This window comes from Mycobacterium sp. AZCC_0083 (assembly GCF_014202335.1).
Taxonomy (GTDB): Bacteria; Actinomycetota; Actinomycetes; order Mycobacteriales; family Mycobacteriaceae; genus Mycobacterium.
This window is the reverse complement of sequence record NZ_JACHGP010000010.1, coordinates 53,016-166,927: the sequence shown is the minus strand read 5'-3', so window position 1 is coordinate 166,927 and position 113,912 is coordinate 53,016. Positions and strand designations below refer to the sequence as shown.

General features: G+C 66.9%; 112 protein-coding genes, 2 tRNA genes, 1 other RNA gene and 2 pseudogenes (2 of these 117 cut by a window edge). 63 read left to right on the top strand and 54 right to left on the bottom strand.

The features are described from left to right. Positions 1–531, bottom strand: the 5' portion of a protein-coding gene (gene nth, locus HNP02_RS24990; protein ID WP_184443487.1) for an endonuclease III. It extends 150 nt beyond the left edge of the window; only the first 531 of its 681 coding nucleotides appear in the window; its start codon is at positions 529–531; the stop codon falls past the left edge of the window. A 179-nt stretch (positions 532–710) separates the two neighbouring features. On the opposite strand from nth, the gene HNP02_RS24985 reads away from it, so the two are divergent. Further along, positions 711–1,031: a hypothetical protein gene (locus HNP02_RS24985; protein WP_184443173.1), complete on the top strand. Its 321-nt coding sequence runs from the start codon at positions 711–713 to the stop codon at positions 1,029–1,031. 101 nt (positions 1,032–1,132) lie between these two features. Then, positions 1,133–1,807 carry a cAMP-activated global transcriptional regulator CRP gene (crp, locus tag HNP02_RS24980; protein WP_029116887.1) on the top strand — a complete coding sequence of 225 codons (675 nt, stop codon included), beginning with the start codon at positions 1,133–1,135 and terminating at the stop codon, positions 1,805–1,807. Positions 1,808–1,880: 73 nt separating this feature from the next. Here crp and HNP02_RS24975 read toward each other — a convergent pair whose 3' ends face one another. The 3 genes from HNP02_RS24975 to HNP02_RS24965 all read right to left on the bottom strand — a co-directional run bounded on the left by HNP02_RS24975 (position 1,881) and on the right by HNP02_RS24965 (position 3,332). Further along, complete coding sequence (locus HNP02_RS24975; protein ID WP_184443486.1) at positions 1,881–2,657, bottom strand: MBL fold metallo-hydrolase; 777 nt, start codon at positions 2,655–2,657, stop codon at positions 1,881–1,883. A gap of 61 nt (positions 2,658–2,718) precedes the next feature. Further along, positions 2,719–3,174, bottom strand: a complete 456-nt coding sequence (locus HNP02_RS24970; RefSeq protein WP_184443172.1) for a RidA family protein — start codon at positions 3,172–3,174, stop codon at positions 2,719–2,721. Beyond that, positions 3,171–3,332: a DUF4177 domain-containing protein gene (locus tag HNP02_RS24965; RefSeq protein ID WP_109860180.1), complete on the bottom strand. Its 162-nt coding sequence runs from the start codon at positions 3,330–3,332 to the stop codon at positions 3,171–3,173. Before HNP02_RS24965 ends, HNP02_RS24970 begins: the two co-directional genes overlap by 4 nt. A gap of 48 nt (positions 3,333–3,380) precedes the next feature. Between HNP02_RS24965 and HNP02_RS24960 the strand changes: the two genes are divergently transcribed. Both HNP02_RS24960 and HNP02_RS24955 read left to right on the top strand, forming a co-directional pair. Further along, positions 3,381–4,409, top strand: a complete 1,029-nt coding sequence (locus tag HNP02_RS24960) for an ArsA family ATPase (RefSeq protein ID WP_184443171.1) — start codon at positions 3,381–3,383, stop codon at positions 4,407–4,409. Beyond that, on the top strand, positions 4,410–5,552 hold the full coding sequence (locus tag HNP02_RS24955; protein WP_184443170.1) for an ArsA family ATPase: 1,143 nt from the start codon (positions 4,410–4,412) through the stop codon (positions 5,550–5,552). A 20-nt stretch (positions 5,553–5,572) separates the two neighbouring features. On the opposite strand, the gene HNP02_RS24950 is transcribed toward HNP02_RS24955, so the two are convergent. Continuing rightward, positions 5,573–5,929 carry a WhiB family transcriptional regulator gene (locus HNP02_RS24950; protein WP_184443169.1) on the bottom strand — a complete coding sequence of 119 codons (357 nt, stop codon included), beginning with the start codon at positions 5,927–5,929 and terminating at the stop codon, positions 5,573–5,575. Positions 5,930–6,215: 286 nt separating this feature from the next. Here HNP02_RS24950 and ponA2 point away from each other — a divergent pair, with 286 nt between their 5' ends. The 5 genes from ponA2 to HNP02_RS24925 all read left to right on the top strand — a co-directional run bounded on the left by ponA2 (position 6,216) and on the right by HNP02_RS24925 (position 12,173). Further along, positions 6,216–8,660, top strand: coding sequence for a transglycosylase/D,D-transpeptidase PonA2 (ponA2, locus tag HNP02_RS24945; RefSeq protein ID WP_184443168.1), 2,445 nt, complete (start codon positions 6,216–6,218; stop codon positions 8,658–8,660). An 84-nt stretch (positions 8,661–8,744) separates the two neighbouring features. Continuing rightward, positions 8,745–9,716, top strand: a complete 972-nt coding sequence (locus HNP02_RS24940; RefSeq protein WP_184443167.1) for a metallophosphoesterase — start codon at positions 8,745–8,747, stop codon at positions 9,714–9,716. Beyond that, entirely contained in the window at positions 9,713–10,819 is a 1,107-nt protein-coding gene (locus HNP02_RS24935; protein WP_184443166.1) for a PLP-dependent cysteine synthase family protein, read from the top strand. Before HNP02_RS24940 ends, HNP02_RS24935 begins: the two co-directional genes overlap by 4 nt. Before the next feature lie 331 nt (positions 10,820–11,150). Then, positions 11,151–11,224, top strand: a tRNA-Pro gene (locus HNP02_RS24930). A gap of 187 nt (positions 11,225–11,411) precedes the next feature. Continuing rightward, a complete protein-coding gene (locus tag HNP02_RS24925) occupies positions 11,412–12,173 on the top strand; it encodes a bifunctional 2-polyprenyl-6-hydroxyphenol methylase/3-demethylubiquinol 3-O-methyltransferase UbiG (RefSeq protein WP_184443165.1) in 762 nt (253 codons plus the stop codon). A 107-nt stretch (positions 12,174–12,280) separates the two neighbouring features. Here HNP02_RS24925 and HNP02_RS24920 read toward each other — a convergent pair whose 3' ends face one another. Continuing rightward, the gene (locus HNP02_RS24920; RefSeq protein ID WP_184443164.1) at positions 12,281–13,522 is read right to left on the bottom strand and encodes an enhanced intracellular survival protein Eis; all 1,242 of its coding nucleotides are present in this window, start codon (positions 13,520–13,522) and stop codon (positions 12,281–12,283) included. A 46-nt stretch (positions 13,523–13,568) separates the two neighbouring features. Further along, a complete protein-coding gene (locus HNP02_RS24915) occupies positions 13,569–14,033 on the bottom strand; it encodes a GatB/YqeY domain-containing protein (protein ID WP_184443163.1) in 465 nt (154 codons plus the stop codon). 74 nt (positions 14,034–14,107) lie between these two features. Between HNP02_RS24915 and HNP02_RS24910 the strand changes: the two genes are divergently transcribed. The 5 genes from HNP02_RS24910 to HNP02_RS24890 are packed head-to-tail and all read left to right on the top strand — an operon-like array spanning position 14,108 to position 19,397. Next, positions 14,108–15,310 (top strand): hypothetical protein, encoded by a 1,203-nt coding sequence (locus HNP02_RS24910; RefSeq protein WP_184443485.1) that lies wholly within the window; start codon positions 14,108–14,110, stop codon positions 15,308–15,310. Position 15,311: 1 nt separating this feature from the next. Further along, on the top strand, positions 15,312–15,962 hold the full coding sequence (locus tag HNP02_RS24905; RefSeq protein WP_184443162.1) for a DUF4129 domain-containing protein: 651 nt from the start codon (positions 15,312–15,314) through the stop codon (positions 15,960–15,962). Then, a complete protein-coding gene (locus tag HNP02_RS24900) occupies positions 15,959–17,098 on the top strand; it encodes a DUF4350 domain-containing protein (RefSeq protein WP_184443161.1) in 1,140 nt (379 codons plus the stop codon). Before HNP02_RS24905 ends, HNP02_RS24900 begins: the two co-directional genes overlap by 4 nt. Beyond that, the gene (locus tag HNP02_RS24895; RefSeq protein WP_184443160.1) at positions 17,095–18,075 is read left to right on the top strand and encodes a MoxR family ATPase; all 981 of its coding nucleotides are present in this window, start codon (positions 17,095–17,097) and stop codon (positions 18,073–18,075) included. Before HNP02_RS24900 ends, HNP02_RS24895 begins: the two co-directional genes overlap by 4 nt. Next, positions 18,075–19,397, top strand: a complete 1,323-nt coding sequence (locus HNP02_RS24890; protein ID WP_184443159.1) for a DUF58 domain-containing protein — start codon at positions 18,075–18,077, stop codon at positions 19,395–19,397. The genes HNP02_RS24895 and HNP02_RS24890 overlap by 1 nt, the downstream gene beginning before the upstream one ends. A gap of 4 nt (positions 19,398–19,401) precedes the next feature. On the opposite strand, the gene HNP02_RS24885 is transcribed toward HNP02_RS24890, so the two are convergent. Further along, the gene (locus HNP02_RS24885) at positions 19,402–20,394 is read right to left on the bottom strand and encodes a stage II sporulation protein M (RefSeq protein WP_184443158.1); all 993 of its coding nucleotides are present in this window, start codon (positions 20,392–20,394) and stop codon (positions 19,402–19,404) included. A gap of 27 nt (positions 20,395–20,421) precedes the next feature. Here HNP02_RS24885 and HNP02_RS24880 point away from each other — a divergent pair, with 27 nt between their 5' ends. From HNP02_RS24880 to lfrA, 3 genes are read left to right on the top strand one after another with little or no spacing between them, the layout of a single operon-like run. After that, positions 20,422–21,330 (top strand): RDD family protein, encoded by a 909-nt coding sequence (locus HNP02_RS24880; RefSeq protein ID WP_184443157.1) that lies wholly within the window; start codon positions 20,422–20,424, stop codon positions 21,328–21,330. Positions 21,331–21,384: 54 nt separating this feature from the next. Beyond that, positions 21,385–21,954 (top strand): TetR/AcrR family transcriptional regulator, encoded by a 570-nt coding sequence (locus HNP02_RS24875; protein WP_184443156.1) that lies wholly within the window; start codon positions 21,385–21,387, stop codon positions 21,952–21,954. Between the two features lie 42 nt (positions 21,955–21,996). Further along, on the top strand, positions 21,997–23,685 hold the full coding sequence (gene lfrA / locus HNP02_RS24870) for an efflux MFS transporter LfrA (protein WP_255506892.1): 1,689 nt from the start codon (positions 21,997–21,999) through the stop codon (positions 23,683–23,685). Here the strand turns inward: lfrA and HNP02_RS24865 are convergent. Continuing rightward, positions 23,597–23,866 (bottom strand): annotated as a pseudogene (locus HNP02_RS24865) (anthrone oxygenase family protein); the annotation flags it as partial. The gene lfrA and the pseudogene HNP02_RS24865 sit on opposite strands and share 89 nt — an antisense overlap. A gap of 220 nt (positions 23,867–24,086) precedes the next feature. Here HNP02_RS24865 and HNP02_RS24860 point away from each other — a divergent pair. Beyond that, on the top strand, positions 24,087–25,037 hold the full coding sequence (locus HNP02_RS24860; protein ID WP_184443154.1) for an AraC family transcriptional regulator: 951 nt from the start codon (positions 24,087–24,089) through the stop codon (positions 25,035–25,037). Positions 25,038–25,091: 54 nt separating this feature from the next. Next, positions 25,092–25,910, top strand: a complete 819-nt coding sequence (locus HNP02_RS24855; RefSeq protein WP_184443153.1) for a mycofactocin-coupled SDR family oxidoreductase — start codon at positions 25,092–25,094, stop codon at positions 25,908–25,910. A gap of 9 nt (positions 25,911–25,919) precedes the next feature. On the opposite strand, the gene HNP02_RS24850 is transcribed toward HNP02_RS24855, so the two are convergent. After that, on the bottom strand, positions 25,920–27,416 hold the full coding sequence (locus HNP02_RS24850) for a potassium/proton antiporter (RefSeq protein ID WP_184443152.1): 1,497 nt from the start codon (positions 27,414–27,416) through the stop codon (positions 25,920–25,922). A gap of 110 nt (positions 27,417–27,526) precedes the next feature. On the opposite strand from HNP02_RS24850, the gene HNP02_RS24845 reads away from it, so the two are divergent. Then, on the top strand, positions 27,527–28,207 hold the full coding sequence (locus HNP02_RS24845; protein WP_184443484.1) for a TrkA family potassium uptake protein: 681 nt from the start codon (positions 27,527–27,529) through the stop codon (positions 28,205–28,207). Position 28,208: 1 nt separating this feature from the next. Here HNP02_RS24845 and HNP02_RS24840 read toward each other — a convergent pair whose 3' ends face one another. The 3 genes from HNP02_RS24840 to HNP02_RS24830 are packed head-to-tail and all read right to left on the bottom strand — an operon-like array spanning position 28,209 to position 31,124. Next, the gene (locus HNP02_RS24840; protein ID WP_184443151.1) at positions 28,209–29,348 is read right to left on the bottom strand and encodes a cation:proton antiporter; all 1,140 of its coding nucleotides are present in this window, start codon (positions 29,346–29,348) and stop codon (positions 28,209–28,211) included. 9 nt (positions 29,349–29,357) lie between these two features. Further along, on the bottom strand, positions 29,358–29,738 hold the full coding sequence (locus HNP02_RS24835; RefSeq protein ID WP_184443150.1) for a hypothetical protein: 381 nt from the start codon (positions 29,736–29,738) through the stop codon (positions 29,358–29,360). Between the two features lie 39 nt (positions 29,739–29,777). Next, a complete protein-coding gene (locus tag HNP02_RS24830) occupies positions 29,778–31,124 on the bottom strand; it encodes a carotenoid oxygenase family protein (protein WP_184443149.1) in 1,347 nt (448 codons plus the stop codon). 141 nt (positions 31,125–31,265) lie between these two features. On the opposite strand from HNP02_RS24830, the gene HNP02_RS24825 reads away from it, so the two are divergent. The 6 genes from HNP02_RS24825 (at position 31,266) to HNP02_RS24800 (ending at position 36,253) form a co-directional block, all read left to right on the top strand. Further along, positions 31,266–31,976 (top strand): GntR family transcriptional regulator, encoded by a 711-nt coding sequence (locus HNP02_RS24825; RefSeq protein WP_184443148.1) that lies wholly within the window; start codon positions 31,266–31,268, stop codon positions 31,974–31,976. Positions 31,977–32,070: 94 nt separating this feature from the next. Beyond that, positions 32,071–33,624, top strand: a complete 1,554-nt coding sequence (locus tag HNP02_RS24820; RefSeq protein ID WP_184443147.1) for an NCS1 family nucleobase:cation symporter-1 — start codon at positions 32,071–32,073, stop codon at positions 33,622–33,624. Between the two features lie 60 nt (positions 33,625–33,684). Further along, positions 33,685–34,212, top strand: a complete 528-nt coding sequence (locus tag HNP02_RS24815; protein WP_184443146.1) for a PadR family transcriptional regulator — start codon at positions 33,685–33,687, stop codon at positions 34,210–34,212. Positions 34,213–34,307: 95 nt separating this feature from the next. Continuing rightward, positions 34,308–35,057: a PadR family transcriptional regulator gene (locus tag HNP02_RS24810; protein ID WP_184443145.1), complete on the top strand. Its 750-nt coding sequence runs from the start codon at positions 34,308–34,310 to the stop codon at positions 35,055–35,057. A 92-nt stretch (positions 35,058–35,149) separates the two neighbouring features. Continuing rightward, positions 35,150–35,299 carry a hypothetical protein gene (locus HNP02_RS24805; RefSeq protein ID WP_184443508.1) on the top strand — a complete coding sequence of 50 codons (150 nt, stop codon included), beginning with the start codon at positions 35,150–35,152 and terminating at the stop codon, positions 35,297–35,299. Positions 35,300–35,380: 81 nt separating this feature from the next. Continuing rightward, the gene (locus tag HNP02_RS24800) at positions 35,381–36,253 is read left to right on the top strand and encodes an oxidoreductase (protein ID WP_184443144.1); all 873 of its coding nucleotides are present in this window, start codon (positions 35,381–35,383) and stop codon (positions 36,251–36,253) included. A 51-nt stretch (positions 36,254–36,304) separates the two neighbouring features. Here the strand turns inward: HNP02_RS24800 and glpK are convergent, their stop codons facing one another. Beyond that, on the bottom strand, positions 36,305–37,822 hold the full coding sequence (glpK, locus tag HNP02_RS24795) for a glycerol kinase GlpK (RefSeq protein ID WP_184443143.1): 1,518 nt from the start codon (positions 37,820–37,822) through the stop codon (positions 36,305–36,307). A 9-nt stretch (positions 37,823–37,831) separates the two neighbouring features. Between glpK and HNP02_RS24790 the strand changes: the two genes are divergently transcribed. Genes HNP02_RS24790 through HNP02_RS24780 form a run of 3 tightly spaced genes read left to right on the top strand, consistent with a single transcriptional unit; the run spans position 37,832 to position 40,801 of the window. After that, positions 37,832–38,605: a class I SAM-dependent methyltransferase gene (locus HNP02_RS24790; RefSeq protein ID WP_184443483.1), complete on the top strand. Its 774-nt coding sequence runs from the start codon at positions 37,832–37,834 to the stop codon at positions 38,603–38,605. Between the two features lie 9 nt (positions 38,606–38,614). Beyond that, positions 38,615–40,105 (top strand): glutamate--cysteine ligase, encoded by a 1,491-nt coding sequence (locus HNP02_RS24785; protein WP_184443142.1) that lies wholly within the window; start codon positions 38,615–38,617, stop codon positions 40,103–40,105. Positions 40,106–40,114: 9 nt separating this feature from the next. Continuing rightward, positions 40,115–40,801, top strand: a complete 687-nt coding sequence (locus HNP02_RS24780; protein WP_304611012.1) for a class I SAM-dependent methyltransferase — start codon at positions 40,115–40,117, stop codon at positions 40,799–40,801. Here the strand turns inward: HNP02_RS24780 and egtE are convergent. From egtE to HNP02_RS24715, 13 genes are all read right to left on the bottom strand, one after another. After that, positions 40,798–41,877 (bottom strand): ergothioneine biosynthesis PLP-dependent enzyme EgtE, encoded by a 1,080-nt coding sequence (gene egtE, locus HNP02_RS24775; RefSeq protein WP_184443141.1) that lies wholly within the window; start codon positions 41,875–41,877, stop codon positions 40,798–40,800. The genes HNP02_RS24780 and egtE overlap by 4 nt on opposite strands. Beyond that, entirely contained in the window at positions 41,874–42,839 is a 966-nt protein-coding gene (egtD, locus tag HNP02_RS24770) for an L-histidine N(alpha)-methyltransferase (RefSeq protein ID WP_184443140.1), read from the bottom strand. Before egtD ends, egtE begins: the two co-directional genes overlap by 4 nt. Next, positions 42,836–43,528 carry an ergothioneine biosynthesis protein EgtC gene (egtC, locus tag HNP02_RS24765; RefSeq protein ID WP_184443139.1) on the bottom strand — a complete coding sequence of 231 codons (693 nt, stop codon included), beginning with the start codon at positions 43,526–43,528 and terminating at the stop codon, positions 42,836–42,838. The genes egtD and egtC overlap by 4 nt, the downstream gene beginning before the upstream one ends. After that, entirely contained in the window at positions 43,528–44,817 is a 1,290-nt protein-coding gene (egtB, locus tag HNP02_RS24760) for an ergothioneine biosynthesis protein EgtB (RefSeq protein WP_184443138.1), read from the bottom strand. Before egtB ends, egtC begins: the two co-directional genes overlap by 1 nt. Further along, a complete protein-coding gene (gene egtA, locus HNP02_RS24755; RefSeq protein WP_375373709.1) occupies positions 44,814–46,088 on the bottom strand; it encodes an ergothioneine biosynthesis glutamate--cysteine ligase EgtA in 1,275 nt (424 codons plus the stop codon). The genes egtB and egtA overlap by 4 nt, the downstream gene beginning before the upstream one ends. 124 nt (positions 46,089–46,212) lie before the next feature. Beyond that, positions 46,213–46,851, bottom strand: coding sequence for a sensor domain-containing protein (locus HNP02_RS24750; protein ID WP_184443136.1), 639 nt, complete (start codon positions 46,849–46,851; stop codon positions 46,213–46,215). Positions 46,852–46,855: 4 nt separating this feature from the next. Then, positions 46,856–47,284, bottom strand: coding sequence for an organic hydroperoxide resistance protein (locus tag HNP02_RS24745; protein ID WP_184443135.1), 429 nt, complete (start codon positions 47,282–47,284; stop codon positions 46,856–46,858). Between the two features lie 40 nt (positions 47,285–47,324). After that, the gene (locus HNP02_RS24740) at positions 47,325–47,855 is read right to left on the bottom strand and encodes a hypothetical protein (protein WP_184443134.1); all 531 of its coding nucleotides are present in this window, start codon (positions 47,853–47,855) and stop codon (positions 47,325–47,327) included. A 233-nt stretch (positions 47,856–48,088) separates the two neighbouring features. Further along, positions 48,089–49,540: a catalase gene (locus HNP02_RS24735; protein ID WP_184443133.1), complete on the bottom strand. Its 1,452-nt coding sequence runs from the start codon at positions 49,538–49,540 to the stop codon at positions 48,089–48,091. Between the two features lie 280 nt (positions 49,541–49,820). Beyond that, complete coding sequence (locus tag HNP02_RS24730; protein WP_184443132.1) at positions 49,821–50,273, bottom strand: hypothetical protein; 453 nt, start codon at positions 50,271–50,273, stop codon at positions 49,821–49,823. A 180-nt stretch (positions 50,274–50,453) separates the two neighbouring features. Continuing rightward, on the bottom strand, positions 50,454–51,572 hold the full coding sequence (locus HNP02_RS24725) for a DUF4185 domain-containing protein (protein ID WP_375373705.1): 1,119 nt from the start codon (positions 51,570–51,572) through the stop codon (positions 50,454–50,456). Then, positions 51,569–52,615 (bottom strand): aspartate-semialdehyde dehydrogenase, encoded by a 1,047-nt coding sequence (locus tag HNP02_RS24720; RefSeq protein ID WP_184443131.1) that lies wholly within the window; start codon positions 52,613–52,615, stop codon positions 51,569–51,571. Before HNP02_RS24720 ends, HNP02_RS24725 begins: the two co-directional genes overlap by 4 nt. Beyond that, positions 52,616–53,881: an aspartate kinase gene (locus HNP02_RS24715; RefSeq protein WP_184443130.1), complete on the bottom strand. Its 1,266-nt coding sequence runs from the start codon at positions 53,879–53,881 to the stop codon at positions 52,616–52,618. It lies immediately after the preceding gene. Between the two features lie 177 nt (positions 53,882–54,058). Between HNP02_RS24715 and HNP02_RS24710 the strand changes: the two genes are divergently transcribed. Continuing rightward, on the top strand, positions 54,059–54,643 hold the full coding sequence (locus tag HNP02_RS24710; RefSeq protein ID WP_309241678.1) for a nitroreductase family protein: 585 nt from the start codon (positions 54,059–54,061) through the stop codon (positions 54,641–54,643). On the opposite strand, the gene HNP02_RS24705 is transcribed toward HNP02_RS24710, so the two are convergent. Then, positions 54,612–55,079 carry a hypothetical protein gene (locus tag HNP02_RS24705; protein WP_184443128.1) on the bottom strand — a complete coding sequence of 156 codons (468 nt, stop codon included), beginning with the start codon at positions 55,077–55,079 and terminating at the stop codon, positions 54,612–54,614. The two genes, HNP02_RS24710 and HNP02_RS24705, sit on opposite strands and share 32 nt — an antisense overlap. Positions 55,080–55,222: 143 nt before the next feature. On the opposite strand from HNP02_RS24705, the gene HNP02_RS24700 reads away from it, so the two are divergent. From HNP02_RS24700 to HNP02_RS24670, 7 genes are all read left to right on the top strand, one after another. Next, complete coding sequence (locus HNP02_RS24700; protein ID WP_184443127.1) at positions 55,223–56,476, top strand: ammonium transporter; 1,254 nt, start codon at positions 55,223–55,225, stop codon at positions 56,474–56,476. A gap of 110 nt (positions 56,477–56,586) precedes the next feature. Then, complete coding sequence (gene glnT, locus HNP02_RS24695) at positions 56,587–57,939, top strand: type III glutamate--ammonia ligase (protein WP_184443126.1); 1,353 nt, start codon at positions 56,587–56,589, stop codon at positions 57,937–57,939. 28 nt (positions 57,940–57,967) lie between these two features. Further along, positions 57,968–58,864 (top strand): glutamine amidotransferase, encoded by an 897-nt coding sequence (locus HNP02_RS24690; RefSeq protein WP_184443125.1) that lies wholly within the window; start codon positions 57,968–57,970, stop codon positions 58,862–58,864. Beyond that, positions 58,852–59,538, top strand: a complete 687-nt coding sequence (locus HNP02_RS24685; protein ID WP_184443124.1) for a protein glxC — start codon at positions 58,852–58,854, stop codon at positions 59,536–59,538. Before HNP02_RS24690 ends, HNP02_RS24685 begins: the two co-directional genes overlap by 13 nt. After that, a complete protein-coding gene (locus HNP02_RS24680; RefSeq protein WP_184443123.1) occupies positions 59,538–60,896 on the top strand; it encodes an FMN-binding glutamate synthase family protein in 1,359 nt (452 codons plus the stop codon). Before HNP02_RS24685 ends, HNP02_RS24680 begins: the two co-directional genes overlap by 1 nt. Continuing rightward, complete coding sequence (locus tag HNP02_RS24675; protein WP_184443122.1) at positions 60,893–62,080, top strand: FAD-binding oxidoreductase; 1,188 nt, start codon at positions 60,893–60,895, stop codon at positions 62,078–62,080. The genes HNP02_RS24680 and HNP02_RS24675 overlap by 4 nt, the downstream gene beginning before the upstream one ends. A gap of 11 nt (positions 62,081–62,091) precedes the next feature. Beyond that, complete coding sequence (locus HNP02_RS24670) at positions 62,092–62,739, top strand: XRE family transcriptional regulator (RefSeq protein WP_184443121.1); 648 nt, start codon at positions 62,092–62,094, stop codon at positions 62,737–62,739. Between the two features lie 9 nt (positions 62,740–62,748). Here HNP02_RS24670 and HNP02_RS24665 read toward each other — a convergent pair whose 3' ends face one another. Continuing rightward, positions 62,749–63,711 (bottom strand): hypothetical protein, encoded by a 963-nt coding sequence (locus tag HNP02_RS24665; RefSeq protein WP_184443120.1) that lies wholly within the window; start codon positions 63,709–63,711, stop codon positions 62,749–62,751. 183 nt (positions 63,712–63,894) lie between these two features. Between HNP02_RS24665 and leuA the strand changes: the two genes are divergently transcribed. Then, positions 63,895–65,718, top strand: a complete 1,824-nt coding sequence (gene leuA / locus HNP02_RS24660) for a 2-isopropylmalate synthase (protein WP_184443119.1) — start codon at positions 63,895–63,897, stop codon at positions 65,716–65,718. Here the strand turns inward: leuA and HNP02_RS24655 are convergent. From HNP02_RS24655 to HNP02_RS24645, 3 genes are read right to left on the bottom strand one after another with little or no spacing between them, the layout of a single operon-like run. Beyond that, positions 65,715–66,281 (bottom strand): TetR/AcrR family transcriptional regulator, encoded by a 567-nt coding sequence (locus tag HNP02_RS24655; protein WP_184443118.1) that lies wholly within the window; start codon positions 66,279–66,281, stop codon positions 65,715–65,717. The genes leuA and HNP02_RS24655 overlap by 4 nt on opposite strands. After that, entirely contained in the window at positions 66,281–66,733 is a 453-nt protein-coding gene (locus tag HNP02_RS24650) for a hypothetical protein (protein WP_184443117.1), read from the bottom strand. The genes HNP02_RS24655 and HNP02_RS24650 overlap by 1 nt, the downstream gene beginning before the upstream one ends. A gap of 30 nt (positions 66,734–66,763) precedes the next feature. Beyond that, positions 66,764–67,399: a class I SAM-dependent methyltransferase gene (locus HNP02_RS24645; RefSeq protein ID WP_184443116.1), complete on the bottom strand. Its 636-nt coding sequence runs from the start codon at positions 67,397–67,399 to the stop codon at positions 66,764–66,766. A gap of 72 nt (positions 67,400–67,471) precedes the next feature. Between HNP02_RS24645 and HNP02_RS24640 the strand changes: the two genes are divergently transcribed. Then, the gene (locus HNP02_RS24640; RefSeq protein WP_184443115.1) at positions 67,472–68,317 is read left to right on the top strand and encodes a helix-turn-helix transcriptional regulator; all 846 of its coding nucleotides are present in this window, start codon (positions 67,472–67,474) and stop codon (positions 68,315–68,317) included. On the opposite strand, the gene HNP02_RS24635 is transcribed toward HNP02_RS24640, so the two are convergent. Then, positions 68,314–69,303: a DEDDh family exonuclease gene (locus HNP02_RS24635; RefSeq protein WP_184443114.1), complete on the bottom strand. Its 990-nt coding sequence runs from the start codon at positions 69,301–69,303 to the stop codon at positions 68,314–68,316. The two genes, HNP02_RS24640 and HNP02_RS24635, sit on opposite strands and share 4 nt — an antisense overlap. 87 nt (positions 69,304–69,390) lie before the next feature. On the opposite strand from HNP02_RS24635, the gene HNP02_RS24630 reads away from it, so the two are divergent. Both HNP02_RS24630 and HNP02_RS24625 read left to right on the top strand, forming a co-directional pair. Continuing rightward, entirely contained in the window at positions 69,391–70,611 is a 1,221-nt protein-coding gene (locus HNP02_RS24630; RefSeq protein ID WP_184443113.1) for a Mur ligase family protein, read from the top strand. Then, on the top strand, positions 70,608–71,324 hold the full coding sequence (locus HNP02_RS24625; protein ID WP_184443112.1) for a type 1 glutamine amidotransferase: 717 nt from the start codon (positions 70,608–70,610) through the stop codon (positions 71,322–71,324). The genes HNP02_RS24630 and HNP02_RS24625 overlap by 4 nt, the downstream gene beginning before the upstream one ends. 28 nt (positions 71,325–71,352) lie before the next feature. Here the strand turns inward: HNP02_RS24625 and HNP02_RS24620 are convergent, their stop codons facing one another. The 4 genes from HNP02_RS24620 to HNP02_RS24605 all read right to left on the bottom strand — a co-directional run bounded on the left by HNP02_RS24620 (position 71,353) and on the right by HNP02_RS24605 (position 73,713). Continuing rightward, positions 71,353–72,240 (bottom strand): hypothetical protein, encoded by an 888-nt coding sequence (locus HNP02_RS24620; RefSeq protein ID WP_184443111.1) that lies wholly within the window; start codon positions 72,238–72,240, stop codon positions 71,353–71,355. A 118-nt stretch (positions 72,241–72,358) separates the two neighbouring features. Beyond that, complete coding sequence (locus HNP02_RS24615; protein WP_184443110.1) at positions 72,359–72,757, bottom strand: hypothetical protein; 399 nt, start codon at positions 72,755–72,757, stop codon at positions 72,359–72,361. 10 nt (positions 72,758–72,767) lie between these two features. Further along, positions 72,768–73,379 carry a recombination mediator RecR gene (gene recR, locus HNP02_RS24610; RefSeq protein WP_184443109.1) on the bottom strand — a complete coding sequence of 204 codons (612 nt, stop codon included), beginning with the start codon at positions 73,377–73,379 and terminating at the stop codon, positions 72,768–72,770. Position 73,380: 1 nt separating this feature from the next. Beyond that, the gene (locus HNP02_RS24605) at positions 73,381–73,713 is read right to left on the bottom strand and encodes a YbaB/EbfC family nucleoid-associated protein (RefSeq protein ID WP_184443108.1); all 333 of its coding nucleotides are present in this window, start codon (positions 73,711–73,713) and stop codon (positions 73,381–73,383) included. 140 nt (positions 73,714–73,853) lie between these two features. Here HNP02_RS24605 and HNP02_RS24600 point away from each other — a divergent pair, with 140 nt between their 5' ends. After that, positions 73,854–74,603 (top strand): Rv3717 family N-acetylmuramoyl-L-alanine amidase, encoded by a 750-nt coding sequence (locus HNP02_RS24600; protein WP_184443480.1) that lies wholly within the window; start codon positions 73,854–73,856, stop codon positions 74,601–74,603. 27 nt (positions 74,604–74,630) lie between these two features. Here HNP02_RS24600 and HNP02_RS24595 read toward each other — a convergent pair whose 3' ends face one another. Then, on the bottom strand, positions 74,631–75,071 hold the full coding sequence (locus tag HNP02_RS24595) for an SRPBCC family protein (RefSeq protein ID WP_184443107.1): 441 nt from the start codon (positions 75,069–75,071) through the stop codon (positions 74,631–74,633). Between the two features lie 91 nt (positions 75,072–75,162). Between HNP02_RS24595 and HNP02_RS24590 the strand changes: the two genes are divergently transcribed. Together HNP02_RS24590 and HNP02_RS24585 are read left to right on the top strand one after the other, a co-directional pair. After that, a complete protein-coding gene (locus tag HNP02_RS24590; protein WP_184443106.1) occupies positions 75,163–76,542 on the top strand; it encodes an FAD-binding oxidoreductase in 1,380 nt (459 codons plus the stop codon). After that, positions 76,539–77,864: a class I SAM-dependent methyltransferase gene (locus HNP02_RS24585; protein WP_184443105.1), complete on the top strand. Its 1,326-nt coding sequence runs from the start codon at positions 76,539–76,541 to the stop codon at positions 77,862–77,864. The genes HNP02_RS24590 and HNP02_RS24585 overlap by 4 nt, the downstream gene beginning before the upstream one ends. Positions 77,865–77,920: 56 nt before the next feature. Here HNP02_RS24585 and HNP02_RS24580 read toward each other — a convergent pair whose 3' ends face one another. Continuing rightward, a complete protein-coding gene (locus HNP02_RS24580) occupies positions 77,921–78,826 on the bottom strand; it encodes a hypothetical protein (RefSeq protein WP_184443104.1) in 906 nt (301 codons plus the stop codon). Positions 78,827–78,883: 57 nt separating this feature from the next. On the opposite strand from HNP02_RS24580, the pseudogene HNP02_RS24575 reads away from it, so the two are divergent. Further along, positions 78,884–79,018, top strand: a pseudogene (locus HNP02_RS24575) (SAM-dependent methyltransferase); the annotation flags it as partial. 103 nt (positions 79,019–79,121) lie between these two features. On the opposite strand, the gene HNP02_RS24570 reads toward HNP02_RS24575, so the two are convergent. The 4 genes from HNP02_RS24570 to ffs form a co-directional block, all read right to left on the bottom strand. Next, positions 79,122–79,619: an HAD domain-containing protein gene (locus HNP02_RS24570; RefSeq protein WP_184443103.1), complete on the bottom strand. Its 498-nt coding sequence runs from the start codon at positions 79,617–79,619 to the stop codon at positions 79,122–79,124. A gap of 67 nt (positions 79,620–79,686) precedes the next feature. Then, complete coding sequence (locus HNP02_RS24565) at positions 79,687–81,621, bottom strand: DNA polymerase III subunits gamma/tau (RefSeq protein ID WP_184443102.1); 1,935 nt, start codon at positions 81,619–81,621, stop codon at positions 79,687–79,689. A gap of 26 nt (positions 81,622–81,647) precedes the next feature. Next, the gene (locus HNP02_RS24560) at positions 81,648–82,934 is read right to left on the bottom strand and encodes an aminotransferase class I/II-fold pyridoxal phosphate-dependent enzyme (protein WP_184443101.1); all 1,287 of its coding nucleotides are present in this window, start codon (positions 82,932–82,934) and stop codon (positions 81,648–81,650) included. A gap of 37 nt (positions 82,935–82,971) precedes the next feature. After that, positions 82,972–83,066: signal recognition particle sRNA small type (gene ffs, locus HNP02_RS24555), an RNA gene on the bottom strand. A gap of 69 nt (positions 83,067–83,135) precedes the next feature. Here ffs and HNP02_RS24550 point away from each other — a divergent pair. The 4 genes from HNP02_RS24550 to HNP02_RS24535 all read left to right on the top strand — a co-directional run bounded on the left by HNP02_RS24550 (position 83,136) and on the right by HNP02_RS24535 (position 85,667). Beyond that, a tRNA-Ser gene (locus HNP02_RS24550) sits at positions 83,136–83,220 on the top strand. A gap of 77 nt (positions 83,221–83,297) precedes the next feature. Continuing rightward, positions 83,298–84,119 carry a hypothetical protein gene (locus tag HNP02_RS24545; protein ID WP_184443100.1) on the top strand — a complete coding sequence of 274 codons (822 nt, stop codon included), beginning with the start codon at positions 83,298–83,300 and terminating at the stop codon, positions 84,117–84,119. 87 nt (positions 84,120–84,206) lie between these two features. Beyond that, on the top strand, positions 84,207–85,232 hold the full coding sequence (locus HNP02_RS24540) for a S1C family serine protease (protein ID WP_184443099.1): 1,026 nt from the start codon (positions 84,207–84,209) through the stop codon (positions 85,230–85,232). A 216-nt stretch (positions 85,233–85,448) separates the two neighbouring features. Further along, entirely contained in the window at positions 85,449–85,667 is a 219-nt protein-coding gene (locus HNP02_RS24535; RefSeq protein ID WP_221317962.1) for a hypothetical protein, read from the top strand. Between the two features lie 132 nt (positions 85,668–85,799). On the opposite strand, the gene HNP02_RS24530 is transcribed toward HNP02_RS24535, so the two are convergent. From HNP02_RS24530 to HNP02_RS43800, 4 genes are all read right to left on the bottom strand, one after another. After that, positions 85,800–86,102, bottom strand: a complete 303-nt coding sequence (locus HNP02_RS24530) for a hypothetical protein (RefSeq protein WP_184443097.1) — start codon at positions 86,100–86,102, stop codon at positions 85,800–85,802. A 181-nt stretch (positions 86,103–86,283) separates the two neighbouring features. Next, positions 86,284–87,327, bottom strand: a complete 1,044-nt coding sequence (gene ligD / locus HNP02_RS24525) for a non-homologous end-joining DNA ligase (RefSeq protein ID WP_184443096.1) — start codon at positions 87,325–87,327, stop codon at positions 86,284–86,286. Position 87,328: 1 nt separating this feature from the next. Then, positions 87,329–88,411, bottom strand: coding sequence for an ATP-dependent DNA ligase (locus HNP02_RS24520; RefSeq protein WP_184443095.1), 1,083 nt, complete (start codon positions 88,409–88,411; stop codon positions 87,329–87,331). 63 nt (positions 88,412–88,474) lie between these two features. Then, the gene (locus HNP02_RS43800; RefSeq protein ID WP_309241677.1) at positions 88,475–89,062 is read right to left on the bottom strand and encodes a CGNR zinc finger domain-containing protein; all 588 of its coding nucleotides are present in this window, start codon (positions 89,060–89,062) and stop codon (positions 88,475–88,477) included. Between the two features lie 113 nt (positions 89,063–89,175). On the opposite strand from HNP02_RS43800, the gene HNP02_RS24510 reads away from it, so the two are divergent. The 5 genes from HNP02_RS24510 to HNP02_RS24490 all read left to right on the top strand — a co-directional run bounded on the left by HNP02_RS24510 (position 89,176) and on the right by HNP02_RS24490 (position 95,358). Next, a complete protein-coding gene (locus HNP02_RS24510; protein ID WP_184443093.1) occupies positions 89,176–90,066 on the top strand; it encodes an alpha/beta fold hydrolase in 891 nt (296 codons plus the stop codon). A 62-nt stretch (positions 90,067–90,128) separates the two neighbouring features. Continuing rightward, positions 90,129–91,193, top strand: coding sequence for an ATP-dependent DNA ligase (locus HNP02_RS24505; RefSeq protein ID WP_184443092.1), 1,065 nt, complete (start codon positions 90,129–90,131; stop codon positions 91,191–91,193). A 33-nt stretch (positions 91,194–91,226) separates the two neighbouring features. Next, the gene (locus tag HNP02_RS24500; protein ID WP_375373708.1) at positions 91,227–91,814 is read left to right on the top strand and encodes a TetR/AcrR family transcriptional regulator; all 588 of its coding nucleotides are present in this window, start codon (positions 91,227–91,229) and stop codon (positions 91,812–91,814) included. Between the two features lie 224 nt (positions 91,815–92,038). Further along, positions 92,039–92,443, top strand: coding sequence for an MmpS family transport accessory protein (locus HNP02_RS24495; RefSeq protein WP_184443479.1), 405 nt, complete (start codon positions 92,039–92,041; stop codon positions 92,441–92,443). Beyond that, complete coding sequence (locus HNP02_RS24490) at positions 92,440–95,358, top strand: MMPL family RND transporter (RefSeq protein WP_184443090.1); 2,919 nt, start codon at positions 92,440–92,442, stop codon at positions 95,356–95,358. The genes HNP02_RS24495 and HNP02_RS24490 overlap by 4 nt, the downstream gene beginning before the upstream one ends. Here HNP02_RS24490 and HNP02_RS24485 read toward each other — a convergent pair. The 4 genes from HNP02_RS24485 to HNP02_RS24470 form a co-directional block, all read right to left on the bottom strand. After that, a complete protein-coding gene (locus HNP02_RS24485) occupies positions 95,355–97,067 on the bottom strand; it encodes a diol dehydratase reactivase ATPase-like domain-containing protein (RefSeq protein ID WP_184443089.1) in 1,713 nt (570 codons plus the stop codon). The two genes, HNP02_RS24490 and HNP02_RS24485, sit on opposite strands and share 4 nt — an antisense overlap. Then, positions 97,064–97,333 carry a diol dehydratase small subunit gene (locus tag HNP02_RS24480; RefSeq protein ID WP_255506927.1) on the bottom strand — a complete coding sequence of 90 codons (270 nt, stop codon included), beginning with the start codon at positions 97,331–97,333 and terminating at the stop codon, positions 97,064–97,066. Before HNP02_RS24480 ends, HNP02_RS24485 begins: the two co-directional genes overlap by 4 nt. Before the next feature lie 65 nt (positions 97,334–97,398). Further along, positions 97,399–99,660 carry a propanediol/glycerol family dehydratase large subunit gene (locus HNP02_RS24475; RefSeq protein WP_184443087.1) on the bottom strand — a complete coding sequence of 754 codons (2,262 nt, stop codon included), beginning with the start codon at positions 99,658–99,660 and terminating at the stop codon, positions 97,399–97,401. A gap of 11 nt (positions 99,661–99,671) precedes the next feature. Then, positions 99,672–101,207 (bottom strand): APC family permease, encoded by a 1,536-nt coding sequence (locus HNP02_RS24470; RefSeq protein WP_184443086.1) that lies wholly within the window; start codon positions 101,205–101,207, stop codon positions 99,672–99,674. 223 nt (positions 101,208–101,430) lie between these two features. Between HNP02_RS24470 and HNP02_RS24465 the strand changes: the two genes are divergently transcribed. The 8 genes from HNP02_RS24465 to HNP02_RS24430 all read left to right on the top strand — a co-directional run bounded on the left by HNP02_RS24465 (position 101,431) and on the right by HNP02_RS24430 (position 109,971). Beyond that, on the top strand, positions 101,431–102,705 hold the full coding sequence (locus HNP02_RS24465; protein WP_184443085.1) for an aspartate aminotransferase family protein: 1,275 nt from the start codon (positions 101,431–101,433) through the stop codon (positions 102,703–102,705). A 5-nt stretch (positions 102,706–102,710) separates the two neighbouring features. Then, entirely contained in the window at positions 102,711–103,706 is a 996-nt protein-coding gene (locus HNP02_RS24460; protein WP_184443084.1) for a phosphotransferase, read from the top strand. 16 nt (positions 103,707–103,722) lie between these two features. Beyond that, positions 103,723–104,502 (top strand): 3-oxoacyl-ACP reductase FabG, encoded by a 780-nt coding sequence (gene fabG, locus HNP02_RS24455; protein ID WP_184443083.1) that lies wholly within the window; start codon positions 103,723–103,725, stop codon positions 104,500–104,502. A 52-nt stretch (positions 104,503–104,554) separates the two neighbouring features. Beyond that, the gene (locus HNP02_RS24450; protein WP_184443082.1) at positions 104,555–105,331 is read left to right on the top strand and encodes a GntR family transcriptional regulator; all 777 of its coding nucleotides are present in this window, start codon (positions 104,555–104,557) and stop codon (positions 105,329–105,331) included. A 79-nt stretch (positions 105,332–105,410) separates the two neighbouring features. Next, positions 105,411–106,052, top strand: a complete 642-nt coding sequence (locus tag HNP02_RS24445; protein WP_184443081.1) for an MBL fold metallo-hydrolase — start codon at positions 105,411–105,413, stop codon at positions 106,050–106,052. Positions 106,053–106,073: 21 nt separating this feature from the next. Next, positions 106,074–106,946 (top strand): tRNA glutamyl-Q(34) synthetase GluQRS, encoded by an 873-nt coding sequence (gene gluQRS, locus HNP02_RS24440; protein WP_184443080.1) that lies wholly within the window; start codon positions 106,074–106,076, stop codon positions 106,944–106,946. 68 nt (positions 106,947–107,014) lie between these two features. Then, positions 107,015–109,201 (top strand): ABC transporter permease subunit, encoded by a 2,187-nt coding sequence (locus tag HNP02_RS24435; protein WP_375373707.1) that lies wholly within the window; start codon positions 107,015–107,017, stop codon positions 109,199–109,201. Then, the gene (locus HNP02_RS24430) at positions 109,198–109,971 is read left to right on the top strand and encodes an amino acid ABC transporter ATP-binding protein (RefSeq protein WP_184443079.1); all 774 of its coding nucleotides are present in this window, start codon (positions 109,198–109,200) and stop codon (positions 109,969–109,971) included. The genes HNP02_RS24435 and HNP02_RS24430 overlap by 4 nt, the downstream gene beginning before the upstream one ends. A 9-nt stretch (positions 109,972–109,980) precedes the next feature. On the opposite strand, the gene HNP02_RS24425 is transcribed toward HNP02_RS24430, so the two are convergent. The 3 genes from HNP02_RS24425 to tgt form a co-directional block, all read right to left on the bottom strand. Continuing rightward, positions 109,981–111,300 carry an acetyl-CoA hydrolase/transferase family protein gene (locus HNP02_RS24425; protein WP_184443078.1) on the bottom strand — a complete coding sequence of 440 codons (1,320 nt, stop codon included), beginning with the start codon at positions 111,298–111,300 and terminating at the stop codon, positions 109,981–109,983. 73 nt (positions 111,301–111,373) lie between these two features. After that, positions 111,374–112,600, bottom strand: coding sequence for a cytochrome P450 (locus HNP02_RS24420; protein ID WP_184443077.1), 1,227 nt, complete (start codon positions 112,598–112,600; stop codon positions 111,374–111,376). A gap of 4 nt (positions 112,601–112,604) precedes the next feature. Further along, positions 112,605–113,846, bottom strand: coding sequence for a tRNA guanosine(34) transglycosylase Tgt (gene tgt / locus HNP02_RS24415; RefSeq protein ID WP_184443076.1), 1,242 nt, complete (start codon positions 113,844–113,846; stop codon positions 112,605–112,607). Positions 113,847–113,895: 49 nt separating this feature from the next. Here tgt and HNP02_RS24410 point away from each other — a divergent pair, with 49 nt between their 5' ends. After that, on the top strand, positions 113,896–113,912 hold the 5' portion of the coding sequence (locus HNP02_RS24410; protein ID WP_184443075.1) for a lipoprotein LpqH. 418 nt of this gene lie beyond the right edge of the window; only the first 17 of its 435 coding nucleotides appear in the window; the start codon lies at positions 113,896–113,898; the stop codon falls past the right edge of the window.

Here is a 113,912-nt window from a genome sequence, read left to right as displayed (position 1 = left end):
CCGGCGACCGTGAAAGATCACCCGGTGGCTGAGCAGCGTCCACTCCTTGCGCTCGATGAGTTCGCCAACGGCGAACTCGACCTTGACCGGGTCCTCCAGCTCGGTCCAGCGCCACCGGCGGACAAGCCTGCCGAAATGGGTGTCGACCGTGATGCCAGGGATGTCGAACGCATTGCCGAGGACCACGTTGGCGGTCTTGCGGCCAATGCCGGGCAGCGTCACCAGCTCGTCGAGGGTGTTGGGCACCCGGCCGTCGAACCGCTCGACGAGTTCCTGCCCGAGCCGCATCAACGAGTTTGCCTTGTTCCGGTAGAACCCCGTCGGCTGGATGAGGGTCTCCAGCTCCTCGCGATCGGCCTTCGCGTAGTCCACCGCAGTGCGGTACTTCAGGAACAGCGCGGGGGTGGTCAAGTTCACTCGCTTGTCGGTGCATTGCGCCGACAGAATCGTCGCCACCGTCAGCTCGAGCGGGTTGGTGAAGTCCAACTCGCAGTACACATGCGGAAACGCCTGTGCGAGAGTGCAATTCATTCGCCTGGCGCGACGCACCAGACCGGTGTGGGTTTCTGTGTCGAACTTGGCGGACCGCTTGCCTTCAGACGCCTTGACTGCCACGCGAACAAGCCTACTGACGCGACCGACATCAATCGGATTGGACCGGTGGCATTTCGTGATCCGGCTGAGATCTTCGGCGTGTTTACTACAGCCTTGTGTCGTGGTTGCTGGTGGTATTCGTCCCCGGGTTGCTGATGCTGGCAACCTTCGGGCTGGATCGACTCGAAGCCGGCCTCGAAGGCGACACGGTGTCACCGGAGGACATTGCAGCGGTTCTGGAGCAGGCCAAGGCCGACTGCGCGCGGCCGCCGGCGCGGCCCGACGATCACATCGTCGACGACGCGTATGACACCTACGAGACCTGGCTCGAGCACCGCGCATCCCCCGCGTCCGAGCAGGACTTGCCGACCCGGATCTACATCCACCATGGAGGTAATCCGGAATTTCGGGCGACTCGACAGGCCGATCGTGTGTAGCGTTGGCTCGTCGCGAAGCGGCCTGCAATTAGACTGGCCGAGCCATCCAGCAAGGGATGGTCTGCGCGTGTCATATTTTCCAACAGCTTAAGAGGGGCAACGTGGACGAGATCCTGGCCAGGGCCGGAATCTTCCAGGGAGTCGAACCGACCGCGGTATCCGCGCTGACCAAGCAACTGCACCCGGTGGACTTCCCGCGTGGGCACACGGTGTTCGCCGAAGGTGAGCCAGGCGATCGGCTCTACATCATCATTTCGGGCAAGGTGAAGATCGGCCGCCGGTCACCAGACGGCCGGGAGAACCTGCTGACCATCATGGGCCCGTCGGACATGTTCGGCGAGCTGTCGATCTTCGACCCGGGCCCGCGGACGTCGAGCGCCACCACCATCACCGAGGTGCGCGCCGTGTCGATGGACCGCGACGCGCTCAAGGCGTGGATCAAGGATCGCCCCGAGATCGCCGAGCAACTGCTGCGCGTGTTGGCCCGCCGACTTCGTCGCACCAACAACAACCTCGCCGACCTGATCTTCACCGACGTCCCCGGCCGGGTCGCCAAGCAGCTGCTGCAACTGGCTCAGCGGTTCGGCACCCAGGAGGGTGGCGCACTGCGGGTCACGCACGACCTGACGCAAGAGGAGATCGCTCAGCTGGTCGGGGCGTCGCGCGAGACGGTCAACAAGGCGCTGGCCGACTTCGCGCACCGCGGCTGGATCCGGCTCGAGGGCAAGAGCGTGCTGATCTCGGACTCCGAGCGTCTGGCCCGCCGCGCCCGCTAGGTTTTACCGCCGAGCAGACGCAAACGGCCCTCAATCACGCGGAATGAGGGCCGTTTGTGTCTGCTCGCGCCGACTAGGCGCGCAGGTAGGTCAGCTGCGCCTCGGTCGACTTCTCGGCCGCGTCCCACAGCTTCTCGTCGACGTCGGTGTAGACGTGCTCGACGACTTGGCGCGCCGTGGCGTCCTCGCCGAGCACCCGCAGCGCGTCGCGCACCTGGTCCAGACGCTCCTCGCGGTGCGTCAGATACATCGACGAGACGGCCTCCAGGTCGGGCAGATCCGGCCCGTGTCCCGGCAGTACGACTCGCGGTCCAAGGCCGTGTAGCCGCCGCAGTGACTCGAGGTAGTCGCGCAGGCTGCCGTCCTCGCTGTCGATGACGGTGGTGCCGCGGCCGAGCACGGTGTCCGCGGTCAGCACGGCATCGTCGACCAGAAACGACAGCGAATCCACCGTATGGCCCGGTGTCGCCATCACCGTGATGCGCAGGCCGGCGGCGTCGATCACCTCGCCATCGGACAGCGGACCACCCAGACCGCGCAGGAACCCGCTACCCACCGCGCGCACCACCGCGCCGGTGCGGTCCACGATCTTGTCGATGGCTCCGGTGTGGTCCTCGTGCTTGTGGCTGATCAGTACCAGCGGAATCTTGCCCAGACTCGCGATCCGGCCGATGTGCTCGTCGTCGTCGGGCCCGGGGTCGACGATCACCATCTCGTCGCTGCCCGGCCCTTGCAGCACCCAGGTGTTGGTGCCGTCCAGCGTCATCAGGCCGGGGTTGTCGCACAGCAATACCGACGCCGTGTCGGTCACGCGGCGCAGCTTGCCGTAAGCAGGATGCTTCAGTGATATCCCCGGGTCGCTTCGCTCCTGCCCGCCGGACGCGGTCACGCGACCTCCGCCTGATAGTCGCTCACGCGACCTCGACGATTAGTTCCACCTCGACGGGCGCGTTCACCGGCAACTCGGCCACCCCGACCGCTGACCGGGCGTGCGCGCCTGCGTCGCCGAAGACCTCGCCGAACAGCTCGGAGGCACCGTTGATCACGCCGGGCTGGCCGTTGAAGCCAGGCGCCGATGCGACGAACCCGACCACCTTGACGACCCTGACGACGGAGTCGATGCCGACCAGCGAATGCACGGCGGCCAACGCGTTGAGCGCGCAGATCCGGGCCAGCGCCTTGCCGTCCTCGGGGCTGACCTCGGCGCCGACCTTGCCGGCGGCGGCCAGAGCGCCATCCTGAATCGGCACCTGGCCCGACGTGTACACCAGGTTCCCGGTGCGCACCGCGGGCACGTACGCCGCGAGGGGTGTGACGACCTCTGGCAGCGAGATGCCCAGCTCCGCGAGCTTTGCCGAGGCGCTCATTTCGGCCTCTTCAGGTACGCGACGTGCTGCTCGCCGGTCGGGCCAGTCAGCACCGACACCAGTTCCCAGCCGTCCTCACCCCACTGGTCGAGAATCTGCTTGGTCGCGTGTGTCAACAAGGGCACGGTGGCGTATTCCCACCGGGTCGGTTCGCTCATGTCGCTGAGCCTATCGGTCGGGGAGGTCGCCTTGGTTAGGCTGCTGGAGTGACGACCCAGTCCCCCACATCCGACGGCCGAAGATCTGTCGGCTGGCCTTCCCGACTGTCCAAGGTGCGGCTGCACTTCGTGACCGGTAAGGGCGGCACGGGAAAGTCGACGATCGCGGCCGCGCTGGCCCTGGCGCTGGCGGCAGGTGGCCGCAAGGTGCTGCTCGTCGAGGTCGAGGGGCGCCAAGGCATTGCGCAGCTGTTCGACGTGCCGCCGTTGCCGTATGAGGAGGTCAAGATCGCCACCGCCGACGGCGGCGGACAGGTCAACGCGCTGGCCATCGACACCGAGGCCGCGTTCCTGGAGTACCTGGACATGTTCTACAACCTCGGCATCGCCGGGCGAGCAATGCGGCGGATCGGGGCGATCGAGTTCGCGACGACCATCGCGCCTGGTCTGCGCGACGTGCTGCTCACCGGCAAGATCAAGGAAATCGTGGTGCGGTCCGAGAAGGGCAAGCAACACGGCTACGACGCCGTGGTGGTGGATTCCCCCCCGACGGGGCGAATCGCGCGCTTCCTCGACGTCACGGCGGCCGTCTCCGAGCTGGCCAAGGGCGGTCCCGTGCACTCGCAGGCCGACGGGGTGGTCAAGCTGCTGCATTCGGATCGGACCGCCATCCACCTGGTCACCCTGTTGGAGGCGTTGCCCATCCAGGAGACCGTCGAGGCGATCGACGAACTCAGGGAGCTCGGGTTGCCGATCGGCAGCGTCATCGTCAACCGCAACATCCCCGCGTACCTCCCGGCCGACGACCTCGCCAAGGCCGCCGAGGGCGACGTCGACGCCGACGCGGTGCGGGCGGGTCTGTCCGAGGCAGGCATCGACATGACCGACGACGACTTCGCCGGCCTGCTCACCGAGGGCATCCAGCACGCGACCCGCATTACTGCCCGCGCCGAAAGTGCCGAGGAGCTCGACGATCTCGACGTCTCGCGGCTCGAGTTGCCTGCGATCCGCGACGGTGTCGATCTCGGCAGCCTGTACGAACTCGCCGAAGCGCTTGCCCAACAGGGAGTTAGGTAGATGAGCACCGCACCCCGCGCGCTCGATTTGCACACGATTCTGTCCGACACCTCCAACCGCGTCGTAGTCTGTTGCGGCGCAGGCGGAGTCGGCAAGACCACCACCGCCGCCGCCATGGCGCTGCGGGCCGCCGAATACGGCCGCACGGTGGTCGTGCTGACGATCGACCCGGCGAAGCGACTTGCACAGGCACTCGGCATCGAGAGTCTTGGCAACACGCCTCAGCGAGTGCCGCTGGCTCCTGAGGTCACTGGCGAACTGCACGCGATGATGCTCGACATGCGCCGGACGTTCGACGAGATGGTGCTCCAGTACTCCGCCGACTCGGAGCGCGCCGAGGCGATTCTGGAGAACCAGTTCTACCAAACCGTGGCGACGTCCCTGGCGGGCACGCAGGAGTACATGGCCATGGAGAAACTCGGCCAACTCCTTGCCGAGGACAAGTGGGACCTGATCGTCGTCGACACGCCTCCGTCACGGAACGCGCTGGACTTCCTGGACGCGCCCAAGCGGCTCGGCAGTTTCATGGACAGCAGGCTGTGGCGGCTGCTACTTGCCCCTGGACGGGGCATCGGCAAGCTGGTCACGGGCGTCGTCGGCTTGGCGATGAAGGCGCTCTCGACCGTGTTGGGATCCCAGATGCTTTCCGACGCAGCAGGATTCGTGCAGGCGCTGGATGCCACGTTCGACGGGTTCCGGCAGAAGGCCGACAAGACCTACGAGCTACTCAAGCGCCGAGGCACCCAGTTCGTCGTGGTGTCGGCGGCCGAACCGGACGCGCTGCGGGAGGCATCGTTCTTCGTCGACCGGCTGTCGAAGGAGAACATGCCGTTGGCCGGCCTGATCCTGAACCGCACCCATCCGATGTTGTGCGAGCTGAACGCCGAGACGGCCAACGATGCGGCCGAGAAGTTGGAGGCCTCCGACGATGACACTGGCGCCGACGCGCTGACGGCCGCGCTGCTGCGGATTCACGCCGATCGTGCGATGACCGCCAAGCGGGAGGTGCGGCTGCTGTCGCGGTTCACCGGTGCCAACCCTGCGGTCGCGATCGTCGGCGTTCCGTCGTTGCCGTTCGACGTGTCCGATCTGGAGGCGCTGCGCGCCATCGCCGACCAAATCACCGGCGAAGCGGCAGCTTGAATCTGACGTAGCCGAGCTAACTAAACCGCGTTGCGGTGCTTCCGCTGGGCGGCGAAGAACTCCGACCAGGACACCACTTCGGGATGCTGCTTGAGGAGGGCGCGGCGCTGACGTTCGGTCATGCCGCCCCATACGCCGAACTCGACGCGATTGTCGAGTGCATCGGCACCGCATTCCACGATGACGGGGCAGTGCCTGCAGATGACGGCGGCTTTGCGCTGGGCGGCGCCGCGGACGAATAGCTCGTCAGGGTCGGCTTGTCTGCAGCGCGCCTGGGAAACCCACGCGATGCGGGCCTCGGCTTCTTTACCTTGGACTACACCATTGACTGGAGAAGTAGCGATTGTCCTGCGCGCCGCGGGCCGTGTTCCTGACACCAGCGATCCCTCCGTCGAGCCGCCCATCGGGCGGTCCAGTTCAGGTGTAGAACGCTGGTGCGATCTACGCCACATTGCGACCAGTAGTGTTACCTAGATCGCACTGTGTGTCCAAGCTAGGTGGTCAGGGGGGTTTTGCGCAACAGTCAAATCTCGCTTTTTTGGCACGACCGTGCCGTCACCCATCTTGATGCATGTCCAGGAGGTTCGCAGCCTTCGTTCAGCCCTGGTCGTTCTGGCCATCCGCTGGCGGGTTGTTCGACTGCGACGTCGCTAGTCTGTACCCATGTCCGAGCCGCCGAGCCGACCACCGATCGCGGTGACGGTCATCAAGTTGGCGTGGTGCTGTCTGCTGGCGAGCGTCGTGGCTGCGGGAATCATGTTCCCCCTCGTGGGCGGCTTCGGCCTGATGTCCAACCGGGCGTCCGACGTAGTTGCCAACGGCTCGGCGCAGCTCGTCGAGGGTGAGGTTCCCGCGGTGTCGACGATGGTCGACGCCAAGGGCAACCCGATCGCCTGGCTCTACAGCCAGCGACGGTTCGAAATCCCCGGCGATCAGATCGCCGACACGATGAAGTTGGCCATCGTCTCCATCGAGGACAAACGGTTCGCCGAGCACAACGGTGTCGACTGGCAGGGCACCTTGACGGGCTTGGCCGGCTACGCGTCGGGTGACCTGAGCACCCGCGGGGGCTCCACCCTGGAGCAGCAGTACGTGAAGAACTATCAGCTGCTGGTGATCGCGCAGACCGATGCCGAGAAGCGTGCGGCCATCGAGACCACCCCCGCGCGCAAGCTCCGGGAGATCCGGATGGCGTTGACGCTGGACAAGACGTTCACCAAGCAGGAGATCCTCACCCGATACCTCAACCTGGTGTCGTTCGGCAACGGCGCGTTCGGCATCCAGGACGCCGCACAGACCTACTTCGGCGTCAATGCCTCCGAGCTGAACTGGCAGCAGGCGGCGCTGTTGGCGGGAATGGTGCAGTCCACCAGCACGCTGAACCCCTACACCAATCCCGAGGGTGCGCTGGAGCGTCGGAACGTGGTGCTGGACACCATGATCGACAACATCCCGCAGCAGGCCGAGGCGTTGCGCGAGGCGAAGCAGCAGCCACTGGGCGTGCTGGCGCAGCCGAACGAACTCCCCCGTGGCTGCATCGCCGCTGCCGATCGCGCCTTCTTCTGCGACTACGTCCTCGAATACCTGGCCAAGGCGGGCATCAGCAAGGAACAGGTCGCGAAGGGCGGTTATCTGATCCGCACCACGCTCGACCCCGACGTCCAGGGCACGGTGAAGTCGGCCATCGACGGCATCGCAGCGCCGGACCTCGACGGCGTCGCCAGCGTGATGAGCGTGATCAAGCCGGGCAAGGACTCCCATCCCGTCGTCGCGATGGCCAGCAACCGCACCTACGGACTGAACCTGGACGCCGGCGAGACCATGCAGCCGCAGCCGTTCTCCCTCGTCGGTGACGGCGCAGGGTCGATCTTCAAGATCTTCACCACGGCCGCGGCGCTGGACATGGGCATGGGCATCAACGCCCAACTCGATGCGCCGGCCCGCTTCGAGGCCAAGGGCCTTGGTAGCGGCGGGGCCAAGGGCTGTCCGCAGGCCACGTGGTGCGTCCTCAACGACGGGAACTACCGCGGGCAGCTGAGCGTGACCGATGCGCTGGCGACGTCACCCAACACGGCGTTCGCCAAGCTCATCTCGCAGGTTGGCGTCCAGCGCACCGTCGACATGGCCGTCAAACTGGGCCTGCGCTCCTATGCACTGCCGGGCACCGCCCGCGACTACGACCCGGAGAGCAACGAAAGCCTGGCCGACTTCGTCAAGAGGCAGAACCTGGGCTCCTTCACTCTGGGTCCGATCGAGCTGAACGCGCTCGAGCTGTCCAACGTCGCCGCCACACTGGCCTCGGGCGGGAAGTGGTGCCCGCCCAGCCCGATCGACAAGGTCTTCGATCGCACCGGCACCGAGGTCTCGGTCACCACCGACACATGCGAACAGGTCGTGCCGGAGGGCTTGGCCAACACGCTGGCCAACGCGTTGAGCAAGGACGACCAGAGTGGCACCGCCGCGAGTGCGGCGGGTTCGGTGGGCTGGAGCCTGCCGGTCTCGGGAAAGACAGGAACCACCGAGGCGCATCGCTCGTCGGGTTTCTTCGGCTTCACCAGCGACTTCGCCGCCGCCAACTACATCTACGACGACTCGACCTCGCCGTCGGACTTGTGCTCCTTCCCGCTGCGGCAGTGCGGTTCGGGCAACCTGTATGGCGGCAATGAACCCGCGCGCACGTGGTTCACCGCCATGAAGCCGATCACCCCCGACACCGTCACGCTCCCCCCGACCGATCCGCGCTACGTCGACGGGGCGCCCGGCTCGCGGGTGCCGACCATCTCCGGGATGAGCCAGGACACGGCGCGCGAGCGTCTGAAGGATGCCGGCTTCCAAGTCGCCGACCAGGCCACCCCGGTCAACAGCGTCACACCCGCGGGAACCGTGGTCGGCACCTCGCCAAGCGGCCAGACGGTCCCCGGATCGATCATCACGATCCAGGTCAGCAACGGCATCCCGCCGCCACCTCCGCCGCCACCACCGGGAATGCCGCCGTTGGATCCGAACGCGCTGCCTGCACCGATCGGATCGACGGTCATCCAGATCCCCGGCCTGCCGCCCATCACGGTGCCGGTACTGGGGCCGCCGCCCCCGCCGCCGCCACCCTGATCCACCGCGGATCGTCGATGTGGAGTTGGTAACGCGATGCTGTGAGAAGCGGTACCCGCCGACGTCTCGCAGTAGGCTGCGTTCATGCCCGCCCCCTCGACGGTCACGAAGAACCGCGCAAAGAACACGGCCGCGGCAGCGGCAGGCTCGCTGGTCGCAGGCATCGCATACGCGTCACTGATCGAACGCAACGCGTTCGTGATGCGTGAGCTGACCATGCCGGTACTGGCCCCGGGATCCTCGCCCTTCCGGGTGCTGCACCTCAGTGACCTCCACATGCGTCCTGGGCAGCGCCGCAAGCAGGCGTGGTTGCGCGAACTCGCCGGCTGGGCTCCCGACCTGGTCATCAACACCGGCGACAACCTTGCGCACCCGAAGGCCGTGCCGTCGGTCGTGCAGGCGCTAGGCGACCTGCTGTCGGTGCCGGGTCTGTTCGTGTTCGGCAGCAACGACTACTTCGCTCCGAAGCCGAAGAACCCGGCGAACTATCTCTTCAACCCGTCGCGGCGGGTCACCGGCCAGCCTCTGCCGTGGCAGGACCTGCGCGCGGCGTTCACCGAGCGCGGCTGGCTGGACATGACCCACACGCGGCGCGAGATCGAGGTCAAGGGCCAAACGATCGCCGCTGCAGGCGTCGACGATCCGCACCTCAAGCGCGACCGCTACGAAACCGTCGCCGGGCCCGCCAGTCCCGCCGCCAATCTCACGCTTGGCCTGACCCACTCACCGGAACCCCGGGTGTTGGACCGGTTCGCCGCCGACGGCTATCAGCTGGTGATGGCCGGACACACCCACGGCGGACAGCTCTGCCTGCCGTTCTACGGCGCGCTGGTGACCAACTGCGAGCTGGACAGGTCGCGGGCCAAGGGGCCGTCCCGCTGGGGCGCCCACACGCAGTTGCACGTATCGGCAGGCATCGGCACCTCGCCGTACGCGCCGGTGCGGTTCTGCTGCAGGCCCGAGGTGACCATGCTGACGCTGGTGGCCGCACCAACCGGTGGCGGCCACGCGGGCGCACGGGCGGGCGTGTCCCATCCGGCCGTCTCGGCAAGGTGACCGACCCGGCTTCCATCGCGGATCGCAGCCGCCCGCGCACGTGGGCGGACGACGCGGTACGACTGATCGCGGCCGACGCCCGACGTAGCGCCGACACCCACCTGCTGCGGTATCCGCTGCCATCGGCGTGGTGTGACGGCGTAGACGTGCAGCTCTACCTCAAGGACGAGACGACCCACATCACCGGCAGCCTCAAGCACCGGTTGGCGCGATCGCTATTCCTGTACGCGCTGTGCAACGGCCGGATCGGCGAGAACACCACCGTGATCGAGGCGTCGTCGGGGTCGACGGCGGTGTCCGAGGCGTATTTCGCGGCGATGCTCGGCCTGCCATTCATCGCCGTGATGCCGTCGTCGACGAGCTCGGCGAAGATCGCGCTGATCGAATCACAAGGCGGCCGTTGCCATTTCGTGGACAAGTCATCGCAGGTGTACGCGGAGGCAGAGCGGCTGGCCGAAGAGACCGGCGGGCACTACCTCGATCAGTTCACCAACGCCGAGGCGGCAACGGACTGGCGGGGAAACAACAACATCGCCGAGTCGATCTTCGAGCAGTTGCGCGAGGAACAGCACCCGATCCCCGAGTGGATCGTGGTGGGCGCGGGGACGGGCGGCACCAGCGCGACCATCGGCCGGTTCATCCGCTACCGCCGCCACGCCACCCGGCTGTGCGTGGTGGATCCGGAGAACTCGGCGTTCTTCCCGGCTTATGCGCAAGGCCGCCGCGACGTCGTCACGGGCGTGTCGTCCCGCATCGAGGGCATCGGCAGGCCGCGCGTCGAGCCGTCGTTCCTGCCCGACGTGGTGGACCGGATGGTGGTGGTGCCGGATGCCGCATCGGTTGCGGCGGCCCATCACGTCAGCGCGGTGCTGGGACGCCGCGTGGGCCCGTCGACGGGCACCAACGTGTGGGGGGCTTTCGGCCTGCTGGCCGAGATGGTGGCGCAGAAGCGCAGTGGATCGGTGGTGACGCTGCTCGCCGACAGTGGCGACCGCTACGCGGACACCTACTTCAGTCAGGAGTGGCTGACCCAATCCGGGCTGAACGATTCGGCTCCTGCCGCCGTGTTGGTCGAGTTCGAACGCTCCGGGTTCTGGCCCTGATCGTCGCTGCTGCCACTTCCGGCGTCGGACGTCATGAACAGCCATAGCGCGGCAAGGGCGAAGAACCCGCCGTAGAGTGCGGCTCCCAACCCGGTCATTTCGATCCCCTTCGTCAGCTGAACGTGCGATGTAGACGCACTCATGATGATCAACGCCACTGACATCCAAATTGATCCCAGGACCGTAGTGATTCGTGTCGCCTGGGGACTGCCTGTGCCGCGTCGCGCCATCGGTCTACCCAGACCCACCCGCTCCTACCCGTGATCGCGGTCACGGGGACTGGGCGTTTGGCTTCCGATGCGCCCGGTGCGATACGCTGTCGTGGCTTTAGCGGGGTGTGGCGCAGCTTGGTAGCGTGCTTCGTTCGGGACGAAGAGGTCGCAGGTTCAAATCCTGTCACCCCGACTCGCGTGAGACAGATGAGAGGCCCTGACTGGTGTTTCCGGTCGGGGTCTTTTCTGTTTCAGGCCGCAGCCGGTCCGCAGGAGATTTCAGCGACTTCCCGGGAGCGTCGGCACGCGACAGTCGGTAGTGCAGTCGGCGACAGCGAAAACCTGTCGCTGGAGCGCTCGACCGCCGATACAGTCCCCGCGTGCCTGATGCGATCTTTGCCCACCATCGCCTCGCGCCCATCTACGACGCCTTTGATGCAGAACGCGACGATCTGACGGCATACCTCAACATCGCCGACGAACTGGGCGCAGGCCGTGTGCTCGACATCGGCTGCGGGACAGGATGCCTCGTGATCCTGCTCGCTCACGGCGGCCGCACTGTCGTGGGTGTCGACCCGGCCGAGGCATCGCTCGAGGTCGCGAAGTCGAAGGACCGAACCGGAAGGATCACCTGGGTTCAGGGCGACGCGACGACACTGGGGCGAGCGAAGCGACGGGAGGCGGTACTGCCAGCGCTCGCTGCCGACCTAGCGCTGATGACGGGGAACGTGGCGCAGGTCTTTCTCACTGACGACGCCTGGACACAGACTCTCCAAGGCATCCATGCCGCACTTCGCTCACATGGCTATTTTGCGTTCGAGACCAGGCGTCCAGAACGTCGGGCCTGGGAGGAATGGATCGCTGACACCCCCCAGGTCACTCTGGATGTTCCCGGAATTGGACTGGTGGAACGGGGGCCGTTTGAGGTCACCGAGGTGAGGCTGCCGTTCGTCTCCTTCCGCTATACCTACCGGTTTCTGTCGGACGGCGTTGTCGTCACGTCGGATTCGACACTCCGGTTCCGCAGTCGCGACGAGGTGGAATCGAGCTTGCTGGCCGTTGGCTATCGAGTGCTTGAGGTGCGCGACGCTCCTGACCGCCCAGGTCGCGAGTTTGTGTTCATCGCAGAACGCACGACGTGACAGTGCACCATTCACCCACACCGTCGCGAACCAGATGCGCGATCACGACGACCATGAGCAGTTCCTCGCCGGATCGACGCAATCGGCCCGACAAGAAAACCCGCGTCCTAGAACCCGAAGCCGAGGTGGGCGGGGACGTCGCTGAGGAACGCCGCCTCCAGGCGTGCAAGCACCGTGGGATCGTTGGCGCGCACCCGGTTCGCCGTGGCAAGGGGCACCACCTGGTGCACTCCCAAGTACAGGCTCCCCAGCGCGTCGAGATCCATCCAGACCTGCGGTGCCGCGGCGGTTGGCGTGCAGCGCGCTCGACCATCGCGGACGTCGAGCGCGAACCGTCCACCGCTGCCAGCGAATTGGTCCGACACCTCGACAACGGTCGACACGTCGGCCTGGTACCCGCGCGCCTCGAGCGCCGTTGGCACGTCCATGATCCGCAGCCACAGGTCGTCCTCGTACTTCGTGGTGCGCGCCACGCGGCTGTCGGTGAGCAAGTACGGCAACGGATCCCGCGCGTACGTCCAGATCTTCACCGTCTCCACGAGATCCAGTCCCAGCAGCGCGCGCGTCAACGCGACGTGCGCGTCGGTGGTGACGGCCTTGAACTCCTCGACGTGCACGCTCATCGTTTCATTGCCAAAGACCCGGTACAGCACGTAGCCGTCGGCGTGAAGGATCCCTACCAATGCCGTGCCACCGTCGCGGTCGTCCTCGCGGTCGGCCAGCAAGTCGTCCCACAAGCCCTGTGACCGCAGCAGCCCGCCCGGTGTCTGCCGTCGCCACCGGTCGTAGATCGCGGCCAGCGCGTCACCGTGCTCGGCGGGCCGGATCATTCGCGCACCGCCGGGGTCGGGGGCGTCGGCGTGGAACTTGGCGAACCGCCGGTCGATGGTCAGCACCCGCTCCATGGTCGCCGGCCCGTAGCCGAAACGTCCGTAGATGCCGCCTTCGCTGGCGGTCAGGCCTGCCAGTGGATACCCGGCATCGGCGATGCGCTGGTGCAACTCGACGTACATGGCCCGCAGCACGCCGCGTCGGCGATGGGTCGGTGCGACGCCAACCATGCTCAATCCGGCCATCGGTACAACGGCGCCCCCGGGAACGGTGAACGCGAAGTCGAAGTACGCCGCCATGCCAACGACTACGTCGTCGTCGCACACCACGACCGCGCCGTCGTCGGCGATCAAGCTCCGAGCCACGTCGTACGTATCCGCGTGTTCGAAATGGCCGAAGCTGACCCCGTGCAACAGCGACGTCTGCTCCCAGTCGGCGTCGGTGGGGCTGCGCAGTACGAGCGGGGCCAAGGTCGTAGAAGTACTCACGTCGAGCCAACGTGCCACACCACACCCCATTGGCGCGACGGGTTTTCGTCGGCCGGACTACCGCTCTCGCTTGGGTTTAGAGCCGATCCTTCACCGCTGCCGAGAGCCGAGACCCGTCGGCCTTGCCGTCGGCAATCGCGGTGGCCGCCTTCATCACCAAGCCCATGTGCTTCACGTGAGGGCGTTCACCGATCTCCTCGGCGACCTGGGCGATGGCGGTGTTGACGACGTTGGCCACCTCATCGTCGTTGAGCTGCGTCGGCAGGTAGTCGTCGATCACGCTGGCCTCGGCGCGCTCGTTGGCGGCAAGCTCGCCACGGCCGTTGGTGACGTAGATCTCGGCGGCCTCGCCGCGCTTCCTCGACTCCCTGGCGAGCACCTTGAGGACGTCGGCGTCGGTCAGCTCACGCGGTGTCGAACCGGACACTTCCTCGCTCTGAATCGCCGCGATCAACATCCGCAGCGTCCCCGTGCGCAGCTTGTCCCTGGCCTTCATCGCCGTGGTGAGGTCGGCACGCAGCCGGTCCTTGAGTTCCGCCATGTGCGAGACGCTACGCCGAGGGCTGCACGCGGTGGGTGGGGTGCACGTTGTCAATTTTCTCGGCTGTCGACAGGATGGTGGGCATGAGCAACGGTGCCAGCAGGGATGCCGGTGGGTTCATTCCGGCCGGCCCGCCGCCGCCGGGGTACCCGCCACCGGGCTACTACCCACCACCGAGCTACCAGGGCTACCCACCACCGGGCTATCCGCCGCCCGGCTACGCACCACCGGGTTATCCACCGCCCGGTTATCCACCACCCGGCTACGCACCGCCCTGGTACCCGCAGGGCCCACCGCCCGCACTCAAGCCCGGCGTCATCCCGCTGCGCCCACTCGGCCTGTCCGACATCTTCAACGGCGCCATCGCCTACGTGCGGATGAACCCGAAGGCCACGCTCGGCCTGACCACGGCCGTCGTCGTGGTGGCCCAACTCATCGCGTTGGTGATGCAGATCGGGCCGCTCGCCGCCACCGGAGGGTTGACGTCGGTCAGCGCAGGCGACGACGTCTCCGACGCCGCCCTGATCGGATCGTCGCTGTCCAGCCTCGCCAGCGTCGCGACCACGGGCCTCGCCACGATCGTGCTGAGCGGTCTGCTCACCGTGGTCGTCGGCCGGGCGGTTTTCGGGGCCCACATCACCATCGGTGAAGCGTGGCAGCGCGCGCGCGGACGCCTGCTGGCCCTGATCGGGTTCGTCGTCCTGGAATTCTTCGGCGCGGTGATTCTCATCGTGGTCGTGGTTGGCGTGCTCGTCGCGACCATCTCCGCCGTCAACGGTGGGGCCGCGTTCGTCATCGGCGCCCCACTGGTCGTGGCGCTGGTCGTTGCCCTCGTCTACCTCGGCGTAAAGCTCAGCTTCGCCCCGACCCTGATCGTGCTCGAACGCCTCGACATCGTTTCCGCAGTGAGACGGTCCTTCGCACTGGTCAAGAACGACTTCTGGCGGGTGTTCGGCATCATCGCGCTCGGCCAATTGGTGTCGGGCATGATCGCCGGCGCGGTCTCGGTCCCGTTCACCTTCGGTGGTCAGTTGCTGCTGGTCATGGACTCGGGCTCGATGACGGGTGCCATCATCGGACTGATCCTGATGGCCATCGGCGGAGCAATCGGGCAGATCATCACCTCGCCCTTCAACGCGGGCGTCGTCGTGCTCCTCTACACCGATCGGCGCATGCGTGCCGAGGCGTTCGACCTCGTCCTGCAGTCGGGCGCCGCGACCCCGCCGGGCACACCCGCCGACTCCACCGACCACCTGTGGCTGACGCCGCATCGCTGACGTGTCAGTCGAAATCGATCGGGACGCCGCGCATGACGCCGCCCAGAACGAGCTGTCGAAGCCGATCTATCCGAAGGGGTCGCTGACCGATCGCCTCGAGGATTGGCTCTCTCAACTGGTCTACAAGCTGATCGTGGAGGCGTCATCGGTACCGGGCGGCTGGTTCACGCTGACGGTCATCTTGCTGTTGGTGGCGGTTGCGGCGGTAGTCGCGGTCCGGATCGCCATGCGGACGATTCGCACCAACCGTGGTCGCGACTCCGCGCTGTTCGGTACGAACGAACTCACCTCCGCCGAGCATCGGGCCACAGCTGAACAGCTTGCGGCGCAAGGTAACTGGTCCGCGGCCATTCGCCACCGCCTGCGTGCGGTCGCCCGTCACCTCGAGGAGACGGGTGTGCTGAACCCGGTACCCGGCCGCACGGCGACCGAACTCGCGCGTGACGCCGGGGCGGCCACCCCCGGTTTGACGGACGAATTGCGGCGCGCCGCCGAGACTTTCAACGACGTCACCTACGGCGAGCGTCCCGGCACCGAGTCGGGCTACCGCCTGATCGCCGACCTGGACGACCACCTCCGCTTCAGCACCCCGGCCGCGGCCGACGCCACGGCGGCATCCGGATCCTCCGACGTGTGGGCCGACGTCCGATGACAGACCTCTCGTCCGCCGTCGGCCCGACGGTCGTGCAGCGCTGGCGTGCCGTCAAGTGGGTGGTGCTCGGAATCATCGTCATCGCAGCGGCGTCGACATTGGCCACCATTCTCACCTCGCCGACACCTGGCGGACCAATGGAGCCGGGGTCCACCTCCCCCGACGGCGCCCGCGCGCTGCTCTCGCTGCTGCGCGGTCAGGGCATCGACGTCGTCGAAGCGGGGTCGATCGCCGACGTCGAGAACGCCGCGCGCCCCGACACCCTGATTGTCCTCGCCGAAACCCAGTACCTGAGCGACGACGGGCTGCGGCGGCTGGCCGAAGTGCCCGGTGACCGACTGCTCGTCGACCCCGTTGCGCGAACCCGGACCGAGCTGGCCCCAGGGATTCGCATCGCCCTGTCGTCGACTCTCGGCGGCAATCCGGATTGCGACATGCCCGAGGCGAACCGCGCCGGCAAGGCTCAGTTCGGCGTCAGCAGCACCTACGAGGCGAAGGGCGACACCGCGCTCACCCGGTGCTACGGCGGTGCGGTGGTCCGCTACTCCGAGGGCGGACACATCATGACCGTCGTTGGAAGCGCCGACTTCATGACGAACGCGGGCCTGCTGGAGGAGGGCAACGCCGCTCTCGCCATGAACCTGGCTGGCACCCGGCCTCGGCTCATCTGGTACGCACCTCAGGAGTACGCGACCGACTCCCACGGCGGTTCGAGCCTCGTCGAGCTGATCCCCGACCGGGCCAAGTGGGTCGTGGGGCAGTTGTGCGTTGCGTTGATCCTGGTCGCCCTGTGGCGCAGCCGCCGGGTCGGCCCACTGGTCGCCGAAGACCTGCCCGTGGTAGTGCGCGCGTCCGAAACCGTGGAGGGCCGCGGTCGCCTATACCGGTCGCGGCGGGCACGCGACCGGGCCGCCGAGGCACTGCGCACCGCCGCCCTGCACCGCATGCTGCCGCGCCTCGGGCTCGGTCCCAACGCGGAGTCGACCGCCGTGGTCCAGGCCGTCTCCCAGAGGATCGGCGACGACCCGAACGCTATGGGGCACTTACTGTTCGGTCCGCCGCCCGAGAGCGACGCGGATCTGGTCAACCTTGCCAACCAATTGGACGACATCGAAAGGCAGGTCGCACTGTCGTGAATCCGAATCCACCCGCCGACACCACAGCCGACGAGGATGCAGCACGGAACGCGTTGCGCGCCTTGCGCAACGAGATCGGCAAGGCCGTCGTCGGCCAGGACGCCGTGGTCAGCGGCCTGGTGATCGCACTGCTGTGCCGTGGCCACGTCCTGCTCGAAGGCGTGCCAGGCGTGGCGAAGACGCTATTGGTCCGCACCCTGGCTGCGGCATTGCAGTTGGAGTTCAAGCGCGTGCAGTTCACCCCCGACCTGATGCCGGGCGACGTCACGGGCTCACTGGTGTACGACGCCCGCACCGCGGAGTTCGAGTTCCGCTCCGGTCCGGTGTTCACCAATCTGCTTCTCGCCGACGAGATCAACCGAACTCCGCCCAAGACCCAGGCCGCGCTGCTCGAGGCGATGGAGGAGCGGCAGGTCAGCGTCGACGGCGAGCCGAGGCCGCTGCCGGACCCGTTCATCGTCGCCGCCACCCAGAACCCGATCGAGTACGAGGGCACCTACCAACTGCCGGAGGCACAACTGGACCGGTTCCTGTTGAAGCTCAACGTGCCACTGCCACCGAGGGACCAGGAGATGGCGATCCTGTCCAGGCACGCGCACGGTTTCGATCCGCGTGACCTGTCGGCCGTGCAGCCGGTGGCCGGCCCCGCCGAGCTCGCCGCGGCCCGCGCGGGGGTGTCTCGTGTTCTGGTCGCCGACGAGGTGCTCGGCTACATCGTCGACGTGGTCGGCGCGACCAGACAGTCGCCGTCGCTGCAGCTGGGGGTGTCGCCGCGCGGCTCGACGGCGCTGCTCGCCACGGCCCGGTCCTGGGCCTGGCTGTCGGGACGCAACTACGTGACCCCCGACGACATCAAGGCGATGGCCCGTCCCACGTTGCGGCACCGGATCGCCCTCCGGCCGGAGGCCGAGCTCGAGGGCGCCACCCCCGACGGCGTGTTGGACGGCATCCTGGCCTCGGTTCCGGTACCGCGCTAGTGGCGCTGACCGGCCGCGCCGGCCTGATCGCACTGATCTGCGTGCTGCCGATCGGTGTATCTCCCTGGCCCGCAACGGCCTTCGTGGTTCTGCTGACGCTGTTGCTCCTGGTGGTCGCCGTGGACGTCGCGCTGGCCGCAAACACCCGCAACCTGCGCTTCGGCCGCGTCGGTGACACTGCGGCGCGGCTGGGCGAGACGGTGTCCACCGCCCTGATCGTGGAGAACCCCGGATCGCGTCGGTTCCGCGGCCAGATTCGCGACGCATGGGCGCCGTCGGCCCGCGCGGAGCCGCGCATCCACCCGGTGGACATCGCTGCGGGACACCGGTTCCGGGTCGATACCCTGCTGCGGCCGATGCGCCGAGGCGATCAGGAGTCGGCACTGGTGACCGCCCGCTCGGTGGGTCCGCTTGGCCTGGCTGGCAGGCAGAGCTCGCACCGGGTGCCCTGGCAGGTCCGGATCCTGCCACCGTTCCTGTCCCGCAAGCACCTTCCGTCGCGGCTGGCCAAACTGCGGGAACTCGACGGCATGATCCCCGTGCTGATCCGCGGCCAGGGCACCGAGTTCGACTCGCTGCGCGAGTACGTGGTCGGCGACGACGTGCGGTCGATCGACTGGCGCGCCACCGCGCGCCGCGCAGACGTCGTGGTGCGGACGTGGCGTCCTGAACGCGACCGCCGCGTCGTCATCGTCCTCGATACCGGGCGAACGTCGGCCGGGCGCGTCGGCGTCGACCCCACGGCAAGCGACCCGAGCGGCTGGCCGCGACTGGACTGGTCCATGGATGCCGCACTTCTGTTGGCGGCGTTAGCCTCCCGCGCGGGCGACCACGTCGACTTCATCGCTCATGACCGGGTGCCGCGGGCGGGTGTGTACAACGCCTCGCGCACCGAACTGCTGGCCCAGCTCGTCACCGCGATGGCGCCGCTCCAGCCCGCCCTCATCGAGTCGGACGCGGCGGCGATGGTCGCCACGGTCCGGCGGCGCATTCGTCAACGCGCACTCGTGGTGCTGCTGACCGACCTGAACGCATCCGCACTCGACGAAGGCCTGATGGCGGTGCTGCCGCAGCTATCGACCAGGCACCACGTGCTGATAGCCGCGGTCGCCGACCCGCGGGTCGACCAGCTGGCGGCCAGACGTTCCGACGCGGCGCAGGTGTACGACGCCGCAGCGGCCGAACGCGCGCGCAACGACCGGGTGTCGATCGCCACGCGGTTGCGGCGGCACGGCGTCGACGTCGTCGATGCCGAACCCGAGGCACTGGCTCCCGCGCTGGCCGACCGCTACCTCGCGATGAAGGCCAGCGGCAAGCTGTAGGGCATCACCGCGTCGGCACCACGTCGGGTGCGTCCTCGATGTCACCGGTCTCCCCCGCCCGGACGCCCTTGCGCCCGAAGTGCACCACGTAGCCGATGAACGCGACCTCGGCCGTCACGCCGATCGCGATGCGTGCGAACGTCGGCAGCCCCGACGGCGTGACGAGCGCCTCGATCAGTCCCGACACCAGTAGGACGACGAACATTCCGACCGCAACCGAGACGACGGCACGGCCCCGCTCGGCAAGCACCTGACCCCGCGGCCGGTCACCCGGTGACACCACCGACCAGCCGAGCCGCATCCCTGCTGCCCCGGCCAGAAATACTGCCGTCAGCTCGAGCAGACCGTGGGGCGTGAGCAGCCCGAGGAAGACGTCGCCCTTGCCCGCGTCGAACATGAACGCAGCCATCGCCCCGAGGTTGGCGGCGTTCTGGAACAACAGGGCCGGAATCGGTAGGCCACCCACGACCGCGAAGGCGATGCACAGCACCGAAATCCACGCATTGTTCAGCCACACCTGCATTGCGAACGACCCGGGCGGGTTCTCGCTGTAGTAGGCGGCGAAGTCGTTGTTCACGATCTGGTCGATCTCGCCGGGGGTCGTCAGCGCGCTCTGCACTTCGTGGTTCCCGGACATCCATACCGCGACCAGCACGGTGACGAAGAGGAAGGCAACCGCAGTCCCGAGCCACCACCGCCACGCCTGGTAAGCCACCACGGGAAAGGACACCGTGAAGAACCGGACGAACTCCCGCGACAGCGGCGCGTGCGCGCCGGTGACCGCGGCGCGTGCCTTGGCCACCAGCCCCGACAACTTGCCGACCAGCACCGAGTCCGACGACGCCGTGCGCACCATCGACAGGTGGGTCGATACCCGCTGATACAGGTCGACCAGTTCGTCGACTTCGGCTCCGGTCAGGCTGCGGCGCCGCTTGACCAATTGCTCGAGCCGGTCCCAGGTCGGGCGGTGTGCCAGCACGAACGCGTCGACATCCACCCCTGGAATGCTAGTAGCGTCTCTTGCATGGTGGCCCAGCCGGAACCGTTGGTCACGGGCGACGCGGTGGTTCTCGACGTTCAGATCGCGCAGTTGCCCGTCCGCGCGGTATCGGCGTTCATCGACATCACCGTCGTGTTCGTCGCCTACGTCCTCGGCATCGTGTTGTGGGCGGTCACGTTGTCCGATCTGGACACCGCGGCGTCGGCGGCCGTGCTGATTCTCTTCACGGTGCTGGCGACCGTCGGGTATCCGGTCGTCTTCGAGACCGCGACGCGTGGCCGTTCCCTCGGCAAGATGGCAATGGGCCTGCGCGTGGTCTCCGACGACGGAGGGCCGGAACGCTTCCGGCAGGCGCTGTTTCGCGGGCTTTCCGGCTTTGTGGAATTCTGGATATTGGCCGGCGGCCCCGCGGTGATCTGCAGCATGGTGTCGTCCAAGGGCAAGCGTGTCGGCGACGTGTTCGCAGGCACCATGGTGATCAGCGAACGCGCCCCAAAGCTCAGCCCGCCGCCGCAGATGCCGGCGTCGATGGCGTGGTGGGCGTCGTCGCTGCAGTTGTCCGGTCTGGCCCCCGAGACCGCAGAGCGGGCCCGCCAGTTCCTGTCGAGGGCAACTCAGTTGGACCCAGGCATGCGGGACCAGATCGCCTACCGGATCTGCTCCGAGGTGGTGGTGCAGATTTCCCCTCCCCCTCCGCCGGGCACGCCCCCGCAGTTGGTGCTGGCCGCGGTGCTTGCCGAGCGGCACCGCAGGGAGTTGGCCCGGCTGCAGCGGCCGACGCCGGTCGCGCCGCCTCCGCAGTGGGGCTCGGCGCCAGTGCAATCGACCCCGCCACCACCATCAACACAATGGGGTCCGCCGCCAGGGCCGGGGTATCAGCAGCCGGTCTCGCCAAGTACGACCGATTCCGGCGGGTTCACACCGCCGAGCTAACCAAAATGGGACATCAATGTCCCATTTTGGGCAGTGTGTGCTACATTTAGGCACATGTCGGTATCGAATGATGGTGGCTCGCGTTCGCGGACCCGCAAGGCGATCCTCGACGCAGCGATGTCGGTGCTCGCGACCAACCCGGTCGCCTCACTTGCCGACATCGCGACCGCCGCCGACGTCGGCCGCAGCACGTTGCACCGATACTTCGCCGAGCGCTCGGACCTCCTTAGGGCGCTCGCCCGACACGTGCACGAGCTGAGCAACGCCGCGATCGAACACGCCGAACCCGACTGCGGACCCCCGGTCGAGGCACTGCGCCGGGTCGTGGAGTGCCAGCTCGATCTCGGGCAGATCATCCCGTTCGTCTTCAACGAGCCATCGATCCTCGCCGACCCGGACCTGGCGGCGCTGCTCGACACCGGAGACGAGGCGATCGTCGACGTGCTCAACCGGGTGTCGACTCGGGGATCGGCCGGTCCACCCGACTGGCCACGGTTGGTGTTTTGGGCCCTGCTGTCGGCCGGTTACGACGCAGTCAAGCGCAACAGCGCCCCGCGCGTTCAGATCGTCGACGCCATCATGGCCAGCCTCACCGAGGGCACCATCAACCCGAATCAAGACTGAACCAAACCGCTTTCAACCCTTCATAGTTCTAGGAGTCACATCATGTCGACCCGGGTCGACGCCATCCCGACGTCTGCCAGCACACCCCGCCGCGCGTGGTTCGCGCTCGCGGTGTTGCTGCTGCCCGTGCTGCTGATCGCCGTCGACAACACCATCCTTGCCTTCGCGTTGCCGAGCATCGCCCAGGACTTCACTCCGTCGGCACCGACGCAGCTGTGGATCGTCGACGTGTACTCGTTGGTGCTTGCCACGCTGCTGGTGATGATGGGCAGTCTGGGCGACCGGATCGGCAGGCGCAGGATGCTGATGATCGGCGCGACCGGCTTCGCGGTGGTGTCCGCCGCTGCGGCGTTCGCGCCGAGTGCGGGTTACCTGGTCGCCGCTCGGGCCGTCTTGGGCATCTTCGGCGCCATGTTGATGCCGTCGACGATGTCGCTGATCCGCAATATCTTCACCAACGCGTCATCGCGCAGGCTCGCGATCGCGATCTGGGCCTCGTGTTTCACCGCGGGCTCGGCCCTCGGCCCGATCATCGGCGGCGTGCTGCTCGAGCACTTCCATTGGGGTGCGGTGTTTCTCGTTGCCGTCCCCATCCTGCTGCCGCTGCTGGTGCTGGCGCCGCGGCTGGTGCCTGAGTCGTGCGACCCGAGTCCAGGTCCGCTCGACCCATTCAGTGTGCTGCTGTCATTGACGGCGATGCTGCCGCTCGTCTGGGCCATCAAGACGGCAGCGCACGACGGGCTGTCGTGGGTCATCGCCGCTGCGCTGGTGATCAGCGTCGGCTCTGGCGTGGTGTTCGTCCGACGCCAGAACCGCAGCGCCACACCGATGCTCGACATCAAGCTCTTCGGCTACGCCCCGTTCTGGACGTCGATCCTCGCGAACTTCCTCTCCATCGTCGGACTCATCGGGTTCATCTTCTTCATCTCGCAACACCTGCAACTGGTGCTCGGACTCTCCCCATTGGCCGCCGGCCTGGTGACGCTGCCAGGTGCCGTCCTGTCGATGGTCGCGGGCATCGGGGTCGTGCGTTTCATGAGGTGGTTCACGCCGCACACGCTGACAGTGGTCGGACTCCTGCTGGTATCGGCCGGCTTTGGGATGATCCTGCTGTTCCGCCACGACCTGACGGTGGTCGCGGTGGTGGTGTCGTTCATCGTGCTCGAACTCGGCGTCGGCATCTCGCAGACCATCACCAACGACACCATCGTCGCGTCCGTGCCCGCCGCCAAGTCCGGGGCGGCGTCCGCGGTGTCTGAGACGGCCTACGAGCTCGGTGCCGTGGTCGGGACGGCCACGCTCGGCACCATCTTCACCGCGTTCTACCGGGCCAACGTGGAAGTACCCCAAGGCCTCTCGTCGGCCCAGGGAATCACCGCCGGGGAGAGCATCAGTGGCGCGACGGTAGTGGCCAAGAACTTGCCGACCGCGGCAGGTGAGCGGCTGCTCGACTCGGCGCGCGCGGCGTTCGACTCGGGGATTGCGCCGACCGCGGCCATTGCGGGGTTGTTGACCCTGATCGCGGCCGCGGTCGTCGCCATCGTGTTGAGGGACGTCAGCGGTACCGAAGGCCGATCAACATCAGCGCGGCCCCGACGAACGCGGTCGCGGTCCGCACGTGGTTCCACGCCGTCCACGTCGACAGGTAGGCCTGCCACTCCCGTGCGGCGTCGGCGACCGACAGACCGGCGGGATCGACGCCGTCGAGATGATTGTTCAGCGGGACGTTGAACGCCATCGTGATCACCGCCGCGAGGACACCGAAGACGGCGCCGGCCAACAGGTACCAGCTGCCCGCCTGGTGAAGCTGAAGTGCGGCGACGACACCCAACGCCGCGGCAAGCACGGCTGCACCGAAGTACACCAGTAGGAACGCAGGGCTCGAGTTCGCCTCGGCGTTGATACCTCGCATCGCGGTGATCGCCTGGATGGGACCGGTGCGATCCAGTCCGCGCATGACGAAGGTCGAGAACACGTACATCATTCCGGCAGCGGCGGCGTTGATGATCGCCGCGACGATGATCAGGATGACAACGAGGCTGATGTTCATGACTGGTAGTAAACCGCGGGAAAACGAGACGATCCATCGCTTTCCGTCTCGAGAGCATGTCTGATCGTCTAGCATTCGGCGCGTGGATGCGGTCGTCGGGTTGCTCGACGGGGTTCGGGCCCGCGGCGCCTTCGTGCTCAGGATGAAGATGGATCCGCCGTGGTCGATGAGCATCCGAGACGAGGCGTTGACGCTCATCTGCCAGACCGGTGGCAGTGCCGTGATCGTCGGGGAGTCCAGCGGTACCACCTGGTTGAACCCGGGGGACGTCGCGCTGGCCCGTGGCACCGAGTACTACCTGTTCGCCGACGATCCCGGCACGACGCCGATGGTCGTGATCCATCCTGGCCAGCGCTGCACCACGCTGTCGGGTGAAGATCTCCGGTTCGAGATGTCGCTTGGCGTGCGGACGTGGGGCAACAGTGCGTCCGGCACGACGACGTCGGTGATCTGCGCCTACGAGGGTCGCAGCGAGGTCAGTGATCGACTCCTGGCCGCGCTGCCCGCGGTGGTGGTACTGCGCTCCGACGACTGGAACAGCCCACTGGTGGGCATGCTGGCCGAAGAGGCCGGGCTGGACGGGCCCGGCCAGGAGGCGTACCTGGACAGGCTGCTCGACGTCTTGCTGATCGCGGTGCTGCGCGCCTGGTTCGATCGCGGCGAGAACGCGCCGACGTGGTGGCATGCCGAGCGTGATCCGGTGGTGGGACGAGCGCTCAAGCTGATCTACAACAATCCGAGCCATCCGTGGACGGTGGCGAATCTGGCTGCCGCAGTTGGCAATTCCCGCGCGGTGTTCGCCCGCCGGTTCACCGATCAGGTGGGCGAGCCCCCGATCGCGTTCCTGACCAGCTGGCGCCTTGCAATGGCCGCCGACATGCTGCGGTCCAGCAGGACCACGATCGCCGCCATCGCGCGACAGGTGGGTTACGGCACGCCCTTCGCGCTGTCGAGCGCGTTCAAGCGCGCATACGGCGTCAGCCCGAACACCTACCGCACGGACGTGGGGGCGAGCGAAGCGACGGGGGCATGACCGCCGCGACGGCCTAGCACGATGACTTTTGCGTGACCTCGAGGTCTCAACCGCATGGCTGCACTCGAAGGAAGGACCGCTTTCATCACCGGAGGCGCCCGCGGGCAGGGCCGAGCACACGCGACGACGCTGGCGCGTGAAGGCGCCGACATCGTGGTGTGCGACGTCGCCGCTCCCGTTGAGGAAGTGGACTATCCGCTGGCTACGCCCGCCGATCTCGAGCAGACGGTTCAGGCCGTGCAGGCCCTCGGCAGGCGTTGTCTGGCAATTACCGCCGACGTCCGCGACCTGGCGGCGATGCAGGACGTGATTACGCAGGCGATCAACGCCTTCGGCGGGATCGACGTGGCGATCGCCAACGCCGGGATCGCAAGCAGCGCCCCGATCGCAACGATGTCCGCGCAGCGCTGGCAGACCATGCTCGACGTCAACCTCACCGGTGTCTTCAACACGTTCCGGGCGGTCCTGCCTCACATGATCGAGCGCGGTGCGGGGCGACTCGTCGCGACGTCGTCGATCGTCGCAGGCACGGGGGCCACCAACTCAGGCCACTACGCGGCGGCCAAGGCCGGTGTGGTCGCGCTGGTGAAGTCGGTGGCCTGCGAGGTCGCCGAACACGGCATCACGGTCAACGCGGTGCTGCCCTCCGGGGTGAATACGCCGATGATCCACAACCCTGGGACGTACCGGATGATCCGGCCGGATCTCGAGAACCCGAGCCGTGCCGACGTCGAGGAGATGTTCCAGCGGGGACGCCCTCGGCCCGGATTGCTGGAACCCGAGGACGTGGCGAACGCCGTGCTGTACCTGGTCTCCGACCAGGGTCGCTGCCAGACCGGCGAATCCATCATCCTGTCCAACGGATTGCAGTAGCGCGCAACGTCAGTCGGCGTCGCCGTACTCGTTGAACCAGTACGCCAGCTTGCCCCGCCGACTGACGGCACGGAGTCTGCGTTCGGCGGCGGCCCGCGTCTTCGACGTGGTAACGATCAGCAGCTCGTCGCCGACCGCGATACTGGTGTCGGGCAGCGGGACGAACGTGTGGCCGTCGCGAATGATCAGCGTGATCACGCTCGGGTCGGGCAGCCGGAGTTCGACGACCGTCACGTTGTGCAGCCGGGAGGACGGGCGCACCTTCAGCGTCAGCAGCTCGGCTTCGAGCACGTCCAACGGCGCGGATTCGACTTGGATCTCGCGGGGTGAGTCACGCGGAATCAGGCCCAACTCGTGGGCGATCGGGCGAAGGCTCGGACCCTGCACCAGGGTGAACACCACCACCAGGATGAACACGATGTTTAGCAGCCGATAGCTGTCGGGCACCCCCGCCACGATCGGAAACGTCGCAAGGACGATGGGGACCGCGCCGCGCAGTCCGGCCCATGACAGAAACGTCTGCTCGCGCCACGGCACGCGAAACCCGGCCAGTGAGCCGATCACCGACAGTGGCCTGGCGACGAGCAACAGCACCAGACCGATGACGATCGCCGGCACGACATCGGCTGCCAGCTCGCTCGGGTCCACCAGCAAGCCGAGCAGGACGAACAGGCCGATCTGGGCCAGCCAGCCGAGTCCCTCGGCGAAGGACCTGGTGGCCGACCGATGGGGCAGGCCCGAGTTCGCGAGCACCACCGCAGCCAGATACGCGGCGATGAAACCGCTGGCATGCGCGGTGCCCGCAGCGGCGAACGCCACCATTCCCAGCCCGAACGTCGCGATCGGGTAGAGCCCGGAGGCAGGAAGGGCAACCCGACGCAGCGCCATCGCGCCAAGGAAACCGAATGCGAGTCCGATCGCGCAGCCGGCGACCAACTCGTACACGATGCCCGCCACGGCGCTCTCCGGTTCGAGCACGAACGGCAGCGCGCTGAACATGAGCACGAGGATGACCGCAGGAGCGTCGTTGAACCCGGACTCGGCTTCGAGAAGGCCGGCAACCCGGCGCGGCAAGGGCAGCACGCGCAGGACCGAGAAGACCGCGGCCGCATCGGTGGAGGACACGATGGCTCCGAGGAGCAGCGCCAGCTGCCAGTCCATGTCGAGCAGGAGGTGCGCGCCTGCGGCGGTGATCGCCGTGCTGATGAGGACGCCGACGGTGGCGAGAACGCCCGCGGGTGCCAGCACCCTGCGGACGTCGGCGAATCGGGTGGTCAATCCGCCCTCGACCAGGATCACCGCCAGCGCAACCGTGCCGATGTTGCGGGCCAGTTCGACGTTGTCGAACTGGAGGCCGAGCCCGTCCTCGCCGATGACGACACCGACCAGCAGGTACAGCAGCAGGCTGGGAAAACCCACCCGGGTCGCCACCCGGGTGCCGACAATGCTGGCCAGCAGCACGAAGCCGCCGACTAGCAATGCCAGATACAGCTGTTCCAAGCTCATTTCGTTCCTGCCCTCGGCGCGTGTGCTGCCAGTAAAACAGTGCGACGTCCGCCGGTGGGCGCTCGTGCCCGACCTCGATGAGTCAAGATGGCCCGGTGAAGGAAGGGCAGCTGCGCGTTGCGATCGCCGGTGCAGGCAAGGTCGGCCGATCCGTCGCGCGGGAACTGCTGGACAACGGACACAAGATCCTGCTGATCGAACACCTGCGCGCGCACTACGAACCCGACTCGGTTCCCGACGCGGATTGGTTGATCGCCGACGCCTGCGAGCTGGCGTCATTGGAGGAAGCCGGGGTCCAGACGTGCGACGTCCTGATGGCGGCCACCGGTGACGACAAGGCGAATCTCGTGATCGGGCTGCTGGCCAAGTCCGAGTTCGGCGTGCCAAGGGTGGTCGCGAGAATCAACGACCTGAAGAACGAGTGGCTATTCACCAAGGGGTGGGGCATCGACGTGGCCGTCTCGGCGCCGGGCGCCATGGTCGCTGGGGTGGAGGGCGCCATCGACGTTGGCCACGTCGTGCGCCTGATGGGACTCGGACACGGACAGGCCGACGTGGCGAAACTGACTCTGCCCGAGGACAATCCGCTCGTCGGTCGTCGGGCCGACGAGTTGGGGCTGCCTGCGAACACGGTATTGGTCACCGTGGTTCGCGGCAGCAGGGTCATCGTGCCCCAGCCGTCGGACGTGCTGGAAGCCGGTGATGAGTTGCTGTTCGTCGCCGATCCCGCCGTGGCGAGTGCCATCCAGGCCGCCGTTCACGCCGCGGCGCCGGTTCGGGATCCGCAGTAGCTCAAGCCTTCTGGCGGCGCTTGGCCACGGTGCCTGCGATCGAGGTGCCCGTGATGGCGATCAGCGCGCCGAGAATCAGCGCCGACGGCTCGCCTGGCGCCAGCAGGTTCCGCTCGATGCCGAGCGTGGCCGCCGCGACGGGGACGCCGAGCTGTGCCGCCGCCAGCACGGCGAGGGCCAGCGGTTGACCGAGCACCCTGGCCGCGCAGTGGGCGAGCACCGCGCCGACACCGAGCCCGATTCCGAGGGCGATGAAGTCGGGATGGTCGACGAGTTCGCGCACCTGCAGCGAGGCGCCGAGCCACACGAAGAACAGCGGCCCGAAGAAGCCCTCGGTGATGCCGAACAGCTGGCGGGCGAGCCTGCGGGGTTCGCCGACCGCCGACATCACCATGCCGAGAGCGAATCCCGCCAGCATGATCGACACGTGGGTGGCGACGGCCAGCGCCGCGAGTGAGAACAGGCTGATCAGGCTGATCCGCAGCTCCAGCGCCTCCCTGCGGTCTTCGGAGTAGTGATGCAGCCGCTTGCGGTGGCCGCTGCGCTCGAAGTATCGAAGCACCACGTACAACACCGCGGCACCGCCGACGATGGCCAACGCGCCGAGCGCTGCCCGAGGGGCTCGGCTGGGGTCGATCACCAACGGCAGCAACACGATCGACGCGGCGTCGGCGATCGCGATCTGCGCGGTGACAGAGAGGACCTTCGGGCCTGCGAGCCCGAGCGAGTCGATCACCGGCAGTGCCAGCGCGGCCGATGACGACGCCATCAGGACGGCGTAGAGCGCCGCATGTCCCGTGTGGAACACGCTGGCCAGTACGACGCCGAGGACAGCAGCAACGGCACCGACGAGCACGGCTCGCAGCAGTGCCTTCGGCAAGTCGGCGCGCAACGTGGTGTCGCGCACCGGAACGTGCGTGCCGACGACGAACATCACCAGCGCGAAGCCGACGTTGGCGAGCAGCGTGAACGTCGGGTCGGATGCGTCGACGATTCCGAATCCGGTTCTGCCGATGATGATCCCGGCGACGAGCTCACCGACGACGACCGGGATGCCGAGCCGCGGCACCGCAGCGAGCAACGGCCCGGCCATGCCGATGACGGCCAATAGCGCCAGCGTGCCGAACCCGAACCCCGACATCTCAGCGGGTCATCGCAGCTGCCAGGACACCAGCCGACATGGGATCGGGGTGTTCTCGTCGGTCAAGTAACTGGCGCAGACCCGGTGATATCCGTCGGCGATCTGCAACGGCGTCGCCGTCCGGAAGTCACCGCGTACCAAGAGGATCGGCGACAGTTTCTTGCCTGCGTCGATCTTGGCGAGGTCATTCTTGACGTGAAGGTTTTCCTCAGTCAACAGCGCCAGCTCGGCCGCGCGCAGGATGTCCTTGGCCTTGCGGAAGATCGTACTTTCACCCTTGAGCGCGTCGACCGTGCGCGCGACGATGTCGGGTTCCGCGACCATCGTGAGGTAGTCGGTCGCCGCGTCATAGTCGTGCGCCTCGGGATCGTCGAGCCACTTGACAGTCATCAGGTCACGATAGCTGCCGAGGCTGGCGGCACCTGCCGACTACGCGCTGATCCAGTTTCCGTGGAAGCCGTACGGCACGCGGTGCGGCAAGCGGATCGTTGCCACCGGCTGGCCCGCGAAGTCGGACGCATCGAGGATCACCAGATCGCTGCCGTCGCGCGCGGGGTCGTAGACGTATCCGAGGTAGAACCCGTTGCTCTCGTCAGCGGTCCCCGACCCGGATGGCACGAACACCGCCTCGCCGGGGCCGCCGGTGCCGAGGTCGTGTTCGACGGCCTCGCCGGTCGGCAGGTCGTGGCGCACCCAGTTGTGGTCGCCGACCGACACGGAGTAGCGGGCGGGCAGGCCGGCGAGTCTGTCGTCGATGCGGGGGAACTCGATGTTGCGGTCGTCGAGCTGACGCTCGCTCACCGTGCCCGCCGCCATGTCGATCGTCCAGCTCCACAGCACGCCGTCGGCGTCGAAGCCACCGTCGTTGCGCCACAGCTCGGGGTAGCGAACTGCTTGCAGCACAATCGACTTCCCATCGACGGAGTCGTGGGCGTTCGCCACGTGGAACACGTAGCACGGGTCGATCTCGAACCACCGCACCTCGCCGAACGGATCGTCGCGGCGCATCACACCGAGCCGGGCTCCGTAGGCGTCGTCCCAGCGGTAGGGCATGTCGCCCTCACCCTTCATCGCGACGTCGAGGTTGAACACGATCGGCAGGTCCATGAAGATGACGTGCTGCGCGGTGAGGGCGAAGTCGTGCATCATCGTCAGCGCCTTGACGTCCAGGGGACGGCTGATCACCAGCTCACCGTTGGCGTCGGCGCGGTGGTAGGTGACGTGCGGCTCGAAGATGTTGCCGTAGCCGAAGAAGTGCAGCTCGCCCGTCGTCGGGCAGATCTTCGGGTGGGCGGTCATGGAGTCGACCAGCTTGCCGCCGAAGTCGTACGCGCCGATGGTCTCCAAGTCGTTGGAGATCTCGTAGGGCAGTGACGATTCCACCAGCGCCAGGGTCTTTCCCGCGTGGTTGACCACGTGGGTGTTGGCCTTGGCGGCCCGAAGATTGCGCGACCCGTCGGGGCCGTAGATCGGGAAGTCCTCGATGAAGCTATCGGTACGCACCCACCGGTTGCGGTACCACTTGGCTTGGCCGTCCTCGACGCGGACGCCGTGGATCATCCCGTCACCGGTGAACCAGTGGGCGGTGGCCTGGCGCGGGTTGGGTCCGTTGCGCAGGTACCACCCGTCCAGCTCGGGCGGAATGGCGCCCTCGACGGGCAGTGCATATTCGGTGAGCTCGTCGGCGACGGGCGCGTAGTTGCCCACCTGGAAGAACTGGCCCTCACCGGGCAGTCCGGCCGGGTCGGTCGCCGAGAAATCCTTCGTGTCGGTCATCTGAGTCTCCTGGGCTGAAGAAGTAGTGGCTCCAGACTGACATTCCTTTAGTGACATGTCAATAGTGGAGTATCGATGTCTTCGCCGCCGTTGCCCGCTGCTCGTCCGTCGCGCGGAGCGGAAACGTAGGAAGATCGCTGGATGCCGGGCCGTCGCCACTCAGCGCTGCTGTTCAAACTCGCGGTGAACGGCGACGGCACCTCACAGCAGACCATCGTCGACGAACTGCGCCGGGTGATCCTCGACGGCGGGGTGCCGCCGGGCACCTCGATCCCCGTCGGCGACGTCGCCGAACTGTTCGGGGTCAGCGCCATCCCGGTGCGCGAGAGCCTCAAGACCCTCAGCGCCGAGGGGCTGGTGCAGCATCAGCCCAACGTCGGCTATACCGTCGCGCAACTGACCGCCAGCGAGCTGGCCGAGATGTACATCGTGCGCGAGACGCTCGAGTCCGCCGCGCTGGCAGCGGCGGTGAACCTCGCCACCGACGCCGACCGCGCGCACGTCGTCGAGATCAATCGGCTCCTGGAAATCGCGGTGCGCCAAGACGACCCGCAGACCTACCACCGGCAGAGCCGTGAATTCCACATCGGCCTCACCCGGCCCTCCCGCATGCTGCGCCTCATGCACATGCTCGAATCAGCCTGGAACATAACCGAACCCGTCCAAGTCATGGTGCACGTCGAGACCGCCGATAGGGCACGACTGCACCAGGACCACCAAGTCATGCTCGACGCGTTCACGAGCCGCGACGTCGACCGACTGCTCGCCGCAGCAACGGTGCACCATCACAACCTCAACCGGGTGGTCGCCACCCTTCCCCCAGGTAGCGGCCTCATCGAGCCGGATCGGTAGCTGACGAAAATATATTCTTGAGGCAACGGCTACGAAATATGCCGTGGCTAGGTTTCCTGCATCCACTGCACTGTGATGACAGGAAGCCGTCGACATGACCGAACTCAAGGATCAACCGCCGGGCGCCAAGATCGGCGCCGGCGACATCGTCGAAGCCGCAGGGCATCCGGTGGGCGCCGGAGTCATCAAGCCCGACTACGACCCTCGGCTGACCAATGAAGACCTTGCGCCGCTTGGCAAGCAGACCTGGTCGTCCTACAACATCTTCGCGTTCTGGATGTCGGACGTACACAGCGTCGGCGGCTACGTCACCGCCGGCAGCCTGTTCGCGCTCGGCCTTGCCAGCTGGCAGGTACTCATTGCATTGCTGGTGGGCATCACGATCGTCTACTTCCTGTGCAACCTGGTCGCCAAGCCCAGCCAGCAGGCCGGGGTGCCCTATCCCGTGGTGTGCCGCAGCCCATTCGGCGTGCTCGGGGCCAATATCCCGGCGATCATCCGCGGTCTGATCGCCGTGGCGTGGTACGGCATCCAGACCTACCTGGCCTCGGCGGCGCTCGACATCGTGCTGCTCAAGCTGTTCCCCGGGCTGGCCCCCTACGCCGACGTCGAGCAGTACGGCTTCACCGGCCTGTCGCTGCTCGGTTGGGGCAGCTTCACGCTGCTGTGGATCCTGCAGGCAGCCGTGTTCTGGCGCGGCATGGAGTCGATCCGCAAGTTCATCGACTTCTGTGGTCCCGCCGTCTACGTCGTGATGTTCATCCTGTGCGGCTACCTGCTGTGGAAGTCCGGTTGGCACGTCAGCCTGAACCTCGGTGGCGAGAAGAAGGGCAACTCGCTGGTCATCATGCTCGGCGCGATCGCACTGGTGGTGTCCTACTTCTCCGGCCCGATGCTCAACTTCGGCGACTTCGCCCGCTACGGCAAGAGCTTCAAGGCGGTCAAGAAGGGCAACTTCCTCGGCCTGCCGGTCAACTTCCTGGTGTTCTCGCTGCTGGTCGTCATCACGGCGGCCGCGACGGTCCCGGTATTCGGCGAGCTGCTCACCGACCCGGTGCAGACCGTCGCACGCATCGACAGCGTGACCGCAATCGTGTTGGGCGCCTTGACGTTCTCCATCGCCACCATCGGCATCAACATCGTGGCCAACTTCATCTCGCCCGCGTTCGACTTCTCCAACGTCAGCCCGCAGAAGATCAGCTGGCGGATGGGCGGCATGATCGCCGCCGTCGGTTCGGTGCTCCTCACGCCGTGGAATCTGTACAGCAACCCGGAGGTCATCCACTACACACTGGAGACCCTCGGCGCGTTCATCGGCCCGCTGTTCGGCGTCCTCCTCGCGGACTTCTACCTGATCCGCAAGCAGAAGATCGTCGTCGACGACCTGTTCACCATGTCGAAGACCGCGAACTACTGGTACAAGAACGGCTACAACCCGGCCGCGGTGGCCGCGACGCTGGTCGGCGCGATTCTGGCCATGGCACCCGTGCTGCTCGGCGGCATCGTGTTCGGAATGGCCGGTGCGTCGCAGTACAGCTGGTTCATCGGCTGCGGGGTGGCCTTCGCCCTGTACTACGTGCTGGCCACGCGCGGCCCGTGGAAGATGTCGCCGCTGACCGAGAGCGAACCTGCCGAGGCAACCGTCTGATCCGACACGCGCTACGGCCCGACCTTCCACAATTGGAATGTCGGGCCGTACGCTTTTCCGGTGAGCCTTCGCATCGCAGCACTCGGAATGCTGACACAGCACCCCGGCAGTGGCTATGACCTGCTCAAACGCTTCGAGAAGTCGATGGCGAACGTATGGCCTGCCACCCAGAGTCAGCTCTACGGCGAGCTCAACAAGCTTGCCGCCAGCGGCCTGATCGAGGTCTCCGACGTCGGCCCGCGCGGCCGCAAGGAGTATCGCGTCACCGACGCGGGCCGGGCCGAACTGGTGCGCTGGATCACCAGCCCGCAGGACGATCCGGCCTCGCGCAGGCCGGACCTGTTGCGCGTCTTCCTGCTCGACGAGATCCCGGTCGAGGACGCCCGCACGTACGTCACGGCCTTCGCCGAGCACGCCGACTCCGAGCTGAAACGACTCGAGCACCTTCGTGATTCGATCGATTGGTGCGAAAGTGGCGAAGACTTCTACGGCCGCGCAGCGCTGGAGTACGGCCTGCAAAACGCCGTCATGGAGGCGCAGTGGGCGCGCTGGCTGATCAAGGCGATCGACGAGCGGGCCGACGACTGAGTTCAGATTAGTAGTTGCATCGCGATAGTTTCCGATATATCGTCGACGTATCGGAAGCGCATTTCGGCGTTTCCAGTCGAAAGAAGGACACAGACATGAACACCCCATTCAATGAAGGACCCCCCGAGGGTCAATTCGAGAGCCCCTACGTGAGCCGCCCAGGATTCGGATTCGGTCCCACTGACCGCCGCGTCCAGCACGAACAGCGCAGACAAGCCCGTCGCGACTTCCGCGACCACGTCCGTGAACACCGCGGCGGCGGCGATGCCAGCTTCGGTTTCGGACCGGCCTTCGGCCCAGGAGGCTTCGGCCCGGGTCGTGGCTTCGGCTTCGGTCCCGGTGGCTTCGGCCCCGGCGGACCCGGTGGACCTCGCGGAGGCCGCCGCGGCGGACCCCGTGGCGGCGGACGCAGCAGGCGCGGTGACGTGCGTGCCGCGATCCTCAAGCTGCTCACCGACCGGCCGATGCACGGCTACGAGATGATCCAGGAGATCGCCGAGCGCAGCCAGCAACTGTGGAAGCCGAGCCCCGGCTCGGTGTACCCGACGCTGCAGCTGCTCGTCGACGAGGGCCTGATCGTCGCGACCGAGTCCGACGGAAGCAAGAAGCTCTTCGAGCTCACCGACGACGGCCGCGCCGCCGTCGAGAAGATCGAGACGGCACCGTGGGATGAGATCACCGAAGGCGCCGACCCCGGCGCGGTGAGCCTGCGCGCAGCCGTCGGCCAGCTGATGGGCGCAGTCGCCCAGTCGGCGCACGCCGCCTCGGGCGAGCAGCAGCAGCGCATCGTCGACATCGTCAACAATGCGCGCCGCGAGATCTATCAGATCCTCGGCGAGGAATGATCGCGTCGAAAAAGTGTAAGAGAACTGGAGAGCGTGGCTCTTATGTGTGCAAGCGGCCCAACCGGGGCGGCGACCACACATAGGAGCACGACATGTTCACCAAACGCACTCGTACGAAGTCCGTCATCGGGGCGACGATCGCGGACAAGCTGTGGTTTCCGGGCATCCAGACTGGCACCACGTGCAAGGCGAAGGTCGAGTGCCCGGTCGGTGGCGTTGACTTCTTCAACCCCACCTACTGACCCGTACGTGATTTTCGGCGTGATCGGTTGCGCTCAACGCGACCGATCACGCCGAAGTCGCGACGTCGATAGCCTGACCCAATGACGACCTTTCAGCTGGGCCAGTACACGGTCAACCGCGTCGGGTTCGGCGCCATGCAGCTCCCAGGACCCGGTGTCTTCGGGCCACCGCGCGACCACGATCAGGCGATCGCGGTACTCAAGCGGGCCGTCGAGTTGGGCGTCGACCACATCGACACCGCACAGTTCTACGGCCCCGACGTCGCCAATCAACTCATCCGCGAAGCACTGCACCCGTATCCGGAGAACCTGGCGCTGGTCAGCAAGGTCGGGGCACGGCGCGACGACACGGGCGCGTGGGTTCCTGCGCACCAGCCCGACGATCTGCGTGCCGACATCGAGACGAACCTCCAAACCCTCGGTGTCGATCAGCTCGCCGCGGTCAACCTCCGCGTGACGAGTGAGGATCCCAGCAGCCCCGGCGATCTCGACAGCGAGTTGTTCGACCGTCAGCTGACGGCCATGATCACGGCCCGCGACGAAGGGCTGATCACCGGAATCGGACTCAGCAGCATAAGTCTCGAACATCTGCGGATTGCGTTGCAGCGCACGGAGATCGTCACCGTGCAGAACGCATACAACCTGGTCGACCGCACCTCACAACCGGTCCTCGACTTCTGCACTGAACACGACATTTCGTTCGTGCCCTTCTTCCCGCTGGGCTCCGCCTTCAATGCCGACAACCCCGTGCTGGGCAATCCCGCCGTCAAGCAGGCCGCCGTCGATCTGGGCCGCACCCCGGCACAGATCGCGCTCGCGTGGACGCTGTCGGTGGCGCCGAACGTGCTGCTGATCCCCGGCACGTCGTCCGTGGAGCACCTCGAGGAGAACCTGGCCGTCGCCGACATCGAACTGCCCACCGAGGTGAAGTCCCAGCTGGACGCCCTCGCCTAGTTGCGATTTCGGCGTGATCGGTAACGCTCAGCGTGACGAATCACGCCGAAGTCACTGGACGTCGACCCAGTCGAGGGTTCGCTGCACCGCCTTCTGCCAACCCGCGTAGCCGGTGGTGCGCTGGTCCTCGCTCCACGTGGGAGACCAGCGCTTGCCCTCCTGCCAGTTGGCCCGCAGATCGTCGGGGTTCTTCCAGAACCCGACGGCCAGCCCTGCTGCGTAGGCCGCGCCCAGCGCTGTGGTCTCGGCGACGACGGGCTTGACCACGTCGACACCGATCACGTCGGCCTGAATCTGCATGCACAGGTCGTTGGCGGTGATGCCGCCGTCGACCTTGAGCACCTCGAGGTGCACGCCGGAGTCGGCTTCCATGGCATCGACGACGTCACGGCTCTGGTAGCAGATCGCCTCCAGCGTCGCGCGGGCCACGTGCGCGTTGGTGTTGAACCGCGACAGCCCCACGATCGCGCCACGCGCATCCGATCGCCAGTACGGCGCGAACAAACCGGAGAACGCAGGCACGAAGTAGACGCCGCCGTTGTCCTCGACCTGTCGTGCCAGCGCCTCGCTCTGGGCGGCGCCGCTGATGATGCCCAGCTGATCGCGCAGCCACTGCACGGCCGATCCGGTGACGGCGATCGAACCCTCAAGCGCATAAACGGGTTTCGCGTCCCCGAACTGGTAGCACACCGTGGTCAAGAGTCCGTTCTGCGATCGCACGATCTTCTCGCCGGTGTTCAGCAGCAGGAAATTGCCTGTGCCATAGGTGTTCTTGGCCTCGCCGGCACTCAGGCACACCTGTCCGACCATCGCGGCCTGCTGGTCGCCTACGATCCCGGTGACCGCCACTTCACCGCCGAGCGGCCCGTCCGCGAGCGTGGTGCCGTACGCCTCCGGCAACGACGACGGCTTGATGTCGGGCAGCATCCGACGCGGAATCCCGAAGAACGACAACAGTTCATCGTCCCAGTCGAGCGTCTCCAGGTTCATCAGCATGGTGCGGCTGGCGTTCGTCACGTCGGTGACGTGCACGCCGCCACGCGGACCTCCGGTCAGGTTCCACAGCACCCAGGTGTCGGGCGTACCGAAGATCGCGTCGCCGTTCTCGGCGTCGGCGCGCACGCCGTCGACGTTCTCCAGGATCCACTGCACCTTGCCCGCGGAGAAATAGGTTGCGGGCGGTAGCCCCGCCTTGCGACGGATCACGTCGCCGCGGCCGTCGCGGTCCAGCGCGGAGGCGATCCGGTCGGTTCGGGTGTCCTGCCAGACGATGGCGTTGTAATACGGCCTGCCGGTCCTTCTGTTCCAGACCAGCGCGGTCTCACGCTGATTGGTGATGCCCAGGGCGGCCAGGTCGCCCGAGGACAGCTTGGTCTTGTTGAGCGCCGACGTCGTCACCGACGCGGTGCGCTCCCAGATCTCCACCGGGTTGTGCTCGACCCAGCCCGCCCTCGGCAAGATCTGCTCGTGTTCGAGCTGATGGCGGCCGACCTCGGCGCCGTCGTGGTCGAAGATCATGCACCTGGTGCTCGTAGTGCCCTGGTCGATTGCTGCGACGAAGTCGGCCATGCGTCCATGATGGTCCATATGAGCACGCACGTCGCCGACATTGATCGCATGCCCCGTGGAGGCCCGGACGCGTCGTGCCTTGACCGCATCTTGCAGACCGACCGGCTCGAATACCTCGACCGCGACTCGGGCGGAGACCCCCACGAAGAGGCGCGGAAGCGGAGTGTCGTCCGGGCGCTCGAGCTCACGGGACAGTGGTTCGGCAACCACGAGAAGTTCGCACACATCGCACTCGAGGAAGTCGCCGACGTGCCCGACCCGAAGATCCTCGAGCTGGGGTCAGGCCATGGCGGTCTGTCGGCCAAGCTGCTGGAGATGCATCCGACCGCCCGGCTCACCGTCACCGACGTCGAACCCGATTCGGTGGCCGCGATTGCGGCAGGCGACCTTGGCGACGATCCCCGCGTGTTGGTGCGCGAGATGGACGCCACCGACATCGACGCCGCCGACGGCCAGTTCGACCTCGCGGTATTCGCGCTCTCGTTCCATCACCTGCCGCCCGCTGCTGCATCCCGGGTGTTCGCCGAGGGCACCCGCGCCGCCGGCAAGCTGCTGATCATCGACCTACCCCGGCCGCCGACACCGCTGCACCTGCTGCGGCTGGCGACGATGCTGCCGTTCGCGCCGTTCGTCCCGTTCGTGCACGACGGCGTGATCAGCTCACTGCGCTCCTACAGTCCGTCGGCGCTGCGCGCGCTGGCCAACCACGCCGACCCCGCGATCACACTCGAATTACGCGGCGGCCTGGCCAACCCGCAGGTGGTGGTGGCCAGCCGCGGCTAGGCTCGGCCCGTGGGCGAAGAGGTCACCCAGGCCGAATACAGCCGTGCACAACGCCGCGACTACCGGCGCAAGGTGCAGCTGTGCCTCGACGTGTTCGAGACGATGCTCGCCCAATCGAGTTTCGACGTCGAACGGCCGATGACCGGCATGGAGATCGAGTGCAACCTGGTCGACGCCGACTACCAGCCCGTGATGAACAACTCCGAAGTCCTTGCGTCGATCGCCGATCCGGCCTACCAAACCGAATTGGGCGCCTACAACATCGAATTCAACGTTCCGCCGCGACCCTTGCCGGGACGGGCCGCCCTCGAGCTCGAGGGTGAGGTACGCGCCAGCCTGAACGCCGCCGAGGTCAAGGCGAACCAGGACGGCGCCCACATCGTCATGGTCGGCATCCTGCCGACGCTGCTACCCGAGCACCTCGCAGGCGACTGGATGAGCGAGTCGACGCGCTATCAAGCGCTCAACGACTCGATCTTCACCGCGCGCGGCGAGGACATCCACATCGACATCTCCGGGCCGGAGCGACTCAGCCTGGAATCGGCCTCGATTGCGCCCGAATCCGCCTGCACCAGCATGCAATTGCACCTCCAGGTGTCCCCCGCCGACTTCGCGAGGAACTGGAATGCCGCGCAGGTGCTGGCGGGTCCGCAGCTGGCGCTTGGTGCCAACTCGCCATACTTCTTTGGCCACCAGTTGTGGGCGGAGACCCGCATCGAGCTGTTCGCCCAGGCCACCGACACCCGGCCCGACGAGCTCAAGACCCAGGGCGTGCGGCCGCGGGTCTGGTTCGGCGAGCGCTGGATCACGTCGATCTTCGATCTGTTCGAGGAGAACGTCCGCTACTTCCCAACGCTGTTGCCCGAGATCTCCGACGAGGACCCGGTGGCCGAACTCGCGGCGGGCCGTACGCCCAAGCTGTCCGAGTTGCGACTGCACAACGGCACCGTCTACCGGTGGAATCGTCCGGTGTACGACGTCGTCGGCACCGATGGAGGCGGCCGACCGCACCTTCGGGTGGAGAACCGGGTGCTTCCCGCGGGCCCGACGGTGGTGGACATGCTGGCGAACTCGGCGTTCTACTACGGATTGCTGCGCACGTTGGCCGACGACGATCGGCCCATCTGGACGAAGCTGAGTTTCGCTGCAGCAGAACACAACTTCCTCGCCGCTGCACAGCACGGCATGGACGCCCGCCTGTACTGGCCAGGGATCGGCGAGGTGACACCCGATGAGCTGGTGTTGCGCCAGTTGCTGCCGATGGCCGAAGAGGGGCTGCGCCGGTGGGGTGTCGCCGTCGAGGTGCGCGACCGCTTCCTCCGCGTCATCGAAGGCCGTGCCAAGACGGGCCGCAACGGGTCGGCGTGGCAGGTCGCAACGGTCCACGCGTTGCAAGAACGGGGGCTGGCCAGGCCGCAGGCACTGGCCGAGATGCTGCGTCTCTACTGCGAGCGCATGCACAGCAACGAGCCCGTGCACACGTGGGACGGGCCCGCGTAGCGTAGAGCCATGAGCGATTCGACGAACTCCGACATCATGGATTGGGACGACGTTTACCGCGGAGAGGGCGGGTTCGAGGGCCCACCACCGTGGAACATCGGCGAGCCGCAACCCGAATTGGCCGCGCTCATCCAGGCCGGCAAGGTGCGCAGCGACGTGCTCGATGCGGGCTGCGGGCATGCGGAGCTGTCGCTGGCGCTGGCCGCCGACGGTTACACGGTGGTCGGCATCGAGCTGACCCCGACCGCGGTCGCCGCCGCGACCAAGGCTGCCAAGGAACGCAATCTCCCCAATGCGACCTTCGTGCAGGACGACATCACGACGTTCACCGGGTTCGACGGCCGGTTCAACACGATCATCGACTCGACGCTGTTCCACTCGCTGCCCGTCGAGGGCCGCGACGGTTACCAGCAGTCGGTGTTGCGCGCCGCCGCTCCTGGTGCGACGTACTACATCCTGGTGTTCGCGAAGGGCGCATTCCCTGCCGAACTCGAGACCAAGCCCAACGAGGTCGACGAGGCCGAACTGCGGGCAGCGGTCGGAAAGTACTGGGAGATCGACGAAGTCCGGCCTGCGTTCATCCACGCCCACGCGATCGCCATCCGGGACGCGCCGTTCGAGATGCCGCCCCACGACCGCGACGACAAGGACCGGATCAAGTTCCCGGCGTTCCTGTTGACGGCACACAAGGCCTAATCGGTCACGGAGACCAGCGCCGCAGCGAACGCCTCCAGGTCCTCGGCGCTGGCGTCGACGTGAGGTGACAGCCGCAACGCGGGGCGGGGCATCTCCTGCGGCGCACGCTCGGTTCCCGCGTAGGTGGTGACGATCCGGTGTTCGGCGATCAGCCTGGCCCGCACGTCCTGGGGGTCGACGCCGTCGGGTGGGCTCAGCGTGGTGATGGCACTGGGCTCGTCGGTGGGTTCGACCACCTGCCATCCCGCCACACCGGCCAGCGCGGTGCGGGTCATGGCGCCGAGTTCCACCAGCCGGGCCCGGATCTGCGCTGGCCCCGCAGCCAAGTGCTCGCCGAGCGCGATCGAAAGACCCACCTGTGCAGCGCAGTTCACCTCGGTATGGCCGAACCACCCGAGCCTCGACTCGCTCAACAGGCCGCCGCGGGCGGCCAGCACACCGAGCCCTCGCGGCCCAGCGGTCCACTTCCGCGACGCCGAGTACACCGCGTCGGCGCCGACGTCTGCGCAGTCGAGGTGGGCGAAGGCCTGGGCGGCGTCGACGATCAGAGGGATGCCCACACCGCGGCACACCGCGGCGATCGCCTCTACGGGCTGAACGATGCCGCGGTGACTGCCCAGCGGCGTGAAGTGCACCAGCGCAGGCGGATCGGCCCGCAAGGCACGGGCGGCAGCGTCGACGTCGAGACGGCCCGCGTCATCGACCGGCAGCAGCCGCACGTCGAATCCGTGCTGCGCCATGATGACCAGGTTCGGCCCGAACTCGCCAGGCAGACAGGCCAGAGTCTTGGCGCCACGCCAATCGCCGAGCAGGATGTCGAGGGCGTGGTTGGCGCCCGTGGTGAAGACGACGTCGGCGGCGGTGAACCCGGTGAGCGCCGCGACGGCAGCCCGCCCCGCCTCGAGCACGGGCTCGGCGGCTTCGGCCGCGACGTACCCGCCGACCTCGGCCTCGTGCCGCGCGTGCTGGGCCACGGCGTCGATCACGGCGAACGTCTGCCGAGAGCATGCGGCACTGTCGAGGTGCACGCCCGCCACCGGCGGTCTGGCGTCGCGCCAGGCGGTCGCCAGGCTCACTTGACCGCGAGTGACAGCCCGAAGTCCCCGGCCTGATCGGTCCACCAGTTGGTCCGGCGCAGACCGACGGCGGCAAGCTCGGCGGCGACGGCGTCGGCCCGGAACTTGCAGGACACCTCGGTGAGCATCTCCTCGCCGGCAGCGAAGTCGACGCTCATGTCGAGCCCACCGACGCGTACGCGTTGCTGAGTGCTTGCCCGCAGCCACATTTCGATGCGCTCCTCGTCGACGTTCCAGCGTGCGACGTGGTCGAAGGCATCGAGGTCGAAGTCGGCGTCGACTTCCCGGTTCACGACCGCAAGCACGTTCTTGTTGAACTGAGCGGTCACTCCCGCACCGTCGTCATAGGCGCGCACTATCCGGTCGACGTCCTTGACCAAGTCGGTACCCAACAGCAGCCCGTCCCCCGGTTCCAAGTTGTCCGCCAGTGCGGCAAGGAATTCCGCGCGGGGCTCGGTGGTGAGGTTGCCGATGGTCGATCCGAGGAAGATCACCAGCCGGCGGCCAACGTGGGGAATCTTGCCGAGGTGCTCTTCGAAGTCCCCACAGACGGCGTCGATCTCGATGCCCGGGTACTCCTCGCCGATGGCGGCACCGGCGGACTCCAGCACGGACGCATCGACGTCGAAAGGGATGAACCGTCGCAGCGATCCACCATCGCGCAGGGCGTCCAGCAGGATCCGGGTCTTCTCCGACGTACCACTGCCGAGTTCGACCAACGTGTCGGCACCGGAGGCCGCGGCGATGTCCGCGGCGCGGGCCCGCAGGATCTCGGCCTCGGCGCGCGTCGGGTAGTACTCGGGCAGCCGAGTGATCTGGTCGAACAGGTCACTGCCGACGGAGTCGTAGAACCACTTGGGCGGCAACGACTTCGGAGTGCAGGTCAGGCCGTCGCGTACGTCTCGCCGCAGCGCGTCCGCGGCGGAGTCGGCGGCGAGATAGTTGGACAACGACAAGGTCATGACGATCCTTTCAGGGGAACGAGTTCGATGTGCGTGCCGGAGACGTCGACCAGATGGCGGTCGGGGATCTCCTGCCAGTCGGGGTCGTCGTCGTAGGGTTCGCTGGCCAGCACCACGCCGTCGTCTCTCCGCAGCACCGACAGAGTGTCACCCCATGTCGTGGCTAGCAGTCGAGATCCGTTGGCGGCCAGTATGTTCAACCGGGCGTTGGGGTCGGCGGCTCCGACCTCGGCGATGGTGTCACCGAGTCGATCGAGTCCCCTGTCGAAGACAAGTGCCGCGAGAAGTGCACTGTCGACGGTGGATTCAGCCGCCGCAGACGGTGGCAACACCGCCCTGTCCACTATCCCGTTGTGCGACAGCAGCCACCGTCCGTCGGTGAACGGCGCCGTGGCGGTCGCTTCGATGGGCATGCCGACGGACGCCGAGCGGACCGCCGCGACGACGCATTCACTGCGCAGCGCGGGCGCCACCGATGCAAACGATGCGTCACCCCACAGCGGGGCCGCGCTGCGCCACCGTCGCGGGGCCTGCTGGTCGAAGAAGCCGACACCCCAGCCGTCGGCGTTGACCAGGCCGTGCTTCTGACGCCGCGGCGAATACGACTGCACCAGAAGGCCGTACGGCGGGTCGAGGACGAGCGATGCCACCGATACCGGTGCACCCAGCCAGCCCAGATGCCTGCACATCAGGCGTCCCAGGCCAACCGGACACCGGAGAAGATCTGCCGCCGGATGGGGTGATCCCAGTTGCGGAAGCTGGGCCGCACGATGTTCGACCCCACCGCCCAGGCCCCTCCCCGCAGCACGCGGTAGTCGCCGTCGAAGAACGGCTTCGTGTACTGCTCGTAGACCATCGGGGTGAAACCGGGCCACGGCCGCAGCGGCGAGGTGGTCCACTCCCACACGTCGCCGAGCATCTGCTCCGCTCCGTACGCCGACGCGCCGGCCGGGTAGGCCCCAACCGGCGCCGGCCGAAGCGCGTCGCCGTCCAGATTTGCCAACGCGGCGGTGGGTTCCGTTGCACCCCACGGGAACCGGCGACGCTTCTGCGCGACGGGATCCCACGCGCACGTCTTCTCCCACTCCATCTCGGTGGGCAGCCGAGCCCCGGCCCACGCCGCGTACGCCTCGGCTTCGAAGAACGTCACGTGCTGAACGGGTTCGTCGGAGGGAATGTCCTCGACGTGACCAAACCGGGTGCGCGTGCCGTCGACATTCCAGAACTTCGGTGCCACTAGACCCGCCTCCTGGCGATGCGACCAGCCGCGGTCCGACCACCACCGCGGCTCGCGGTAGCCACCGTCGTCGATGAACCGGCGCCACTCGGCGTTGGTGACGGGAACGCGCCCGATCCGGAAGCTGGGCACGTCGACGACGTGCGCAGGCCGCTCGTTGTCCAGCGAGTGCGGTTCGGTGACCGCGTCGACGCCAAGGACGAACGGACCGCCGGGCACCGGAACCGACGTACCCGCGACGCCAGGGCGGCCGAGTGGCAACGGCGCGCCGGTTCCGAGGATCGGCGGGCCCGACCGCAGGCCGAGTGCCTGCAGCATCGTCTCGTCGTGCTGGTTCTCGTGGCTGATCACCAGCCCGTAGACGAACGCGGGATCCACACCCGAGCCGTCGTCGTCGGGTAGTGCGTCCAACGCGTCGAGCGCCTTCGATCGCACGGTGCGGCAGTACGAGCGGGCGTCGGCGGGCGGCAGCAGGGGAAGGTCGACGCGGCTGGCCCGCGAGTGCACGAAGGCGTCGTAGAGACCGTCCACCGCGGCAGGCAGGATGCCGGGCCTGCGCGTGTCGCCGCCGCGCAGCAGCCACAGCTCCTCCTGCTGGCCGATGTGGGCGAGGTCCCAGACCAGCGGACTCATCAGCGGGTCGTACTGGCGCACCAGTTCGGCGTCGTCGAACTCGACCAATCGCAGTGTGCGATCGCGCGCCTGGGTCAGCTCGCGCGCCAGCAGCTCACGCGTCGTCACGAAACACCCTTCGCCAAGTGGCTCACCACCGCGACGACGCCGCGGTCCACGACACGATCGGAGAACTCGTCGGCGGGGCTGCGTCCCGCCTCCACCTGCGCGACCAGTGTCTCCATGGCGTCGATCAACCCCTCGGGTGAGCGTTCGGCTGCAGCCCGCACGCAGCGGATCGCAGACTCCTGCAGCCGTTGGTCGCCGAGCCCGATGCGCGCGGCGCGATCCCATGCGGTGGCGACGGGTTCGGTTGCCTCAGCGGCGATGTCGGCCGCAACGGGGTCGTCGAGCAGCGTGACGAGGGTGAACACGATCGCGGGCCACACGTCGTCGGGCACGCTGTCCAGGTACCGGATCTCGAGGAATCCCCGCGGCCGGACGGGTGGGAACAGCGTGGTCAGGTGGTAGTCGACGTCGGCTGCCGTCGGGCGGCGCCCGTCCAGCAGGGTCGTGCCATCTGCCCAGTCGGCGAGGGGCACCCATTCGGTCACCGGGACGGCCTCGGGAGTGTGCACCAGCATCACCGGTGCCTTCAGCGCGTACCGCGCCCAGTCGTTGGCGGGATCGTCGCCATCCGCACCGAGGATCGGGCCGCAGCGGGCCGAGTCGAGTTGGCTCCACACCCGCTGGCGCGTGCTGCGCCACCCCGAGAATTCACCGGCAAGCAGTGGGGAGTTGGCCGATATCGCGATCATCGTCGGGCCCAACGCGTGGGCCAGTCGCACCCGCGCGGCCCAGCCGTCGCGCGGGCCCGCGTCGACGTTGACCTGAACCGATGCCGTCGAGGTCATCATCGCGGCCCCGGCCACGCCGGTGTCACTGGCCTCGAAGAACCGCTCCATCGCGTGGTAGCGGGCGCCGGGGTTGACCCGTTTGGCGGGCCGGAGCGGATCGGCGCCGAGCAGGACAAGGCCCAGCCCGCTGCGGGCGAAGGCCTCCTGCAGCACCGCCCGATCCGCGCTCATCGCCTCGATCGCCGCGACGGCGCCGTCGAACGGCGGGCCGGAGAGTTCGACCGCGCCGCCCGGTTCGACGGTGATGACGCTGCCACCGGGTAGTTCCGGCACGGTGGCGATGACCTCGGTCAGCTCGTCCCAGCCGGGGCGGCGCATCGGATCGGCCAGGTCGAAGCAGTGCGCCTCGATCTCCAGACCGACGTTGCCGACGGGCCCGTCGCGCAGACATGCGCCGCCGACGTACCTGGCGACATCGGCGGCACTTGATGTCGCCAGTGGAATCGGGCGAAGGTCTGCCGCGGTGGTGGTCATCGCAACCATCCCCTCCCGTTCGGACACGGATCGTTCAAGATCGCCGACACCCCCTCCATCTTCCAGAGGACACCGACAAAGTCTCGCGAATTTCCCGTAACTCGAGGCTGGGTGTTCCCCGGTGGCCCGACCGTTACTGACCGAGCGAGTTCTGCATCGCCCCGGCCAGCACGTTCACCGCGGGCCCGCCGTTGCCAGGCTGACAGACTTTCGCTTGCAGCAGAACGTTCTCGCGCAACCGGGTCTGCGTGAAGCACCGTCGGTCAATACCCACTTCCTGCTTCACCCACACCGCGTCGGTCGCCGTTGGCTGAATCCCCTCGAACGACCACGTCTCGGTGACGAAGTCGTCGAGGTGCATCACGGTGGTCGTGCCATCGCAACCGACGGTTCTGTCGGTCACTCGGTGAAACGCCCTGGTGGCCGCGTCGTTGGTGGCGAACACCCCGACGGCCTGCTTGACCAGGTTGGTGTCGTCGTTCGCCGAACGTTGTGCCACGGCGCCGTTGAACGACGCCAGGTCGGGATCGGCGTAGACGTCGGGCAGCCCGATGTCGGCCCAGTTGTTGCAGTTCGGGGCGTCGACGTAGAAGCCCTGGAACGGTGCGGTGAACGTCGAGTCCCACGTCATCGGGGCACCGACGATGTTGCCCACCGAACCCTTGCCGAGCACGGCGTAGGAGACCACGCCAGGATCGGACGGGCGCGCGGCGGCGGGTGCTGCCAGCGCGACGGCAAGACCGACGACCATCAACGCGGAGGTGATCCGCATGCGGTCAGACCTTCGCCGACAGCGTGACGTCGATGTTCCCGCTGGTGGCCTTCGAGTAGGGGCACACGCCGTGCGCCTTCTGCATCAGGTCGTCGGCGACACCCTGTTCCAGGCCGGGCAGGTAGCCGATGAGGGTGGCGGTCAGTCCGAACCCACCATCGGAATCCTTGCCGAAGCCGATCTGGGCGGTGATGCCGCTGGCGTCGTCGATGGCAATCTTCTCGTTTCGCGCGACCAGCCGCAGCGCACCGAGGAAGCATGCCGAGTAGCCGGCCGAGAACAGCAGTTCGGGGTTCACTCCCTCGCCGCTGCCACCCATCTCCTTGGGCGGGCGGGTATCCAGGTCGATCTTGCCGTCAGTGGACTTGACGTGGCCGTCGCGGCCCCCGCCGGTCGCCGTCGATTCTGCGGTGTAAACGACTTCGATGCTCATGGCTCGATCATGCCAGCCGTGAATGCCGACGGACGAGCCGTCAGTAGATCGTCAGCGTGCAGTACGTGCGCGCTGGCGAGGGGTACGGCCAGGCAAACTGACCGACGTCCGACGGGCACGCCTGTTGGTCGCGAACGTCGAGCCGCTGGGTGACCTGGACGAGCAATCCCGCTTGGCGCCGATCGGTGCAGTCGGCCAGTTGGACCACACCGATGGGCATGTCGAGCACGTAGCAGTGCTCGGCGACGAGGTTGGGCACCAGGCACAGCCGCGACGTCGACGGATCCGCGAATTGTGTTGGCAGATGCTGATACTCGTTACTCGGGCATGAGCCAGCCTTGTCGGTGAGTGCGCCGACGGTGTAGCTCGGGTCGGCACCGCAGCCGGCCTTGGTCGCCTTCAGGGCGCCGTTGGCGGGAGAGTGGTCGGGAATCGCGACGCAGTCGCCGACGGTGAACATCGTGACGCCTTCGCGGGCCAGGGGCTCACCGCGCAGCCCGCACCCGCTGAGCGTTGCCACCAATGCCATCAGCGCGACGAGCGCCCATCGGGCACAGCGCGGGCCAGTCATGGTTAGCGACACTGTCACGATTCACGGGCCACCGCCACATGTTCCCCAAAATTCTCAATAGTCCCACAGACCCCATTGGAATCACAAGACTGTGATTCCACGGCGTGTCGTATCGGCTGTCGGATCGAGAACGCCCCGACTGTGCGGTCCCATACGCCCGTCACTGCGAGTCGTGTATGAAACCGCACAACCGGTGGTCAGCGAAGGGGTGGTGCGATGGCAACCCGATCCGGCTACGCGCCGTTCTTGCCCCGCACGCCCTCCTCGATCGTCTTGCCGAGATCGGGGTCGATGTTCTTCCAGTACTCGAACACCCGCGACAACACCGGCTCCTTGACGCCCTTGGATACGTGCCCGATGACGTTGTTGGCCAACCGCTCCCGCGCCTCGTCGTCGAGCACTTCGCGAACCATGATGCCGGCCTGACCCCAGTCGTCGTCCTCGGGACGCAGCGTGTACGCCGAGCGCACCATGTCCCCGTCCGAGACCCAGTGCACCTCGGCCGCACGCGCCGGGTCGGCCTTGGGACCACCCATCGAGTTCGGCGCGTACACCGGGTCGGTGACATTGCGGATCCGCATGGCGCCGTCCTTGGAGTAGCTGTGCACCTCCACCTTTGGCGTGTTCACCGGGATCTGCTTGTAGTTGACCCCCAGCCGGGCGCGGTGCGCATCGGCGTAGGAGAAACCGCGGGCCAGCAGCATCTTGTCCGGGCTCAGCCCGGTGCCGGGCACGATGTTGTTCGGCTCGAACGCCGCCTGCTCGATCTCGGTGTGATAGTCGGTGACGTTGCGGTCCAGCGTCAGCGTGCCGACGTCGATCAGCGGGTAATCGCCGTGGGGCCAGACCTTGGTCAGGTCGAACGGGTTGTACCGGTAGGTCTTGGCCTCCTCGAACGGCATGATCTGCACCTTGAGCGACCACGTCGGATACTCGCCGCGCTCGATCGCGTCGTACAGATCGCGCTGATGGGCGTCGCCGTCCTTGCCCGCCATCGCGTCCCCCTCGTCCTGGGTGAGGAACTCGATGCCCTGATCGGTCTTGAAGTGGTACTTCACCCAGAACAGCTCGTCGGCGGCGTTCAGCCAGCTGTAGGTGTGGCTGGAGTAGCCGTTCATGTTCCGCCAGGTCTTCGGGATGCCACGATCACCCATCAGCCACGACAGCATGTGCGCTGATTCGGGCACCAGCGTCCAGAAGTCCCACTGCATGTGGTGATCACGCAGGTTGTTGGCCGCCATGCGCTTCTGTGAACGGATGAAGTGCTGAAACTTCATCGGGTCACGGATGAAGAAGATCGGGACGTTGTTCCCGACGATGTCCAGGTTGCCCTCGGACGTGTAGAACTTCTGGGCGAACCCGCGCGGGTCGCGCCAGGTGTCTGGGCTGCCGCGCTCGCCCGCCACCGTCGAAAACCGGCTCAGCGTCTCGGTTTTGACGCCTGGCTGAAACACCGCCGCCTTGGTGAACTGGCTGACGTCGTTGGTCACCTCGAAGTGACCGAACGCGCCGCCGCCCTTGGCGTGCGGCTGGCGCTCCGGGATGCGCTCCCGGTTGAAGTTGGCCATCTGTTCGATCAGGTAGTGATCCTGCAGCAGGATCGGGCCATCGGGGCCGACGGTAAGCGACCGCTCGTCGCTGGGTACCGGATTGCCTGCATCGTTCGTCGTGAAACTGCCGGTCATGTCCTGACTCATCTCCTCTAGTGGGGTGGGCTGTCTCCACTGAAGCTTCGGATACCCAGCCGCGGGCTCACTAAGCCAAATCGGCTACGGCCGGCCATTGAGAAGCAGATAGTGCCGGGGGCGACGAGGCACAGACGCCTCGATCGACGTCCGGACCGCGTCGCGACCCGACACAATGGCTCGCCCGTCCTGGGCGAACACGTTGGGCTGCAGAGACTTTGAGTTGACGCCTCTCAGTATGCGCCCATTCTGGAATGAGTCAAGAAAAAGATTTCCTGGGCTAGCGACTTGGGGTTGTCGTCGGTGCGCCAGGCTGACCCGGTGCACTTGGACCGCCCGGTCCCATGCCGCCGGGTCCACCGGGCCCGAAGCCGGGGAACCCACCCGGTCCGCCGGGGAAGACGAAACCGGGTCCCGGCCGGAACATCGGGCCCATGCGCTGGCCGTCCTCGTGCATCTGCCCGCCACCGCGATGGTCTCCGCGGTCGCCGCCACCCCAGTGATGGCCGCCGCCGCCGGAGTGCGCGCCGAGGATGAAGCCGCTGAAGAAGATGACAGCGACGACGAACACGGTGCCTGCCACGATGCCGACCCACGCGGCGACGGCGGTGAGTCTGCTCGGCTTGCGGTCGTGCTCGTGCGGCGCAGGCGGTGGAGTCGGGGGAACGGCCGGCGGCGGCGCGGCTTCGATGGGGCCGGTCGTTGGTTCGGTGGACGTGGGTGTTTCGCTCATGTTTCCGATGATCGTCGCGGTTCTGAGGTGCTGGTCAAGAAGCAGCTATGAATCAGCTATGAAACTCCTGGCCGTCAGCCAACTCCCACCGTCCGCCGAAACTGCGGTCAGATCGCGATTCTGCGCAGAATCGCGATCTCCCAGCAGAATCGATGGCGAGGGTGGGCCAGGGGCGCGGGGTTACCAGGGCTTGAAGGGGTTCACCGCGAACTGGACGACGCGATACGGCGCAGGGTCGCCGCCGGGGCGGGTGTCCCACTGGCTGATGAACACCCGGACCTCGTCGAGCGTGGAGCCCGGCGAGATGTAGCCGCCGTACGGCTGGGCCAGCTGGTTGTCCTGGGGTGGCGGCAGGTCGTCCGCGACGTCGGGCCACGCCGAGGCGAAGACGACCGTCGTCACCGGCGCGGTGCCAAGTTTGGTCGGGTCGTAGGCCACGCGGACCTCCATGTTGCCGGTGCTGGCATTGAAGTAGGACAGCACCGTCTTGCCGTCGATCTCGCGGATGTTCATCTCCCCGACCTTGTCCGGCCACAGCGGTGTCGGCGGCTTGTTCCATCCGCCGGTCGCGGACCAGGGCTGCCAGCTGGACCGGTCGGTGAAGGTCTGCGGCGTGGCCCGGTAGAGCTCCACCGGGCCGCTTCGGTCGAAGTCGTTGGCCACGATGTACACCCAGCCGCTCGCGGAGTCGGGGGTCGGGACCGGGTCGTAGTAGCCGCTGATCTGCGACTGCCGTCCGCCCGCATAGTCGCCGGGCCGCGCCGACTTCGGCACCGTCGGCCAGCTCCCCCTTGCCGCATCGGCCTCGACCAGTCGCGACGTCGTGGGAACCAGGTCCTTGGTGGTGGTGACGAGCATGTAGTTCTCGCGGTTGATCGCCACGATGCCCGCGGGCAACTGGGAGGAGCCGGGCGGTGTCGGGTCGGCCAGCAGCGGCTTGTCGGTCCCGGTGACACCGGTGTAGCGCACGCCGGCCGGGTCGTCGACCGAGTCGGTCTCGACGTGCAACGCGACGGGTGAGTACCAGCCGCCGAACCCAACGCCCTGGCCCGCGAAGCTGTCACCGCACACCTGCAGGACGCGGCTGGGAAACTCCATGAAATCGCACAGATCGGTGCCGCCGATGCCGTAATCACTTGTCGGCGTTCCGGTTCCAGCGGCCGGACCGATGCGCATCACCTGCCCGAGCGCCAGCGCAGGAAGTACCGGTTCAGGCGCGGGAGCAGGAGGGTCGGCGGTGGCAACGGGAGCCACGGCCAGGCATGCGACTACCGCGATGCCGACCGCAGCGCGGATCACAACTGCGCGGCGAGAAGCTCGGCGATCTGAATGGTGTTGAGTGCGGCACCCTTTCGCAGGTTGTCGCCGGAAACGAACAGCGCAAGCCCGCGACCGTCCGGGACCCCCGGGTCCTGACGGATCCGGCCGACCAGCGAGTCGTCCACGCCCGCGGCGGCCAACGGCGTCGGCACGTCGACCAGCGTCACACCTGGTGCACCGGAGAGGATCTCGGTCGCGCGCGCCGGCGAGATAGGCCTGGCGAACTCCACGTTGATCGACAGCGAGTGCCCGGTGTACACCGGCACCCGCACGCACGTTCCGCTGACGAGAAGGTCGGGGATGCCAAGGATCTTGCGACTCTCGCTGCGCAGTTTCTGATCCTCGTCGGTCTCACCGGAGCCGTCGTCGACCAACGACCCGGCCAGCGGCACCACGTTGAAGGCGATTGGTGCGACGTACTTCTCGGGCGCGGGGAACGTCAGCGCCGAACCGTCGTGGACCAGTTGCTCGCTGTCCTCGACCACGGCACGTGCCTGGCCGAACAGTTCTTGAACACCGGCCAGCCCGCTGCCGGACACCGCCTGATAGGTCGAGGCGATCATGCGCACCAGTTGCGCTTCGTCGTGCAGCACCTTGAGCACCGGCATCGCGGCCATGGTGGTGCAGTTGGGGTTGGCGATGATGCCCTTTTTGAGGGACCGAGCACGGTTTCCGACGTCTCTATCGAAGTTGACCTCCGACACGACCAGTGGGACGTCGGGGTCCTTGCGGAACGCCGACGAGTTGTCGATGACGATGACGCCCGCGGCGGCGAACCGCGGTGCCTGCACGCGCGACATCGTCGCGCCTGCGGAGAACAACGCGATGTCCAGACCCGACGGGTCGGCGGTCGCGGCGTCCTCGACCTCGATCTCCTCGCCGCGGAACGAGAGCTTCTTGCCCTGCGAACGCGCGGAGGCGAAGAACCGCACCGACGTGGCGGGGAAGTCGCGCTCCTCCAACAACTTCCGCATGACCTGGCCGACCTGCCCGGTCGCGCCAACTACACCAATGTTGACCATTTAAATCCCGCTTCCCGCGTACACGACCGCTTCTTCCTCGCCACCGAGCCCGAAGGCTTCGTGCAGTGCCAGGACCGCCTTGTCCAGCTCGGTGTCCCTGACCAGCACCGAGATCCGGATCTCGGAGGTCGAAATGAGGTCGATGTTGACGCCGACGGCGGCCAGCGCCTCGCAGAACGTGGCCGTCACGCCAGGATGGCTGCGCATGCCCGCCCCGATCAACGACACCTTGCCGATGTGGTCGTCGTACAGCACTGCGCTGTGGCCGATCTCGTGCTGCAGCGACGTCAGCTTCTCCACCGCGCCCGGCCCGCTCTCCCGCGAGCAGGTGAACGTGATGTCGGTCTTGCCGTCCTCGATCTTGGACACGTTCTGCAACACCATGTCGATGTTCACGTCGGCGTCGGCAACGGCGCGGAAGACCTTGGCGGCGTAGCCGGGAACGTCGGGCAGACCGACGACGGTGACCTTCGCCTCACCACGGTCGTGAGCAACTCCGGTCAGGATCGCGTCTTCCATTGGGATGTCCTCCATCGATCCTTTGACGAGCGTGCCCGGCCTGTCGGAATACGACGACCTGACGTGTATCGGAACGTCGTAGCGGCGGGCGTATTCCACACACCGCAGCATGAGTACCTTGGCCCCGCAGGCCGCCATCTCGAGCATCTCCTCGAAGCTGACGGTGTCCAGGTGCCGGGCGTTCGGCACGATGCGCGGGTCGGCGGTGAAGATGCCGTCCACGTCGGTGTAGATCTCGCACACGTCGGCGTGCAGGGCGGCGGCCAACGCGACGGCGGTGGTGTCCGACCCGCCGCGGCCAAGCGTGGTGACGTCCTTGCTGTCCTGGCTGACGCCCTGGAACCCGGCGACCAGCACGATCAGGCCCTCGTCGAGTGCTTCGCGCAACCGGCCGGGCGTGACGTCGATGATCTTGGCGTTGCCGTGCGTGCTGGTGGTGATCACGCCGGCCTGCGACCCGGTGAACGATCTGGCCTCGGCTCCGAGCGAGGAGATGGCCATGGCGACCAGCGCGTTGGAGATCCTCTCGCCGGAGGTCAGCAGCATGTCCATCTCACGGGCGGGCGGGGCCGGATTGACCTGGCGAGCCAGGTCGAGCAGGTCGTCGGTGGTGTCACCCATTGCGGACACGACCACGACGACGTCGTTGCCCGCCTTCTTGGTCTCGACGATGCGCTCGGCGACGCGGCGGATCCGATCGGCATCGGCCACCGAGGATCCACCGTACTTCTGTACGACGAGCGCCACCCGTCCGCCTTTCTGGGTATTTCCGCAACGGAGTCATACAAAGGATAAGCGGTCTGCGCACGCGGTTTTCCTCTCCCGTCCGTAGCGTTAGTCACCGTGACCGACCGGCGGGCAGTCCACGCAAGCGCGGCTCCATCGCAGCGACCCGGGGAACAGAGCCGGAGCGCGGAGACGTCCGTGCCGATACATCCCCCCATCGCTGACCGCTGGAGTCCGCGTGCCTTCGATCCGGACGCCGTCGTGACGGTCGCCGAGGTCACTGCCCTGCTGGAGGCGGCCCGCTGGGCGGCGACCTGGGGAAAGCGCCAGCCGGTGCGGTTCCTGGTCGGCTTCCGCGGTGACGAGACGTTCACCGCGCTGACCGGCGTGCTCAGACGCGGCAACCGGTACGCGCACGCGGCGGGTGCGCTGATCCTGGTTGCCGCCGACGAGGGGCCCGACGAGAAGACCGCGCTGTACTCGGCGGTCGACGCAGGCGCGGCCATGGCCAACATGGCGGTGGAGGCGGTGTCGCGGTCGCTGATCGTGCACCCGATGGCGGGGTTCGACGCCGAGGCGGCCCGCACAGCGTTCGCCATTCCCGACGAGGTACGCCCGCTCGCGGTGGTCGCGGTCGGAAGCCTCGGGGACTACTCGACGGCGCCCCCCGAGATCGTCGAGCGTGACGCGCTCCCGCGTGAGCGGCTCGCGCTCGAGGACGTGGCGTTCGTGGGGACGTGGGGGTCTGCGTTCACGCCGGGCACGTCGTCGCCAACGCTTTGACCTGGATTTCGTACTGGTCATTGAACGCCTTGACCGCCATCGCCGCGGGGGGCATCGCAGCCCCAGGTGCGGTGTGCGCGCTCTGATCGTCGAAGTCGATGCGCGCACGGACGAGTCGGTCCGCGGTCTTCGCCAATTCGCTCGCCGGCCCGGTCAGGTCGGCCGCCGTGACCTTTGCCGCCCGGTCGGCCAGCCCGTCCGCCCAGCCCCGGTAGTCGGACGCGCTTGGTCCGGTTTCCTTCTCGTAGGACCCCGCTTCCGGGATGTGTGTCTTGGCGTTCATCGCGTCGATCTGAGTCTTGTTGAACGACAGCAGCTCTCGCACGGGCGCACAGTCGGCCGAGGACGGGCCACGGAAGAACGCCCACCAGATGCCAGTCCCTATGACGATGGCCACCAGCACCACGACAGTCGTCAGTGGCTTTACTCGTCTCATGCCTTGATGCTGGCACGAGCGGCCCAGTGTGATCTCGACGACGTTACCGGGATGCAACACAGCAATCCTGTCTACGTAACAGAAACATCGGTTACTGCCAGTGATCGGCCCTTTGGTGGCCGCACCACTCGCAGGAGATGTTGATGGATACAGGAACCACCGCGTTCATGCTGTGTTGCATCATCGGCCTCACGCTGATGATTCCCGGGCTTGCGCTGTTCTACGGCGGCATGGTCTCGGTCAAGAGCTCGACCAACATGATGATGATGACGTTCGGCGCGGCAGCGCTCGTCGGCGTGCTCTGGGTGCTGTTCGGTTTCTCGATGGCGTTCGGCACCTCACACGGCGGCTTCGTCGGCAGCTTCACCGAGTTCGCGGGGATGAAGGACCTGCTCGAGTCGCAGACCACCATCGCAGGTCTGCAAGTCAGCCTGTTCGCCCTGTTCCAGGCGCTGTTTGCGGCCATCACCGTCGCGCTGATCTCGGGCGCCGCGGCTGACCGGATGAAGTTCAGCGCGTGGATGGTCTTCGCGGGCCTGTGGGCGGTGCTGGTGTACTTCCCCGTCGCGCACTGGGTGTTCGCCTTCAACGGCGTCGTGACGCCCGACGCCGTCGGCGGCTGGATCGCCAACAACCTCAAGGCGATCGACTTCGCCGGTGGCACCGCGGTCCACATCAACGCAGGTGCCGCCGCTCTTGCCGTCGCGATCGTGCTCGGCAAGTCCGCGAGCTGGGGCACGCTGCGCAAGCCGCACAACGTGCCGCTGACCCTGCTCGGCGCCGGCCTGCTGTGGGCCGGCTGGTACGCGTTCAACGGCGGCTCGGCACTGGCCGCGGGCAACTCGGCGGCCATCGTCATGGTCACGACGTTCGTCGCGACGTGTGCGGCCACCCTGGCGTGGCTGGCGGTCGAGAAGCTCAAGGACGGGCACGTCACCGGTGTCGGCGCCGCAGCCGGAGCAATCACCGGCTTGGTTGCCATCACTCCCGCGTGTGGGGCGGTCACCCCGGTCGGCGCCATCATCCTCGGCTTGATCGCCGGCGCGATCTGCCCGTTCGCGGTGGGTCTCAAGTCGAAGTTCGGCTACGACGACTCGCTCGACGTCGTCGGCGTGCACCTCGTCGGCGGTGTCATCGGCACCCTGCTGATCGGCTTCCTCGCCAGCGCGGGCATGCCGAGCAAGGTAAACGGAGTGTTCTACGGCGGCGGCTTCGACCAGCTCTGGCGGCAGGCAGTGGCAGCCGGTGCGGTGATGGTCTATTCGTTCGTCGTCGCGTTCATCATCGCGTTCGCGATCAAGAAGACGATGGGCATCCGCGTGGCTCCCGAGGACGAGGAAAGCGGTATCGACGCCAAGTTGCATCGCGACGCGGCGTACGAACTCTTACCTGCCTGACGACCAAGTCCCGGTCGACGCGATTCGCCCCGCGTCGGCCGGGACTTTTCGTCGTGCGGGAAGTTTCCCAGAGTGATACTTTGATTCCTAACAAGAGACAAGGGGCATCGATGACCACCGGAACCTCCACGACCGGAACCTCCACGACCGGCGCCGACCTCGCGGCGCTCGCGGCCGAAGCGGGCACCAAGTTCATCCTCGCGTTGTTCGTGGACCTCAGGGGCAAGCCGTGCGCCAAGTTGGTGCCGGTCGAGGCGATCGACCTCCTCGCAACGGACGGGGTCGGATTCGCCGGGTACGCCGTCGGCGCCATGGGCCAGGAGCCCAAGGACCCGGACCTCATCGCGATCCCCGACCCGGCGTCCTTCACGCCGATCCCCTTCATCAAGGACGGGCTGGCGATCGTGCACTGCGACCCGCACGTCGAGGGCAAGCCCTGGCCGTACGCGCCCCGGATCATCCTCAAGTCGCTGATCCAACGGGCCGCCGACGCCGGGTTCGAGCCGTGGGTTGGCGCCGAGGTGGAGTACTTCCTGCTCACCCGCAACCCCGACGGCAGCCTGGCCACCGCCGACGCGGCCGACACCGCCGCGCAACCCTGTTACGACGCCCGCGGGGTTACCAGGATGTACGACCACCTGACCACGATCTCGTCGGCGATGAACCAACTCGGCTGGTCGAACTACGCCAACGACCACGAAGACGGCAACGGGCAATTCGAGCAGAACTTCCAGTTCGCCGACGCACTCACCACCGCCGATCGCGTCGTCACGCTGCGCTATCTCCTGTCGATGATCGCCGCCGAGCGCGGCATGATCGCCACCTTCATGCCCAAACCCTTCACCGACCGGACGGGTACCGGGCTGCACCTGCACCTTTCGCTGACCAGTGCAGGCACGCCCGTCTTCCCCGCAGGCGACGACGAGGACGAACGGGGTCTCGGCCTGTCCCCCACCGCGTACTCGTTCATCGGGGGGATCCTCGACCACGCGTGTGCACTACAGGCCATCGTCGGCCCAACGGTCAACTCCTACAAGCGAACCGGCGCGGTCACGACGGCGTCGGGCGCGTCGTGGGCGCCGAGGCAGGCCACCTACGGCGGCAACGACAGGACGCACTACATCCGGGTGCCCGACGACCAACGCGTCGAATTGCGGGGCGGTGACGGGTCGGCCAACCCCTACCTCGCGGTCGCCGCGGCTCTCGGCGCGGGGATCGACGGCATCAAGCGCAGCCTCGACCCCGGAGCCGTGGGCGTCCTCCCCGAGGGACGGCCCACCCTGCCGCCGACACTGCTGCACGCGGTGGACCAGTTGGAGGCCGACGCGGTGGTCACGGGCGTGCTCGACGCGGCGGGGGACGGGGTGGCCGGATACTTCGCCGCCATCAAGCGCGACGAGTTCTTCGCCTATCACAGCTCGGTCTCCCCGTGGGAAGTCGAGCAGTATCTGACCGCGTTCTAGCGCAACGAGTTACCAAGGAAGGCAAGCAATGTGCGGAATCGTGGGTTTGCACCTGCGTACACCCGAGCTGTATCCACGGCTCGGCGAACTACTCACCGGAATGCTATGTGAGATGTCGAACCGGGGCAGCGACTCCGCAGGCGTCGCCCTGTACGGCGACCCAACGTGGACCCCGCCAGGCCGGGGTTGCGTGTCGCTTCTCGAAGTCGACGGTGGCGACGAATCAATCAGCGCTGCAGTCAGTTCCGCGCTGGGCGCCGACGTCTCCGCGACGACGCTCGGCGAGACCCGCCTGCTGACGGCCGACGCCGACTCCGAAACCCTGCTCGCCGCGGCCAGGGTCGCCTACCCCGGCGTGCTGGTCGCCGGCTTCGGCGCTGACCTGGCCGTGCTCAAGGGCGTCGGCGACCCCGCCACGCTGACCCGGTCGTGGGGCCTGGCCGCCGCGCAGGGCTGGCAGGGCGTCGGGCACACCAGGATGGCAACCGAGTCGGCGGTCACGCCGTCGGGCGCCCACCCCTACGCTGTCGGACCCGAACAGTGCCTTGTGCACAACGGCTCGTTCGCCAACCACGCCACCATCCGACGCGAATTACAAGCCGCCGGTGTGCGATTCGACAGCGAGAACGACACCGAGGTCGGCGCCAGGTTCGTCGCGAGCAGGCTGGCAGACGGCCGCGACGTGGAGACCGCGCTGAAGGAACTGTGCGCCACCTTCGACGGCTTCTACACGCTGCTGGTCTCCAACCGGGACTCGTTCGCCGTGGTCCGCGACGCGATCGCGTGCAAGCCTGCCGTCATCGCCGAGACCGACGACTGGGTGGCGATGGGCAGCGAGTACCGCGCGCTGTCGGGCCTGCCCGGCGTCGAGAAGGCCGCCATCTGGGAACCCGAGCCGGAGGTCGTCTACGCATGGACGAGGTAATCCAGTACGACCTTGCCAGCACTCCCCTGCGCGAGGTGAACGCCGCCCTGCACGCGCCCAGCCTGACCGGTGAATTCGTCGTCGAGAACCCCGCTGGCGCACACAACGTCGCGGTGGGCATGAACGCGGACGTCAAGGTCACCGTCGACGGCCACGTCGGCTACTACGCGGCAGGCATGAACCAGCGCGCCTCCATCATCATCGACGGCAATGCCGGCACGGGGGTTGCGGAGAACATGATGAGCGGCACGGTGTGGGTGAAGGGCAACGCGTCGCAGTCCGCAGGCGCCACCGCCCACGGCGGGCTGCTGACGATTGACGGCAACGCCGCTGCGCGGTGCGGCATTTCGATCAAGGGCGTCGACATCGTCGTCGGTGGCGACGTCGGGCACATGAGCGCTTTCATGGCGCAGGCAGGCCGCCTGGTGATCCGCGGCAACGCAGGCGACGCCCTCGGCGATTCGATCTACGAGGCCCGCATCTACCTGCGCGGTGATGCCGCGTCGTTGGGCGCCGACTGCGTGGCCAAGGAGATGCGGGCCGAGCACCACGACGAACTCGGCAGGCTGCTGAAATCCGCCGGGTACGAGGACGACGACACCAACGCCTACACCCGGTATGGCTCCGCGCGCAGCCTCTACCACTTCCACTCCGACCACGCTGCGAGCTACTGATGACCGAAACATCCGACGCGCGAGCACGACTGGGCCTGCGCGAGTCCGCCACCTTCGACCGGCCGACCATCGCGGCCATTCAGCGGGCCGCCGAGACCGGCATCTACGACATCCGCGGCTGGGGCGCCAAGCGACCGCTGCCCCACTTCGACGACCTGCTCTTCCTCGGCGCGTCGATGTCACGCTATCCGCTGGAGGGCTACCGCGAGCGCTGCGGCACCGACGTCGTACTCGGCGGCCGTCACGCTAAACACCCTCTGCACCTTGATACTCCGGTGACCATCGCGGGCATGTCGTTCGGCGCGCTGTCCGGGCCTGCCAAGGAGGCACTCGGCCGGGGCGCCAGCGAGGTCGGCACGTCGACCACCACCGGCGACGGTGGCATGACGCCCGAGGAGCGCGGCCAGAGCAAGTACCTGGTGTATCAGTACCTGCCGTCGCGCTACGGGATGAACCCCGACGACCTCCGCAAGGCCGACGCCATCGAGGTGGTGCTCGGACAGGGCGCCAAGCCCGGTGGCGGCGGAATGTTGCTGGGGCAGAAGATCTCCGAACGCGTGGCAGGGATGCGCACGCTGCCGGAGGGCATCGATCAGCGCTCGGCCTGCAGGCATCCCGACTGGACCGGACCCGACGACCTCACCATCAAGATCAACGAACTCCGCGAGATCACCGACTGGGAGAAGCCGATCTACGTCAAGGTCGGTGCGACCAGGACGTACTACGACGTCAAGCTCGCAGTCCACGCGGGCGCCGACGTGGTGGTGGTCGACGGCATGCAGGGCGGCACCGCCGCCACGCAAGACGTATTCATCGAACACGTGGGAATCCCGACGCTGGCCGCCGTTCCGCAGGCGGCGCAGGCGCTGTCCGAACTCGGGGTGCACAGGAGGTCCGGCGCGGGCGCAGAGAAGGAAGTGCAGCTCATCGTCTCGGGTGGCATCCGCAGCGGAGCCGACGTCGCCAAGGCGCTTGCGCTCGGCGCGGACGCGGTGGCCATCGGCACGGCTGCACTCATCGCGCTCGGCGACAACCATCCGCGGTACGCCACCGAGTACGAAAAGCTCGGCAGCGCAGCGGGTTTCTTCGACGACTTCCAGGACGGCACCGACCCTGCGGGGATCAGCACGCAGGACCCGGAGCTGGCTGCGCGGTTCGATCCGGTAGAGGGTGGCCGCCGTCTGGCCAACTACCTGCGAGTGTTGACCATGGAGGCGCAGACCATCGCCAGGGCGTGCGGCAAGGCACACGTGCGGCACCTGGAACCCGAGGATCTGGTGGCCATCACCATCGAAGCCGCGGCGATGGCGCGGGTACCGCTGGCAGGCACCGACTGGATTCCTGGATCACGTTCGTGACCGAAACCGCAGACGTCGTCATCGTCGGCGGCGGCATCGAGGGTGCTGCGGCGGCGTGGGCGTTGGCCCAGCGCGGCGTCACCGACGTCTTCGTCGCCGAACGCAACACCGTCGGCTCGGGAATGACCGGCAAGTCCAGCGGCATCGTCCGGTGCCACTACGGCGTCAGCTCGCTTGCGGCGATGGCAACCGTCGGGCTCGAGGTATTCGAGAAGGCCGAGGAGATCTTCGGCACCGACATCGGCTTCCGGCAGACCGGATACGTCGTCGGGGTCGGCGAACCGAACGTCGACTCCATGCGCAAGAGCCTGGCCGCCCAACGCGCCGTCGGCGTGCAAACCGAGGAGATCGACCAGTCCGAGGTCGCCCGCATGTGGCCGTTCGCGGATCTGTCGCCGTTCGCGGCCTTTGGATGGGAGGCGCGCGGCGGTTACGGCGACGCCTACATGACCGCGCAGGCGTTCGCGGTCTCGGCGCGCGCCGCGGGCGTCCGGATCCGCCAAGGCACCGCGGTGGCCGGACTATCCATCGTCGACGATCGGGTGACCGGCGTCCGGCTCGCCGACGGCACCGAGATATCCACTGGCACAGTCGTCGTGGCGACCGGCGCCTGGACCCAGCCGTTCCTCGCCCCCTACGGAATCGACGTCCCGATCCGGGTGGTACGCGAGCAGATCGTCACCATCGCACCCGGCATCGACATTGGATCCGTGCCCGTCTTCTCCGACCTGGTATCGCTGCAATACGTCAGACCGGAAGTCGGCGGCGACATCCTGTTCGGCAACAGCGACCTCTCCGATGCCGAAGAAGCCGATCCGGACGACTACTCCAACCGCGCGACCGACGACTTCGTCGACCTCACCGTCGCCAAGGTCGGGAACCGTTTCCCAGGACTCACCGACGCCGCGATCACCGGCAGCTACGCCGGCTGCTACGACGTCACCCCGGACTGGAACCCGGTGATCTCCCGCACCGGGATCGACGGACTGGTGGTGGCGGCCGGGTTCAGCGGGCACGGCTTCAAGATCGCTCCCGCGGTCGGCAAGTTGGTGGCCGACCTGGTGGTCGACGGCCGCAGCGCCGACCCACGCATCCCCGAGACCGACTTCCGGTTGTCCCGCTTCGCCGAGGGCGACCTGCTGACGTCGCCGTATCGGTATGTCGGCGCGGGCGAGATGCGCTAGACAGGACACCCGTGACCGACATTCCGCTGCTCCGCAACAAATCCGGCACCGCACGCGATCGTGATCCCAGCGAGCCCGTCGACGAGCTGGAGTTCGAGGCGGCGATCGGGCGCAACGTGCGTCAACTGCGCCAGCAGCAGGGGCTGACGGTGGCCGAGACCGCCGCAAGGGTCGGCATCTCCAAGGCGATGATGTCCAAGATCGAGAACGCCCAGACGTCGTGCAGCCTGTCGACGCTTGCGCTGCTGGCGAAGGGCCTCGACGTCCCGGTGACCAGCCTGTTCCGCGGCGCCGACGTGGAGCGGCCTGCGGCGTTCGTGCGTGCGGGGACCGGTGCGCGCATCGTCCGCAACGGCACCCGCGAGGGCCACGAATACGAACTGCTCGGCTCGCTGCGCGGTGAGCACAAGCGGTTGGAGTGCCTGCAGGTGACGTTGACGGCGAAGAGCAAGACCTACCCGCTGTTCCAGCACCCCGGCACCGAGTTCATCTACATGCTCGAAGGCGTCATGGACTACAGCCACAGCCGTTCGGTGTACCGACTGCACCCCGGTGACTCCCTGCAACTCGACGGCGAGGGCGCCCACGGCCCGGTCGATCTGGTCGAGGTGCCGATCCGGTTCCTGTCAGTCGTCGCGTTCCCCGATTCGCAGGTGTAGTTCGGGAGGTCAACCGAACAGCCTGGCCGCGGACACCACACCGTCGGTGACGATGTCGCAGTGCGGAGTGGCGCTGTCGACCGTGACGGAGGGCCGGATCACCAGGTCGGCCGACTTGATGTAGTCTCCGCCGAGCAACTTTCGCTGCATCGGTGGGCCGACGTAGGCCGTCGCCGCGCATCCCGCAGTGTCGACGTATACGTCCACACCGTCACGGCTCCGCCGCGCACGCGTGTCGGTCTCGAGGTCGAACAGCTGGGGCTGCAGCACCACGTGAACAGGCGTGCCGTCGCGCAGTGCGAGCGAGCACGCGTACGGCTGCGAGCCGCGGACGTCCCAGCGCACCACGTGCAGCGCCGACTGCACCTGGCACGGGTCCCGTTCAGCCAGCGGAGCCGGATACACGCCGACGGCATCGCGGATGGGCAATTGCAGGGACGCGATGCGCGGTTCCATGGCATGCACGACCTTCTCGACGAGGACGCAGTTGTACTGCGAGATCAGCCCGATCCGGACCGCGGGCTGTTCGGGCCCTGGCAGCGGATGCGCGCCGGGCAACCGGGATAGCGGCAACGGCATCAAGTACTCGCACGATCCCGGCGACGTCTCGTGGACGGCGTCGACACGAGCGAGTTCCAGGTGGATGCTGAGGAACCAGCGTGCTGCTTCGCCCGCGACCTTGACGTCGAGGTCGCACTCATCGAACGCGAACAGCGTTCCGACAGAGCCGATTTCGCCGACCTTGGCCATGGCTTCGCGGGTCAGCAGCCCGCACGGGTCGATGCGTCGCAACGCACGCAGGTAGCCCAGTCTGGTGACGTCGTCGGAGCTGACCGTCTGGCCGTAGGTGGGCACGTCTTCGGCGAAGAAGTACGACTGGTCGTACGCGTGCGCCCGCGGCGACCCGCCGATGGCCCGGGCACACCCGGTCAGCACCATCAAGACGGCCAGCGCAGTGACCAGGGCCCGCACCGCGTCAGTGTGGCACAGAGGCTCGTTTTGGCCCTGCCACGATGCGGAGTACAGTCACGAACGTGCAGCGGGTGCTCCTCCTCGGACGCCGCGACGGGGTCTGATCCAGACTGGCCTCCCGTCGCGGGTGTTCACGATGCGCCGGTCTGAAGTAAAAACCCAGACGAATCCGGAGCAAGAACCGTGAACAACCCCAACAATGTCGACGCCTACGCTTGGACGTCGCAGGCGCGCACCATCAGCACCCCATCGGGTGCCCCCAATCCCGGCCAGCCCGCGTGGAACACCCAGCGGGCGACGTCGATGCCGGTCAGCCGCTATCGCACCTTCGCCTCCGAAGTTCCAGGGGGAGAGCCGTCCATTCCGTTCGACCGCACGTGGCCGGACAAGGTAGTCGAGACCGCCCCGATGTGGTGTGCGGTCGACCTGCGCGACGGCAACCAGGCCCTAATCGACCCCATGAGCCCGGAACGCAAGCGGCGCATGTTCGACCTGCTGGTCCGCATGGGCTACAAGGAGATCGAGGTCGGCTTCCCCTCGGCGTCGCAGACCGACTTCGACTTCGTCCGCGAGATCATCGAACACGGCGCGATCCCCGACGACGTGACGATCCAGGTGCTGACCCAGTGCCGCCCGGAGTTGATCACCCGCACGTTCGAGGCCTGTGCCGGTGCGCCGAAGGCGATCGTGCACTTCTACAACTCGACGTCGATCCTGCAGCGCCGCGTGGTGTTCCGGGCCGACCGCGACGCCGTCAAGGCCATTGCCACCGACGGCGCCAGGATGTGCGTCGACGAGGCCAAGAAGTACCCCAACACCCAGTGGCGCTTCGAGTACTCGCCGGAGTCGTACACGGGCACCGAACTGGAGTACGCCGTCGAGGTATGTGATGCCGTGAGCGCCATCGTCGACGCGACACCGGAACGGCCGCTGATCGTCAACCTGCCAGCCACCGTCGAGATGGCCACGCCGAACGTCTACGCCGACTCGATCGAGTGGATGAGCCGCAACCTGGCGCGCCGGGATTCGATCATCCTGAGCCTGCATCCGCACAACGATCGCGGAACCGCCGTCGCCGCAGCCGAATTGGGTTACCAGGCGGGTGCCGACCGGATCGAGGGCTGCCTGTTCGGCAACGGCGAGCGCACCGGCAACGTATGCCTGGTGACGCTGGGGCTGAACCTGTTCAGCCGGGGGGTCGACGCGCAGATCGACTTCTCCAACATCGACGAGATCCGCCGCACCGTCGAGTACTGCAACCAGCTGCCCGTCCACGAACGGCACCCGTACGGCGGCGATCTGGTGTACACCGCGTTCTCGGGCAGCCACCAGGACGCCATCAACAAGGGTCTCGACCAGATGAAGGTCGACGCGGATGACGTCGGCTCGGATGTTGATGAAATCCTTTGGCAAGTCCCTTACCTGCCGATCGACCCGAAGGACGTCGGCCGCACCTACGAGGCCGTGATCCGGGTGAACTCGCAGTCCGGCAAGGGCGGCGTGGCCTACATCATGAAGGCCGACCATGGGCTGGTGCTGCCGCGACGCCTGCAGATCGAGTTCAGCCAGGCGGTGCAAAAGATCACCGACGGCGAGGGTGGCGAGGTCTCCCCGAAGGAGATGTGGGACGTCTTCGCCGAGGAGTACCTGTCACCCATCCGGCCACTGGAGCGGATGCGGCAGAAGGTCGACGCCGCCGAGGTCGACGGCGGGACCGACAAGATCACCGCGGTAGTGAAGGTCAACGGCGTCGAGCGCGAGATCGTCGGCGCGGGCAACGGACCGCTCGCAGCGTTCGTCGACGCCATCGGTGCGGTCGGGTTCGACGTGTCGGTGCTGGACTACTCCGAGCACGCGATGTCGTCGGGCGAGGAGGCGCAGGCCGCCGCCTACGTCGAGGCGTCGATCGGCGGCCAGACGGTATGGGGTGTCGGCATCGCGACCTCCATCACCACCGCGTCGCTGCGGGCCGTGGTGTCAGCGGTCAACCGGGCCGCGCGGGGCTAATCGAGGAAGGCGCTCAACAGTCGTTCCACCAGACCGGCGGCATCTTGGCTGCCCGGCTCTGGCGCGACGGTGAGGTTGCTGAACACGAAGCCGTTGAGCACCCTGCTGAGCTCGTCGATCCGCTCCGGTGTCGGGGTGAAGCCGGCGGCCTCGAACATGAGCGTCGCCGACTTCACCGCGGCCGCCTGGAGTTCCTTCATCAGCGGCCGCAGCTCTTCGCGGCGCGTGCTCTCCATGAAGAGCTCGAACCTTGCGAGAGTCCAGCGGCGGAACTGGTCGTCGGGATCCAGCATGCGAATCATCAACGCCTTCAGGGCGTCCCGGGATATCGGACCGATCGATGCCTGCAGCATCTCGACGCGCTGCCAGTGAAGATCCACGGTTCGCGCGGCGGTCGCCTCGAGCAGCGCCGTCCGCGTTCGGAAGTAGTTCGACGTGGTGCCCGCGGGGACGCCTGCGCGCGTGTCAGCCTGCCGATGCGTCAGACCCCCGACGCCGTCATCGCAGAGGATGTCGATCGCGGCGTCGAGGATCTGATTGCGTCGTTCGGGGTTGGCCGGCATCAGTGCTCGAACCGCACCCGCCAGAACATCGTGAGGAACATCGGGTACACCGGGAACAGCAGCAGGTAGCTGAACCACATCGGGAAGAACTGGATGAAGGGCGCGACGTCGCCGCGCCACACGGAGAAGTAGAGGTGCAGCGGCACGCTCAGGGCGATGTAACCGATCGCCACGGTGGTGGCGATCTTCAGCGGCTTGTTCGCGAACTGCATGCGATGCCGGGTCATGATTCCCGTGACGGCGGCGTATGTCATCGGCACCAACAGTATGTGGTCCGTCGTGGTCGTGACGGCGTACTGCAGCGCGAGCTCGTCGCCGAAGATCACCCGGTACAGATGCATGCCGAAGCCGATGAGGATGGTCAGCATCGCAGCTTCGCGGAAGAAGTAGCCGCGCTCGCGAAAGACCTGCCAGAAGGATTTCCGTTGCACTACGACCGTAGTGGTTTCCATGTTCCGACGGTACCACTACGTTCGTAGTGATTACAAGGGGCGGACGCCACGGTAGAAGCGCACGGGCCCCACGAAGCGCAGACGCCGCGATCCGAGCTCGGCGATGCTCTCGAACCCACTGCTGCGCAGCAGGGCGGGAATCACCGATGCGTCGTGTGCCGACGCTCCATGCGGACCGACGATGTCGACGACGTGCACGCTGCCGCCCGGCCGCAGCACCCGGAACGCCTCGGTCACCGCAGCGGCCTTCACGTCGTCGTCGAGGTGGTGCAGCATCATCGACGACAGCACGCGGTCGAACGATTCGTCGGGGTACGGCACTTCCTGCGCGTACCCACGGTCGAAGCGGATGCCCGCCGCGTTGCGAAACTTGCGACCGGCCCTGGCCAGCGCCCGCGGATCGGGATCCATCCCGGTCACCTGCACTCCCCACTCAGCCCGTTTCAGTCTCTGCATGATGTTGCCAGTGCCACAACCGATTTCGAGGACTCGAGCTCCGTCGAAGAGTTCGACCTGGGCGACGAACTCGTCGTAGACCGGACGCATGCCCAGCACGCGGGTGAGCAGGTCATAGCCAGGGAGGAACAAGTCGTGCCCGGCGGCGGGGATGTAGTCGTGGCGGTTGACCGAGTTCTTGGTCGCTGAATCTGGATGATCTTTGGACATACCCCAATCATTGGGGGCTGTTCGACAGCGGTGTTGGGAGATCTTCGGCGAAACTAGGACTATCTTCGGTTCATGACGCAAGGGGTCCGAGTGGTTGCTCAGCGCGATGGCGTGCCCGTGTACGCCTATCCGTCCGACCCGATGACACCGCCGGTGTCGGTGATCCGATTCGGTCCCGGCGGCCTGCCCGAGAAGGGTCGTCACATCCACGAGTTTCCGATCCTCGCCTACCTCTCCGCGACCGGATCGGTGTACGTCGTCGCGGCCGGCCAAACGATCGACCCGATCTGGGCGAGTCAGCAGGCCGATCGCGTCGGCGTGTTCTTCGATCCCGCTGCACTGAACGACGGTGCGCGCTCCCCGTGGCCGACGTGGCGGAGCCATCCGCTGCTGTTCCCGTTCCTGCACGGCAACTCCGGCGGACTACTGCAACTCCAGGTGCCAACGCATCGGAAGATCTTCTGGGACAACACCATCGAGTCGATGGAAGCCGAACTCCTCGACCGCAGGGAAGGCCACCGGGAGGCGGTCCTCGCGCATCTGACCCTGCTACTGATCGACCTCGCGCGCATGACCGACGACGTGGTCGGCGACCTACGCCGCAGTGGCGAACCGCTCATCGCCGACGTCTTCGCGGTGATCGACCGCCGCATCGCCGAGCCGCTGTCGCTCAGCGACGTCGCGCGCGAGCTGGGACTGACCCCTGGTCACCTCACCACCGTCGTTCGCCGCCGCACCGGGCGCACTGTGCAGGAGTGGATCACCGAGCGCCGCATGGCCGACGCCCGCGCATTGCTGAGCACCACCGATCTGTCGATCTCGGAGGTCGCCCGCCGGGTGGGCATCGCCGACCCTGGGTACTTCGCGCGGCTCTTCCGCACCACGCACGGCGTGTCGCCGCGGAGCTGGCGCGCTTAGAACAGAGCGAACTGGTCACCGCTGAGTGTGGCGTCGGTGAACTCCTCGAGCCCGGTGCCCCCGACCACGTGCTCCAACAGCTGCATGAAGTCCGCGTCGCCGACCAGCGGCACGCCCATCTCGCCGGCCTGATAGCCACGGCCCTGGTCGGGATCGGCTTCGTCGCAGATCACCAACGACGTCTGTTGATCGACGGCCTCTGCGTAGGCCATGCCCGCATGCAGGATCCGCTCGATGAGCTCTTCGTAGGTGTGCCCGATCTCGGTCGAGAGCGCCACCGACATGCCCTGCACCAGAGGTCGGCCCGCGACGAATCGACCCGGGTTCTGAAACGCACACGGCAGCCGCGCCGCGATCATCTTCAGCGGCCGCAGTTCGTCGTGGGTGACCTGACCGTTGGGCCAGCTGCGCCGGTGCACCGGGCGCACCGGCAGCCAGGCCTTGCGGTCGTGGGCTCCGGCCAGTGCGGGCTTGAGGATCTGCGCGAGGACCAGTGCGTCGTCGAGCGCGTCGTGCGGGCGCATCTGCGTGATGCCCCAGTGCGCGGCAAGGGTTTCGAGCCGAAGGTTCTCGGTGCCGAGACGCAGTCGGCGGGTCAGCTCGACGGTGCACATCACGGTGTCGATGGGCAGCTCTGCGCCGATGAGTTCGGCTTCGGCGGCAAGGAAGGAGTAGTCGAAGGCCACGTTGTGCGCCACCAGCGTGCGGCCCCGCAGCACGTCGTTGAGCTGGTCGACGATCGCGGCGAACGTCGGCTGGCCCTCCAAGATCTCCGTTGTCAGCCCGTGCACGTGGGTTGGCCCGGGATCGACACCAGGATTGAGCAGGCTGGAGAAGCTGCCCTCGACGTTGCCGTCGTCACCCAGGGCCAACGCAGCAACGCTGACCACACGGGCCTGGCCCGGGTGAAAGCCCGACGTCTCGACGTCGACGACGGCCCAGCCCGCGCCGGGCTCGCTCGCCGGTCGGCCCCAGGTGTCGCTCACATTTCGAGGATGGCACGGTCCTCTGACAACGCTGGACCGCCAACGCCGCGTGTCGCCCTCGACTTTTAGCCTTTTAGACTGCTTCGAATGGTTACCGCCCGGGGACGACTCGCGCTCGGCGCCGGGTCAGCGGCGCGTTGGGCGTCGCGGGTCACCGGTCGCGGAGCTGGCGCGATGATCGGCGGCCTGGTCGCGATGACGCTGGACAAGTCGCTGCTGCGCCAGCTGGGCGAAGGCAAGCGCTCCGTCGTCGTGACCGGCACGAATGGCAAGTCGACCACCACGCGGATGACCGCGGCAGCGCTCGCCACCATCGGGCCGGTCGCCTCCAACACCGAGGGCGCCAACATGGACGCCGGGCTCGTCGCGGCGCTGGCCAACGCCCGCAACGCGGGGCTGGCCGCCTTGGAAGTCGACGAGATGCACGTCCCGCACGTCGCCGATGCGGTCGATCCGGCCGTCGTCGTCCTGCTGAACCTGTCCCGCGATCAGCTCGACCGGGTGGGTGAGATCAACCACATCGAGCGCACGCTGCGCAGCGGGTTGGCGCGGCATCCGGACACGGTGGTCGTCGCCAACTGCGATGACGTGCTCATGACGTCGGCGGCCTACGACAGCCCGCGCGTGGTGTGGGTGGCGGCAGGCGGCGGCTGGGCCAACGACTCGGTGAGCTGCCCGCGCAGCGGCGAGATCATCGTGCGAGACGGGACCGACTGGTACTCGACCGGCACCGACTTCAAACGGCCGACGCCCCAATGGTGGTACGACGACTCGCACGTCTACGGCCCTGACGGGCTGTCCCTGCCGATGACGTTGGCGCTGCCAGGCACCGTCAACCGTGGGAACGCCACCCACGCCGTCGCGGCCGCCGTCGCGCTCGGTGCCGATCCGGCCGCCGCGGTGGCCGCGGTCTCGGCCGTCGACGAGGTCGCGGGCCGCTACCGAACGGTCCAGCTCGGCGCACACACCGTGCGCGTGCTGCTCGCCAAGAATCCGGCCGGATGGCAGGAAGCGCTGTCGATGGTGAACAAGAACGGCGCCGGCGTGGTGATCGCCGTCAACGGGCAGATACCCGATGGCGAGGACCTGTCCTGGCTGTGGGATGTCCGCTTCGAGCATTTCGAGGGGACGGCAGTGGTCGCCGCGGGTGAACGCGGAACCGACCTGGCGGTGCGGCTCGGGTATGCGGGTGTCGACCACACGCTGGTGCACGACACCGTGAAGGCCATCGCGTCGTGTCCGCCAGGCCATGTCGAGGTGGTCGCCAACTACACGGCGTTCCTGCAACTGAACCGGCGGCTTCCATGACTGAATCGACGGTGCGGATCGGGCTGGTACTGCCCGACGTCATGGGCACCTACGGCGACGGCGGCAACGCGGTGGTGCTGCGGCAGCGCCTGAGCCTGCGGGGCATCGACGCCGAGGTCGTCGAGATCACGCTGGCCGATCCGGTGCCCGACTCGCTGGACCTCTACACCCTTGGCGGCGCCGAGGACTACGCGCAGCGCCTGGCCACCAAGCACCTGATCCAGTACCCCGGCCTTCAACGCGCGGCCGAGCGTGGGGCCCCGGTGCTCGCGATCTGCGCGGCGATCCAGGTGCTCGGGCACTGGTATGAGACGTCATCGGGTGAGCGGGTCGACGGCGTCGGGATGCTGGACGTGACGACGTCGCCGCAGCCCAAGCGGACCATCGGTGAGGTGGTGTCACAGCCGCTGATCCCCGGCCTCGATCAGCGCCTCACCGGATTCGAAAACCACCGCGGCGGAACGGTTCTCGGCTCGTCGGCCGAACCGCTGGCACGCATCGTCTCTGGTGCGGGCAACCGTGACGGCGACGGCTTCGACGGCGCCGTGCAGAGCAGCGTCGTCGCCACCTATCTGCATGGCCCCTGCCTGGCGCGCAACCCCGAGCTGGCCGACCTGCTGCTGTCCCGCATCGTCGGCGACCTTGATCCGCTGGAGTTGGGCGAGGTTGATCAGCTACGGCGCGAACGGCTGGCGGCGCCCCGCCGGGCCTAGCTCGGCCCCGCCAACCGCGAGATCCGCGTTATGCAGCCAAAGTGCGAAAGAAACGCTGCACTTCGTTGATCTCGATGCGGCATCCCCGACTGATCAATGCAGATTCGACTCTCGCCAGCCATGCCGCAGGCCGGTCCTCGGCAATCACCCGGATGATGATCCAGCCCCTTTCCTCGAGCATGCGAATACGCGATATGTCCTTGACGTACTGGCGCCGATCCTTGCGATGGTGGTCGCCGTCGTATTCGACTGCGACCTTGAATTCCTCCCAACCCATGTCCAGGAACGCCACCGGCAGCGTGCCGTCGAGCACTGGTATTTGCGTCTTCGGTCGGGGCATCCCTGCGTCGATGAGCCACAGCCTCGTCCGGCTCTCCCGAGGCGATGCAGCTCCCCCGTCGACTAGCGGCAGCAGCTCCCGTAATTGGCGATTGCCACGGGCTCTGGGGTATCGGTCAGCCAGCTCGCCGACCTCGTCGATCGAGAATCGCTGAGTCCACATCAGGGCGTCGAGCCGGGCCAGCGCGCGCGGTCGCTCCTGATAGCGGCCCAGGTCGAAGGCGGTGCGCACCCGGCTGGTCACCGGTAGACCGGAAACGCGTACTACCTCGTCCTCGGCGACTCGATCCAGCCGCGGAATCAGCCCAGGCTGTGGCCTGCAGTTGACCCCGACGAGTTCGATTGGTTGGGTCGGATCCACCCACGATGCGTGGTGCATCGCGGAGGCTGCCACGCCGGCGATCACACCCCGCCGGCCCGATGCGAGCCAGGCCCCGATGGCGCGATCCCGAAGTGACACCTCGGCGCCCTTCGAAACGTAGACGCCGTGATAGATCGTCTTGTACCACCGCCGCAGTTGATGGCGCGTGACGCGACCCGCCGCTAGCTCTTCTCCGCCCAGAAATACCTCACCCATGCGGGAATCGTGCACCGGACCACTGACAGCCCGACGAGATCCACGTTTTGTAGGAAAAGTGCGAGAGGGCCTCGCCGAAAAGCGGATCTCGCGGTGGCGGGGGCCGTTAACGGCCTGGCTACAGCCCCAGGTCGCGGAGGAACTCCGGCTTGTAGGCCTCGAGGATCACATAGCTCGGATCAGGCGCCGCCGTCTCGGGGGCGTCGTCTTCGACGACCGCTCCACTCTCGGGATCTACCCATTCCTCCGCCGTGGCATCCCACCGGCTCAGCGTGTACTCGGCGCCGACGTGCTCGTCGGATACCAGTTGGCGCACGGTGCTCTCGGCCTCTTGGGCGTCGGCCAACGTGTGCGTGTACAGCTGAACGAAGTTGCCGTCCCGCGTCACGGTCACCCGGCTGCCGAGTCGCTTGCGTGCGTCGTCGTCCAGGTCGAGCATCCGCAGTCGCTCCAAGAACGACATGCCGTGCTCGTCGCTGCCGAGTTCGACTTCGACCTTGAACTCTTCGTCTGCCATGGGCGCCAACTTAAGCCATCGCGCGACGGCCGACCAACGCCCTACCCAGGGTCAGCTCGTCGGCGAACTCCAGATCCCCGCCCATCGGCAGACCCGACGCGATGCGCGTCACGCTGAGCCCGGGGATGTCGCGCAGCATCCGCATGAGATACGTCGCGGTGGCCTCGCCCTCGGTGTTGGGATCGGTGGCGATGATGACCTCGGCGACGTCAACGCCGTCGACGCGCTCGCCGATCCGGGTCAGCAGCTCACGGATTCGCAGCTGGTCGGGCCCAACGCCGGACAACGGATCGAGCGCGCCGCCCAACACGTGGTAGCGGCCGCGGAACTCTCTGGTGCGCTCGACGGCCTGGACGTCCTTGGGTTCTTCGACCACGCACACCAGCGAGGCGTCGCGCCGCGAATCCGAGCAGATCCGGCAGCGGTCGTCGTCGGAGACGTTGCCGCACACCGAGCAGAACTTCACGCCGTCGCGGACCTTGCCGAGCACGGCCGTCAGCCGGTCGATGTCCGGCGGCTCGACCGACAGCAAGTGGAACGCGATGCGTTGCGCACTCTTCGGACCGATCCCTGGCAGCTTGCCCAGCTCGTCGATCAGGTCCTGGACCGGTCCCTCGAACAAGTCAGAGCCCCGGCAGTCCCAGACCACCCAGGCCGCCGGCGAGCGGACCCAGTCTGGTCTGCGCGAGGATGGTGACCTGTTTGGAGGCGTCGGCGAGCGCGCCGACGATGAGGTCCTGCAGGGTCTCGACGTCGCTCGGGTCGACGACCTTCGGATCGATGGCGACACCGACCACCTCGCCGCTGCCCCTCATCGTGATCTGGACCAGCCCGCCACCGGCCTGACCGTGCACCTCGGAGTTGGCGAGCGACTCCTGGGCCTCCATCAACTGCTGTTGCACCTGCTGGGCCTGCGCCAGGAGCGCCGACATGTCGGGCGGTTGACCGGGTTGCATGACGTGGGACCCCTTCGCAATTGACTCGGGTGTGTACCGGGTCGGTCTCGACTTGATTTCGCATGTGCGGACAAGGCGATTTGCGTCCCAAGCCTAGTCGCCCGGCGGGCTAGCGTGGCGCCGTGCACCTCCCAGTGAGCATGCGTGTCGGCGCCGCGATGGCGGTCGGCCTCCTCGTCGCCACCTCGGCGTGTGCCACGCCCGACGCCGACGCTGCCCCTGCCAACATCGCAGGCATGATCGTCTTCCTCGACCCCGGCCACAACGGCGCCAATGACGCATCCCTCACCAAGCAGGTGCCCACGGGGCGCGGCGGGACGAAGGACTGCCAGACCAGCGGAACGTCGACCAACAGCGGCTACCCCGAGCACACGTTCAACTGGGAGACGGTGCTGCGCATCCGTGCCGAACTGACCCAACTCGGGGTGCGCACCGCAATGTCTCGCGGCAACGACGACGCAGTCGCGCCCTGCGTCGACGAGCGCGCCGCGATGGCCAATGCCTTGCGGCCCGACGCCATCGTGTCGATCCATGCCGACGGGGGCCCGGAGAACGGGCGTGGCTTCCACGTCAACTACTCGTCGCCGCCGCTCAACCAGGCCCAGTCGGGGCCCGCCGTCCAGTTCGCCCAGACGATGCGGGACCAGTTGCAGGCCTCCGGCCTGGTGCCCGCCACCTACATCGGCCAGGGCGGGCTCTACGGACGCTCCGACCTGACCGGGCTGAACCTGGCCCAGTACCCGTCGATCCTGGTGGAGATGGGCAACATGAAGAACCCGGCCGACGCGGCGCTGATCGAGAGTCCCGACGGCAGGCAGAAGTACGCCGACGCCGTGGTCCGCGGGATCGCCGCATTCCTGGCGACACGCCCGGCGCGGGCGGTCAGTTAACCCGCCACCCGATCTAATGTCGGCCGCTTACGCGCCCTCCACCTGCTTCTTCAGATTCTCCAAAACCTCTGCCTGAATCTTGCGCAGCCCCAGCGGCGCGAACGTCTTCTCGAAGAAGCCCTTGACGCCCCCGGCGCCGACCCAAGCCGTCTTGGTGGTCACGGTCGAACCGGTGCCCGCCGGCGCGACGGTCCAGGTGGTCACCATGGTCGAGTTGGCGTCCTTCTCGATGACGGAATGCCCCGCAACGTCGACCTCCGCCTTGACGTCTCGGATCCGCGACTCGGTGGCCTGCAGCTTCCAGGTGGCCACGGTGCCCGCACCCTGGCCGCCCTCGAGGACTTGGTATCCGCTGTAGTGCGCGGAGAGGATCTTGGGGCGAACCGTCTGATAGTCCGCGACGGCGGCCAGTACAGCTTCCGGCTCGGCGTTGATCAAGACGGTGCTGGACGCGCTGACCTGTCCCATCGGTGAAGACTCCTTGATATGAGTTGACGTAGCAGTGTGATTCCCGCTTGCTGGTGTCGCATCGGGTCCCACCGCGGACTAGCGTATATGCGTGTCTGTCGTATCAACTGACGCACAGGCTACCCACGCCCGGGGCGTGGAGAGGCTGCTCGCCAGCTACCGTGCCATCCCGCCGAACGCCACCGTTCGGCTGGCCAAACCTACTTCCAACCTGTTCCGGGCCCGAGCCAAGACGTCCGGCAAGGGGCTGGATTCGTCGGGCCTGACGGGTGTGATCTCCGTCGACCCCGAAGCACGGACCGCCGACGTCGCCGGCATGTGTACCTACGAGGACCTCGTCGCCGCCACACTGCCCTTCGGGCTGTCGCCGCTGGTGGTGCCACAACTGAAGACCATCACCCTTGGTGGCGCCGTCACCGGTCTCGGCATCGAATCGGCGTCGTTCCGCAACGGCTTGCCGCACGAATCGGTGCTGGAGCTGGACATCATCACCGGCGCGGGCGAAGTCGTCACCGCGTCGCGCGACCAGCACGCCGATCTGTTCAGGACATTCCCGAATTCCTACGGCACGCTGGGCTATTCGGTGCGGCTGAAGATCGAGCTGGAGCCGGTCAAGCCGTTCGTCAGCCTGCGGCACCTGCGGTTCACGTCGTTGACGGATCTGGTCGACACGATGGAACGGATCATCGACACGGGCGGACTCGACGGTACCCGAATCGACTATCTCGACGGAGTGGTGTTCAGCGCCGACGAGAGCTACCTGTGTCTTGGCGTGCAGACGTCGACTCCCGGCCCGGTCAGCGACTACACCGGCAAGGACATCTACTACCGGTCCATCCAGCACGCAGCAGGCGAGAAGCACGACCGGCTGACCATCCACGACTACCTGTGGCGCTGGGACACCGACTGGTTCTGGTGCTCGCGCGCCTTCGGTGCGCAAAACCCCACGATCCGGCGGTTCTGGCCGCGGCGCCTCCGGCGCAGCAGCTTCTACTGGAAGCTCATCGGCTACGACCAGCGGTTCGACATCGCCGACCGGATAGAGAAGCACAACGGGCGGCCGCCACGCGAGCGCGTCGTGCAGGACATCGAGGTGCCGATCGAGCGCACGGCGGCGTTCCTCGACTGGTTCCTGACCGACGTGCCGATCGAGCCGCTCTGGCTGTGTCCGCTGCGGCTTCGCGACGACGCCGGCTGGCCGCTGTACCCGATCGGCGGGCACCACACCTACGTCAACGTCGGCTTCTGGTCATCGGTGCCGATCGGGCCCAAAGATGGGTATACCAACAGGATGATCGAGAGCAAGGTCAGCGAATTCGACGGACACAAGTCCCTGTACTCCGATGCGTACTACTCCGCGGAAGAGTTCGACGAGCTCTACGGCGGGGAAACCTACAAAACAGTCAAGAAGATCTACGACCCAGATTCACGGCTGCTTGACCTTTATGCGAAGGCGGTACAGAGACGATGACTACCTACAAAGACGCGACGACGGGCCGAGAACCGACTCAGTCGGACCGGCTGACGCTGGCCGAGATCCTCGAGATCTTCACCGCTGGAAACGAACTGCCACTGAAGTTCACCGCGTACGACGGCAGCTCGGCCGGGCCCGACGACGCCCAGCTCGGCCTGAACCTGCGCACCCCGCGCGGCACCACCTACTTGGCCACCGCACCGGGTGATCTCGGGTTGGCCCGCGCCTACGTCTCCGGTGATCTGGAGCCCCAAGGTGTGCACCCCGGCGATCCGTACGACCTGCTCTGCGCGCTCGCCGACAAGCTCGACTTCAAGCGCCCACCGGCGCGGGTGCTCGCCAACATCGTGCGGTCGATCGGACTCGAGCGGCTCATGCCCATTGCCCCGCCGCCACAGGAGGCGCTGCCCCGCTGGCGCCGCATGGCGGAGGGCTTGCGGCACAGCAAGACTCGCGACGCCGACGCGATCCACCACCACTACGACGTGTCGAACGCGTTCTACGAATGGGTGCTCGGCCCGTCGATGACCTACACCTGTGCGGCCTATACCGATCCTGACGCGTCGCTGGAGGACGCGCAGGAGAACAAGTACCGCCTGGTGTTCGAGAAGCTGCGGCTGCAGCCGGGCGATCGGCTCCTCGACGTCGGCTGTGGTTGGGGCAGCATGGTGCGCTACGCGGCCAAGCAGGGCGTCAAGACGATCGGCGTCACGCTCTCGAAGGAGCAGGCGGCGTGGGCGCAGAACGCCATCGCCGAACAGGGCCTTTCCGACCTGGCCGAGGTACGCCACGGCGACTACCGCGACGTGCGGGAGTCCGGGTTCGACGCCGTGTCCTCGATCGGGCTGACCGAGCACATCGGCGTGCAGAACTACCCGTCGTACTTCCGCTTCCTGAAGTCGAAGATGCGCAGCGGCGCCCTGCTGCTGAACCATTGCATCACCCGGCCCGACAACAGGACGGGCGCGTCCGCGGGTGGCTTCATCGACCGCTACGTGTTCCCCGACGGGGAGCTCACCGGGTCGGGCCGCATCATCAGCGAAGCTCAGGACGTCGGGCTGGAAGTGGTGCACGAGGAGAACCTGCGCCACCACTACGCGTTGACGCTGCGCGACTGGTGCGCCAACCTCGTCGAGCACTGGGACGAGGCGGTCGAGGAGGTCGGCCTTCCCACCGCCAAGGTGTGGGGGTTGTACATGGCCGGATCACGGCTCGGCTTCGAGTCGAATGTGGTTCAGCTGCACCAGGTTCTGGCGGTCAAGCTCAACGCCAAGGGCGGCGACGGCGGGCTGCCCTTGCGCCCGTGGTGGACGCCCTAGCGGCTGAAGTATGGCGCGCCTCGGATGCCACCACTGATCTTCTGGTGAACCGCAGATCATCCAGTCTTGGTACTGGGCTCGGTGGTCTCCGCGTTCTCCGCGGCACCGAACAACGCCACCGCCACTGCACCCCCGACGGCACCGACGAACGCCATTGCCACCAGCCAGCCCATGCCGGGCGCCGAGGTGTCGCCGAGCAGCACCACGCCGACGATTCCAGGAATCACCGTCTCGCCGGCGACGAGTGCGGCCGAGGCTCCGGTGACGGAACCGATCTGCAGTGCCACGGTGAACAGATAGAAACCGCCAACGCCAGCGACCGCCACCGCGTACGTCGCCGGGTCGGCCAACAGCAATGCCGGCCGAAGCGGATCGACCCCGTCGACCACCCGCACCGCGACCGCCATGGCCCCGAACAAGACACCTGCGGCAAGACCGGCGGCCACGGCGGCGCGGCCGCCGAGCAGTTGGATCAATCCGAGTCCGACCAGCAGGATCACGGCTGAGAACGCCAGCACGCCCCAGTGCACCCCACGGTTCGAAGCGTGGTCACCGACGTGACCGGCGGTGAGTCCCAATACGCAAAGGGACACGACGACCACCACGATGGCCACCAAGTCGCGGGCACGCAGGCGCACCCCGAGCACCAAGACACCGAGTACGGCCGTCACCACCAGACTGGCGCTCATGATCGTCTGCGACAGGAAAAGCGGAATCAGTCGGGCTGAGACGACACTTCCCACGAAGCCCACGACATCGAGGGCCATCCCGGCGAGGAACGCTGGGGTTAGCGCGGCGCGGACAGTTGCCTCCAAAGACGGGGCACCCGAGCCGGTAACCGCGTCATTGGTTCCATGTTCGCCGTCGGCGGCAGCGGCGCTGCGCGCGCCGTAGGACTGCAGGACAGTAGCCGTCCCATAGCCGAAGCACGCGAGCAACGCCGCGATCACACCGATCAACATGCTGCCAGTATTGCCGCAGTCCGCTTGGCGCGATCGCAATGGGGGCCGCGGGCCGAGACTGTCGAGGTGTGGGGGCTGTACATGGCCGGATCACGGCTCGGCTTCGAGTCGAATGTGGTTCAGCTGCACCAGGTTCTGGCGGTCAAGCTCAACGCCAAGGGCGGCGACGGCGGGCTGCCCTTGCGCCCGTAGTGGACACCGTAGCGGGGCACCGCGGTAGCGCGTTTGGGCGAACCAGCGGTTCAGCGCGTCACGCCGCCCGAGTTCCTGCCCTACGCCGCCTGACATGGGGTGATCAGGCCGGGGCCTCGAGCCAGTCGCCGACCACGACGAGATCCGCTTCGGTCAACCCCGACCTCGGATCGACACGATGAAGCAAAGCCGACCCTCCGTGATGTGCGCCCACCCATGCACGATCGATGTCGGAGATCTCGTCGTCGAGCCAGACGAAGCGACGCCCAGCGGCAGCTGCCACCAGCGCCACCGTCTTCCAGTGCAGGGTGCCGATCGGATCCTCCAGTGGCGCTTCGGGCAGATCAGCCACCGGCAACGGTGGGAGCCCGAGCAGCGGGGCGATCACCTCGTTGGCGTCGTGCATCCAGGCCGTGGCCCAGACCAGATCGCAGGCAAGTGCCAGCAATCGTCGACCATGCGTACGGTCCATCCGCGCCAGCCGCGGGTTGCGGCGACTCTGCCATTCCTGCCAATCGACAAGCGTCGCATCGAGTTTCGCTCCATCGCTGGGCAACAGGGTGCCATCCACGTCCAGGAACAACAGCGCACGGCCGACCACAACGGCAACCTATCAAGCCGCCAGCACACCTCGCCGGGATTACCGAGCGGACCTTCCTGGAAGAGCCCTAGCGGGCAGGGTCGATCGGACGGGCACCCAGCTCGTTCTGCAGTAGCTCGAGCGCGACCTCCTCTGGATCGCGACGGGGTGTGGTCTCGGCGTGCTCGGCCTCGGCGAGCATGCTCTCCTCGTCGTCTTCCTCCGGCGGGGGTGGCGCGGGGGCGCCCCCTCTCCCGTCGCTCCGCTCGCCCTGGCCGGGTCGGCCGCGTTCCGCAGGCGCAGGCGCGGTCGGTGAGCCTGCCTCGCAGCGGACGGCCCAGTTCACGCCGAGAGCGTCCTTGAGCGCGTCGCGGATGATCTCGACGTTGTTTTGCTCGTTGAGCCGCTTGGCCAGGGGTGCGGATACGTGGCTGAGCACCAGGGTGTCGTCCTCGACGGCCACCACGATGGCGCCGTCGAGCATGACGTCGGTGGTGCGCCTGCGCTCACGCACCTTCTCCCGGACCGTCGTCCACATGGAGCGGACGGCGCCCGCGTCCGGTTGCCCGCCGGTGACCGGTGGCGGCGGCTCAGGCGCGGACTCGACCGGCGGCGGAGGTGGGGGCGGCGCGGACTCGACCGGCGGTGGCGGCGCCGGCGGTGCGGGTTCCGGCGGTGCGGGTTCCGGCGGTGCGGGTTCTGGATCGGGCGGGACCTCGGCGCGAGGCACTTCGACAGGGGGCGGCACGGGCGCCTTCGGCTCCTCAGCCACCGCAACCGGGGTCGGCTCCGGCGCCTGGCTCCGCCGCACGAAGTTCTTGCCTGCCGAGGAAGCGGCCCGCGGTGCCGCCTCGTCGGCAGGTATCGAGACGTCCAGTCGCGTCTCGAGCCTCTCGATCCGTTGCAGCAGAGCCGCTTCCGTATCGCTCGCCGACGGCAGCAGCAGCCGCGCGCACACCACTTCCAGTAGCAGTCGCGGCGCGGTGGCGCCCCGCATCTCACCGAGGCCGGCGTGCACCACCTCGGCGTAGCGGGCCAACGTCGCGGTGCCGAGCCGCTCGGCTTGGCTGCGCATCCGTTCCAACACGTCGTCGGGCGCGTCGACCACACCGCGCGCCGCGGCGTCGGGAACGGCCTGCAGCACGATCAGGTCGCGGAACCGGTCCAGCAGATCGATGGCGAACCGCCGCGGGTCGTGGCCGGCGTCGATCAAGGACTCGATGGCCCCGAAGAGCGCCGAGGCGTCACCCGCGGCCAGCGCGTCGACGGAGGCGTCGATCAGCGCGAGGTCGGTGGCGCCGAGCAGGGCCAGCGCCCGCTGATACACCACGCGGTTCCCGTCGGCGCCCGCGAGCAGCTGGTCGAGCACCGACAGCGTGTCGCGCGGCGAACCGCCACCCGCCCGGATCACCAACGGGTACACCGCGTCGTCGACGACGACGTTCTCCTGCGCACAGATCCGTTCGAGCAGCGGGCGCATGGTCTTGGGCGCGAGCAGCCGGAACGGGTAGTGATGGGTGCGCGAGCGGATGGTCGGCAGCACCTTTTCGGGTTCAGTCGTGGCGAACACGAAGATCAGGTGCTCGGGTGGCTCCTCGACTATCTTGAGCAGCGCGTTGAAGCCTGCCGTCGTCACCATGTGCGCCTCATCGATGATGAAGATGCGGTATCGCGACTGGGCAGGCGCATAGAACGCCCGGTCGCGCAGTTCGCGGGTGTCGTCGACGCCGCCGTGGCTGGCCGCGTCGAGTTCGACGACGTCGACGTTGCCGGGTCCGTTGGGGGCCAGGGCGACGCAGGAGTCACATGAGCCGCACGGCGCAGGAGTGGGGCCGTCGGCACAGTTCAGCGAGCGGGCGAGGATGCGGGCCGAGGACGTCTTGCCACACCCACGCGGGCCGGAGAACAGGTAGGCGTGGTTGATCCGGCCCGACGACAGCGCCGTCGACAGCGGTTCGGTGACGTGCTCCTGGCCGACTACTTCACCGAACGTCGCCGGCCGGTACTTGCGGTAGAGAGCCACACGAGCAGGCTACCCAGCCGCCCCGACTAATCGCGTGCCAGCAGTGACTCGGTCGCCGCGAACAGCGCACATGTCGACAGCCCGTCGATCGCCTCACGCAGCTCGGGCGCCGACGGGAACGACGGCGCGATCCGAATGTTCTTGTCGTCCGGATCTTTTCGATACGGGAATGCCGCACCTGCTTCGGTCACCGCGATGCCTGCGTCCTTGGCCAGCGCGATGGTCCTGCGCGCGGTTCCCGGCCAGACGTCCAGACTGACGAAGTATCCGCCCTTGGGATCGGTCCACGACGCGATCTTGGACTCGCCGAGCCGGTCCTCGAGGATCTCGGCGACCAGGGCGAACTTCGGCGCCAGCAGCTGCTGATGGCGCTGCATCTGCAATCGCACGCCGTCGGCGTCCCCGAAGAACCTCAGATGGCGGAGTTGGTTGATCTTGTCGGGGCCGATCGACTTCTTGCCAGAGTGCTGCAGGTACCAGGCGATGTTGCCGAGCGAGCCGCCGAAGAAGCTGACCCCGGCGCCCGCGAACGTGATCTTCGACGTCGACGCGAACACCAGCGGGCGGTTGGGGTTGCCCGCCGCGGCGGCCAGCCCGAGCACGTCGACCTGCGGCGCGAAGTCGTGCGTCAACGTGTGCACCGCGTACGCGTTGTCCCAGAACAGCCGGAAATCGGCCGCGGCGGTCTTCATCTGGACGAGACGGCGGACGTTCTCCCAGGAGTACGTGGTGCCCGTCGGGTTGGAGTGCATCGGCACGCACCACATGCCCTTCACCGCGGGGTCGAGCGCGACCAGTTCCTCGATGAGGTCGACGTCGGGGCCGTCCTCGCGCATCGCCACGGGGATCATCTCGATACCGAGGCTCTCGGTGATGGCGAAGTGCCGGTCGTAGCCGGGCGCCGGGCACAGGAACTTGATTCCCGGCTCCTGGATCCACGGCCGCTGCGAGTCCACCCCGCCGTGCAACAGCGAAAACACGACGACGTCGTGCATGAGTTCGAGGCTGGCGTTGTTGCCCGCGATGAGGTTGGGCACCGGGATCCCGAGCAGCTCGCCGAAGATGGCCCGCAGTTCGGGCAGGCCGTGCAAGCCGCCGTAGTTGCGGGTGTCGGTGCCGTCCCCGTCGCGGTAGGAGTCCTTCCCCGAACCCGGCAGACTGAGCAGGTCGTTGGAGAGGTCGAGCTGCGCGGGGGACGGCTTTCCCCTGGTGAGGTCGAGGCTGAGCTTCTTGGCCTGCAGGTCGGCGTAGCTGCGGAGCTGCCGTTCGTGCTGCGCCTGCAGTTCGTCACGGCCGAGGGATTCAAACGACACGGCGCACGCCTTTCGCCATCTACCAAGCCGTGGAAAGAGAAGGGGACCCCGCGCACCCGCCAGAGCCCATTGACCCTTGCTGCCTTCCGGCCCTGGGGGAGTTCACAGGATGGACGCCGCGCGGGGTCCGAACCAGAGTGTAGTACCCGGTGACCCGGCGACTGGTCGGGCGTCATAGGCCGGTCGGCTACCATTGCCCGCGGAGGATTCGCCTAGTGGCCTATGGCGCTCGCCTGGAACGCGGGTTGGGTTAACGCCCTCAGGGGTTCAAATCCCCTATCCTCCGCACTTGGTCCGGGGTGCGATCTGCCGATGGTAGATCGCACTCCGGCCCGTTGAAGGCCGACGACGTCAAGGAGGACCATGCGGCGCTGGATCGCGGTGTTGTGGAACACGTCGTTCTTGGTCCTCGCTGGAGTCCTCTACTTCTTCTTCGTGTTGCCGCGCTGGCCCGAGCTGCTCGGCGACACGTCCCACACCCTCGGCACCGCACTGCGCATCATCACGGGTGCACTGATCGGGCTGGCCGCGCTGCCGGTGGTCTTCACCTTCCTGCGCACGCGCAAGCCCGAGTTCGGCACACCACGCCTGGCGCTCACCTTGCGGGTCGTGTCGATCGCCCTGCTAGTACTCGCGAGCGTGCTCATCATCGGCACCGCCATCAGCGAGCTCTGGCTGAGCCTGGACAGCGCAGGCCAGTGGCTGTTCGGCATCTACGGTGCCGCCGCCGCGATCGCGTTGCTCGGTGTGCTCGGCTTCCATCTGGCGTTCACCGCCGAGTTGCCGCCGCCCCCGCCGAAGCCGTTGAAGCCCAAGACCGAGAAGCGTCGTCGCGGACGGGGCGCGGCCGCCGACGAGGACGAGACACCCGCTGACTCCGTAGTGACCGACGCCGTCTCGGACGAGGACGCGGAGGCCGCCGACGACACCGCCGACGCCGACGCTCCGGCACCCGTCTCGGCCGACGAACCGTCGGAATCCACCGAGGCTGTTGAGCTCACCGAGACCACTGCGGCTGACGAGACCTCTGAGGCCAATGAGGTCGACGAACCGGCTAACGCCGACGACGCCGACGACGATAGAGCTGACAACGACGAGGAAACCGCAGGCAAGCTGCGCAATCGACGCCCGTCGGGTAAGTCGTTGTTCAGGCGCTCCCGCGGTGGGGTCGCCCTCGAAGACTGACCCGGTCCGGCCGTCAGCACAGCGCGTTCACCGACAGCCTGGGTACTCCCCGTAAGTATTGTGGGAAAGATCTAGGTAAGGCGGCGTATGGGCACGTTCGGATCCCGCTGGCGACTCGTCGTCGGTATCGCGGCGACGGTCGTCGCCAGTGTCGTCACACTTGCGCCCGCCAGCGCGGCACCCGTCGACCTCTCCGGGGCGGTCGCACAGGTGGAACCCGCGACCGTGCGGATCGACACCGTCATCAACTACCAGCATGCGATCGGCGCGGGCACCGGCATCATCCTCGATCCCGGCGGCACCATCCTGACGAACTTCCACGTCGTGCAGGGCGCGGACAACATCACCGCGACGGCGCTCGGTCTCCCCTACGCGGTGGACCTGGTCGGCTACGACCGTGGCCACGACATCGCCGTGCTGCAAATGCGCGGCACCGCAGGCGGTCTGCCCGCAGCCGTGATCGGCGACTCGTCGGCACTCGCGGCCGGTGACCCCGTGGTGGCGCTCGGCAATGCCCGCGGTTCGGGCAACCCACTCACCAACGAGGCCGGCACGGTGACCGGGTTCGGGCGCACCATCAACGCCAAGGACGAACTGACCGGAAGCGCCGAACAGATGACCGGGCTGATCGAGGTCGCCGCGCCCGTGCGAGCGGGTGACTCCGGTGGCCCACTGATCAACAGCAGGGGCGAAGTCGTCGGCGTCACCACGGCAGCATCGGTCAACTTCCGGATGGGCCCCGGCGGAGAAGGCTTCGCCATCCCGATCAACGACGCGTTGGCAGTGGCAGGCCAGATCCGATCTCGTACGCCAACGGGCAGCGTGCACATCGGCCCGCCGACCCTGCTCGGTGTTGGTGTCAGCCCGTCGGATCAGAACGAATCGTTGCCCGGCGTCTTGTTGCGCGAGGTGCTCCGCGGCGGTCCGGCACAGCAGGCAGGCCTGCTGGACGGCGACGTGCTGCTGAGCATCAACGGTGAGCAGTTGGATTCAGCCACCGCGCTCACCGACGTGCTGGACCGGCACTACCCCGGCGACGTGATCGACCTGGTCTGGATCGACCGGGGTGGTCAGCAGCGCACCGGCAAGGCGACGCTCTCCACCGGCGACTGAGACGCGACCGTACCGCCGATCTTGCGTCGGGGAATGGTCACGACCAGGTAACGTCCAGGTTGGTCTCGGTTGAGAGGCTCTGCGGTCCCACGATTGCCGACGACACGTTATGTTTGGGACGTCGTGTGACTGGGAACACACAGAGAACGACCAACCGGCCAGGGGGAGGACGCCGTGTTAATGACTTGGGTGTGGATTTACGTTGCGGCATCAGCGGTGACTACCGCGATGACGTTCGTGGCCAGCCGACGCTTGGGGGATCGGTTTCAGCCTGCCCTTGTCATGGACGCCGTCTTCGCCAGCGTGCTCGCTGGCGCGTTGTGGCCGCTCCTTCTCCTCGGAGTGGTGGAGCTGAGTTCGGTGGCGGCATACACGACTCTTGTCAAAGCCGACCCAGAAGACTACGCCAACGAGGTCGTCGTCACGCTGCGCTAATCGCGCTTGCGGTCGGAGACCTTGGATCGCTGCACCCGTTTGGCTCCCCCGGCATCATTGGGGGTGCCCGGTTGGCCGTTCCCCGTCGTCCCGCTTGGGTGGTGGGCTGACCGCCTGTCGTTACCTCGGAACCTAGATGCAAATGAAACCGGTGCCCCACCCCACTGGACCGCTGATACAGCCGAAGGGCCCGCCGCCGTTCCAAGACCCCGGCTCGCCCCAATTTCCGCCGCGTCCCCAGTCCCCGCCGTTTCCCCAGTTTCCGCCGTCTCCGTCTCCATCGTGGTTTCCATGGGGTTTGTCCTGCGGCAACGGCATCCCCGCTACGCCGGGCGACGGCGGATTGGCGTTGGCAACGCCAGCGGCCAGTCCGAATGCGCTAAGGCCAAGTGCGCCGACAATGGCGGCTTCGGCCAAGATTTTCGTCAGTTTCATTGTGCAACCCCTCTTTACGACACCTCGCGTTGCAACGCGACCCAGCCTCGTGCATGCCACTCGCTCGGCAACCTCATGCAGTGCATACAGCTAGGCACCCTCTATTTTCGTCCGTTGCCCTGGCCCACGCAAGATGCGGCAATGTCGTTGGTGCTCGGAGTGTCCCGCCATTACGGCTGGCTCAGGCCTGGTTTTCGTCATCATCCCAGTTAGCCGCGACTTTCTTGCTCGGCTGGACCCGTGGGGGTTCTCCCGGCATCTTCGGATAGTTCGGCGGGTAGGGCAGATCGCCGAGGCCGCGTTCCTCGTCGGCCTCGGCCATCTTCAACAGCGGTTCGATGGAGTGCGCGACGGCGTCGATGTCCGCCCACGGATCGTCCCGCTTGGCCACCAGGTCCGGCACCGTCGCGATGGTGTAGTCATCCGGGTCGGCGCCGGCCAGGTCGGCCCAGCTCAATGGCATTGACACCGTGGCAATCTCGGTGCGGCGCGCCGAGTAGGCCGACGCGAAGGTGCGGTCGCGCGCGTTCTGGTTGTAGTCGATGAACAACCGCTCTCCCCGTTCTTCCTTCCACCACGACGTGGTCACCGCGTCGGGCGCGCGACGCTCGACCTCGCGGGCCAACGCGATACCTGCCCTGCGCACCGCAACGAAGTCCCAGTCCGGCTTGATCCGGATGAATACGTGCACGCCACGACCACCCGAGGTCTTCGGGTAACCGACGATGCCGAGCTCGTCGAGAACGGGTTTGAGCACGTCGACGGCAATCTGGCTGGCATTGGCGAACGCGGTACCCGGCTGGGGATCCAGGTCGATCCGCAGCTCGTCGGGGTGCTCGGTGTCGGGACAGCGCACCTGCCAGGGATGCAGCGTGATGGTGCCCATCTGCGCCGCCCACGCGATCGCCGACGGGTGCGTCACCTTGAGTGCGTCCGCGGTGCGACCGGACGGAAACGTCACCTCACACGTCTGCAGATAGTCGGGATGCTTTGCAGGAACGCGTTTCTGGTAGATCTCCTCGCCGTCGATGCCGTCAGGGAACCGCTGCAGATGCGTTGGGCGGTCCCGAAGGACGGCGAGCATGGGCTGCGCGACGGCAAGGTAGTAGTCGAAGAGCGTGCGCTTGGTGCCACCCGCACCGAGCTTCGGGTAGTACACCTTGTCTGGGCTGGTCAGCCGGACGGCCACCCCGTCGACGTCGACTTCTTCTGCGGGACTGGCCATTTCATGACTCCAAGACGTCGGACAGGTCGTAGTTCAACGGCGCGTCGAGCTGGTCGAAGGTGCAGCTGCGCGGGTCGCGATCGGGCCGCCACCTGACGAACTTCACTGCGTGCCGGAACCGTTGACTTTGGTCTGATGTCGCCGGCTGCCCGGCTCCGGCAACGGCGTGTCGTTCCATCTGGTCATAGGCGACCTCTGCGACCTTCTCGGGTCGCACCGGGATCCAGCGCTTGTCGGCGGCGGAGTTCCACCGCGACGGCTCGCCGTCGTTGACCTGGTCGCCCTCCCGCAGCGGCTCGAGGTCGGCGAGCATTACCAGCCGGTCTTTGACACTGAAAGATGCTGCGCCACCGACCATTTGCAGTTCGCCGTCGTCGCGATACAGTCCGAGCAGAACGGACCCGACGCCTTCGCCGCTCTTGTGGATGCGGTAGCCGATCGCCACGCAGTCCGCGTCGCGCTTGTGCTTTACCTTGACCATCTCGCGCTTGCCTGGCACGTACTGACCGTCGAGGCGCTTGGCGATCACCCCGTCCAGGCCGGCCCCCTCGAACGTGGTCAGCCAGTGCGTTCCGAGTTCGGGGTCCTCGGTGGTCCTGGTGACGTGGCACCACTGCTTTTCGTTGACCAGATCGATCAACGCCTGTCTGCGTTCCCGGAACGGCTCCCCCAGCAGCGACCGGTCGCCGGTGGCCAGCGCGTCGAATCCGATGAAGTGGGCCGGGGTCTGCTCGGCGAGCATCCGGATGCGGCTCTCGGCGGGGTGGATGCGCTGGCTCAGCGACTCCCAGTCCAGCCGGATCCGGCCGTCGATCTCACGTGGGACGACGACCTCGCCATCGAGCACGCAACGGGGCGCCAGCTCGTCGCGTAGCGAGTCGAGCAGCTCGGGGAAGTAGCGGCCGAGATCCTTGCCGCTGCGCGACAGGACCACCACATCGTCGCCGTCGCGGAAGACCAGCGCGCGAAACCCGTCCCACTTGGGCTCATACGACCACACCCCGGGATCGTCGGGCACTTTCTCCGCGGCCTTGGCCAGCATCGGATCCACGGGTGGCTGCACGGGGAGGTCCACGTTGCCCATTATTGCGTCCATGCCACTTCAGACCTGCGAGGTCGGGCAATGTCATCGCTTGCGGCCGTTTGTCTAGCTGTGCAGCCTGTGGCGCGAAACCTTCTCGCGGTTTCCGCAGACTTGCATGCTGCACCAGCGGCGCTTCCCGCCGCGCGACGTGTCCAGGAACAACCAGCCGCAGCGGGGGCAGGACCGCAGCCTCTCGCGGGGCAGGGTGAAGAAACCTTCGATCGAGAGCATGGCCAGGACGGCCGTGACGGCGTCGGGGTTCCGCCACCGGGCAAGAGCGAGATCGGGTCTCGTGCCATCCAGTTCGACTGCGCCGCTGGCAAGTCCACTCGCGGCGGACGCGTAGAGGAAGCCCAACGCCTCCGTCGGAGGCGCCTCCTTCGCGGCGATCGACCCGAAGATCTGGGCCGATGCCTCCCGTACCGCATGGATCCGCTGCACGAATGACTCGCCTGTTATGCCTGCGACTGCCGCGGCCTCGCGAGCGCCGGCTAGCCCCGACGCCTTGAACCAGTTTCCGATGTCGCGGGCGGATTTGAGCAGCTCGTTGTCGGGTTCGGGCACCCGCCGATTGAACACGGCGTTCGCGAGGTCGAGGGCGGGATGCCCGCCGATGAAATGCTCCGGCGCCCATTTCGTCTCTGCGTCCACCACTGACCGTAACCTTATTTTGCATGTTTAGCGGTTACCTCAACCGGTAACCGCTATAGCTATGGTATCCGGTAGACGGTACTCCCGTCAGGCGGAAGAGGGAGGCAAGCGAGATGCAAAACCATCGTCACAAGACCCGCCACGAGACGGTCGACGTCCAAGGCATCGACATCTTCTACCGACATGCTGGAGACCCGGCGATGCCGGCGATCCTGCTGCTGCACGGCTATCCGAACTCGTCGTCCGCCTATCGCAACCTCATCGAACCGTTGGCCGAATCCGCCTACGTCGTCGCACCGGATCTGCCCGGATTCGGATTCTCCTCCGCGCCCTCCGCCGACGACTACGACTACACGTTCGAGAACATCGCCGACACGATCGACGCGTTCCTCGCCGCGCTGAATGTCGAGCGGTTCTTCCTGTTCGTCACTGATTTCGGCACGCCAGTGGGCTACTACCTCGCGACGCGCCGGCCCGACCGGATCCGTGGCCTGATCGTTCAGAACGGCAATGCCCATGACGAGGGGCTGGGGCCCGATTGGGACGGTCCGAAGGCGTTCTTTGCCGACCCCACCGAGGCGAACAGGGCCAAGCTGCCCGAGTGGATGAATTTCGATACCACCCGATACCAGTACGTCGGAGAGCAGCCGGATCGCCTGGCGTATCTCTATCCTCCCGAGGGCTGGCATCTCGACTGGGAGCGATTGTCGCGGCCAGGAATCATCGACATCCAATTCAAGATCTTCTCGGACTACGGGTCACACATTGCGCGCTTCCCGACCATCCAGGCCTACCACTCCGAGCACCAGCCGCCGTGCCTTCTGCTTTGGGGCAGGCATGACCCCTTCTTCGATCTCAACGAGGTCATGGCATTCGACCGCGCCCTCGATGCGCTGGAAATCCACGTCTTCGAGAGCGGACATCAGCTCTTGGAAACCCATCACTGCGAATGCGCGGATCTCGTGGCCCGTTTCATGCTCGACGTGGACGCCGGGCGAGTCTAGGGACTCACCCATACCAACCCCAAAGCGCCCCAGAACGAATGGACCGATGAAGGATGGGGCCGATGGAGCTGCCCGTCATGCCACCCGTCTCGCCGATGCTGGCGAAATCGGTGCCGTCGATCCCGCCCGGTGCCTGGTACGAGCCGAAGTGGGACGGCTTCCGATCGATCTGCTTCAGGGACGGGGACGCCGTCGAACTCGGCAGCCGCAACGAGCGGCCGCTGACCCGGTACTTTCCCGAGGTGGTCGCGGCGGCCATCGCAGAACTGCCGGACAGGTGCGTCATCGACGGGGAGATCGTCGTTCCCACCGCGCACGGTCTGGACTTCGAGGCGCTGCAACAGCGCATCCACCCGGCCGACAGCCGCGTGCGGATGCTCGCCGAAAAGACACCGGCGTCGTTCATTGCATTCGACGTGCTCGCCCTCGGCGACGACGACTACACCGCTCGGCCGTTCAGCGAACGCCGCGCCGCCCTTGTCGACGCGTTGGCCGAGTCGGGCCCGTCGTTCCACGTGACTCCGCTGACCACGGATCTCGTCACGGCCCAGAGATGGTTCTCCGAGTTCGAGGGCGCTGGCCTGGACGGGGTGATCGCCAAACCGCCGACTGTCACCTATCAGCCGGACAAGCGCGTCATGTTCAAGATCAAGCACGTGCGCACCGCCGACTGCGTGGTCGCGGGTTACCGGGTGCACAAGTCCAGCGATGAAGCGATCGGCTCACTGCTGCTGGGCCTGTACAACGACGACGGCGCGCTCGCATCGGTCGGTGTCATCGGGGCGTTTCCGATGGCCACCCGGCAAAGCCTGTTCGCCGAGCTTCAGCCGTTGGTCACGACGTTCGACGGCCACCCGTGGAACTGGGCCGGGCGCGTTGCGGCGCAACGAACACCGCGCAAGAACGACGGCTCGCGCTGGAACGCCGGGAAGGATCTGTCGTTCACACCGTTGCGACCGGAGCGCGTCGTCGAGGTCCGTTATGACCACATGGAAGGCGAAAGGTTCCGTCACACAGCGCAATTCAACCGCTGGCGCCCCGACCGCGACCCTCGCTCGTGCAGCTACGCCCAACTCGAGCAGCCGGTCACCTTCAGCCTCGGAGACATCGTTCCCGGTCTGGGCTGAGCGATGGGTTCTATGGTGTGGTCTGTGTCTCGAATGTCCGGTCGTCCCGTAGACGCCTCGCCGTGGTCGCCGCGGGAGGCTGAATTCCTCGCGGTCACGTTGCAGCTGTTGCAGCAAAACGGCTACGACCGGTTGACGTTGGATGCGGTCGCGACGACGGCCCAGGCCAGCAAGGCAACGGTGTACCGACGCTGGCCGACGAAGGCCGAGTTGGTATTGGCCGCGTTCATCGAGGGCGTCCGTCAGTCGGCCGTCCCGCCCGATACCGGCACATTGCGGGGAGACCTGCTAGGCCTCGGGGACATCATCCTGGAGCAAACCCACCGGCACTCAGGCACACTCCGCGCGGTACTGGTGGAGGTTTCGAACAACCCCGCGCTCAACGAAGCGATGCAGCACGAGTTCGTCGATCAGCGAAGGGCCTTGCTCCGGTACGTCCTGCAGCAGGCCGTCAACCGCGGAGAGATCGACGGCGCCGCCATCAGCGACGAGCTGTGGGACGTGCTGCCGGGCTACCTGATCTTCCGGTCCATCATCCAGAACCGGCCGCCGAGCACGGACACCGTGCGAGCCCTGGTCGACGAGGTCCTGATCCCCTCCCTGACCCGACGAATCGGCTAACCGGCACCCCGATCCGATGTCCGCGACGGGCGGCTTTGCGCAGCTCAAGTGCCAGAAGTCAAGACTTGCAGTGACCAGTCCCGTACCGTACCGTTCCGCTAGATAGTTAGTCTCGCTCCGCAGTGCCGCGAGCGAGCCAGCGCCGGTGCGTTCGGGGTGGCCGGTTGTCGAAAGGTCAGGGGTTGAAGCGGTTCTCGATCGGCAGCCTGGTCAGGCGACGATGGATGGTGCTGGTCGCCGTGCTGGTGGTCGCGGTCACGTCGTTTGCGGTGTATCGACTCAACGGCGTCTTCGGCACCAACAACACCGTGTCGCGGCCAGCCGCGGATTCGCTGGAGAACTCCGACTACAACCCCAAGCGCGTCCTGTTCGAAGTGTTCGGGTCGCCCGGGTCCACGGCCACCATCAACTTCCTGGACAAAGACGCCCAGCCTCAGCGCGTCGACAACGTGCCCCTGCCCTGGGCGCACCCGCTGACGACGACCGACCCGACGCTCTTCGCCGACCTTCGCGCTCAAGGTGACGGAAGCACGATCGGTTGCCGCATCACGGTGAACGGCATCGTCAAGGACGAAAGGTCCACCAACAACGTGAATGGCTACATCGCCTGCCTGGACAAGTCCGCATGAGCGAGCACCGCGTGGAAGAGCCCGTCGAGGCTGAGGCGGTTCAGGGTTCGTTCATGGCGCGCAACATCCGTCGGTTCGCCGTGCCGATCATGATCATCTGGGTCGGAATCGCTGCGTTCACCAACGTCTTCGCCCCGCAGTTGGAGGTGGTCGGAGCGGCACATTCGGTGTCGATGAACGCGCCCGATTCTCCGTCGATCATGGCGATGAGGCACATCGGCAAGGTCTTCAACGAGTACGACTCCGACAGCGCTGCCATGGTCGTGCTCGAGGGCGACCAGGCTCTCGGTGCCGATGCCCACCGTTACTACGACGACCTGGTCAAGCGAATCGGCCAGGACACCAAGCACGTTCAGCACATTCAGGACTTCTGGGGAGATCCACTCACGGCGGGTGGCTCACAGAGCAAGGACGGCAAAGCCGCTCTGGTTCAGGTGTATCTGGCTGGCAATCAGGGCGAGGCGTTGTCCAACGAGTCCGTCGACGCCCTCCGCGACATCGTGAACCACTCCACGCCACCGCCCGGCGTCAAGGCCTACGTCACCGGCGCCGCACCGCTGATCACCGACAACTTCGAGGTCGGCAGCAAGGGCACCGAAAAGGTCACCATCATCACCTTCGTGGTGATCGCGGTGATGCTGCTGATCGTCTATCGCTCGATCGTCACGACTCTCATCGTCCTGGTTACGGTCCTCGTCGAGTTGTCCGCCGCCCGTGGCGTTGTCGCCTTCCTGGCGAATCAGGGGGTCATCGGCCTTTCGACCTACTCGACGAATCTGCTCACGCTGTTGGCGATAGCCGCGGGCACCGACTACGCGATATTCGTCGTCGGCCGCTATCACGAAGCGCGTTCGGCCGGTGAGGAACGAGAAGCGGCGTTCTACACCATGTTCCGGGGAACCGTGCACGTGATCGTCGGCTCGGGATTGACCATTGCGGGGGCCGTGTTCTGCCTCTACTTCACCCGGCTGCCCTACTTCCAGACCCTTGGGGTGCCCGCCGCCATCGGAGTCCTCGTCGCGCTGACCGCCGCGCTCACCCTGGGGCCCGCGGTGCTGGTGGCGGCCAGCCACTTCGGGCTGATGGATCCCAAACGCAGACTGCGCACCCGCGGTTGGCGCCGCATCGGCACGGCCATCGTGCGGTGGCCCGGCCCCATACTCATGGTGACGATCGCGCTGGCCCTGATCGGTCTTCTCGCCCTGCCCGGCTACAAGACCAGTTACGACGCCCGTCCGTATCTGCCTGCGGATGCGCCTGCCAACGTCGGATATGCGGCGGCCGAACGCCACTTCTCCGAGGCGAGGCTGAATCCCGAACTGTTGATGATCGAGACCGATCACGACATGCGAAACCCTGCGGACATGCTCATCCTCGAACGGGTGGCCAAGGCGGTTCTGCACACCCCAGGCATCTCGCTGGTGCAATCGATCACGCGGCCACTCGGCGCGCCGATCACGCACAGCTCCATACCGTTTCAGATCAGCGCGAGCAGTGCCAGCCAGATCATGAACCTGCCGTACCAGCAAGCGCGGGCCCAGGATCTAATGAAGCAGGCCACCGACATCAACAACACGATCGACATCCTGAAACAGCAGTTGACGTTGCAGCAGGCCAGCGCCGACGCCACCAACGAGCAGACCCAGGCGTTCCACGACACCGTCACGATCGTCAACGACCTGCGTGACAAGCTCGCCAACTTCGACGACTTCTTCCGGCCCCTGCGCAACTACTTCTACTGGGAGCCGCACTGTTTCGACATCCCCTCCTGCGCGGCATTGAGGTCGGTGTTCGACGCCCTCGACGGCATCAGCCAACTCAGCGATCAGTTCACGAACATCACTGCGAGCCTGGACAAGCTCAATGCCCTCCAGCCGAAACTCGTCGCACTGTTGCCTCCACAGCTGGCGATTCAGCAGCGCAACCGCGACCTCATCCTGTCCAACTTCGCCACCACGAACGGCACCAACACGCAGTCTCAAGAGGCGCTCGAAAACGCCACCGCGATGGGGCAAGCCTTCGACCAGGCGAAGAACGACGACTCCTTCTATCTGCCGCCGGAAGCCTTCGACAATCCCGAATTCAAACGCGGCCTGAAGCTGTTCCTCTCGGCAGACGGTCACGCTGCCCGCATGACCATCACCCACGAGGGCAAACCCGCGACCCCCGAGGGGATCTCGCACATCGATGCGCTCAAGAACTCGGCGTTCGATGCGATCAAGGCGACCCCGTTGGCGGATGCCAAGATCTATGTCGCTGGAACCGCGGCGACGTACAAGGACATTCGAGATGGAGCCAAGTACGACCTGTTGATCGCGGCGATGGCCGCGCTCAGCCTCATCCTGCTCATCATGATGTTCATCACGCGCAGCTTGGTGGCTGCCATCGTCATCGTCGGCACCGTCGCGCTGTCGCTGGGCGCATCCTTCGGGCTGTCCGTGCTGGTTTGGCAGTACATCTTCGGCATCCAGCTGTACTGGATCGTGCTCGCACTGGCCGTCATCCTGCTGCTTGCGGTGGGTGCCGACTACAACCTGCTGTTGATATCCCGGTTCAAGGAAGAGATACACGCCGGACTAAAGACCGGCACCATCCGCGCGATGGCGGGCACCGGCGGTGTCGTCACCGCTGCCGGATTGGTGTTCGCCGCCACCATGTCCTCGTTCGTGTTCAGCGATCTGATAATCCTCGGCCAGATCGGCACCACGATCGGCCTCGGGTTGATGTTCGACACGTTGATCGTGCGGTCGTTCATGACACCGGCCATTGCGACCCTGCTCGGACGCTGGTTCTGGTGGCCGCAGATCGTGCGTACCCGCCCGGCCAGCCAGATGCTGCGCCCCTATGGCCCACGCCGCGCGGTGCGCGATCTGCTCGAGCGGGAACCGAACGACAAGTTCGTCAGCCCCGACTAACGCTCGCTCGCGTAGAGGTGCACCAGCCCCGAGGCGACGGCGAACCGCGGACCGTGCACGCCGTCGATGTTGGCGCGTCCCACGGCGATCGGTATCGAGCGCAGTGATTCGCCGACGGTTCGGAGTAGTTCGTCGTCGAGTGCTCCTCCCCCGGCCAGCACCAGTGCGGTGGGGGGTGCGTCGACGGCCAACATGGCGCGGGCGATGTTCGCCGCGACCGTCTCCTGCTTGATCGCCAGACGCAGGCTGCGCCACTCCTCGGCGGCCAGCTTGTTGGAGAACGGCACCAGGCCGGCACTTCCCCGCGTACACAGCCTGCCGATCGCGTCGGCCGGGGCGGGGCTGTCCAGGAACAACCGCCTGCCGTCCTCCTCGTGTGCGACGTGCGGACCCTCCACCCGCAGAGCAGGTGTTCGCTTCACCCGCTCGGCAAGGGCGCGGGGGATGCCGAGCACCCGTGCGACGGCGGTGGTGATCGCCTCCCCCGCACCCGCCGCCGTCACCGTGCAACCCGCGCCCACCAGATCGATTGTGCCCCCGCCGATATCGCACACGACGGCGTCGGGCGGCAACCCCGGCGTCGTGCGCGCACCGACCGCCGCCGCCTCGGGCTCGGTCGCGATGGTGCGGGTCGGACGTCCGGTCAGGGCCTGCAGGGTGTCCGCCGCGTCGGCGACGTGATCGGCAGCGAGCAGCGCGACGACGGTGCCTCGCGTGTCGGCGACGCCGCGTCGCAGCCACGCCCCGTTGTCGATCGACGCTAGGTCGGTGAAGAAGGCGTCGTCGACCGCGATTCCCTCCTCCGCGGTGGGAATGGAGCGCAGTCGCACCGAGACCACGTTGCCCGGTGGTTCCAGCCGGAGCACGCTGTGTGCCTGTGCGGGTGTGTACCGCACCAGCTGGCCGTCGGCGGTGCAGTCGACGTAGTCGTCGTCGACGGCGGGCGGATCGGGCGGCCCGATCCGGCGGGTCACGGCGATCGCGGGGGAATCCGCCAGCTCGCGGGTGAATTCGCCGACATGCTGGATCTGGTCGTGGCCGAGTTCCAGGGCGAAGCAGAGCGCTATCGGGTCTGCCATCGCCCGGTAGGCGCGGCCTTCCGGCACGACCTCCACCGCGACCAGCACCCCTGGTTCGAGTCCGTCCAGGTCGACCTCGTCGACGACGGGAACGTCGATGGGAATCCGGTTGCGGATGAGCACGGCGTCGTCCTGCGCGGCGATCACGCCGACGACGTCCCAGCCGCGGTCGACCGCCGCAGATATCTCCCGTGCGGCGACCTCGAAGTCGGTGACGGCATCGACGGAAACTATTGCCGGACCGGTCATCACGTCGCCGGCGAGGTTTACGAGGGGTACGTGCCTGCCGACGCCAGAACCCGTTCCGGCCGGCGTGTTGGCACCGGGTCGCCGGAGGCTGCGCACCGGCGATCTCGGCGAGGACGGTGGTGCCAGCGGCGCCGTCGCGGTATCCACGGGGCGAAGCGCGGACAGCAGCAGTTCGTCGGCCGCGACGCCGGTCTCGACCTCCATCTTGTGCAGCAGCGCCGCCGCGCCCTCCAGCGATTCCTTCGAGCCCTTGCGCCCTCGCGTCGGCACGTGGTCGTGGGCGATCTGCTCGACGGTTCCCCTGCCGACCCGTGCCAGCACGATCTCGGTGGTGTGGTTGCCGACGTCTACCCCGGCGACCACGACCGAAAGGTCGGTCACCGCAACAGACCTCGCCTGGCGTACACCACGGCGGCCTGACCGACGAGTTCCGCGCACCGACTCGCGCCCCGGCCCTCCAGCGACACTCGCAGCGCCTCCAACTGCTCGGCGGAGGAGCGGTGCGGCCGCAGTGCCTCGTACAGGCCCATCACCTCTTCGTCGTCCATGGTCGCGAGTTCGGCTGCGCGCAGGAAGTTCTCGGCCAACTGCGGGTTGCCGCCGGACTCGGCGACGGACGCCTGGTGCGCCAACGTTGCGGGCTTCATCCGGAGATCGGACAGCCGCAGTTTGCCGTCGAGTGCGTTCTCGACGGTGAACTGGTCCTCGGTGGTCACCGCGTCACCCGGACCGTGATCGGCGCCTCGCCTGGCTGGCAGGACTCCCGCTCGAGCGCGACGAGCGCGACGGCGTGGGCGTGGTACCGCGCGGAGATCGACTCGTCGGTGCCACCGGTGAAGATCGGCACGGGAGCCATCCCCTTCGCGTGCCTTGCCGCGTTGCGGCCGAGGTCACGGTACATCTGCGCGGTCAGCAGCGGAGCTACGCTGAACAGCTCCAGATTGGCCAACGGCGCAAGATCACGACGATGGATCAGTGCGGTTCCCTTGCCCTGCAACCCGATTCCGATCCCCGAGCCGGACAACCGAGCCGCGGTCAGCCCGATCAGGCCGACGTCGATGGTCGAGCGGATGCGGACCAGCCGCGGTACACAGCCTTCCTCCTCGAGCCCAGCCGAGATCTGTCGCAGCACCTCCCCGACCGTGAGTCCGCACAGCGACAGCCACACCGTGCGCCCCAACGCCGGGGACAACCCGATGCACACCTCGCGCGGATCGCTGCCCTGACGGGCGGTCTCGACATCGGTGAACGTGACGTGGTCCCGGTGCTCGGCTTGGTCAGCGGTGAGTTCGGTAGCCGTCCGCTCCTGCCGGATCCCGTCGATCTCGGCGCGACGCTCTGCGGTCAGCGCGTAGCCGCTGCCGGGACCCGTGTAGTCATTCGGGTCGGTGATCTTCGACAGCACCCGGAAGTTCTCGTCGAAGATCGCCGAGGTCTGCAGTTGGTCGCCTCGCAAGCGCTCCCTGGTCAGCCGCATGATGGCCTCGGCTTCTTCGTCGAAACCGGTGCGCTTCAGCGAGGCGATCACGTCGAACACGGTCAGCTGCTTGGCCTCGATCGCGGTGGCCGCCTCCGCGACGGCCTTCGGGTCACCCGGCGGGATGTCCCGAGACCCGTTGGCCACCACCACTGCATCGATTCGGTCGTCGGTGTAGTCCGCGAGGCCCAGGTCGCGGTACACCGCGGCGACGGCGGTGGCGCCGCGACGCCGGACCCGGGCGAGATGCTCGGGCGATACGGTGCGCAGGCCCCCGTCGACGGCCCAGTCCCGCTGCAGCACCAGGAAGTCGTCCATGTCGTCGGAGTTGAAGTTGGACAGCGCGAATGCGTTGTCGTAGCGCGGGATCGACCCGAAACCCGAGAAGATGAAGTCCGCTCCCGCAAGCAGGACGGGCAGGGTGTGGGCGCTGCGGCGGATGTCGGACTCGGAGATGAGATTGTCGTTGCCCGCGCAGGATTCCAGGTCACGCATCATGACCATCAGGTTCTCGGCGAGCAGCTCCTTCATCCCCTCCGGCACCGAGGCCACCACGCCGACGCCGTCGATGCCGCCGTTCTGCACGCCCTGAGACCCCAGCGCACGCGCCAACGAGACGCACCGGGATTCCAGGTACAGGATCGAACACTTCTCGGCGGCGCCCATCAGCACCTCGGCGCCGCCGCCGCTGGTGACCCGCATCTTCAGGCCACGCGACGCGTAGGCGGAGGTGAGAATGGCCTTGCTGAACGGGGTGTCGTCACCGTCGACGAACACCTGCTCGGTGCCGTAGAGCGAGATCGTCTCGGCGTAGCTGGTCAGCCCACGCAGCCCGAGCCGCAACTCCAGCGCCTCCTCGATGGAGCACTGGGCCATCGCCCCTGGGACTCCCACCTGGCTGCCGATGAGCAGCGCGACCGCGTTCGACGGCGCGTCGCCCAGCACGGGGACCGTCGTCTCGACCTCTCGGAATCCGTAGGCGACCGCACTTGCCGCGTCGGCGGCGATGAGCAACGGATCGTCGAGCTGATTCGTCACGTGCGCCTGGTTGCTCGGCATGCGCCGCGCCCGCATCTTGGACATCGCCATCTGCATCTCGACGGGCGACATCACCGCCATCACCCTTGCGAGCTTTGCGGGCGTGGTGCCACCGATGAGCCGCACCACCTCAGCACGAGGCACGTTGACGTCGACGGCCATGCGCGCCAGCGTCACGTCGTCGAGCGCCATGGCCTCCTGCGCGACGTCGAGATCCAATCCGTACCGCGCAACGAACTCGTCGATCACGTCGAAGTCGGCGGCGGGCTTGCCGTCGAGCTCGATGACGGCCCCGTCGCGGATCACCAGTGACGGCTCGGGATCGTACGGGCTGTGCATCGCGACCAGCCCGAGCTCCGGGTTGGCGACGCTGAAACCGTCGAGGTTGACCGGCTTGGCGTTCAGGACACGGAAGCGGCCTAGCGGACGCGAAGAGCAATCAGGCCCGAGCTCATCCACCGACGAGCCTCCTAATCGCGAATCTCGGCATCCTCGTACATGACCCGGCCAATCAGGTCGTAGCGGCGAGGATCACGGAACTTGAAGTACAGCGCCATCGCGGCCCCAAGTACGAAGAGCCCGACCACGATCCACGGCGTCAGCTTGAACAGCAGCGTGCCCGACGCCGCGCCGGCCGCGGTGTCCTTGTGCACCCACAGCAAGTACACCACGTAGAGCATGCCGATGCCGCCGAGGAGTGGAGCGAGGAACGTCTTGAACCAGTGCGCACTGGACGGGTGGTTCTTGTGGAAGTGGAAGTAGGCGATCACCGCGAACGCACAGAGCGACTGCACGATCAGGATCGCCATGGTGCCGAGGATCGCCAGCAACCCGTAAAGGTGTACGTACGGATCCATGCCCGCGAAGAAGAACGCCAGGATCAGCACCAGCGTGATGCCGGTCTGGACGAACGACGCGATGTAGGGCGAGCCGTGCTTGTGGTGGGTCGAGCCGAGCGTCTTCTGCAGACCGGATGACAGACCCTCGCGGCCCATGGCGTAGAGGTAGCGCGACGCACAGTTGTGGAATGCCATGCCGCACGCGAACGACCCCGTCACCAGCAGCAGCTTGAACAGGGTGATGGCCCAGCTTCCGTAGGTGCTCTGCACCGGATCGAAGAAGATGTTGCCAGCCGTCGCCGGATCCTGCGCGAGCTCAACGGACTTCTGCGGTCCCGTGCCCGCGATCGCCATCCATGAGACGAAGACGTAGAAGATGCCGACGCCGAGCACGCTGATCATGGTGGCGCGCGGGATGATCCGCTTGGGATCCTTGGACTCCTCGCCGTACATCGCCGTCGACTCGAAGCCGACCCACGACCAGAATGCGAAGAAGAGCCCGATCCCTGCGCTCGCTCCGGCGATCCCTGCCGCGGGAGTGAACGCCCCGACGGGGTTGAGCGTCTCGGCCACCGCGAAGCCCTGGGGACCGCCGCCCTTGAACAGCACCGACAGGGCGCCGAGCGACAGCATGGCGATCTCGGTCACCAGGAAGACGCCGAGCACCTTCGCGGCGAGGTTCACGTCGAAGTACGTCAGGATGCAGTTCAGCGTGAGCATCAGGATCGCGGGCACCAGCCAGGGCACATCGATGGCGAACTGTGTCGCGGCGAAATCCCGGAAGAAATAGCTGAAGATGCCGATCAACGAACCCTCGAACACGATGTAGGCCATCGTGATGATCACGCCGCTGCCGAAGCCCACGACGCGGCCCAATCCGTGGGAGATGTAGCCGTAGAACGCGCCGGTCGCGGTGATGTGCTTGGCCATGGTCGCGTAGCCGATGGCGAACAGCCCAAGCACCACGGTGGCGACGACGTAACCGGCAGGCGCGTGCGAACCGTTTCCGAAACCCACCGCGATCGGCACGTTGCCGACCATTGCCGTGATGGGGGCCGCGGTGGCCACCGCCATGAAGATGACGGAGAGGGTGCCGATGGCGTTGCGTTTGAGGTGCTGGACGTTCTGATTGGAGCTCTCTGGTGGTGAGACAACTTGATCGGTCATCTGTGGAGATACCTTCCAGCCATGGGGTCGGGGCCGTTGCGGTCTGGCTTTGTGGCCTGGCTTTGTGGCCTGGCTTTGTGGCCTGGGCCACACAACGAACTTTCGTATATTGGCACTACCAATTACTCAGCGCAAGAGGTTCTGCAACCATTGACAGAAATGGTCCACCTTTTTTAGGGTGGGGTGCCTCGCGGCACAACGTCATCAAGATCTGGGGAGCCTCGTGTACGACTACGGCACATTTTCGTTCGAGTCCAAGGCGCAGGTGCTCGAGCAGGCGAAGAAGTATTGGAATCCGGACAAGACGCAGTTCTGGACCGACGCAGGCGTCGACCTCGTCATCGACCGCAGGGAGGGCTACCTCCTGTGGGACATGGACGGCAGGCGCCTCATCGACATGCACCTCAACGGCGGCACCTACAACCTCGGGCACCGCAATCCGGAAGTGATGCAAGCGCTCATCGACGGCATGCAGTACTTCGACATGGGCAACCACCATTTCCCCTCGGTCGCCCGCTCGGCGCTGGCGCAGCGGTTGGTCGAGTCCGCGCCGGCGTCGATCAGCAAGGTGGCCTTCGGATCCGGCGGCGGCGAAGCCATCGACATCGCGCTCAAGAGCGCAAGACACGCCACCCAACGGCGCAAGATCGTGTCGATCGTCAAGGCCTATCACGGCCACACCGGCCTGGCCGTCGCCTCAGGTGACGACCGGTTCTCCAAGCTGTTCCTCTCCGACCGGCCCGACGAGTTCATTCAGGTGCCGTTCGGCGACGTCGACGCGATGGATCGCGCGTTGTCCGGCGGCGACGTCGCGGCCGTCCTCATGGAGACCATTCCCGCCACGTACGGATTCCCGCTTCCCCCAACGGGTTACCTCGAGGCGGTCAAGGAGCTCACCGAGCGGTACGGCGCGCTCTACATCGCCGACGAGGTGCAGACCGGCCTGATGCGCACCGGCGAGATGTGGGGTATCACCAAGCACGGCATCGAACCGGACATCATGGTCACCGGCAAGGGGCTGTCCGGCGGGATGTACCCGATCGCGGCGGCGCTGCTCGGCGAGCGCGCCTCGCGGTGGCTGGACGAGGACGGCTTCGCGCACATGTCCACCTTCGGCGGAGCCGAACTCGGCTGCGTCGCCGCCATCAAGGCGCTGGAGATCACCAGCCGCCCCGAGGTCAGCGAGTCGGTGCACCAAATCGCCGCCGTGTTCGCCGACGGTCTGGCCCACATACAGGCCGACTACCCGGACTGGTTCGTCGGCATCCGGCAGAATGGCGTGGTGATCGGTCTGGAGTTCGACCACCCCGAAGGGGCCAAGTTCGTCATGCGCGAGCTCTACGAGAACGGTGTGTGGGCGATCTTCTCGACGCTGGATCCCCGTGTCCTGCAGTTCAAACCGGGCCTGCTGCTCAGCCGTGAGCTGTGCGACGACGTCTTGGACCGCATGGAGGTCGCCGTCGGCAAGTCCCGCACGGCCGCGACGGTACAGAGCTAGCCCTCGTGGACGAAACCTTCGTCGCCGACGACATCGACGTCGCCGAGCGGGCGCTCGCCGAATACGACCTGCCTTCGGATTCGACGCTGCGCCTGCTGAATCTCTCCGAGAACGCCACCTACGCGGTGGAGCACGCCGGTTCCGGCAAGCGGTCGATCCTGCGGGTGCACCGCAAGAACTACCACCGCGCGCACGAGATCGAGTCCGAACTCGACTGGCTCGCCGCGCTGCGGCGCGACAGCGACATCACCGTGCCCGTCGTGCTTCCTGCACACGACGGTCGGCGCCTCGTCACCGTCGACCACGACGGAACGCCGCGCCACGTCGTGCATTTCGAGATGGTGGCCGGGGTGGAACCCGACGAGCGGAACCTGACCGTCGAGGACTTCCACACGTTGGGCGCCATCACGGCAACGCTGCACGACCACGCGAAGGCGTGGTCCCGCCCGCCGGGCTGGGGCCGATTCTCCTGGGACTGGGAGCACAGCCTCGGCGATCACCCGCGCTGGGGCCGCTGGCAGGACGCCACCGGAGTTGGCGAGTCGGAGGCGCAGTCGATCGGCAGGGCTGCTCAACTGCTTCGGAAGCGCTTGGCGGAATACGGCTCGGGACCCGAGCGGTTCGGTCTGGTGCACGCCGATCTACGGGTGACCAACCTGCTCGTCGACGGACCGACCATCACGGTCATCGACTTCGACGACTGCGGACTCGGTTGGTACTTCTACGATTTCGGCGCGGCAGTGTCCTTCCTCGAAGACGATCCGGCGCTGCCTGAGTGGCAGGACTCCTGGCTGGCGGGTTACCGCGGCCGCAGCCCGATCAGCGCGGAGGACGAAGACATGCTGGCGTCGTTCGTGCTGCTGCGCCGACTGCTGTTGCTCGCCTGGATGGGAACGCACAGCCATAGCAAGGAATCCCGCACCAAGGCGATCACCTTCGCCGAAGGCAGTTGCACGCTCGCCGAGCGCTATCTCGGTTCCAACGGCCACACTCTGGCCTAACCCAAAGGACAAGAACATGTTCAGCTCGTTACACGGTAGATCCGCCATCGTCACCGGCGGCAGCAAGGGCATCGGCCGCGGCATCGCCGAAACCTTCGCTGCCGCAGGCGTCGACGTCCTCATCACCGGTCGCACCCAGGGCGACATCGACGCTGCCGTCGCCGCACTCGCGGGTGCACCCGGCACGGTGACCGGGGTGGCCGCCGACGTGACGAGCCAGGAGGACTGCCGCCGCGTGGTCGACACCGCGGTGCAACGGCACGGCGGGCTGGACATCGTGTGCGCCAACGCCGGCATCTTCCCGTCGGCCCGCATCGAGGACCTCACGCCCGAGAATCTCGAGGAGGTGCTCGGGGTCAACTTCAAGGGCACGGTGTACATCGTGCAGGCGGCGCTGTCGGCGTTGGCGGCCAGCGGGCACGGCCGGGTCGTCATCACGTCGTCGATCACGGGACCGATCACCGGCTACCCCGGTTGGTCGCACTATGGCGCCAGCAAGGCGGCGCAACTCGGTTTCCTGCGCACGGCAGCAATGGAGTTGGCACCGAAGAACATCACCATCAACGCGGTGCTCCCCGGCAACATCATCACCGAGGGCCTGGTCGAAATGGGCCAGGAGTACATGGACCAAATGGCCGCCGCCGTGCCCGCGGGACGGCTCGGCAGCGTGGCCGACATCGGCAATGCGGCGCTGTTCTTCGCCACCGACGAGGCCGCCTACATCACCGGTCAGTCCCTGGTCGTGGACGGTGGACAGATCCTGCCGGAGTCTCCTGCCGCGATCGCGGAGCAATAGCGGACCGCTCCCCTAGAATTGGGCCTACCAAATCGGAAGAGGGGGCAGACTCGTGTCAAAGCCGACCGAGGAACTGCGACGCCAGATCGTCGCCGACATCAATGCCGGCGCACCCGGTGCGAAGCTGGGCAGCGAACGCGATCTTGCCGAGCGCTACGCCACCAGTCGCTCCAGTTTGCGACAGGTCCTTGCGGCGTTGGAGGAGGCGGGTCTGGTCAATCGGGTGATCGGCCGGGCCGGCGGCATCTTCATCAGCCATGGCCAGATTCAACGCAGCCTGTCCGACGTCGTCGGCGTGCCCGCGTTCCTCGCCAGCCAGGGCTACGTCGCAGGAACCCGCGTGCTGTCCACCAAGATCAGCCCGCCGGACCGCACCGCGCAGAAGGCATTGCGTCTCGACGGAAGTGCCTTCATCATCGAGATCCAGCGTCTGCGACTGGCAGACGGATCGCCAATCTCGTTGGAGCTTGCGCAGTTTCCCGCCGACGCGTTTCCTGGATTGCTCGAGCAACAGCTCGGCGGGTCGATCTACCAAATCCTCGAGGACCTCTACGGTCTCGTCACCTCCCGCGCCGACGAGCGGATCGAGGCCGTCAATGCGACCCCCGACGAGGCGTCGTTGCTCGGCATCAAGCCCAAGTCGGCGCTGCTGCTGATCACCCGCGTCGCCTACGACCAAGGCGGAACACCGTGCGAGTTCTCCCGCGACCTGTTCCGGGCCGATCGCACGTGCCTGGCCGTCACAGTCCAGGGGCGCGGCATCGGGACTCACTCACCCGCCGGTACCGCGTCGGTCGCGCTGCAGAGCCAGGACGTCAAGGCCAGCTGAGTGCTGCGCGCCGAAAAGCGCTTGACCTCAACTGGGGTTGATGTTGAAGGCTTGGTGCATCCAACCGAGGAGGAACACCATGCGCCCCATTCGCGCCGATCTCTGGGAGACCCGCGTCGACAACCCCTACCCCGGGCTCACCACCCACGCCTACCTGTGGACCGGTGGCCACCACGGCAACGTGCTGTTCTACGGAACCCAGACCGACGCCGACTTCGACGATCTTGAGGCGCTCGGCGGAGTGGCCCACCAGTACCTGTCGCACCGGGACGAGGCAGGCCCGATGCTTGGCCAGGTCGCGGAACGCTTCGGGGCGCAATTGCATGCGCCCGCAGCCGAACTGGCCGAGATCGGGCAATACACCCACATCGACGTGCCGGTCGGCGGCAGGCACGTCGACGCCAACGGCATCGAGGTGATCCCCACGCCCGGCCATACCCCCGGCAGCACCTGCTACCTGGTCCCCGGCGTCAACGGCCAGAGCTACCTGTTCACCGGCGACACCATCGTGCTCGGACCCGACGGCAACTGGTCGGCCGGCTACATCCCACCGATCAGCGTCGCCGCACGGCTGGCGGACAGTCTGCGGACGCTCGCCGGGCTGAGGCCCGACCTGGTGATCTCCAGTGCGTTCCCCAGCGATACCGCGGTGCACGCGCCACGAGGACGTTGGTCGGAGTGCGTGCAGCAGGCCCGTACGCGGCTGGCGGCGGTGGCCTAGAGGCGCGCTAGATTTCCATGCATGACCCCCGCGGGCCGGTTCGCGCCAAGCCCGTCCGCCGATCTGCACATCGGCAATCTGCGGACGGCGGTGCTGGCGTGGCTGTTCGCGCGCTCGACGGGGCGCCGGTTCCTGGTGCGCGTCGAGGACCTCGACGACCGCACCTTCCCCGACGTGGCCGAGCGGCAACTGCGCGACATCGCCGCGATCGGGGTGACGTGTGACGCGCCGCCCGAGTTCCAGACCGCCCACGAACCCCGCTACGACGGGGTGATCGATGAGCTGACCGAACGCGGACTGACCTACGAATGCTTTTGCAGCAGACGGGATATCCTGCAGGCGCCGCGCGCCCCACATGCACCCGAGGGAGCGTATCCGGGAACGTGCCGCGATCTGAGCGACGACGAGCGCGCCACCCGACGCGCGGCGGGCCGGGCCCCCGCGCTGCGGTTGCGCGCCAGTATCGCCGACTACACGGTGATCGATCAGCTGCACGGCAGCTACACCGGCGTCGTCGACGATCTGGTGCTGCGCCGCGGCGACGGCGTGCCCGCCTACAACTTGGCGGTGGTGGTCGATGACGCGGCGCAGGGCGTCGATCAGGTGGTGCGGGGTGACGATCTGCTGTCGTCGTCTCCTCGGCAGGCCTACCTCGGCTCACTGCTCGGGTACCCGCAGCCGACGTACGCCCATGTACCGCTGGCGCTGAACGCCGAAGGAAAGCGGCTGGCGAAGCGCGACGGCGCCGTCACGCTGGCCGAACTCGGAATGGAGCAGGCGCTGTCGCTGATCGCTGGGTCGTTGGGCTTCGCCGCGATCACGGTCGACGGGATGCTCGCCGAGTTCGATCCGGCGGGCCTGCCACGAGAACCTTGGACTTACCGGCCCACCTGAGGAAAACCCTGTGTGTGTCGGGGTCGGGTTGGTACCTTCCGCCGGTGTTCGGATACTTCCGGCGGGCAATGCTCGCCGTCCTCATCGTCGCTGCGGTGATTCTCGGTTCGGCCGCCTGCGGGTCGCCGAACAAGACCGCCGACCCGATCAAGTCGGCCGGGGTGTTGCGCGTCGGCACCGAGGGCGTCTACTCGCCGTTCAGCTTTCACGATCCGGCCACCGGTGAACTCGTCGGCTACGACGTCGACGTCGCCAAGGCCGTCGGCCAGAAACTCGGTGTGAAGGTCGAATTCGTCGAGACGCCGTGGGACTCGATGTTCGCCGCGCTGGAGGCCGACCGCTTCGACATCGTGGCCAACCAGGTGACCATCAACCCCGAACGGCAGGGGAAGTACGACCTGTCGCAGCCCTACACCGTCGGTGAGGGCGTCATCGTCACGCGGGCGAACGACGACTCGATCAAGTCGCTGGCCGACATCAAGGGCAAGACCGCGGCGGAGAACGCCACGAGCAACTGGTCGGAGGTCGCACGCAAGGCCGGCGCCACCGTCGAGTCGGTCGAGGGCTTCAGCCAGGCCATCACGCTGCTCAACCAGGGCCGCGTCGACGTCGTCATCAACGACAGCATCGCCGTCTACGCCTACCTCGCAGAGACCGGCGACAAGTCCGTGAAGATCGCGGGCACCGTCGGTGAGAAGAGCGAGCAGGCCTTCGCCGCGCGGAAGAACAGCGGCACGCTACCCGAACTCGACAAGGCACTCGGCGAACTGCGTGCCGACGGAACGCTGGCCGCGATCTCGCAGAAGTACCTCAAGGCCGACGCAACGGGAACATCGCCGTCGACGCCGATCAGGACATCTGGAGTGTTGCGCGTGGGCACCGAGGGCACGTACTCGCCGTTCAGCTACCACGACCCGGCCACCGGCCAACTCGCCGGATACGACGTCGACGTGGCGAAGGCCATCGGCGAGAACCTCGGTGTGAAGGTCGAATTCGTCGAAACCCCATGGGATTCCATCTTCGCCGCGCTGGAGGCCAACCGCTTCGACATCGTCGCCAACGAGGTCACCATCACCCCGGAACGCCAGGGGAAGTACGACTTGTCCGAGCCGTACTCCGTTGGTGAGGGAGTGATCGTCACCAAGGCGGACAACGACTCGATCAAGTCGCTGGCGGATCTGAAGGGCAAGACCACCGCCCAGTCGATCACCAGCAACTGGGCGCAGGTCGCCCGCGACGCCGGGGCCAACGTGGAGTCGGTGGAGGGCTTCGCGCAGGCGATCACGCTGCTGAACCAGGGCCGCATCGATGCGACCGTCAACGACAGCATCGCGGTCTACGCCTACCTTGCCGAGACCGGTGACAAGACGATCAAGATCGCGGCAAAGACCGACGAGAAGAGCGAGCAAGCGCTCGCCGCACGCAAGGACAGCGGTTTTCTGCCTGAACTCAACGGCGCCATCGACGCACTTCGCGCTTCGGGGAAGCTTGCCGAGATCTCGCAGAAGTATCTGAAGGCGGATGCCACCGGCGCCCCGCAGGCTGGGCAGGCACAGCAGGCCCCTGGTGCCGGACAGACGCCGCCGCCGGTCCGCTCGGCATGGCAACTGATCCTGGACAACCTGTGGCCACTTGCCAAGGCCGCCCTCACCGCGACGATCCCGCTGACCATCATCAGCTTCATCATCGGCCTGGTCATCGCCCTTGCGGTGGCACTGGCCCGGCTCTCGCCGAACGTCATCCTGACCAACGTCGCGCGGTTCTACATCTCGATCATCCGCGGCACGCCGCTGCTGGTGCAGTTGTTCATCGTGTTCTACGCGCTACCGCAGCTCGGGGTGAAGATCGACCCGTTCCCCGCCGCGGTGATCGCGTTCAGCCTCAACGTCGGCGGTTACGGGGCGGAAATCATCCGCTCGGCGATCCAGAGCATCCCGAAGGGACAGTGGGAGGCCGCCGAGACGATTGGCTTCAATTACGTTGGCGCGCTTCGGCGAATCATCCTGCCGCAGGCGGCCCGGGTGGCGGTGCCACCGCTGTCGAACACCCTGATCTCGCTGGTCAAGGATACTTCGCTCGCCTCAACGATTTTGGTGACGGAGCTGTTGCGGCAGGCCCAGATCGTTGCGGCGCCGACGTTCGAGTTCTTCGCCCTGTACGGCACGGCGGCGGCGTACTACTGGGTGATCTGCCTGGTGTTGTCGTTCGGCCAGGGCCGCCTTGAACGCCGACTGGAAAGGTACATTGCGCGATGACTGAAACCAAGGACGAGGTCGAGCACCGCGTTGTCGCCGAGGGCGTCGAGAAGGCGTTCGGCGACAACAAGGTGCTCAAGGGCGTCTCGTTCACCGTCGAGCAGGGCACCGCGACCGCGATCATCGGCCCGTCCGGATCGGGCAAGACGACGCTGTTGCGGACGCTCAACGCGCTCGACAGGGCTGATGCAGGCGTGATCCGGGTGGACGACGTCGAGATCGACTTCTCCACGCCGACACCGAAACCCGAGGTGCGCAAGTTTCAGTCGCGCAGCGGATTCGTGTTCCAGGGGCACAACCTGTTCCCACACAAGACGGTGCTGCAGAACATCATCGAGGGTCCGGTCATCGTGCAGAAGCGGCCGAAGGACGAGGCCGTCGCCGAGGCAGTCGCACTGCTGGAGCAGGTCGGGCTGGCCGCCAAGCAGGACCAGTACCCGTTCCAGCTCTCCGGCGGTCAGCAGCAGCGTGTCGGCATCGCCAGGGCGCTGGCGCTCAAGCCGAAGCTGGTGCTGTTCGACGAGCCGACCTCGGCGCTGGATCCCGAGCTCGTCGGCGAGGTCCTCTCCGTCATCAAGGATCTGGCCGTCGAGGGCTGGACGCTGGTGATCGTCACGCACGAAATCCAGTTCGCCCGACAGGTTTCCAATCAGGTGCTGTTCACCGATCAGGGCATCATCCTGGAGAAGGGCCCACCCGCCGAGGTGATCGGCGACCCGAAGGAGGAGCGGACGCGCCAGTTCCTCCAGCGCATCCTCAACCCGCTGTAGGGCCCTGCATCACTCGACGGGAGAGCGGCCCTTCGACGCGCGCCCAGCGGCCGCCAGCAGCTCGTCGCGGAACTGCGGGTGCGCTATCGCCGCGAGTGCCTCGCCCCGCTCCTTGACGGTCAGGCCCTCCAGCTCTGCAACGCCGTACTCGGTGACGATCACGTCGACCTGATGCCGCGGCGTCGTGATCACCGCACCGGGACCGAACCACGGCACGATCCGCGACTGCAGCACTTCATCTTTGGAGAACGTCGACGGCAGGCAGATCAGCGAGCGGTCCGACAGCTCGAGCCCGGCTCCGGCCACGAAGTCCTCGGCGCCGCCGATCCCACTGAACTGGTTACCGGTGATCGTGTCGGCGACGACTTGACCGTAGACGTCGACTGCGAGTGCACCGTTGATCGAGACCATGTCGTCGTTGGAGCCGATCACCTCCGGTGAGTTGACGATCTCGACCGGCAGGAACGCGACGTCGGAGTTCTCGTCCAGCCAGGCATAGAGATCCGCCGAGCCGAACGCGAACGTCGTCACGCTGACACCGTCGTACTGGCCCTTGCGCGCGTTGCTGATCTTGCCTGCGCGATGCAGCTTCATGCAGCCGTCGGTGAACATCTCGCTGTGCAGTCCGTAATCTCCATCGTCACCGTCGGCGAGCAGCGTGGCGATCTGGTTGGGGATCGACCCGATCCCCGTCTGCAGCGTCGCCCCGGATGGGATGAAGGCGACGGCGTGCCGCGCGATCGCCCGGTCGACGTCGGTAGGCGCAGCGTCGCCACCTGGCAACGCGAGCGGCGCATCGGTGGAGCGCACCAGGACGTCGATCTCGGCGACGTGCAACGCATGCCGATCAGCACCGAGCCCGAAAGTCCTTGGGTAGGAATCCGATACCTCGACGACCAGCAGCCGCTGAGGGTCGGCGCCTGCGCGGCGCAACTCGCCGATCGTGCCGCCCGCGTGCAGCGACAGGGAGCACCAGCCGTCGGCGTCGGGCGGTGCCGCGACGGTCGCCATCACGCGCGGTGCCTGCCGCTCGAGCAGCGGCCCGAAGCGACGGAAGTCCGCCGGGGTGAATTCGATGTCGGCGCCCGCGCCCCGCAGCGCCCGCTCGAGCGGACCGAAGAAACCCGACAGGTAGTGCACGCCTTGGCGGGAGAACAGTTCGGTGAGAACCGCGAGCAGCGCGCCGTACACCCGCAGGTCCGTCCAGTCCTCGCGCTCACCCAGCGCGCGCACGAACGCCGGCGGCTGGCCTGGGCCGAGCGGAATCCCCAACGTGTCGGTGGGTTTGAGCAGCGCGGCGGCCTGCTCGGCGGTGAGCTCCTGCGGCATCCCGCGACCCTATCCTCCCCGCGACCCGTGCACGTCCGGTCGCGCTGACCGCTACTGCGCGTGTACGAATCGCTCAGGAAAGGGCGATGGCGAGCGCGTCCATCCCCCGCAACGTGACGTTCGGCTTGTAGACCGGCTCACCGATCAGGCGGGCCTGCGGGAAGCGCGCGGTCACCGCCGACAGCGCGACGGATGCCTCGAGCCGGGCCAGAGGTGCGCCGAGGCAGAAGTGCGGGCCCTTGCCAAAGCCCAAGTGCCGGATGGTTTCCCGGTCGGGGTCGAACTCGTCGGGCCGGTCGATCGATGCCGGGTCGCGTTGCGCCGCGGCAAGCAGCAGCATGATCGTGTCGCCCTTGACGATGTCGGTGTCTCCGATGGTCATGTCGTCCCCCGCGATCCGCCCGACCAGCTGCACCGGCGGGTCGTAGCGCATGGTCTCCTCGATCACCGCCGCCACCCGGCTCGGGTCGGCGGCCAGCGCGGTCCACTGGGTCGGGTGCCGCAGCATCGCGAGGATCGCGTTGGCGATCAGGTTCACCGTCGTCTCGTGGCCTGCGATGAGCAACAGATTGCACGTCGCGACGATCTCGTCCTCGGTGAGCTGGTCGCCGTCCTCCTCGGCGGCGATGAGCCCAGAGATCAGGTCGTCGCGGGGTTCGGTGCGGCGCTCCTCGATCAGGGCGTGCACGTAGTCCCTCAGCCAGACGGCCGCCGCCATCCGCTCGTCGAAGCCGTCGGACGGGCTGCCGGTGAACGTGATGAACGGGTCGAGTCCCTGGGCAAGCAGTGCCGAGGCCCGGCTGAACTCGGGTTCGTCCTCGATCGGCACGCCGAGCAGCCGGCAGATCACCGCGACGGGCAGCGGATGGGCCATGTCGGCAATGACGTCACACGTGCCCCGCTCCTCGATGTGATCGAGCATCTCGTCGACCATCGCGGTGATGTCGGGCTCGAGGGCCTTGACCACCTTCGGTACGAACGCCTTGCTGACCAGCTTGCGCAGCCGGGTGTGGTCGGGCGGATCGAGGAACAGGAACCCCGGCGGTCCGACCGGCCGCTCCTGCTCGCCGTTGGCTATCGCCCGTTGGGTCAGCGTCGACTTCATCCGGTCGCTGGCCGAGGACGGATGCCGCAGCACGTCGTCGCATTCGGTGAACGACGAGAACACGATCAGGTGCGCCTCGGGGAGCAGCAGCGGCCCGCTGGCGCGGATCTGCTCATACGCCGGATAGGGGTTGGCCCGGTTCGCCGGGTCCAGCAGGCGCACCAGCAGCGCCTGGGTGTCGGCGGTTGTCGTCATCTTCTTATTGTGCACGCGTTGAGTAGTAGCGGCCCAGCACGTGCTCGCGGAGGACGTCGAACTCGCCTGCGACGATCGATGCCCGGATCTGGTCGACGAGCCGAATCACGAAGCGCTCGTTGTGAATCGTGCACAGCATCGAGGCCAACATCTCCTTCGACTTGATCAAGTGATGGATGTAGGCACGCGTGTAGTTGGCGCAGGTGTAACAGTCGCACTCGGCGTCGACGGGCGTGAAGTCCCTGCGATACCTGGCGCCGGTGATGTTGTAGCGCCCGGTCGCCGAGTACACCGCGGCGTTGCGGGCCACCCGGGACGGCGACACGCAGTCGAAGGTGTCCGCACCGGCCGCAACGGCCGCGAACAGATCGTCGGGTTCGCTGATGCCGAGCAGGTGACGCGGCTTGTCGTCGGGTAGCTCGTCGGTGCACCAGCCGACGATGGTCGCGAGGTTCTGCTTCTCCAGCGCCCCGCCGATGCCGTAGCCGTCGAAGCCGCGCCCCTCCTCGTCGAGGATCTCGGTTAGCCCACGGCAGGCCTTCCGTCGCAGGTCCTCGTACTGCGCGCCCTGCACCACGCCGAAGAGTGCCTGATACGGCTTCGCCGCCCTCACCTCGGTGAGCCGACGGTGTTCGGCCAGGCACCGAACCGCCCAGTCGTGGGTACGCCGAACCGACTGCTCCTGGTAGCCACGGGTATTCACCAGCGTGGTCAGCTCGTCGAACGCGAAGATGATGTCGGCACCGAGTTGATGCTGGATGCCGATGGAGACCTCTGGAGTGAACCGGTGCGATGAGCCGTCCAGGTGCGACCTGAACGTCACGCCGTCGTCGTCGACGCGGGCGAGGCGCTCCTTGCCCGCGGCGATCACGTCATCGGCCTGCACGCGGTCGACGTCCATCGCCAGCACCTTGCGGAATCCCGCGCCCAGCGACAGCACCTGAAAGCCGCCGCTGTCGGTGTACGTCGGCCCAGACCAGTTCATGAAGGCACCCAACCCGCCTGCCTCATCGACGATGTCGGGTCCGGGCTGTAGATACAGGTGATAGGCGTTGGCCAGAACTGCCTGCGCCCCAACGTCCTTCATGGTTTCGGGCAGCACCGCCTTGACCGTGGCCTTGGTACCGACGGCGATGAAGGCGGGGGTCTGGATGTCGCCGTGCGGCGTGTGGATCACGCCAACCCGTCCGGACCGTCCTGGCAATTCCGCCTCAACCTCGAAAAACTCCGGGGACGGTGCGTTCACCGCACGATCTCCCGTCGCTTCGCTCGCCCCACCTGTAGATTCCTACACCATGCGCATCGTCTTGAC

Bases quoted from the DNA above. Each gene is read 5' to 3' on its own strand.
- HNP02_RS24805 (WP_184443508.1), top strand. From the start codon at position 35,150: ATGTTCACCAAACGCACTCGTACGAAGTCCGTCATCGGGGCGACGATC.
- HNP02_RS24605 (WP_184443108.1), bottom strand. From the start codon at position 73,713: ATGCAACCCGGTCAACCGCCCGACATGTCGGCGCTCCTGGCGCAGGCC.
- gluQRS (WP_184443080.1), top strand. From the start codon at position 106,074: ATGACCCCCGCGGGCCGGTTCGCGCCAAGCCCGTCCGCCGATCTGCAC.
- fabG (WP_184443083.1), top strand. From the start codon at position 103,723: ATGTTCAGCTCGTTACACGGTAGATCCGCCATCGTCACCGGCGGCAGC.
- ponA2 (WP_184443168.1), top strand. From the start codon at position 6,216: ATGTCCGAGCCGCCGAGCCGACCACCGATCGCGGTGACGGTCATCAAG.
- HNP02_RS24495 (WP_184443479.1), top strand. From the start codon at position 92,039: ATGGTGCTGGTCGCCGTGCTGGTGGTCGCGGTCACGTCGTTTGCGGTG.
- HNP02_RS24745 (WP_184443135.1), bottom strand. From the start codon at position 47,284: ATGAGCATCGAAGTCGTTTACACCGCAGAATCGACGGCGACCGGCGGG.
- HNP02_RS24735 (WP_184443133.1), bottom strand. From the start codon at position 49,540: ATGACCGGCAGTTTCACGACGAACGATGCAGGCAATCCGGTACCCAGC.
- HNP02_RS24645 (WP_184443116.1), bottom strand. From the start codon at position 67,399: ATGTCCAAAGATCATCCAGATTCAGCGACCAAGAACTCGGTCAACCGC.
- HNP02_RS24965 (WP_109860180.1), bottom strand. From the start codon at position 3,332: ATGAGCGAACCGACCCGGTGGGAATACGCCACCGTGCCCTTGTTGACA.
- HNP02_RS24780 (WP_304611012.1), top strand. From the start codon at position 40,115: ATGAGCGATTCGACGAACTCCGACATCATGGATTGGGACGACGTTTAC.
- HNP02_RS24855 (WP_184443153.1), top strand. From the start codon at position 25,092: ATGGCTGCACTCGAAGGAAGGACCGCTTTCATCACCGGAGGCGCCCGC.
- HNP02_RS24835 (WP_184443150.1), bottom strand. From the start codon at position 29,738: ATGACTGTCAAGTGGCTCGACGATCCCGAGGCGCACGACTATGACGCG.
- HNP02_RS24740 (WP_184443134.1), bottom strand. From the start codon at position 47,855: ATGACTGGCCCGCGCTGTGCCCGATGGGCGCTCGTCGCGCTGATGGCA.
- HNP02_RS24810 (WP_184443145.1), top strand. From the start codon at position 34,308: ATGAACACCCCATTCAATGAAGGACCCCCCGAGGGTCAATTCGAGAGC.
- HNP02_RS24520 (WP_184443095.1), bottom strand. From the start codon at position 88,411: ATGGGCAACGTGGACCTCCCCGTGCAGCCACCCGTGGATCCGATGCTG.
- HNP02_RS24510 (WP_184443093.1), top strand. From the start codon at position 89,176: ATGCAAAACCATCGTCACAAGACCCGCCACGAGACGGTCGACGTCCAA.
- HNP02_RS24820 (WP_184443147.1), top strand. From the start codon at position 32,071: ATGACCGAACTCAAGGATCAACCGCCGGGCGCCAAGATCGGCGCCGGC.
- HNP02_RS24615 (WP_184443110.1), bottom strand. From the start codon at position 72,757: ATGGCAGACGAAGAGTTCAAGGTCGAAGTCGAACTCGGCAGCGACGAG.
- HNP02_RS24915 (WP_184443163.1), bottom strand. From the start codon at position 14,033: ATGGCGGAACTCAAGGACCGGCTGCGTGCCGACCTCACCACGGCGATG.
- HNP02_RS24545 (WP_184443100.1), top strand. From the start codon at position 83,298: ATGCGGCGCTGGATCGCGGTGTTGTGGAACACGTCGTTCTTGGTCCTC.
- HNP02_RS24480 (WP_255506927.1), bottom strand. From the start codon at position 97,333: ATGAAGCCCGCAACGTTGGCGCACCAGGCGTCCGTCGCCGAGTCCGGC.
- HNP02_RS24420 (WP_184443077.1), bottom strand. From the start codon at position 112,600: ATGACGACAACCGCCGACACCCAGGCGCTGCTGGTGCGCCTGCTGGAC.
- HNP02_RS24445 (WP_184443081.1), top strand. From the start codon at position 105,411: ATGCGCCCCATTCGCGCCGATCTCTGGGAGACCCGCGTCGACAACCCC.
- HNP02_RS24640 (WP_184443115.1), top strand. From the start codon at position 67,472: ATGACGCAAGGGGTCCGAGTGGTTGCTCAGCGCGATGGCGTGCCCGTG.
- HNP02_RS24425 (WP_184443078.1), bottom strand. From the start codon at position 111,300: ATGCCGCAGGAGCTCACCGCCGAGCAGGCCGCCGCGCTGCTCAAACCC.
- HNP02_RS24490 (WP_184443090.1), top strand. From the start codon at position 92,440: ATGAGCGAGCACCGCGTGGAAGAGCCCGTCGAGGCTGAGGCGGTTCAG.
- egtC (WP_184443139.1), bottom strand. From the start codon at position 43,528: ATGTGCAGGCATCTGGGCTGGCTGGGTGCACCGGTATCGGTGGCATCG.
- HNP02_RS24705 (WP_184443128.1), bottom strand. From the start codon at position 55,079: ATGAGACGAGTAAAGCCACTGACGACTGTCGTGGTGCTGGTGGCCATC.
- HNP02_RS24620 (WP_184443111.1), bottom strand. From the start codon at position 72,240: ATGGGTGAGGTATTTCTGGGCGGAGAAGAGCTAGCGGCGGGTCGCGTC.
- HNP02_RS24875 (WP_184443156.1), top strand. From the start codon at position 21,385: ATGTCGGTATCGAATGATGGTGGCTCGCGTTCGCGGACCCGCAAGGCG.
- HNP02_RS24800 (WP_184443144.1), top strand. From the start codon at position 35,381: ATGACGACCTTTCAGCTGGGCCAGTACACGGTCAACCGCGTCGGGTTC.
- HNP02_RS24655 (WP_184443118.1), bottom strand. From the start codon at position 66,281: ATGCCGGCCAACCCCGAACGACGCAATCAGATCCTCGACGCCGCGATC.
- HNP02_RS24920 (WP_184443164.1), bottom strand. From the start codon at position 13,522: ATGGGGTGTGGTGTGGCACGTTGGCTCGACGTGAGTACTTCTACGACC.
- HNP02_RS24720 (WP_184443131.1), bottom strand. From the start codon at position 52,615: ATGGTCAACATTGGTGTAGTTGGCGCGACCGGGCAGGTCGGCCAGGTC.
- HNP02_RS24680 (WP_184443123.1), top strand. From the start codon at position 59,538: ATGACCGAAACATCCGACGCGCGAGCACGACTGGGCCTGCGCGAGTCC.
- HNP02_RS24690 (WP_184443125.1), top strand. From the start codon at position 57,968: ATGTGCGGAATCGTGGGTTTGCACCTGCGTACACCCGAGCTGTATCCA.
- HNP02_RS24580 (WP_184443104.1), bottom strand. From the start codon at position 78,826: ATGTTGATCGGTGTGATCGCGGCGTTGCTCGCGTGCTTCGGCTATGGG.
- egtA (WP_375373709.1), bottom strand. From the start codon at position 46,088: ATGGTTGCGATGACCACCACCGCGGCAGACCTTCGCCCGATTCCACTG.
- glpK (WP_184443143.1), bottom strand. From the start codon at position 37,822: ATGGCCGACTTCGTCGCAGCAATCGACCAGGGCACTACGAGCACCAGG.
- HNP02_RS24430 (WP_184443079.1), top strand. From the start codon at position 109,198: ATGACTGAAACCAAGGACGAGGTCGAGCACCGCGTTGTCGCCGAGGGC.
- HNP02_RS24540 (WP_184443099.1), top strand. From the start codon at position 84,207: ATGGGCACGTTCGGATCCCGCTGGCGACTCGTCGTCGGTATCGCGGCG.
- HNP02_RS24880 (WP_184443157.1), top strand. From the start codon at position 20,422: ATGGTGGCCCAGCCGGAACCGTTGGTCACGGGCGACGCGGTGGTTCTC.
- HNP02_RS24700 (WP_184443127.1), top strand. From the start codon at position 55,223: ATGGATACAGGAACCACCGCGTTCATGCTGTGTTGCATCATCGGCCTC.
- HNP02_RS24650 (WP_184443117.1), bottom strand. From the start codon at position 66,733: ATGGAAACCACTACGGTCGTAGTGCAACGGAAATCCTTCTGGCAGGTC.
- HNP02_RS24850 (WP_184443152.1), bottom strand. From the start codon at position 27,416: ATGAGCTTGGAACAGCTGTATCTGGCATTGCTAGTCGGCGGCTTCGTG.
- egtD (WP_184443140.1), bottom strand. From the start codon at position 42,839: ATGACCTTGTCGTTGTCCAACTATCTCGCCGCCGACTCCGCCGCGGAC.
- HNP02_RS24910 (WP_184443485.1), top strand. From the start codon at position 14,108: ATGGTGGGCATGAGCAACGGTGCCAGCAGGGATGCCGGTGGGTTCATT.
- HNP02_RS24900 (WP_184443161.1), top strand. From the start codon at position 15,959: ATGACAGACCTCTCGTCCGCCGTCGGCCCGACGGTCGTGCAGCGCTGG.
- HNP02_RS24625 (WP_184443112.1), top strand. From the start codon at position 70,608: ATGACTGAATCGACGGTGCGGATCGGGCTGGTACTGCCCGACGTCATG.
- HNP02_RS24750 (WP_184443136.1), bottom strand. From the start codon at position 46,851: ATGCGGATCACCTCCGCGTTGATGGTCGTCGGTCTTGCCGTCGCGCTG.
- HNP02_RS24840 (WP_184443151.1), bottom strand. From the start codon at position 29,348: ATGTCGGGGTTCGGGTTCGGCACGCTGGCGCTATTGGCCGTCATCGGC.
- HNP02_RS24730 (WP_184443132.1), bottom strand. From the start codon at position 50,273: ATGAGCGAAACACCCACGTCCACCGAACCAACGACCGGCCCCATCGAA.
- HNP02_RS24435 (WP_375373707.1), top strand. From the start codon at position 107,015: ATGCTCGCCGTCCTCATCGTCGCTGCGGTGATTCTCGGTTCGGCCGCC.
- glnT (WP_184443126.1), top strand. From the start codon at position 56,587: ATGACCACCGGAACCTCCACGACCGGAACCTCCACGACCGGCGCCGAC.
- HNP02_RS24595 (WP_184443107.1), bottom strand. From the start codon at position 75,071: ATGGGACAGGTCAGCGCGTCCAGCACCGTCTTGATCAACGCCGAGCCG.
- HNP02_RS24600 (WP_184443480.1), top strand. From the start codon at position 73,854: ATGCGTGTCGGCGCCGCGATGGCGGTCGGCCTCCTCGTCGCCACCTCG.
- HNP02_RS24790 (WP_184443483.1), top strand. From the start codon at position 37,832: ATGGTCCATATGAGCACGCACGTCGCCGACATTGATCGCATGCCCCGT.
- HNP02_RS24500 (WP_375373708.1), top strand. From the start codon at position 91,227: ATGTCCGGTCGTCCCGTAGACGCCTCGCCGTGGTCGCCGCGGGAGGCT.
- HNP02_RS24630 (WP_184443113.1), top strand. From the start codon at position 69,391: ATGGTTACCGCCCGGGGACGACTCGCGCTCGGCGCCGGGTCAGCGGCG.
- lfrA (WP_255506892.1), top strand. From the start codon at position 21,997: ATGTCGACCCGGGTCGACGCCATCCCGACGTCTGCCAGCACACCCCGC.
- HNP02_RS24830 (WP_184443149.1), bottom strand. From the start codon at position 31,124: ATGACCGACACGAAGGATTTCTCGGCGACCGACCCGGCCGGACTGCCC.
- HNP02_RS24940 (WP_184443167.1), top strand. From the start codon at position 8,745: ATGCCCGCCCCCTCGACGGTCACGAAGAACCGCGCAAAGAACACGGCC.
- HNP02_RS24470 (WP_184443086.1), bottom strand. From the start codon at position 101,207: ATGACCGATCAAGTTGTCTCACCACCAGAGAGCTCCAATCAGAACGTC.
- HNP02_RS24585 (WP_184443105.1), top strand. From the start codon at position 76,539: ATGACTACCTACAAAGACGCGACGACGGGCCGAGAACCGACTCAGTCG.
- ligD (WP_184443096.1), bottom strand. From the start codon at position 87,327: ATGGCCAGTCCCGCAGAAGAAGTCGACGTCGACGGGGTGGCCGTCCGG.
- HNP02_RS24505 (WP_184443092.1), top strand. From the start codon at position 90,129: ATGGAGCTGCCCGTCATGCCACCCGTCTCGCCGATGCTGGCGAAATCG.
- HNP02_RS24955 (WP_184443170.1), top strand. From the start codon at position 4,410: ATGAGCACCGCACCCCGCGCGCTCGATTTGCACACGATTCTGTCCGAC.
- HNP02_RS24825 (WP_184443148.1), top strand. From the start codon at position 31,266: ATGCCGGGCCGTCGCCACTCAGCGCTGCTGTTCAAACTCGCGGTGAAC.
- HNP02_RS24970 (WP_184443172.1), bottom strand. From the start codon at position 3,174: ATGAGCGCCTCGGCAAAGCTCGCGGAGCTGGGCATCTCGCTGCCAGAG.
- HNP02_RS24530 (WP_184443097.1), bottom strand. From the start codon at position 86,102: ATGAAACTGACGAAAATCTTGGCCGAAGCCGCCATTGTCGGCGCACTT.
- HNP02_RS24685 (WP_184443124.1), top strand. From the start codon at position 58,852: ATGGACGAGGTAATCCAGTACGACCTTGCCAGCACTCCCCTGCGCGAG.